Annotated in this window: 76 protein-coding genes, 2 tRNA genes and 1 pseudogene (1 of these 79 only partly in view); 50 read left to right on the forward strand and 29 right to left on the reverse strand. The window is 72.2% G+C overall.

Annotated features, from left to right (window positions below; genetic code table 11):
* Positions 1-175, reverse strand: partial view of a DNA-binding protein gene (locus ABZX65_RS10555; RefSeq protein ID WP_355336678.1) — the 5' portion only. 389 nt of this gene lie to the left of the window's left edge; 175 of the gene's 564 nt are visible here — the first part of the coding sequence; its start codon is at positions 173-175; its stop codon lies off the left edge, out of view.
* Between the two features lie 106 nt (positions 176-281).
* Between ABZX65_RS10555 and ABZX65_RS10560 the strand changes: the two genes are divergently transcribed.
* From ABZX65_RS10560 to ABZX65_RS10580, 5 genes are all read left to right on the forward strand, one after another.
* Positions 282-354: transfer RNA gene (locus ABZX65_RS10560), tRNA-Ala, on the forward strand.
* A 203-nt stretch (positions 355-557) separates the two neighbouring features.
* Complete coding sequence (locus tag ABZX65_RS10565) at positions 558-1,769, forward strand: helix-turn-helix transcriptional regulator (protein ID WP_355336679.1); 1,212 nt, start codon at positions 558-560, stop codon at positions 1,767-1,769.
* A 217-nt stretch (positions 1,770-1,986) separates the two neighbouring features.
* Positions 1,987-2,217, forward strand: coding sequence for a hypothetical protein (locus tag ABZX65_RS10570; RefSeq protein WP_355336680.1), 231 nt, complete (start codon positions 1,987-1,989; stop codon positions 2,215-2,217).
* Between the two features lie 20 nt (positions 2,218-2,237).
* Positions 2,238-2,375 carry a hypothetical protein gene (locus ABZX65_RS10575; protein ID WP_355336681.1) on the forward strand — a complete coding sequence of 46 codons (138 nt, stop codon included), beginning with the start codon at positions 2,238-2,240 and terminating at the stop codon, positions 2,373-2,375.
* A 1,077-nt stretch (positions 2,376-3,452) separates the two neighbouring features.
* A complete protein-coding gene (locus tag ABZX65_RS10580; RefSeq protein WP_355336682.1) occupies positions 3,453-4,100 on the forward strand; it encodes a hypothetical protein in 648 nt (215 codons plus the stop codon).
* Between the two features lie 21 nt (positions 4,101-4,121).
* Here ABZX65_RS10580 and ABZX65_RS10585 read toward each other — a convergent pair whose 3' ends face one another.
* On the reverse strand, positions 4,122-5,036 hold the full coding sequence (locus ABZX65_RS10585) for a serine hydrolase (protein WP_355336683.1): 915 nt from the start codon (positions 5,034-5,036) through the stop codon (positions 4,122-4,124).
* On the reverse strand, positions 5,033-6,031 hold the full coding sequence (locus ABZX65_RS10590; protein ID WP_355336684.1) for a LysR family transcriptional regulator: 999 nt from the start codon (positions 6,029-6,031) through the stop codon (positions 5,033-5,035). The genes ABZX65_RS10585 and ABZX65_RS10590 overlap by 4 nt, the downstream gene beginning before the upstream one ends.
* Before the next feature lie 278 nt (positions 6,032-6,309).
* Between ABZX65_RS10590 and bla the strand changes: the two genes are divergently transcribed.
* A complete protein-coding gene (gene bla / locus ABZX65_RS10595; protein WP_355336685.1) occupies positions 6,310-7,299 on the forward strand; it encodes a class A beta-lactamase in 990 nt (329 codons plus the stop codon).
* A gap of 56 nt (positions 7,300-7,355) precedes the next feature.
* On the opposite strand, the gene ABZX65_RS10600 is transcribed toward bla, so the two are convergent.
* Positions 7,356-8,774 (reverse strand): helix-turn-helix domain-containing protein, encoded by a 1,419-nt coding sequence (locus ABZX65_RS10600; RefSeq protein ID WP_355336686.1) that lies wholly within the window; start codon positions 8,772-8,774, stop codon positions 7,356-7,358.
* A 188-nt stretch (positions 8,775-8,962) separates the two neighbouring features.
* Here ABZX65_RS10600 and ABZX65_RS10605 point away from each other — a divergent pair, with 188 nt between their 5' ends.
* Positions 8,963-9,703 carry a DUF4232 domain-containing protein gene (locus ABZX65_RS10605; RefSeq protein ID WP_355336687.1) on the forward strand — a complete coding sequence of 247 codons (741 nt, stop codon included), beginning with the start codon at positions 8,963-8,965 and terminating at the stop codon, positions 9,701-9,703.
* A 56-nt stretch (positions 9,704-9,759) separates the two neighbouring features.
* A complete protein-coding gene (locus ABZX65_RS10610; RefSeq protein WP_355336688.1) occupies positions 9,760-10,590 on the forward strand; it encodes a methyltransferase domain-containing protein in 831 nt (276 codons plus the stop codon).
* A gap of 152 nt (positions 10,591-10,742) precedes the next feature.
* On the opposite strand, the gene ABZX65_RS10615 is transcribed toward ABZX65_RS10610, so the two are convergent.
* Positions 10,743-11,387, reverse strand: a complete 645-nt coding sequence (locus tag ABZX65_RS10615) for an NAD(P)H-dependent oxidoreductase (protein ID WP_355336689.1) — start codon at positions 11,385-11,387, stop codon at positions 10,743-10,745.
* Between the two features lie 84 nt (positions 11,388-11,471).
* Between ABZX65_RS10615 and ABZX65_RS10620 the strand changes: the two genes are divergently transcribed.
* The 3 genes from ABZX65_RS10620 (at position 11,472) to ABZX65_RS10630 (ending at position 17,336) form a co-directional block, all read left to right on the forward strand.
* Complete coding sequence (locus tag ABZX65_RS10620; protein ID WP_355336690.1) at positions 11,472-12,011, forward strand: MarR family winged helix-turn-helix transcriptional regulator; 540 nt, start codon at positions 11,472-11,474, stop codon at positions 12,009-12,011.
* Between the two features lie 61 nt (positions 12,012-12,072).
* The gene (locus ABZX65_RS10625; protein ID WP_355336775.1) at positions 12,073-15,534 is read left to right on the forward strand and encodes a BTAD domain-containing putative transcriptional regulator; all 3,462 of its coding nucleotides are present in this window, start codon (positions 12,073-12,075) and stop codon (positions 15,532-15,534) included.
* Between the two features lie 203 nt (positions 15,535-15,737).
* The gene (locus tag ABZX65_RS10630) at positions 15,738-17,336 is read left to right on the forward strand and encodes an MFS transporter (protein ID WP_355336691.1); all 1,599 of its coding nucleotides are present in this window, start codon (positions 15,738-15,740) and stop codon (positions 17,334-17,336) included.
* A 200-nt stretch (positions 17,337-17,536) separates the two neighbouring features.
* Here ABZX65_RS10630 and ABZX65_RS10635 read toward each other — a convergent pair whose 3' ends face one another.
* Positions 17,537-18,349 (reverse strand): DUF5324 family protein, encoded by an 813-nt coding sequence (locus ABZX65_RS10635; RefSeq protein ID WP_355336692.1) that lies wholly within the window; start codon positions 18,347-18,349, stop codon positions 17,537-17,539.
* Between the two features lie 256 nt (positions 18,350-18,605).
* Here ABZX65_RS10635 and ABZX65_RS10640 point away from each other — a divergent pair, with 256 nt between their 5' ends.
* Positions 18,606-19,133, forward strand: coding sequence for a peptidylprolyl isomerase (locus tag ABZX65_RS10640; protein WP_355336693.1), 528 nt, complete (start codon positions 18,606-18,608; stop codon positions 19,131-19,133).
* 171 nt (positions 19,134-19,304) lie between these two features.
* A complete protein-coding gene (locus tag ABZX65_RS10645) occupies positions 19,305-20,159 on the forward strand; it encodes a rhomboid family intramembrane serine protease (RefSeq protein ID WP_355336694.1) in 855 nt (284 codons plus the stop codon).
* A gap of 295 nt (positions 20,160-20,454) precedes the next feature.
* On the opposite strand, the gene crgA is transcribed toward ABZX65_RS10645, so the two are convergent.
* Positions 20,455-20,712: a cell division protein CrgA gene (gene crgA, locus ABZX65_RS10650; protein ID WP_188281586.1), complete on the reverse strand. Its 258-nt coding sequence runs from the start codon at positions 20,710-20,712 to the stop codon at positions 20,455-20,457.
* 215 nt (positions 20,713-20,927) lie between these two features.
* Between crgA and ABZX65_RS10655 the strand changes: the two genes are divergently transcribed.
* From ABZX65_RS10655 to ABZX65_RS10675, 5 genes are all read left to right on the forward strand, one after another.
* The gene (locus ABZX65_RS10655; protein WP_355336695.1) at positions 20,928-21,632 is read left to right on the forward strand and encodes a DUF881 domain-containing protein; all 705 of its coding nucleotides are present in this window, start codon (positions 20,928-20,930) and stop codon (positions 21,630-21,632) included.
* Positions 21,633-21,752: 120 nt separating this feature from the next.
* The gene (locus tag ABZX65_RS10660) at positions 21,753-21,953 is read left to right on the forward strand and encodes a hypothetical protein (protein ID WP_355336696.1); all 201 of its coding nucleotides are present in this window, start codon (positions 21,753-21,755) and stop codon (positions 21,951-21,953) included.
* Entirely contained in the window at positions 21,950-22,627 is a 678-nt protein-coding gene (locus tag ABZX65_RS10665) for an aminodeoxychorismate/anthranilate synthase component II (RefSeq protein ID WP_355336697.1), read from the forward strand. Before ABZX65_RS10660 ends, ABZX65_RS10665 begins: the two co-directional genes overlap by 4 nt.
* Positions 22,624-24,018, forward strand: coding sequence for a class E sortase (locus tag ABZX65_RS10670; protein ID WP_355336698.1), 1,395 nt, complete (start codon positions 22,624-22,626; stop codon positions 24,016-24,018). The genes ABZX65_RS10665 and ABZX65_RS10670 overlap by 4 nt, the downstream gene beginning before the upstream one ends.
* A gap of 36 nt (positions 24,019-24,054) precedes the next feature.
* A complete protein-coding gene (locus ABZX65_RS10675) occupies positions 24,055-24,756 on the forward strand; it encodes a class E sortase (protein WP_355336699.1) in 702 nt (233 codons plus the stop codon).
* A gap of 82 nt (positions 24,757-24,838) precedes the next feature.
* Here ABZX65_RS10675 and pknB read toward each other — a convergent pair whose 3' ends face one another.
* From pknB to ABZX65_RS10705, 6 genes are all read right to left on the reverse strand, one after another.
* Positions 24,839-26,830: a Stk1 family PASTA domain-containing Ser/Thr kinase gene (pknB, locus tag ABZX65_RS10680; protein ID WP_355336700.1), complete on the reverse strand. Its 1,992-nt coding sequence runs from the start codon at positions 26,828-26,830 to the stop codon at positions 24,839-24,841.
* Positions 26,831-27,093: 263 nt separating this feature from the next.
* A complete protein-coding gene (locus tag ABZX65_RS10685; protein WP_355336701.1) occupies positions 27,094-28,560 on the reverse strand; it encodes a penicillin-binding protein 2 in 1,467 nt (488 codons plus the stop codon).
* Positions 28,557-29,942, reverse strand: coding sequence for an FtsW/RodA/SpoVE family cell cycle protein (locus ABZX65_RS10690; protein ID WP_355336702.1), 1,386 nt, complete (start codon positions 29,940-29,942; stop codon positions 28,557-28,559). Before ABZX65_RS10690 ends, ABZX65_RS10685 begins: the two co-directional genes overlap by 4 nt.
* 79 nt (positions 29,943-30,021) lie before the next feature.
* Complete coding sequence (locus ABZX65_RS10695; protein ID WP_355336776.1) at positions 30,022-31,560, reverse strand: Stp1/IreP family PP2C-type Ser/Thr phosphatase; 1,539 nt, start codon at positions 31,558-31,560, stop codon at positions 30,022-30,024.
* Positions 31,561-31,617: 57 nt separating this feature from the next.
* Positions 31,618-32,145: an FHA domain-containing protein gene (locus tag ABZX65_RS10700; RefSeq protein WP_355336703.1), complete on the reverse strand. Its 528-nt coding sequence runs from the start codon at positions 32,143-32,145 to the stop codon at positions 31,618-31,620.
* Positions 32,146-32,155: 10 nt separating this feature from the next.
* Positions 32,156-33,079: a DUF3662 and FHA domain-containing protein gene (locus ABZX65_RS10705; protein WP_355336704.1), complete on the reverse strand. Its 924-nt coding sequence runs from the start codon at positions 33,077-33,079 to the stop codon at positions 32,156-32,158.
* Positions 33,080-33,495: 416 nt separating this feature from the next.
* Between ABZX65_RS10705 and ABZX65_RS10710 the strand changes: the two genes are divergently transcribed.
* Together ABZX65_RS10710 and ABZX65_RS10715 are read left to right on the forward strand one after the other, a co-directional pair.
* Positions 33,496-33,579, forward strand: a tRNA-Leu gene (locus ABZX65_RS10710).
* Positions 33,580-33,876: 297 nt separating this feature from the next.
* Complete coding sequence (locus ABZX65_RS10715; RefSeq protein ID WP_355336705.1) at positions 33,877-34,452, forward strand: TerD family protein; 576 nt, start codon at positions 33,877-33,879, stop codon at positions 34,450-34,452.
* Between the two features lie 177 nt (positions 34,453-34,629).
* Here the strand turns inward: ABZX65_RS10715 and ABZX65_RS10720 are convergent, their stop codons facing one another.
* Together ABZX65_RS10720 and ABZX65_RS10725 are read right to left on the reverse strand one after the other, a co-directional pair.
* Entirely contained in the window at positions 34,630-35,070 is a 441-nt protein-coding gene (locus ABZX65_RS10720) for a MarR family winged helix-turn-helix transcriptional regulator (protein WP_355336706.1), read from the reverse strand.
* Positions 35,071-35,121: 51 nt separating this feature from the next.
* On the reverse strand, positions 35,122-38,496 hold the full coding sequence (locus tag ABZX65_RS10725; protein ID WP_355336707.1) for a SpoIIE family protein phosphatase: 3,375 nt from the start codon (positions 38,494-38,496) through the stop codon (positions 35,122-35,124).
* A gap of 149 nt (positions 38,497-38,645) precedes the next feature.
* On the opposite strand from ABZX65_RS10725, the gene ABZX65_RS10730 reads away from it, so the two are divergent.
* The 3 genes from ABZX65_RS10730 (at position 38,646) to ABZX65_RS10740 (ending at position 41,774) form a co-directional block, all read left to right on the forward strand.
* Complete coding sequence (locus ABZX65_RS10730; protein ID WP_355336708.1) at positions 38,646-40,148, forward strand: DUF2252 domain-containing protein; 1,503 nt, start codon at positions 38,646-38,648, stop codon at positions 40,146-40,148.
* Between the two features lie 250 nt (positions 40,149-40,398).
* Complete coding sequence (locus ABZX65_RS10735; protein WP_355336709.1) at positions 40,399-41,223, forward strand: hypothetical protein; 825 nt, start codon at positions 40,399-40,401, stop codon at positions 41,221-41,223.
* A 218-nt stretch (positions 41,224-41,441) separates the two neighbouring features.
* The gene (locus ABZX65_RS10740; protein WP_355336710.1) at positions 41,442-41,774 is read left to right on the forward strand and encodes a rhodanese-like domain-containing protein; all 333 of its coding nucleotides are present in this window, start codon (positions 41,442-41,444) and stop codon (positions 41,772-41,774) included.
* A gap of 15 nt (positions 41,775-41,789) precedes the next feature.
* Here the strand turns inward: ABZX65_RS10740 and ABZX65_RS10745 are convergent, their stop codons facing one another.
* From ABZX65_RS10745 to paaA, 6 genes are all read right to left on the reverse strand, one after another.
* Positions 41,790-42,944, reverse strand: coding sequence for an acyl-CoA dehydrogenase family protein (locus tag ABZX65_RS10745; protein WP_355336711.1), 1,155 nt, complete (start codon positions 42,942-42,944; stop codon positions 41,790-41,792).
* A gap of 49 nt (positions 42,945-42,993) precedes the next feature.
* Positions 42,994-44,076, reverse strand: coding sequence for a 2Fe-2S iron-sulfur cluster-binding protein (locus ABZX65_RS10750; RefSeq protein WP_355336712.1), 1,083 nt, complete (start codon positions 44,074-44,076; stop codon positions 42,994-42,996).
* Positions 44,077-44,610: a 1,2-phenylacetyl-CoA epoxidase subunit PaaD gene (gene paaD, locus ABZX65_RS10755; protein WP_355336713.1), complete on the reverse strand. Its 534-nt coding sequence runs from the start codon at positions 44,608-44,610 to the stop codon at positions 44,077-44,079.
* Positions 44,604-45,287 (reverse strand): 1,2-phenylacetyl-CoA epoxidase subunit PaaC, encoded by a 684-nt coding sequence (paaC, locus tag ABZX65_RS10760; protein WP_355336777.1) that lies wholly within the window; start codon positions 45,285-45,287, stop codon positions 44,604-44,606. The genes paaD and paaC overlap by 7 nt, the downstream gene beginning before the upstream one ends.
* A gap of 137 nt (positions 45,288-45,424) precedes the next feature.
* The gene (paaB, locus tag ABZX65_RS10765; RefSeq protein WP_188279883.1) at positions 45,425-45,721 is read right to left on the reverse strand and encodes a 1,2-phenylacetyl-CoA epoxidase subunit PaaB; all 297 of its coding nucleotides are present in this window, start codon (positions 45,719-45,721) and stop codon (positions 45,425-45,427) included.
* Positions 45,718-46,701, reverse strand: a complete 984-nt coding sequence (gene paaA, locus ABZX65_RS10770; protein ID WP_355336714.1) for a 1,2-phenylacetyl-CoA epoxidase subunit PaaA — start codon at positions 46,699-46,701, stop codon at positions 45,718-45,720. The genes paaB and paaA overlap by 4 nt, the downstream gene beginning before the upstream one ends.
* 299 nt (positions 46,702-47,000) lie before the next feature.
* Between paaA and ABZX65_RS10775 the strand changes: the two genes are divergently transcribed.
* From ABZX65_RS10775 to ABZX65_RS10785, 3 genes are read left to right on the forward strand one after another with little or no spacing between them, the layout of a single operon-like run.
* On the forward strand, positions 47,001-47,666 hold the full coding sequence (locus ABZX65_RS10775) for a DUF5819 family protein (protein WP_355336715.1): 666 nt from the start codon (positions 47,001-47,003) through the stop codon (positions 47,664-47,666).
* Positions 47,663-48,967, forward strand: a complete 1,305-nt coding sequence (locus ABZX65_RS10780; RefSeq protein ID WP_355336716.1) for an HTTM domain-containing protein — start codon at positions 47,663-47,665, stop codon at positions 48,965-48,967. Before ABZX65_RS10775 ends, ABZX65_RS10780 begins: the two co-directional genes overlap by 4 nt.
* A 38-nt stretch (positions 48,968-49,005) precedes the next feature.
* Entirely contained in the window at positions 49,006-49,872 is an 867-nt protein-coding gene (locus ABZX65_RS10785; protein WP_355336717.1) for a TrmH family RNA methyltransferase, read from the forward strand.
* A 9-nt stretch (positions 49,873-49,881) separates the two neighbouring features.
* Here the strand turns inward: ABZX65_RS10785 and paaN are convergent, their stop codons facing one another.
* Complete coding sequence (paaN, locus tag ABZX65_RS10790) at positions 49,882-51,558, reverse strand: phenylacetic acid degradation protein PaaN (RefSeq protein ID WP_355336718.1); 1,677 nt, start codon at positions 51,556-51,558, stop codon at positions 49,882-49,884.
* A gap of 155 nt (positions 51,559-51,713) precedes the next feature.
* Between paaN and ABZX65_RS10795 the strand changes: the two genes are divergently transcribed.
* The 3 genes from ABZX65_RS10795 to ABZX65_RS10805 all read left to right on the forward strand — a co-directional run bounded on the left by ABZX65_RS10795 (position 51,714) and on the right by ABZX65_RS10805 (position 54,658).
* The gene (locus ABZX65_RS10795; RefSeq protein ID WP_355336719.1) at positions 51,714-53,201 is read left to right on the forward strand and encodes a 3-hydroxyacyl-CoA dehydrogenase; all 1,488 of its coding nucleotides are present in this window, start codon (positions 51,714-51,716) and stop codon (positions 53,199-53,201) included.
* Between the two features lie 7 nt (positions 53,202-53,208).
* On the forward strand, positions 53,209-53,796 hold the full coding sequence (locus ABZX65_RS10800; protein ID WP_355336720.1) for a TetR/AcrR family transcriptional regulator: 588 nt from the start codon (positions 53,209-53,211) through the stop codon (positions 53,794-53,796).
* 79 nt (positions 53,797-53,875) lie between these two features.
* Positions 53,876-54,658, forward strand: a complete 783-nt coding sequence (locus ABZX65_RS10805; protein WP_355336721.1) for a hypothetical protein — start codon at positions 53,876-53,878, stop codon at positions 54,656-54,658.
* A 38-nt stretch (positions 54,659-54,696) separates the two neighbouring features.
* Here the strand turns inward: ABZX65_RS10805 and ABZX65_RS10810 are convergent, their stop codons facing one another.
* Complete coding sequence (locus tag ABZX65_RS10810; protein ID WP_188279875.1) at positions 54,697-55,179, reverse strand: Lrp/AsnC family transcriptional regulator; 483 nt, start codon at positions 55,177-55,179, stop codon at positions 54,697-54,699.
* Positions 55,180-55,359: 180 nt separating this feature from the next.
* Between ABZX65_RS10810 and pdhA (ABZX65_RS10815) the strand changes: the two genes are divergently transcribed.
* The 12 genes and pseudogenes from pdhA (ABZX65_RS10815) (at position 55,360) to ABZX65_RS10870 (ending at position 70,494) form a co-directional block, all read left to right on the forward strand.
* The gene (gene pdhA, locus ABZX65_RS10815) at positions 55,360-56,460 is read left to right on the forward strand and encodes a pyruvate dehydrogenase (acetyl-transferring) E1 component subunit alpha (protein WP_355336722.1); all 1,101 of its coding nucleotides are present in this window, start codon (positions 55,360-55,362) and stop codon (positions 56,458-56,460) included.
* Complete coding sequence (locus tag ABZX65_RS10820; RefSeq protein WP_355336723.1) at positions 56,457-57,485, forward strand: alpha-ketoacid dehydrogenase subunit beta; 1,029 nt, start codon at positions 56,457-56,459, stop codon at positions 57,483-57,485. The genes pdhA (ABZX65_RS10815) and ABZX65_RS10820 overlap by 4 nt, the downstream gene beginning before the upstream one ends.
* Entirely contained in the window at positions 57,485-58,816 is a 1,332-nt protein-coding gene (locus ABZX65_RS10825; RefSeq protein WP_355336724.1) for a dihydrolipoamide acetyltransferase family protein, read from the forward strand. The genes ABZX65_RS10820 and ABZX65_RS10825 overlap by 1 nt, the downstream gene beginning before the upstream one ends.
* 150 nt (positions 58,817-58,966) lie before the next feature.
* Positions 58,967-59,961, forward strand: a pseudogene (locus tag ABZX65_RS10830) (DUF6457 domain-containing protein).
* Complete coding sequence (locus ABZX65_RS10835) at positions 59,958-61,499, forward strand: molybdopterin molybdotransferase MoeA (protein ID WP_355336725.1); 1,542 nt, start codon at positions 59,958-59,960, stop codon at positions 61,497-61,499. Before ABZX65_RS10830 ends, ABZX65_RS10835 begins: the two are co-directional and overlap by 4 nt.
* A gap of 170 nt (positions 61,500-61,669) precedes the next feature.
* A complete protein-coding gene (locus ABZX65_RS10840; protein ID WP_188279870.1) occupies positions 61,670-62,809 on the forward strand; it encodes a potassium channel family protein in 1,140 nt (379 codons plus the stop codon).
* 333 nt (positions 62,810-63,142) lie between these two features.
* The gene (locus tag ABZX65_RS10845) at positions 63,143-64,102 is read left to right on the forward strand and encodes an NAD(P)H-quinone oxidoreductase (protein WP_355336726.1); all 960 of its coding nucleotides are present in this window, start codon (positions 63,143-63,145) and stop codon (positions 64,100-64,102) included.
* Positions 64,103-64,262: 160 nt separating this feature from the next.
* On the forward strand, positions 64,263-64,997 hold the full coding sequence (locus tag ABZX65_RS10850) for a hypothetical protein (RefSeq protein WP_355336727.1): 735 nt from the start codon (positions 64,263-64,265) through the stop codon (positions 64,995-64,997).
* A gap of 101 nt (positions 64,998-65,098) precedes the next feature.
* Positions 65,099-65,812: a PadR family transcriptional regulator gene (locus ABZX65_RS10855; RefSeq protein WP_355336728.1), complete on the forward strand. Its 714-nt coding sequence runs from the start codon at positions 65,099-65,101 to the stop codon at positions 65,810-65,812.
* A gap of 251 nt (positions 65,813-66,063) precedes the next feature.
* Positions 66,064-66,822, forward strand: a complete 759-nt coding sequence (locus tag ABZX65_RS10860; protein ID WP_355336729.1) for an ABC transporter ATP-binding protein — start codon at positions 66,064-66,066, stop codon at positions 66,820-66,822.
* 182 nt (positions 66,823-67,004) lie between these two features.
* Positions 67,005-69,800 (forward strand): ABC transporter permease, encoded by a 2,796-nt coding sequence (locus ABZX65_RS10865; protein ID WP_355336778.1) that lies wholly within the window; start codon positions 67,005-67,007, stop codon positions 69,798-69,800.
* A gap of 100 nt (positions 69,801-69,900) precedes the next feature.
* Complete coding sequence (locus ABZX65_RS10870) at positions 69,901-70,494, forward strand: bacterial proteasome activator family protein (RefSeq protein ID WP_355336730.1); 594 nt, start codon at positions 69,901-69,903, stop codon at positions 70,492-70,494.
* Between the two features lie 81 nt (positions 70,495-70,575).
* Here ABZX65_RS10870 and ABZX65_RS10875 read toward each other — a convergent pair whose 3' ends face one another.
* Entirely contained in the window at positions 70,576-72,327 is a 1,752-nt protein-coding gene (locus ABZX65_RS10875) for a protein kinase (RefSeq protein WP_355336731.1), read from the reverse strand.
* Between the two features lie 336 nt (positions 72,328-72,663).
* Between ABZX65_RS10875 and ABZX65_RS10880 the strand changes: the two genes are divergently transcribed.
* The gene (locus ABZX65_RS10880) at positions 72,664-74,178 is read left to right on the forward strand and encodes a protein kinase (protein ID WP_355336732.1); all 1,515 of its coding nucleotides are present in this window, start codon (positions 72,664-72,666) and stop codon (positions 74,176-74,178) included.
* Positions 74,179-74,405: 227 nt separating this feature from the next.
* Here the strand turns inward: ABZX65_RS10880 and ABZX65_RS10885 are convergent, their stop codons facing one another.
* Positions 74,406-75,440: a phosphotransferase gene (locus ABZX65_RS10885; RefSeq protein WP_355336733.1), complete on the reverse strand. Its 1,035-nt coding sequence runs from the start codon at positions 75,438-75,440 to the stop codon at positions 74,406-74,408.
* A 65-nt stretch (positions 75,441-75,505) separates the two neighbouring features.
* Positions 75,506-76,165, reverse strand: a complete 660-nt coding sequence (locus ABZX65_RS10890) for a response regulator transcription factor (protein WP_355336779.1) — start codon at positions 76,163-76,165, stop codon at positions 75,506-75,508.
* A gap of 381 nt (positions 76,166-76,546) precedes the next feature.
* Here ABZX65_RS10890 and pdhA (ABZX65_RS10895) point away from each other — a divergent pair, with 381 nt between their 5' ends.
* The 4 genes from pdhA (ABZX65_RS10895) to ABZX65_RS10910 all read left to right on the forward strand — a co-directional run bounded on the left by pdhA (ABZX65_RS10895) (position 76,547) and on the right by ABZX65_RS10910 (position 80,496).
* The gene (gene pdhA / locus ABZX65_RS10895; RefSeq protein ID WP_355336734.1) at positions 76,547-77,755 is read left to right on the forward strand and encodes a pyruvate dehydrogenase (acetyl-transferring) E1 component subunit alpha; all 1,209 of its coding nucleotides are present in this window, start codon (positions 76,547-76,549) and stop codon (positions 77,753-77,755) included.
* A 1-nt stretch (position 77,756) separates the two neighbouring features.
* Positions 77,757-78,731 carry an alpha-ketoacid dehydrogenase subunit beta gene (locus tag ABZX65_RS10900; protein ID WP_355336735.1) on the forward strand — a complete coding sequence of 325 codons (975 nt, stop codon included), beginning with the start codon at positions 77,757-77,759 and terminating at the stop codon, positions 78,729-78,731.
* A gap of 10 nt (positions 78,732-78,741) precedes the next feature.
* Entirely contained in the window at positions 78,742-80,202 is a 1,461-nt protein-coding gene (locus tag ABZX65_RS10905; RefSeq protein ID WP_355336736.1) for a dihydrolipoamide acetyltransferase family protein, read from the forward strand.
* A gap of 99 nt (positions 80,203-80,301) precedes the next feature.
* On the forward strand, positions 80,302-80,496 hold the full coding sequence (locus ABZX65_RS10910) for a hypothetical protein (RefSeq protein WP_355336737.1): 195 nt from the start codon (positions 80,302-80,304) through the stop codon (positions 80,494-80,496).
* Here the strand turns inward: ABZX65_RS10910 and ABZX65_RS10915 are convergent.
* On the reverse strand, positions 80,477-81,181 hold the full coding sequence (locus ABZX65_RS10915; protein WP_355336738.1) for a 2-phosphosulfolactate phosphatase: 705 nt from the start codon (positions 81,179-81,181) through the stop codon (positions 80,477-80,479). The two genes, ABZX65_RS10910 and ABZX65_RS10915, sit on opposite strands and share 20 nt — an antisense overlap.
* Before the next feature lie 17 nt (positions 81,182-81,198).
* Positions 81,199-81,621: an ATP-binding protein gene (locus ABZX65_RS10920; RefSeq protein WP_355336739.1), complete on the reverse strand. Its 423-nt coding sequence runs from the start codon at positions 81,619-81,621 to the stop codon at positions 81,199-81,201.
* Between the two features lie 261 nt (positions 81,622-81,882).
* Here ABZX65_RS10920 and ABZX65_RS10925 point away from each other — a divergent pair, with 261 nt between their 5' ends.
* Entirely contained in the window at positions 81,883-82,764 is an 882-nt protein-coding gene (locus ABZX65_RS10925) for a helix-turn-helix transcriptional regulator (protein WP_355336740.1), read from the forward strand.
* Positions 82,761-82,952, forward strand: coding sequence for a DUF397 domain-containing protein (locus ABZX65_RS10930; RefSeq protein ID WP_355336780.1), 192 nt, complete (start codon positions 82,761-82,763; stop codon positions 82,950-82,952). Before ABZX65_RS10925 ends, ABZX65_RS10930 begins: the two co-directional genes overlap by 4 nt.
* A 381-nt stretch (positions 82,953-83,333) precedes the next feature.
* Here the strand turns inward: ABZX65_RS10930 and ABZX65_RS10935 are convergent, their stop codons facing one another.
* Positions 83,334-84,134, reverse strand: a complete 801-nt coding sequence (locus ABZX65_RS10935; RefSeq protein WP_355336741.1) for a CPBP family intramembrane glutamic endopeptidase — start codon at positions 84,132-84,134, stop codon at positions 83,334-83,336.
* An 850-nt stretch (positions 84,135-84,984) separates the two neighbouring features.
* Here ABZX65_RS10935 and ABZX65_RS10940 point away from each other — a divergent pair.
* Both ABZX65_RS10940 and ABZX65_RS10945 read left to right on the forward strand, forming a co-directional pair.
* On the forward strand, positions 84,985-85,725 hold the full coding sequence (locus ABZX65_RS10940) for an MHYT domain-containing protein (protein ID WP_355336742.1): 741 nt from the start codon (positions 84,985-84,987) through the stop codon (positions 85,723-85,725).
* Between the two features lie 159 nt (positions 85,726-85,884).
* The gene (locus tag ABZX65_RS10945) at positions 85,885-86,982 is read left to right on the forward strand and encodes a hypothetical protein (RefSeq protein WP_355336743.1); all 1,098 of its coding nucleotides are present in this window, start codon (positions 85,885-85,887) and stop codon (positions 86,980-86,982) included.
* Positions 86,983-87,094: the final 112 nt, after the last annotated feature.

The raw sequence follows: 87,094 nt of genomic DNA on the forward strand, positions 1-87,094 counted from the left end.
GCTGCGACAGCATCGGCGCCGACAGCCCCAGCACCGCCGCCAGCCGCGCCTGGTTCAGCCCCAGGTCCGCCAGCAGCCGCCTGAACAGATCCCCCAACGGCTCCCCGTACCACCCCCGCTGCAACTCCCTCGCCTCCTGCGCGCGACGTGCCGAGTCCTGCGCCGACGCATCCATACGCGCTCCCAATTTGCTCCCGCGAATCCAGCAAACCCATCCTACGGACCCACCCCCATACCCGTTCGGCCCCCGCCCCCGGAACCGGTACGCTGTCTCCCGTAGCGGGGCCTTAGCTCAGTTGGTAGAGCGCTGCCTTTGCAAGGCAGATGTCAGGAGTTCGAATCTCCTAGGCTCCACAGCGTTTGTGCAGTTCAGCGGCCCTCCCGCCCGGTCCGGGCGAGGGGGCCGCTGGCGTGCGGTGCACATTTAGTCCACATGCGGTCGCGGCCCGCCCCGGGGCCGCCGACCTCCCGTGCCTTACGTTCGGCCTTCTCCGCTATGGCCCTTGCCATGTTCAGGACGCACAGGTCGAGGACGAGCCAGGGCGTACCGTGATGGCGTGGCGAAGGAAGATCTGGGGCGTACGCTGCGGCGGTTGCGTCGCTTGGCCGATCTCACGCAGGAGGAGTTGGCGGAGCGTTCGAACGTCTCGGTGGACGTGATCCGCCAGCTCGAACAGGGACGCAAGCATTCCGCGCGGCTTCCGACTCTCCACGCGCTGGCGAATGGTCTGGGCGTGGAGCTGACCACCCTCCTCGGCGATCCGCCGGCCGTCGCCTCGGGCGAGACCGACGGACCACGCTTCGTCGCCGTGCGCCGTGCGATCGTGCCTGTTCTCTGGGGGCCGCCGCCGGATCCCACCGGTCCGGACTTCTCCGTGAGCGGCCTGTGGGATCGGATCGCTGACGCGTGGACGCGATATCACGCAGCGGAATTCGACGCCGTGATGGAGGCGCTTCCGGCCCTGATCTCGCAGGCCCGTTCCGCCTCGGTCTCCGGCGGGGACGGCGACCGTGCGGCTGGGTTCGCGGCGCTTGGCAAGGCACTGCAACTCGGCGGACACGTCGCCGTCCGGATGGGCAAGACGGACTTGGCGTTGACGAGTCTGGAACGTGCCATAGGGGCTGCCGAGCAGTCCTGCGATCCGCTGCTCGTGCCGATGATCGTCAACTCGATGGCGTGGACCTACCAACGGCAGGGTCGCCTGGAGGACGCACTGGGCATCGCGCTCGGTGCCGCCGACGCCATGAAGAAGGCCGAGCACACCGCCACGGCCGACGGGCTCAAGGTGTGGGGCGCACTGACCATGAGCGCCGCCACGTCCGCCGCGAGAAGCGGCGACTACGACCGGGCGGCGGCGATGATGGAAACGGCCGAGGCGGAGGCCGCGCGGGTCTCCAAGCTGCCCGATGGCAGCGACAATCGCATGATCAGCGTCTTCAGCCCGTCGTCGGTTCGCATCGAACGCGTCCGCCTGGCAGTCCAGTACGGGCACGCCGCCGACGCTCTGACCCTGGCCAAGGGCATGCGCCTGTCCAAGGACACGCCTCCCTCATGGCGGACGTGGCTGCTCCTCGACGTCGCCCGCGCGCACTCGGACATGGGGGACGCGCCCGGGGCCGTCAAGACGCTGGAATCGTTGCGCCGCGTCGCGCCGACCTGGATGCAGCACCACACCCTGGCCGTCGCCATCGTGCGCGACCTGTGGGCGCTCCCCAACCACCCGCCGGGGCTGCGGCCGTTGGCCGAGTTCTTGGGCGTCGCGGATTAGCGTCGCGGAAGTAGGACGCTGCGTCACTGTTGGCGCACTCGGCGCTTCGTAAGTCTGGCTCTTAGGACCCCGGCGGCCGTGCTCGCGGCCCCGGGGCATGGCCGACGCTGCGAAGGAGCGCTGACGTGCAGAACCCTGGCCGCCACCTGTTCGGTTACCGGAGGGGCGTGTGATGTCTTCTGTCGTGCCGTCAGCTCCGGCCGGATGCCGTCCCCTTGTGGAGAGAGCGTGGCCGCCCGCCCTCCTGTCGGTACGGATCGAGGTGCACGACGCCGGCTCGGGCAAGCCTGAGCGCGTCCGGGCGTCGGCGAGCGCGGAGTCCGGGCGCGGCCTCGACCTGGTTGACGCCCTGACCGGCGGGGAGTGGGGAGTGAGCGACCGGGACGGTGTCGGCAAGATGGTGTGGGCCGTGTGCCTGGGCACCCGCGTTACGGGGGCGGACGAATGACGTTTCCTGACACGACGTCGGTGCCACGTCGATGGGAGATCGTCGCCACCGACGGTCGGGCGGCCGAGACGCTCCACGACTTCGCCGACCTGCTCACCGACCGGGTCGCGCCCGGTCTGGCCGCCGCTCATCAGCGTCGAAGTCATCTTCAGGTCTGATGAGTACGAGGCCCCCTTGGCAGGCGCAGGAGCGAAAGCTTCCTGATCGACCAGCGCACCCACTCCCAACGCGGCATCGAATGCCTCCAGGAAGTCCGTTGCGGCTTTTCGCACCTCACCGCACCGAGCCTTGGGTCAAGGAAGTGACGAAGCGCATCGCCGGCCTGGCCGCATGACCCTCGTCTCTTCCCCGACGACCGGTCCTCGCTGAGGGGGCGGGTCACTCGCGCATTGCGAGCGAGTCGCAGCCCTGGTGTCCGATGCCCGGCCGGCCCCGGCCGACTCCTCGCACGCGAACCGCCTGAAGTTGCCCGGCCCCCGGAAACGTGGTGCGTCTCCGGGGGCCGGGCTAGTTTCAACGCTGCGAGATCAGGTGCGCCAGCACCAGAAAGATGCAGCACGCCCCGACGTGTGTGACGCCCGCTTTGACGGTTCGTACGGCGCGGCGGGCGGTGCCCCTCGGCACGGTGAGGCGGGTCCGGCCGACAGTCAGATCGACGTATGCGCGGCGCTTGTCCTGCTTCTCCCGACGGCGGGAAGTCTTTATGGAGGGCATGCTTTTTCTCCTATCCGTTCGTTGTCGGACAGGACTGTGGGGCACGCGGGGGTAAGCCGCGCAACCCCACTCTGACATGCAGTTTTGTCGAACGCAGGTGCGCCTGGCGCCGACGGGGTGAGCTGCGCAAGTCCCCGTTCACGTCTGCGCGGCCGCTCTCCGCAGCAGAGCACCCCCCGCCCCTCAGGCGGCAACGGTTCCTCGTGCTTGGCGTAGTGCAGGAGCTGCCGACTCCGTGCGGAATGACGAAGTTCGCTGATGTCCACGATCTTGGCGGCGGCGTTGGCGGAGAGTGGAAGCTGGCATGGCTGCCACTCATGCGCATCCAGCACACGTGCACACCGAAGATCGCGGACCCGCCCCGGGCCCGGTCCCTCACCGCCCGCGCCCCATCCTCCGTCGTTCACCGTCTCATGCGTGCGGGGTGACGACTCGGGTGGATGAGGGCAAAGCCTGCGCGGTCGCGGGGAGTTGACGGTAGCGTGCGGGCCGATATGGTCCCTTTTCCTGATGATTGCGACGTGCCCGACCGTGAGGCGGTCCTCGCCCAGGCGATTCCCTTCGACCGCGACCGCTGGATATCCCGTTTGCCGGATCCGGCATGGTGGCCGGTCGCGCTCGACGCGTGTCCGCGGGACGGACGCTGGCAGCGGGTGGACCGCAGGACCGTCTTCCGCGTCGCCGAAAGCGCCGACAGCGCGGAGGGGCGTCGGCATCTGCTGGTCGCCTCTTTGGTGTGGGGATCGGGCACCAAGGCGTTGACGGTGGACAGACGGGCGAGGATCTTCGCGGATCCCGCGGCCGCCGCGGACATCGACGCCCGGCTGACCGCGGCGCTCGGCACACTCCGCACGCACGGCCCTGTCGAGGCGTACCGGGCCTTGAAGAGCGGCCAGCGGATTCGCTTTCTGGGACCGGCCTTCTTCACCAAGGTTCTTTACTTCGCGGGACACGACGGGGGAGCCGATCCGCGACCGCTCATCCTGGACAGCGTGGTCTCCCGCGCCCTCCGGAAAGCCGGGCTTGTGGACGGCGGGTGGCCGAACAACGGGTGGACCCCGCCCCAGTACGAGCGGTACCTGGAGGGGGTGCGCGCGTACGCCGAGCGACGTGGGGTGCTCCCGGACCAGGTCGAGGCAGCGCTGTTCGCGTGCGGCAAGCGGGTGTGAACGGGCCAGGGCCGGGGGCGGTCAGGTGGTGCGGGTGGCGCGTAGTGCTTCCACCGCCAGTCGCGCCGCCGTGCCGATGACGGCGTCGGCGCGCGGGAGTTTGGTGTCGGAGCGGGCGGCCTGGGTGAAGACGACGGCGGTGTAGGCGGTGCCGTCGGGGAATTCGACGACGCCCGCCTCGTGGCGCAGTGAGCCGAAGGTGCCGGTTTTGCCGTAGACGGTGATGTCGTCGTAGGGGAAGCCCGAGGCGAGGCGGTGGGTCCAGGGCTGTCGGCGCATGACGTCGCGCATGAAGGCGCAACGGGCGGCGGAGGCGGCCTCATCGGTCCAGATCGCGCGGAGCAGGACGGCGATGTCGGCGGGGGTGCCGGACGCCGTGAAGGCCGGGTCGTACACGCCAGGGGGTGCGACCGAGTCGTTGTCGGCGACGCGGGCGAGGGCCGCGTCCAGGGAGGCGGCGCCCGTCTCGGCGACCAGGCGGCTGAACGTGCCGGCGGCGCCGCCGTGGACGCGGGTGTCGGGCATGCCCAGCTCGCGGCACATGGCGTCGACCACGTCGGGGCCGACCGCGCGGAGGACGGCGTCGGCCGCGGCGTTGTCGGAGATGGTCATCATCAGGACCACCAGGTCGCGCAGGGACATGGTGACGGGGTCGCGGAGTACGGAGACGCCGGTCGCGCCGGGGACGCGCTCGTCGGGCTCCAGCGTCACCGGGCGGCGCGGGTCGAGCAGCCCGGCGTCCGCGAGTCGGCAGAAGGCGGCCATCAGCGGCACCTTGTAGACGGAGGCGATGGGCAGCCGCTCGCCGGGGTCGATCGTCACCTGGTCGGACGGGCGGCGCAGATCCGCCACGTGCAGCCAGCCGCGGACGCCCGCGTCGTCGAACAGGGCGCGGATGGCCCGCTCGACCCCGCTCTTGTGCCGGGTGCCGCTCACGGCGCCACCCGCCGGGCCGGGACGCCGTGCGGAGAGTGCCCAGAGGTGTGAGGGGCCGCGACGCCACGGGCCAGGCTCTCCTCGAACCGCCGCGCCGTCCGCGCGGTCTCCCCCGCCCCCGGCCGCCGCGGATTCCAGGCCACCCGCAGCCGCAGCGGAAGCGGCGGATCGGCCGCCGCACGCCGCTCCACCCCCGAGGCCGTCAGCGTGTCGTCCGCCGTGACCAGCACCGCCTGGCCCGCCGCCACCAGCGCGAGCCCGGCGCGCTCGTCGGAGACCACCACCGTCTCCACCCGGCGGCCACGGCTGGCCAGGGTGTCCACGAACAGGTCGTGGGCCGCGGGCGCCTCGGCCCGCGGTCGTACGGCGACGGGCAGCCGCGGCGGCGCGCCACCGCCACCGGCACCGCCATCGTGACCGCCACCGCCACCGCCACCGCCACCCCCACCGTCGCCGTGAGAAACGTGCGGACCGGCCGGGGTGAGGAGCCAGGTCGGCAGCAGGATCACCCGGCCCGCGGTGAGACCGTGCAGCACGGACGGGTGCCGGATCACGGCGATGTCCAGCCGCCCGGCGGCGAGGTCGTTGAGCAGTACGGCCGTCGGCGCCGTCGTCACGCCGATGCGCGTCCGTTCACCGGTCCGTACCGGCGCGCCCGCGACCTCGGCCGCCGCGCCGGCCGCGAGGGGCGCGGGCACCTCGGGGGCCAGCCCGAGGCGCAGACGGCGGCCGTCGGCCTGCTCACGTGCACCGGTCTCGCGCAGCTCCGCGAGCGCGGCCAGCGCCCGGCGGGCGTGCGGCAGCAGCAGGGCGCCCTCCTCGGTGAGGGACACCCCGCGCTCGCGGTCGAAGAGGCGGACGCCGAGCAGCGACTCCAGCCGTCGCAGGCCCTGCGACAGCGGCGGCTGCGTGATGCCGACCCGCTGCGCGGCGCTCCCGAAGTGTCCCTCTTCCGCCAGCGCGACGAAGATTTCCAGATGCCGTTCCGTCAGCAATCCGTGCCCCCTGGCGTGGGCCGATACGGCCTGTGAATCGATCCGACATCAAGAGCATATTCGACATACGGCCCGGTCGCGGGCTTGACTCCGGGACGAGGGGCCGACCGTACGGTGTGCCCCCGCACCGACGCCGTGGGCCGTCCGCGGCCACCAGGACCGGCTCACCTCCTGAGCCGACCGGCGGCCCCCGGTGCGAACCCACCCACCTCAGAACTGCGAACCCACCCACCTCAGAACTGCGAACCCACCCCCCTCAGAACGGAGTCCCGCACCCCATGGACACCCGCGCCCCTGTCTCCCGCCGTTCCGCGCTCGCCACCCTCACCGGGATCGCGGCCGTGCCGATCACCGGCTGCGGCGGCTCCGGAACGTCCGCCCCGACCCGGTCGGGCGCGCGGCCGACGACGACGTCCCCGCCCGCGACCCGGCCCACCGGGCCCACGCGACCCGCCCCGGGCGCGACGAACGCCGCCGACCCCGCCACGCGGCGCGCCTTCGCCGACCTGGAGAAGAAGTTCGACGCCACCCTCGGCGTCCACGCGCTCGACACCGGCAGCGGCCGTACCGTCGCGCACCGCTCCGACGAACGCTTCGCGTACGCCTCCACCTGCAAGGCCCTGCTCGCGGGAGCCGTTCTGGAGAAGAACTCGCTGCGGCGGCTCGACCGCGTCGTGCGCTACGGCCGGGGTGACATCGTCAGCAACTCACCGATCACCGAGAAGCACGTGGCCACCGGAATGAGCGTGCGCGACCTGTGCGACGCGGCCATCCGGTACAGCGACAACGCCGCCGCGAATCTTCTCTTCCGCGAACTCGGCGGCCCCCGGCGGCTCCAGGACGCCCTGCGCGCGCTCGGCGACCACGTCACCCACTGCGACCGGTACGAACCCGCGCTCAGCGACGCCGTCCCCGGTGACCTCCGCGACACCAGCACGCCCCGCACCCTGGCCACCGACCTGCGCGCGTACGTCCTCGGGACGGCCCTCCCCGCCGACAAGCGCGCCGTGCTGACCGACTGGCTCGTGCGCAACACGACCGGGGACCACACCATCAGGGCCGGTGCGCCGCGCGGGTGGCGGATCGGCGACAAGACCGGCACCGGCGGGTACGGCACCCGCAATGACATCGCCATCGCCTGGCCGCCCGGCGGGGGCGCGCCGATCGTCCTCGCCGTCCTGTCCCGCCGCGCGGCCGAGGACGCGACCCGCGACGACGCGCTCATCGCCCGGGCGGCCGAAGTCGCCTTCGGAGCACTGACGCGGTAACGGCGTCACCCGCGTTGCCCGTGTCCGTACGTCACCGCGTCGTCCCCCGCCTCGCCTCAGCCGCCCTCCCGCTTGATCCAGTCGGTGTAGCCGGGCGGGTAGTCGTAGCCGGGACGGTTCACGTCGGCGCTGGTACGGAAGGGGACGCCCTTGTTGTCGATGTGGAGGGTGCCGTGGCGGGTGCCGCTCGACCAGTCCAGGAGCAGGTCCCAGCGGACGTCGTACGCCTTGGTGGTGGCGGTGACGCGGAAGACCTCGGGGTCCGACTCACTGACGCTGTACGGGAAGTCGCGCTGGCCGTTCTCCGGGGTGAGGTGCGGGCTGCCCTTGTCGAGGTCGACGCCGAAGTCCGCCGTCCCGACATTGCCGCCGCAGCCGACGGCCATCGCGTAGTCGTTCCAGGCGAGCGGCGCGGCCTTGGAGACGATCCGTACGTGCAGGGCCTCCAGGACGACGGTCTCGGAGCCGGTGCCCTGGACGGTGAGGGACAGGCGCTGTTCGTCGGAGGAGACCGCGCCGTACGCGGCGGCCCAGCGCGGTGAGTCCTGCTCGCTGGCGGGCGGCCCCATGTGCGAGGGCTCGGCGTCGACGAGGAAGTGCTGGCTGCACGGGTTCTCCTCGGCGCGGACGTAGGGGTGGACGTCGACGCTGACCGGCGGGGCCTTGCCGTCGCCTTCGCCGTCGCCGGTCCTGGTGGCGGGCGCGGCCCCGCCGGTCCTGGTGGCCGAGGGCGTGGTGGACGGGGTGCGGCTCGGCGCGGTCGAGGACGGGGTGGCGGGCGGCGTCGCGTTGGCCGCCGTACCGGTGGTCGTGGCGGCGGTTGTGCCGGTGGCGCCGACGGCCCGCTGCTTTCCGTCGGCGGAACCCCCGCCGTTCCCGCCGTCCCAGGGCCGGTCCACGGCGAGGACCACGGCTCCCAGGACGGCGGCCACGGTGACGGCCGCGATCAGGGCGTGACGGCGGCGGCGTGACGGCGGTGCGGGCGCGGGCGTGCGCGGCAGGTCGGTGACGACGAGGTCACCGTTTCCGTCGGTCTCGGCCTTGGCCTTGGCCGGGGTCCCGGCTTCTGCCCCGGCCCCGGTCTCGGCCCCGGCGCCCGCCTCCGCCGCTTGCGACAACGGCGCCGCCTGCTCCGTACCCGGTGCCTCCGCCGCCGCCCCCGCTTCCGCCGCTGCCGCCCCCGCCCGCGCCGCCGCGGCCTGTTCCGCGCGCCGGTCGCGCGCCGCGTCCGCGAGGATCCAGCGGCGGTGCAGCTCCATCAGTTCCTCGGGCGTCGCCCGGCAGACCCGCGCCAGGCGCTCGACCGGCGCGTACTCGTTCGGCACCGCGGTGCCGTTGCAGTAGCGGTGCAGCGTCGACGTGCTCATGTGCAGCCGCTTCGCCAGCGCCCCGTAGCTCAGGCCCGAACGGTCCTTGAGCTGCCGCAGCAGGGTCGCGAACTCGTTCGTTTCACCGGCCCCTGTTGCCACCGACATCAGTTCCTCCATCCCCCCGCGTCCCAGTCACGAATTCCAGGGGATGTGCGTTCCCCCTGCTCAGAGCCGGTTTTTCCATCCCAGCGTCCCCAACTGCCCGCCGACGGTGGTGGCTGGGACGGATTGCCCCGCAAGCTCCAGTCATCCAAGCAGCACCACCACCCGAACGACTAAGGGGCACCCGCCACATGTCCAGCATCCGGAACTCCCGTACCCGTACCCGTACCCGCTTCGTCACCGCCGCCGCGACCGTGGCGCTCGCCGCGTTCGCCCTGACCGCCTGCGACGACGGGTCGGGCAGCAGGGACGAGGGCGCCTCGCCGGCCTCTTCGTCCTCCTCCGACGGCTCGCCCTCGGTCACCCCGACCCTCACTCCCGGTTCCGGCTCCACCACTGCGGACGCCGGGGGCACGCCGGTCGGTTCGAAGCCCGCCGCGGACGGCTCGACCAAGAAGCCCGTGGCCAAGGCACCCGCGCCGAAGAAGCCCGGGGCCAAGGACACGGCGGTCACCTGCCAGGGCTCCAACACCAAGACGGTCGCGTCCCCGCTGAACCGTCCCGTGAACCACATGCTGCTCACGGTCACCAACACCGGCGGCAACCCCTGCCTCCTCTACACGTACCCGTCCGTGCAGTTCACCGACGCGCAGGCCGAGCCGCCGGTCATCGAGGAGTCCCAGCCGCAGGCGGTCGTCACCCTGAACCCGGGTGAGTCCGGCTACGCCGTCATCGTCCTGGCCGCCGCCGACGGCAGCGCTGAGCACGGCCGCACCGTGAAGACCCTGAACGTCTACTTCCACGGCCGCTCCGGCAACGAGAGCGTCGGCACCGGCGCCCACCCGTCGCTGCCCGCCGGGGGCACCTACATCGACGACTCGCTCAAGGTCAGCTACTGGCAGCAGTCGATGAACGACGCGATCTCCTGGTAGCCGCCCCTTCGGGGGAAGGAGCCCGCCGACGCGGGGGCGGTTGGTTGACTGGCGCCATGACGTCATCGACCTCATCGAGCTCACCGAGTTCACCGACCTCAGCCGTCTTCGAGACCGTCGCTCCCGGCTCCGTCGTCTACCTCGACCGTCTCGCCGCGACGGACCTGGGCCGCTTCTACAAGGGCCGCATGCTCGACGCACTCGATGTCAGGACCGGCCAGACGGTCCTGGACATCGGCTGCGGCCCCGGCACCGACCTCGGCGCCCTCGCCGACGCGGTCAGCGGTACGGGCACGGGCTCCGCCCCCGGCGCGGTCATCGGGGTGGACCACGACCAGGTCGCCGTCGACACCGCCAGGGAACGTACCGCCGACCGGGACACCGTCACCGTCCACCTCGGTGACGTCCACGAACTGCCCCTGGCCGACGGCAGCGTGGACCGCGCCCGCACCGACCGGGTGCTGCAACACGTCGCCGATCCCGTACGGGCGCTGCGCGAGGCCCACCGTGTGCTGCGGCCCGGCGGGCGGCTGGTGCTGGGCGAGCCGGACTGGGACACGCTGACCGTCGACCACCCCGACGACGAGCTGTCGCGCGCCTACACGCGGTACGTGACCGACGAGGTGATCCGTAACGCCCGGATCGGCAGGCAGCTCCCCCGGCTGGCGGCGGAGGCCGGTTTCACGGTGCCGACGGTCGTCCCGGTGACGCCCGCCTTCCGGGACGTCGGCGCCGCCGACAAGGTCCTCGGCCTGGAGCGGACCACGCAACGGGCCCTCGCCGCCGGGTACTTCACCGTCGAAGGGGCCCGTCGCTGGCTGGACCACCTGGCCTCACGACCCTTCCTCGCGGCCGTGACCATCTACATCGTGGTGGCGCAGGCGTAGCCGTGGCCCGGGCAGGTGGAGCCGGGGCAGGCCGGGCCGCGCCGGGGACGCCGCCTCTTCCCTGACGGCGGCGCCCCGCCGCCGCCGTGTTCGGCGCCTACGGCGCCGGGGCGTGATCCGCGAACCCTGAGGGGGCAGAGAACCCCGAGGGATCAGGCGGCCCGCACCGGCTGCCACAGCGCGTCGACGGCCTCCTCCGCCGCCGCGAGGCTCTTCTCGGCGAGCGGGATCAGCTCGGACATGGCCGGGGTGACCGGCGCGAGGGTCAGCTCGGCGGTGATGAAGCGCGGGACCAGGCCGGTCATGACCACGCCGTGCGGGAGCCACTGCTCCGCGTGGTCCCAGCCCTCGCGGGGGGTGCCGGGGGCGTAGCCGCCGCCGCGCGAGGCGAGGACGACGAAGTCGCGGCCGGTCAGCAGCGGGTCCCTCGTCTCGGCGTCGACGGAGAGACCGGGCACGATCAGGTGGTCGACCCACGCCTTGACGCTGCTGGGCGCGCCGAAGTTGTAGACGGGCAGACCGAGCAGAACGGTGTCCGCCTCCTTGACCTCACCGATCAGCGTCTCGGACAGCGCGTAGGTGGCGGCCTGCTCGGGGGTGCGGTCCTCGGCCGGGATCATCGCCACGCCCACGGTGCCGGTGTGGATGTGCGGAATCGGGTCCTTGCCCAGGTCGCGGTAGGTGACCGTGCCATCGGGGTGGGCGGCCTTCCAGGCGGCGGCGGCCCGCGCGGTCAACCGGCGGCTGACGGATCGGTCGCCCTGGACGCTGGAATCGATGTGCAGGAGGTGAGGCATCTCGTTAACCCTTCATACTTGGTTTGTGTAACGCCAACGATTTATAGCACGTCATGATTCCACGCCGCCCGATAGACTGAGGAAGTGGCCTCACTGCCCGTGCTCAACCAGCCCCCGCGACGTTCAGGCGCGCTGCTCGAACAGCTGACGCGCCGGATGCGACTGCACGCCGAGTCCGTGCTGACCCCGCTCGGCCTGCGCCCACGGCACCTGGTGGCCCTCACCGTCCTGCGTGACCAGCACGGCAGCACCCAGCAGGCGCTCTCCACGACGCTGATGATGGACCGCGCCAATGTCGTCGGCCTGCTCAACGATCTGGAGGCGGACGGCCTGATCGAACGGCTCCGCTCGCCCGAGGACCGCAGGCGCCACCTGGTGCAGCTCACCGACGAGGGCGGCAAGCGGCTGGCCAAGGCCGAATTCGCGCTCGCCCGCGTCGAGGACGAAGTCCTCTGCGCGCTCGACACCGGCCAGCGCGACACCCTCTACGATCTGCTCCAGCTCGCCGCGTCGGGACACGGCGTGGACGGGACGGCGACGGACGCGGCGTTGAACTGCGTGACCGACGCCCCGGCCGCCGTGCCGGAGTGCCTGGGCGAGGCGGGGGACACGGAGACCTGCTGACGGTGCCCGGGGAGCCACGGGCGGCGTCGGCCCGCGCTCCCGGGCGGAGAACGGGGGCGTGATGTTCGGCATCCTGGGCGCGACGCGGGTGGTGGGCGCGGACGGCGCCGAGGTCGCGCTGGGCGGCCCCCGGAGGCGCGCGGTGCTCGCCCTGCTGCTGCTCGACGCGGACCGGGCGGTGCCCGCCGAGCGGCTGATCGACGGCCTCTACGGCGACGAGCCGCCCGCGGGCGCGGGGAACGCCGTGCAGTCCCAGATCTCCCGGCTGCGCCAGGTGCTGCCGGTGCCGCTCGAAGGGCTCCCCGCGGGCTACCGGCTCGCCGTCGCACCGGACGAGGTGGACGCCCACCGCTTCCGGCGGCTGAGCGCCGAGGGCCGCGCCGCCCTGGCCGCGGGCGACCCGGTCCTGGCCGAGCGACTGCTGCGCACCGCCCTCGCGTTGTGGCGCGGCCCCGCACTCGCCGACGTCGGCCCCGCGCCCTTCGCCGCCGCGCAGATCACCCGGCTCGAAGAGCTGCGGACCGGCGCCGTCGAGGACCGAGTCGACGCCGACCTCGCCCTCGGCCGCCACCGCTCCCTGGTCGCCGAACTCGGCGAACTCGTCACCGCGCACCCGCTGCGGGAGCGCCCGCGCGGCCAGTTGATGCGCGCGCTGTACGGCAGCGGACGGCAGAGCGAGGCGCTGGAGGCGTACGAGGAGGCCCGGCGCGAACTGGCCGACTCCCTCGGCGCCGACCCCGGACCCGAACTGGCCGCCGTCCACCTCGCGGTGCTGCGCGGCGACCCGGCGCTGCTTCCACGGGACATCTCACGCGAGGCCCCGCGGGACGCGCCGGGGGTCGCCCGGCGGGATGTTCCACGGGACGCGCCGCAGGATGTTCCACGTGAAACAGACACGGCGGACAGGGTGGGCGCCGACGGACATGTTCCACGTGGAACATCGACGGAAGGCGCGGCAGGCTCAGGGGACGGCGCGCCCGCCCCGGCCCCGCCCCGGCACGAACTCCCCGCCCAGCTCACCAGCTTCGTCGGCCGGTCCGCCGAACTGAAGCGGATCGGTGAGCAGTTGGCGCGCCAGCGGCTCGTCACGCTCACCGGCCCCGGCGGCGCGGGCAAGACGCGCCTGGCGGTGGAGGCCGCGGGGCGGTACGCGCACGACGCCTGTTTCGTGCCGCTGGCCGGACTCAGCGACGGCGCGGAACTCCCGCAGGCCGTCCTCGGCGCGCTCGGCCTGCGGGCCGGCGGGCTGCTGGCGGCCGGATCGGCCGCGTCCGGCGGCCAGGGGCACGACCCCGGCCCGCACGACCCCGTCGCGCGGATCACCGCCGCCCTGGACGGCCGCCCGCTGCTGCTGGTCCTCGACAACTGCGAGCACGTGGTGGAGGACGCGGCCCGGCTGGCCGAGCGGCTGCTCGCCGGGTCACCGCTGCTGCGGCTGCTCGCCACCAGCAGGGAAGCCCTCGGCATCAACGGCGAGACGCTGTGCCCGGTGCCCACGCTCGACGTGCCCCGGCCCGGCACCGACCGCGAGCAGGCGCTGCGCTCCCCCGCCGTGCGGCTGTTCACCGAGCGGGCCGCCGCCGTACGCCCCGACCTCGACCTCGACGCGACCGCGGACCCGGCCACCGTGGACGCCGTCCTGCGGCTGTGCACCGCGCTCGACGGGCTGCCGCTCGCCATCGAACTGGCCGCGGCCCGGCTGCGTTCGCTGTCGGTCACCGACATCGCCGACCGGCTCGGCGCGCTCCCCGACGACGACGCCCCGTACAGCCTGGGCGTACGGCCCGACGCGCTCTTCCGGCTGCTGTCGCGCGGCAGCCGCACCGCCCAGCCGCGCCAGCGCACCCTGCGCGGGGTCGTCGACTGGAGCTGGGACCTGCTGCCCGACGACGAGCGGGCCGTGCTCCGCCGTGTCTCGGTCTTCGCGGGCGGCTGGACGCCCGCCGCCGCGGAGGCGGTGTGCGCGGACGGCGCGCGAATCCTCGCCGAGGACGTGCTGGACCTGCTGGACGCGCTGGTCGACAAGTCCCTGGTGGTCGCCGAGCAGCCGGACGGCGCGGGCCGGATCCGCTACCGCGCGCTGGAGTCGATCCGGGCGTACGGCGCCGAGCGGCTGACGGAGACGGGGGAGCGCGAGGCGACGGTGCGCGCGCACGCCGCGTACTTCCTGGACTTCGCGCTCACCGCCGACCCTCACCTGCGCCGCGCCGAGCAACTGGAGTGGCTGCGGCTGCTCGGCGACGAGCGCGACAACCTCCAGGCCGCGCTGCACCGCAGCCTGGAGGCGGGCGAGGTGCGTTCCGCGATGCGGCTGATCGCGGCCCTGTCCTCGTACTGGCTGCTGCGCGGCGTGCGCTACGAGGGCTTCGGACCCGCCCGCCAGGTCCTCGCCGCCCTCGGCCCGAATCCGCCGGAGGGGATGGAGGAGGAGTACGCGCTGTGCGTGATGGCGGTGGTCGGGATGCTGCCCGACCCCGAGGAGTTCGCCGACCATGTCGCGGCGGCGACCCGGGTGGTCGAGGCGATGCACCGGCTGTCCCGCCGCTACCCCGTGCTCACCTTGCTGTGGGCGCCCTTCGCCGGGGTCCCCGACGAGGGCATCGACGTCCTGGAAGCGGTCTTCGACGAGTTCCTCACCGAGCGGGACCACCCCTGGTACCGCGCGCTGATCCTGCTCGGCAGCGGATTCCAGTCCTGGCTGACGCGCGCCGACCCGGTCGCCGCGCGGATCCACTGCACCGCCTCCTACGAGGAGTTCCGCCGCCTCGGCGACCGCTGGGGCATGATCACCAACCTCAACGTGCTGGCCGACCTCGCCGACCACCGCGGTGAACTCGCGCTCGCCGACTCCCTCCTCGATGACGCGCTGCTGCTCGCCGAGGAGCTGGACTCGGCGCTCGACATGGCGGAGCTGCTCTGCATCCGCGCCGCGTACAGCACCAAGGCGGGCGACTACGCGACCGCCGCCGCGTACAGCGAGCGGGCCGTGGAGCTGTCCCGCCGGGCGGGCACCCCCGAGTGCCTGGCACTCGCCCACCTGGCGCTGGCCGAGTCCGTCCGGCTGCGCGGCGACGGCGACGGCGCCCGCGCGCTGTACGAGCAGGCGCTGGCCGAGTGCCCGGTCGGCTGGTTCTCCAGCAACGGCACCCGTTCCGCCGTCCTCGTCGCCCTGGGCCGGGTCGCCGTCGCCGACCGCGACCCGGAGCTGGCCCGCGGCCACTTCCGCGAGGCGGTCACCCTCGACAGCGTCGCCATGCGGCTCCCGCTCAACGGCGCCGTCGCCGCCGAGGCCACCGCGGGCCTCGCCCTGCTCAACGGCGACGCGCCACGGGCCGCCGCCCTCCTCGGCGCCGCCGAGGCCCTGCGCGGCCGGCCGCCCACCGGGCCGGACGCCGCCGCGACCGTCGCCGCCGTACGCGCCGCGCTGGGCGACGAGGCGTACGAGCGCGAGCGCGCGCGGGCCGCCGCCCTCGACCGCGACGCGGCACTCGCCGTCCTGACGGCGTACCTCACGGCGGACTGAGCGGACGGCGAACCGCCCGCCGCGTGGGCGAGACCGGCCCCGAGACCCGCGCCCCTGACGCTCTCCGACCGCCTGCCGCGTGCGGCTCCCGTCCTGGGACCCGCGCCCCGGCCCAGCCCCGACCGCCCGCTGACCGGATCGCGCCCCGGCCCTGTCAGCCGACGGTGCGCCGGCCGTCAGCGGGCCGCCGCACGCTGCTTGCCATGACGACGACACCGAACGACGACGTGAGGGGCGGCGGGAGCGCCGCCGAACAGGCGCACCGGCGGCGCTGGGCCGTCCTGGCCATCTGCTGCGTGGCCGCCGCGCTGCTGGGCATCGACAACAGCGTCCTCAACTACGCGATCCCGTCCCTGTCCCGCGAGCTGGGCCCGTCCTCCACTCAGCTCCTGTGGATCGTGGACATCTACGGCTTCGTCCTCGGCGGCCTGCTGATCGTGGCGGGCAACGTCGGCGACCGGATCGGCCGCAAGAAGCTCCTGCTGCTGGGCGTCGCGGGCTTCGGCGCCGCCTCCGCGCTCACCGCCTACGCCGACGGCCCCGGCATGCTGATCGCGTCCCGCGCGCTGCTCGGCCTGGCCGGGGCCACGATCATGCCGTCGACCCTGTCGCTGGTCCGCAGCGTCTTCGACGACCCCAAGGAGCGGACCACCGCGATCGGCATCAGCAGCGGCATCGGCGCGGCCAGCTTCGCGCTCGGCCCGGTCGTCGGCGGCGTGCTGCTCGACCACTTCTGGTGGGGCTCGGTCTTCCTGATCAACGTCCCCGTGATGGCCGCCGTCCTCGTCGCGGGCGCCGTCCTGCTCCCCGAGTCCCGCAATCCGCACCCGGGACGGCTGGACTGGCCGAGCGTGCCCCTGTCGATCGCCGGGCTCTTCGGCGTGATCTACGCGATCAAGGCCGCCGCACGCGACGGCGTCGACGACCACGCCGTCTGGATCTCGGCGGCCGTCGGCCTCGCCGCCCTCGTCCTCTTCCTGCGCCGCCAGACCACCCTCGCCGAACCGCTGCTCGACCTGAGGTTCTTCCGCAACCCCGCCTTCGCGGGGGCTGTCGGCTCCAACGTCGTGACGCTGTTCACCGCCACCACCCTGTCCCTCGGCTTCTCCCTGTACTTCCAGGTGGTACGCGGCTGGTCGCCGCTGACCGCGGGGCTCGCGCTGCTGCCGGGACCGCTGTCCGCCGCCTTCGCCGCGCCGCTGTCCGCGCTGCTGATCCCGAGGATCGGCCGGGCCCGTACCGTCTCGTTCGGCCTGCTGCTCATGGCGCTGAGCACCGCCGCGTTCGGGCTGATCGGCGCCGACACCAGCTACTGGCTGCTGCTTCCGGCGCTCGTCGTCAACGGCGCAGGACTGATCTTCGTCTTCTCGGTCACCGCCGACACTCTGCTGGCCAGCGTGCCCAGGACCAAGACCGGTACGGCCGCCGCCATTTCCGAGACCGCCATGGAGCTCGGCGGCGCCCTCGGTATCGCCATCCTCGGGTCGGTCCTCAGCGCCTTCTACCGCAACGGCCTCACCCTGCCCGCCGGGCTCTCCCCCGACCGGGCCGCCACCGCGCGCGAATCCGTCACCTCCGGCGTCGAGACCGGCGCCGCCCTGCCCGGCGCCACCGGGCGGCAGGTCGTCGCCGCCGCCAAGTCGGCCTTCACCGACGGGTTGCACGGCACCCTCTACATCGCCGCCGCGCTGATGCTGGCCGGTGCCGTGGCCGCCCTGTTCGCCCTCCGCGGGGTCCCCGCCGTGCTCGACGTCCCCGAAGCCCCCGCGGAACAGGCCCCCCAACCGGCCCCTGCCGTCTGACGACGGCGCACTTGTGCGCACGGCGGATACGAGCCCCGAAGGGGCGCGGGGAATTGCGCGCTCAGCCCCCGCCGGGCGTTCAGCCCGAAAACAACGGCAACCGCCCCGCTGGGGACGGTTCTCACCCGCGCCACGGCGCGATCAGCCGTGACGTGCCACACACGTCACGGCTGATCGCGCGATTCGTCCCTCGTCGGCGGTTAGGGGTAGGTGCCGCCCCGGCCCTCGTCGTCGGGGCGGTCGGCGTCGGCCTGCTTGGCCTCGACCTCGGGGTCGAGGCCATCGGCCTCGAGGGAGCCGTCGACCTGGTCGATCGTGCCGTTCGGCGAGGACCCGTTGGGGTGGCCGACCGGCTCGACGACGGTGAGGGTGCCGCTGCTGTTCACGGGACCGCGGTCGGCGACGTCGGTCGCCTCGGGCGGCTCCACCAGCCAGTCCGGGTTGGTCTGCTTCGACCACCACTTCCAGGCGGCGAAGGCCGCACCGCCGACGAGACCGGCGACGACGAGCCCGCGGAAGACCCGGCCGGTGCGCTCGCGGCGCACCCGCCTGCGGACCAGCCCGTCGATCTCGGCCGCGGTCACCTGACCGCGCAGGGCGTGCAGCGCGGCGGCACCGCGCAGCACCGCCTCGTCCTTGGCCGGACCGGCGACCGAGCGGGTCGCGGTCACGGCGGACTCCACCTTGGGCGCGGTGTAGTCGGCCGCCGCCCGCACTTTCGGCGCGGTGTAGTCGGCGGCGGCCCGCGCGCCGCGGCGGGTCCGCTTGGCGGCGGTGCCGAGCGCGTCGGCGGCCTTCGGCGGCACGGCCGACTTCGCCTGTTCGCGGGCCTGGTCGACCCGGTCGGCGAGATGGGCGTCGTACTGCTGCCTGGCCAGTGCGCCGGCCTGCTGCGCGTAGTACGCGGCGTTGTCCTTAGCCGTGCTCGCGTACGGCGCCGCCACCTCCGCGGCATGCCGCACGCTGTCCTTGGTCACGTCGGCTGCGTGGCGCACGCTGTCGATGCGGGTCACGGGATCCTCCTCCTCGGTGGCGTACGGTTTTCGCCTTTCCACCCAGTTTGAAATCATGCCTGTCGATGGCGGGTCCGGCATGTGTGGACGCGCATACGGGTCAGGTACCCGTTCCGAGCGGTCCGTCCCGGTGTCCGGGAGGGCCTTCGGGACGCGCCGCCGGCTCCCTTGCCACGGACCCTCGGGGAACCCCGCGCGCGCCACCGCGTCCGTGAAAGGATTTGTCCCTGTCAGCGAAGACTATGGAAGGTAGACCGTGGCCGAGCAGCTCTACGCCACCCTGAGGACCAACCACGGCGACATCGTGATCCGGCTGCTGCCGAACCACGCGCCCAAGACGGTGGACAACTTCGTCGGGCTCGCCGAGGGCACCCGCGAGTGGACCGACCCCCGTACCGGCCGGCCTTCCACGGCCAAGCTCTACGACGGCACCGTCTTCCACCGCGTCATTTCCGGCTTCATGATGCAGGGCGGCGATCCGCTGGGGAACGGCACCGGTGGTCCCGGCTACGAGTTCGCCGACGAATTCCACCCCGACCTGGCCTTCGACAAGCCCTATCTGCTGGCGATGGCCAACTCGGGCCCGGCCACCAACGGCTCGCAGTTCTTCATCACGGTCGCGCCGACCACCTGGCTGACCCGTAAGCACACCATCTTCGGCGAGGTCGCGGACGAGGCCAGCAAGAAGGTCGTCGGGTCGATCATCGGCGCGCCGACCAACCCGCGCACCGACCGGCCGCTGGACGACGTCATCATCGAGACGGTCGTGATCGAGAAGCGCTGACGCGGCCCGCCGCCCCGCGGCCCGTATCCCGTACCCTTCGGAAGCACCTTCGGGGAACGTCTCAGGGGAACGTCTTCGGGAACATCGCGCCCCGCCCGCACGTAGGAGTGGGCGGGGCGTCTCAGCGCCTCCGCGCCGCATCGCGAGGCGCTTCATTCAGGGAGAAGGCTCATGGACCAGGCGGTCTGCTGCTACCGGCACCCGGACCGGGAGACCGGTATTCGCTGCACCCGGTGCGACCGGCCGATCTGCCCCGAGTGCATGGTCAACGCGTCGGTCGGCTTCCAGTGCCCGGACTGCGTCAACGAGTCCAGCCGGCACACGGCGGCGCCGCGTACGGTCGCCGGCGGCACGGTCGCGGCCGACCCGTTCCTGATCACCAAGATCCTCATCGGCCTGAACATCGCGGTGTTCCTGCTGGTCCAGGCGGTCGGCGACCGGCTGGTCTACGACCTCGGGCTGTACGCGGTCTGCGGCAACGACCCGTTCGGACAGCACGGCTGCATCGGCGTCGCCCAGGGCCCCGACCAGTGGTACCGCCTCATCACCTCGGCGTTCCTGCACCAGGCGGTCCTGCACATCGGCTTCAACATGCTGTCGCTGTGGTGGATCGGCGCCCCGCTGGAGCGGATGCTCGGCCGGGCCCGCTATCTCGCGCTCTACCTGGTCTCCGCGCTCGGCGGCAGCGCGCTGGTGCTGCTGCTCGCCCCGTCGTCGCTCACCCTGGGCGCCTCGGGCGCGGTCTACGGCCTGTTCGGCGCGACGGCCGTGTTCATGCGGCGGATGCGCTACGACATGCGGCCGGTGCTGATCCTGCTGGCGCTCAACATCGTGTTCACCTTCACCTGGGCCGACGTGAGCTGGCAGGGCCACATCGGCGGACTGGTGGCGGGCACCGCGATCGCCATAGGGATGGCCTACGCGCCGCGCGAGCGCCGCGATCTGGTGCAGTGGGGGACCACGGCGGCGGTCCTGGTGGTCTCGATCGCGCTCAGCGTGATCGCTGTGGCGCAGGTCACGTCCTGAGGGACGGATTCGCGGCCGTGGACCCGTGTCCATTGGCGTTGATCACACGTTATCCACAGCGTGTAGGCGGGTCTTCGCAAGTTGTGCACAAGTCGCCGGAAGACCGTGTTTCAAGCCCGCACAAGCCCAAGATCAGCGAAAGACCGGTGGCCGACGTCCTGGCCACCGGTCGTACCGGCGTCAACCTCGTAGAGGTTATCCACAGATCTTCCGACCTTTTCCCCACTGTGGATAACCGTGTGGACAAACGTCCGGCAGCACGCCGACGCGGCCCCCGGCACCCCGCTGGGGACGGCTACTTCCACTGGGTGGACACGACGAACCCACCCGCGATGAAGCCGAAACCGACCACGATGTTCCAGTTGCCGAACGCTTCGACGGGCAGACTGCCCTGCGTCACGTAGAACAGCACGATCCACGCCAGACCGACGATGAAGAACGCCAGCATGAGCGGCGCGACCCAGTTGCGGTTGGTGTTGAACTTTATGGCGGTGGCCGTCTTCGCCGGTGGCGGCGTGAAATCGGCCTTCTTGCGGATCCGTGACTTCGGCACGAGGGACGCTCCTGTCGATGCGCTGCGTAACCGCGCGGGTGTGCGGGGTAAGCCGGGCGGGTTCTGGGCCTGGTAAGGGTCACTACCGCTTCCGGGCGTCCGTTAGCGTAGTGCTTCCTCGGGTTATAAGGAGACAGGGTACGGTGACGGATTCAGACGGGGTATCCCCCACCCCCTCCTCCCGTCCTGCCCACCGCACCGTAGCGCTGCGGACCATGAGTGCGGGAGTCTTCGCGCTCGCCGGACTGATCTTCTGGACCAGCTTCAACACCGCCAAGGGCGTCGACATCCGCAGCGACGACCCGCTGCCGAAGCTGTCCGACACCGTACGTACCAAGAACACCCGTAATCAGCAGCTGGAGGACCAGCTCTCCGGGGTGCGCAAGGACGTGGACCGGCTGACCCGGCAGGGCGACGGCGTCAGCCCCGCCGAGCGGGCCAGGCTCGACGCCCTCGACAAGGCGGCGGGCACCGGCAAGCTGACCGGCCCCGCGATCGACGTGACGCTCAACGACGCCCCGCCGAACGCGACCGCGCTGGTCCCCGGCGTCCCCGACCCGCAGCCCAACGACCTGGTCATCCACCAGCAGGACCTCCAGGCCGTGGTCAACGCGCTGTGGCAGGGCGGCGCCCAGGGCATCCGCGTCATGGACCAGCGGCTGATCTCCACCAGCGCGGTGCGCTGCGTCGGCAACACCCTGATCCTCCAGGGCCGCGTCTACTCCCCGCCGTACCGCATCACCGCCGTCGGCGACCAGGCCAAACTGCGCAAGGCGCTCAACGACAGCCCGGCCATCCAGAACTACCTCCAGTACGTGAACGCGTACGGCCTCGGCTGGAAGGTCGGCGCGCAGAAGCGGACGACGCTGCCCGGTTACTCGGGCTCGACCGACCTGCACTACGCGGAGCCGGCGTCGTGAGCGGCGGGCGTCCCCGGCCGAAGCATTGGCGAACGCATGCCGAAGCCTTTGTCCAGCCGGGCCCCCTATCACGCCGATCTCCCTTTACTCTGTTCCGGGGAAGAGGAAGGAAGGCAGCGCATGTACGGCTGGATCTGGCGGCATCTGCCGGGTAACGCGTGGGTGAGGGCTCTGATCTCGCTCGTGCTCGCCCTGGCCGTCGTCTACCTCCTCTTCCAGTACATCTTTCCGTGGGCGGAGCCGCTGCTGCCGTTCAACGAGGTCACCGTCGACAACGGGATGGCCGTCGTACGCGAGACGGGGACGGCCGCTGTCCGATGAGCGCACGCATTCTCGTGGTGGACAACTACGACTCCTTCGTCTTCAACCTGGTCCAGTACCTCTACCAACTCGGCGCCGAGTGCGAGGTGCGGCGCAACGACGAGGTCAAGCCCGCTCACGCGCAGGACGGTTTCGACGGCGTACTGCTCTCGCCCGGCCCCGGCACGCCGGAAGAGGCGGGCGTCTGCGTCGACATGGTGCGGCACTGCGCGGACACCGGGGTGCCGGTCTTCGGCGTGTGCCTCGGCCTCCAGTCGATGGCCGTCGCGTACGGCGGGGTCGTGGACCGCGCGCCGGAGCTGCTGCACGGCAAGACGTCGCCGGTGACGCACGACGGGACCGGCGTCTTCGCCGGGCTGCCGTCGCCCTTCACCGCGACCCGCTACCACTCACTCGCCGTCGAACGCGACACCGTGCCCGAGGAGTTCCGGGTCACCGCGTGGACCGAGTCCGGCGTGATCATGGGGCTGCGGCACCGGGACGCGGCCGTCGAGGGCGTGCAGTTCCACCCGGAGTCGGTGCTCACCGAGTGGGGCCATCTGATGCTGGCCAACTGGCTCGCCGAGTGCGGTGATCCGGGGGCCGTCGGCCGCTCCGAGGGGCTGGCGCCCGTGGTCGGTACGGCGGGGGGCGCCGGAGGTTCGGGAAGTCCTGCGGGGAGGGCCGGGGCGTGACCACGCTCCGCCCGGAGCGCCCCTCGGACGGCCCGATGTCCTATGAGGACACCGGGCAGTTCAAAGCCGTTGTCGAGCAGCTCGACGACCCCCTGAACGACCCTCTCCCCGGAAGACCCCCCGCGGTTTCCGAGCCGACCTACGACGAACCGGCGTACGAGAAGCCGGTGTTCGACGAGCCGGTCTTCCCGGAACCGGCGTACGAGAAGCCGGTCTTCCCCGAACCGGCCTACGAAGAGCCGGTGTTCGACGAGCCGGCCGCGCCCTGGTTCGTACCCGAGGAGCCGCCGCAGGCGGCCCCGCCTCCTCCGCCGCCCCCGGTCCGGCCCGTCACCGCGGACGAGGAGCTGGACCTCGGCACGGCGACGGTCGTGCAGCCCGTCGTGCGGCCGGTCGAGCAGCCGGCCGTCGAACCGCCCGCGGACGACGTACTCGAATCCGTCTTCCCCACCACGGAGTCGGCCCCGGAACCGGCCCCCGAGCCCGCGGGTCCCGGGCCCGGTCCGGCGTCGGGTCCCGTGCTCGGCCCCGACGGCGAGGGCGGGCGGGCCGCGCGGCGGAAGGCGGCGCAGGCACAGCAGCGCGGCGGCGCCGGACACGGCGGCCACCGCGCCAGGGGCCGTACGCCCGGTGGCGCGGCCGGTGCGGCCCCCGCCGGAGCCGTCCCGCTCAGCCGGGTCGAGGCCCGCAGGGCCGCGAAGGCCGCCAAGGAGAGCCCGGCGGTCGTCGTCAGCCGTATCGTCGGTGAGCTGTTCATCACCACCGGCGTGCTGATGCTGCTGTTCGTCACGTACCAGCTGTGGTGGACCAACGTCCGCGCGCACCAGCAGGCCAGCGGCGCCGCGAACAACCTCCAGCACCAGTGGGACGCCACGAAGGACGACCCGAACCGGGTCCCCGGCACCTTCTCGCCCGGCCAGGGCTTCGCGATCATGTACATCCCCAAGCTGGACGTCAAGGCGCCCATCGCGCAGGGCGTCTCGAAGCACAATGTGCTGGACAAGGGCATGATCGGCCACTATGACGGCGTGTTGAACACCGCGATGCCGTGGGACAAGTCCGGCAACTTCGCGGTCGCCGCCCACCGCAACACCCACGGTGAACCGTTCCGCTACATCAACCACCTGGTGCCCGGCGACAAGGTCGTGGTCGAGACGGCGGACACCTACTACACGTACGAGATCACCAGTTCGCTGGCGTCCACCCCGCCGTCCAACATCAGCGTGATCAAGCCGGTGCCGACCGGCTCCGGCTTCACCGGGCCCGGCCGCTATCTGACGCTGACCACCTGCACCCCCGAATTCACCAGCACCAACCGGTTGATCGTCTGGGGAAAGCTGACCGAGGAACGGCCGCGCAGCAAGGGCAAGCCCGACGCGCTGGTGGAGTGATCCATGCTCCAAGCGGAACTTGAGGAACGGAACGGCGTGACCACGACCAAACGCGGCGGCCGGGGGCCCATCGCGGCCACCATCAGCGTCATCGGCGAACTCCTCATCACCGCGGGCCTGGTGCTCGCGCTGTTCGTCGCCTACTCGCTGTGGTGGACGAACGTCCTCGCCGACCGCCATGAGCACAAGGCGGCGGACAAGGTCCGGCAGGACTGGGCCCAGACGCCCGACGCGGGACCGGGGAGCCTCGACACCAAGGACGGCATCGGCTTCCTGCACGTCCCCGCCATGGGCAAGGACTACGAGGTGCTGGTCAAGAAGGGCACCTCGACCAAGGTCCTCAACGAGGGCGTCGCCGGTTACTACACCGACCCCGTCCCCGCCGCGCTGCCGACCGCCAAGACCGGCAACTTCACCCTCGCCGCCCACCGCGACGGCCACGGCGCCAAGTTCCACAACATCGACAAGATCCACGACGGCGACCCGGTCGTCTTCGAGTCGAAGGACACCTGGTACGTCTACAAGGTCTACAAGATCCTCGACCAGACCTCGAAGTACAACGTCGCCGTCACCGACCAGGTCCCCAAGGAGTCCGGCAAGACCACGCCGGGCCGCTACATCACCCTCACGACCTGCACCCCCGTCTACACCTCCCGCTACCGCTACATCGTCTGGGGCGAACTCGTCCGCACCGAGAAGGTCGACGCGGCCCGCACCCCGCCGGCCGAGCTGCGGTAGGCGCGTACGGCGACCCACGTGAAAGGGGGGCGGCCCGCACACCAGGTGTGCGGGCCGCCCCCCTTCACGTACTGCCGGGGGGTCAGCCGCCCCCGCCGTTGCCGTTGCCGCCGACGGCGATCAGCTTGACCGGCTGGCCCTCGGAGAGCTGCGCGCCCGCTCCGGGGTCGACCGAGATGACCATGGCGTTGTCGCCGACCGGGTTGCCGCCGGGACCGACCGCGGAGACCTGGAGGTTCAGGCCGAGCCCGTCGAGTTCGGCCTTTGCCTGACCCACGGTCTTGCCACCCAGATCCCCGGGCATCTGCTTCTGCGGGTCCTGCGTCTGCGGCGGGCCGGACGAGACCGTCAGGACGATCGAGGTGTCCAGGGCGATCGGGCCCGCGCCCGGGTCCGGGGTCTGGGCGGTGACGCTGCCCTTGGCGGTCGTGTCCGAGGGGACGTCCTGCGGCGCGCGGGTGATGTTGGTGAAGCCCTGCGCCTTGAGCTGGGCGACCGCGTTGTCGTACGGGACGCCCTTGACGTCGGTGGGCGCCTTCTTCTCGGGGGCCACCGCGACGGTCAGCGTGATCTTTGTGCCCTTGGGCTGCTTCGTACCGGCCTTCGGGGTCTGGTCGAGGACGGTGTCCGGGTCTTCCGTGGTGGTCGTCTTGTTCTTGCGGTCGACCTCGAAGCCCTTGGCGGTGAGCTGGCTCGCCGCCGAGTCGTACTTGTCGTTCTTGACGTCCGGGACCTCGATCGGCGCCTGGCCCTTGGACAGGACGACCGTGACCGTCTTGTCGTCCGGGATCGCGGCGTCGGCTGCCGGGGTCTGCTTGCAGACGAGGTTCTTGTCGATGCTGTCGCAGAACTCGGCCGGACCCTGGACGATCTTCAGATCGACGTTGGTGGCCTTGGCCTGCGCGTCGGTGAGGGACGCGCCGACCAGATTCGGCACGGTGCCGTTGTCCGCGGCGCCGCTGCCGCTGAACAGCGCCTTGCCCAGGAAGATCGCGCCGACCAGGACCAGGATGCCCGCGACGACCAGCAGCACCGTGGAGGTGTTGTTGCCGCCCTTCTTCTGCCGGCGGCGGTCCGGGCGGTCGTCGTAGCCGTAACCGCCGTCCTCCTCGCGCAGCGGCGGAAGCATGGACGTGTGCTGGTCGTTCTGCGACGGCATCGCCGTGGTGGCCTGGCTGTCCGGGTAGCCGTACCCGTAGCCGACCGAGCCCATCGCCGCCGTGGCGGCCACCGGCTGCCCGTCGAGGGCCGCCTCGATGTCGGCGCGCATCTCGTCGGCCGACTGGTAGCGGTAGTTCGGGTCCTTGGTCAGCGCCTTGAGGACGATCGCGTCCATCGCGGGCGTGACCTCGGGGTCGTACACCGACGGCGGCTGCGGCTCCTCGCGCACGTGCTGGTAGGCCACCGCGACCGGGGAGTCGCCGACGAAGGGCGGCCGTACGGTCAGCAGCTCGTAGAGCAGGCAGCCGGTCGAGTACAGGTCGGAGCGGGCGTCGACCTGCTCGCCCTTGGCCTGCTCGGGGGAAAGGTACTGCGCGGTGCCGATCACGGCCGCGGTCTGCGTCATGGTCATACCGGAGTCGCCCATGGCGCGGGCGATGCCGAAGTCCATGACCTTGACCTGGCCGGTCCTGGTGAGCATGACGTTGGCGGGCTTGATGTCGCGGTGCACGATGCCGGCCCGGTGGCTGTACTCCAGGGCCTGGAGGATGCCGACCGTCATCTCCATGGCGCGCTCGGGCAGCAGCTTGCGTCCGGAGTGCAGCAGCTCACGCAGGGTGGAGCCGTCCACGTACTCCATGACGATGTACGGGATCGAGACCCCGTCGACGTAGTCTTCGCCGGTGTCGTACACGGCGACGATCGACGGGTGGTTGAGCGAGGCGGCCGACTGGGCCTCTCGGCGGAACCGGGCCTGGAACGACGGGTCGCGGGCGAGGTCCACCCGCAGCGTCTTCACGGCGACAGTGCGGCCGAGCCGGGTGTCATGGGCGAGGTACACCTCGGCCATGCCACCACGGCCGAGCACTGAGCCCAGCTCGTACCGGCCGCCGAGGCGACGCGGCTCTTCCATAGCTCTGCCCTCTCCTCAAACCCGTTCTTGACCCAAAACCGGTAATGCCGTGCCCTGCGGATGCTCGGGCATACGCTACCGGGCGTTTCTGGTCCCTTCGCGCCCTGCCCGCCCGCCGATACCCGACCGGTACCTGTCCGGTACGTGCGCCGGTCCCGGGGGCGGTCTCCGGACCGTTTCCGGCGCCGGGACCGGGCCTGACACCGGGTTCGACGCCGGGCCCGGGACCGTGCCGGGGACCGGGCCTGCCGGGCGGCCGGCCCTCACTTGTTGAGGACGGCCTCCATGACCTTCTTGGCGATCGGCGCGGCCAGACCGCCACCGCTGACGTCGTCGTGGTTGGCCGCACCGTCCTCGACGACGACCGCGACGGCGACCGGCGACCCCTGGTCGGTCATCGCGTACGAGACGAACCAGGCGTACGGCGTGCCCTCGTTGTTGATGCCGTTCTGCGCGGTGCCGGTCTTGCCGCCGACCTTGACGCCGGAGATCTTGGCGTTGGTGCCGGTGCCGGAGTTGACCACCGTCTCCATCATCGTCTGGAGCTTCTGCGCGTTCTCCGGCGACAGCGGCTGCGACATCTCGCTCGGGTTGGTCTGCGAGATGGTGCTCAGATTCGGCGCCACCAGCTTGTCGACCATGTACGGCTTCATCAGCTTGCCGTTGTTGGCGATGGCCGAGGCGACCATCGCCATCTGGAGCGGAGTGGCCGCGGTGTCGAACTGGCCGATGGAGGAGAGCGCGACCTGGTCCTTGGTCATCTTGGTGTCGAAGTTGCTGGCGTTCGCGCGGACCGGGACGAACTGCTCCTTGTTGAAGCCGAACTTCTCCGCCTCGTCGACCATCGCCTGGAGGCCCACCTTGTCCGCGCCCAGGTGGCCGAAGACGGTGTTGCACGAAACCCGCAGGGCGTCGATCAGCGACGCTTCCTTGCAGGGGATGTTGCCCTCGTTCTTCAGCGGGGTCGTGGTGCCGGGAAGGATGTAGGGCAGCGGGGTGTCGGTCTTCGCGTTGATGTCGGTCACCGCGCCGTTCTCCAGCGCCGCGGCGGCCGTCACCAGCTTGAACGTCGAACCCGGCGGGTACGTCTGGCGCAGCGCGCGGTTCTGCGTCGGGTCGTCGGGGTCGTTCTTCTTGTCGAGCGCGACCCAGTTCTTCTCGTCGGTCTTGGAGTTGCCCGCGATGGTCGACGGGTCGTACGAGGGGGTGCTCGCCATGGCCAGGATCGCGCCGGTGCCGGGGTCGAGCGCGACGACCGCGCCCTTCTTGTTCCCCAGGCCCTGGAACGCGGCCTTCTGCGCCTTGGCGTTCAGCGTCGTGACGACGTTGCCGCCCTGCTTCTCCTTGCCGGTCAGCAGGTCGATGGTGCGGTTGAAGAACAGCCGGTCGTCGTTGCCGGTGAGGAACTTGTCCTCGACGCCTTCGAGGAAGGTGGTGCCGAACGCCTGCGAGGCGTGGCCGGTGACCGGCGCCCACATCGGGCCGTCGACGTAGGTCCGCTTGAACTTGAAGTCGCTGCCCGTGGTCTCGGTGTGACCGGTGATCGCCTTGCCGCCGTCGACGATGATGTCGCCGCGCGGCTGGGCGTACTGGTTGATGGCGACCCGGCGGTTGTGCACGTCGTTGGAGAGCTGGTCGGCCTGGACGAACTGCACGTAGTTCACGCGCAGCAGAAGGGCGAGGACGAGCAGACCGCAGAAGACCGCGACCCGTCGGAGAGGCTTGTTCACTGGGTGCGCACCACCTGGGTCGGTTCGGCATCGGGGGAGGGGGCCGGGCTCGGGGCCGGACGGCGGGCGGTGTCGCTGATCCGCAGCAGGATCGCGACCAGCGCCCAGTTGGCGATCACCGAGGAGCCGCCCTGCGCCAGGAACGGCATGGTCATACCGGTCAGCGGGATGAGCCCGGTGACGCCGCCCGCGACCACGAAGACCTGGAGCGCGAAGGCGCCCGACAGGCCGATCGCCAGCAGCTTGCCGAACGGGTCGCGGGCCGCGAGGGCCGTCCGCACACCGCGCTCGATCAGCAGGGCGTACAGCAGCAGGACGGCCATCAGGCCCGCCAGGCCCAGCTCCTCGCCGACGGTGGCGAGGATGTAGTCGCTCTTCGGCGCGATGCCGCCGATCAGCCGGGAGTAGCCCTGGCCGAGTCCCGAGCCGAAGATGCCGCCGGAGCCGAACGCGTACATCGTCTGCGCGGTCTCGGTGACACCGCCGTTGGACGCCAGTTGCAGGGGGTGCAGCCAGTTGTGGACGCGCTCCTTGACGTGCGGCTCGATCGAGGAGACGACGACCGCGCCGCCCGCGCTGAGCAGCAGGCCGAAGACGATCCAGCTGGTCCGCTCGGTGGCGACGTACAGCATGATCACGAACAGGCCGAAGAAGAGCAGCGAGGTGCCGAGGTCGGTCTCGAAGACCAGGATCAGCAGGCTGATGCCCCAGATCACCAGGATCGGGCCGAGGTCGCGGCCACGCGGCAGGTACAGGCCCATGAAGCGGCGGCTGGCCAGCGCCAGCGCGTCCCGCTTGACCATCAGGTATCCGGCGAAGAAGACGGTGATGACGATCTTCGCGAACTCACCGGGCTGGAGCGAGCCGATGCCCGGCAGCGTGATCCAGATCTTCGCGCCGTTCACCCCGGGGAAGAAGATCGGCGCGACCAGCAGGGCCAGCGCCACCATCATCGAGATGTACGTGTACCGCTGGAGGATGCGGTGGTCCTTGAGGAAGACCAGCACGCCGACGAAGAGCGCCACTCCGAGCGTGGACCACATGAGCTGGTTGGGCGCCATGGCCTTGCCCAGCGACGGCTCCTGGTCGAGCCGCCAGATGAGCACCAGGCCGAGGCCGTTGAGCAGCGTGGCGATCGGCAGCATCAGCGGGTCGGCGTACGGCGCGAATTTACGGACCAGCAGGTGCGCGATCCCCGCGAGCAGGCCGAGGCCGAGGCCGTAGCTGAGCAGCCCCGCCGGGACCGAGTCGTTCTTGGCGAGCCCGACGTTGGCGTAGGCGAAGACCGGGATGAGCACCGCGAAGACCAGCAGCGCCAGTTCGGTGTTGCGACGGTTGGGCGCGCCGATCGACGTGATGGTGGTGGTGTTGCTGGCGCTCATGACGAGCCGACTCCTCCTGCTGGTCCCGCCGCCGGCGCGCTCGCCGGTCCCCGCGGGGCTTCCGGTGCGCGACCAGCCGCTACTGCTGGCTCGTACCGCACTGCTGGGCCAGCTTCTTCTCGTCGGGCGTCAGCGGCGGCGTGGGGTCCGCCGTCGGGGTGGCGCTGCTCTTCTTCGCACCCGGCGTGCCGGTGGTGCCCGCTGCGGGCATCTTGTCCTCGGCGGCCTTCGCCGCCGCCTTGGCCTGGTCGGCGAGGGTCTTGGCCGTCGCGACCTTCTTGCAGACACCGGCCTGCGTCGCCAGTTCGTCGGCCTTGTCGTCGGCCTGGCCGAGGCTGCTGAGCGCGATGGTGTCCTGGACCTGCTTCTGCTGGTAGGCCGGTAGGTACTTGAGTTCGATGTCGGGGCGGTCCTTGTGGACCTTCGACAGCTTGATCCAGGCCAGCTTCTGGTCGATGCCCTGGTACACGGCGACGTGGTCGCCCTTGGCGCCGACGTAGTACTGCGTCTGCGTCCACGCGTAACCGCCGTACAGACCGCCGGCGATGACGGCGAGCACGATGACGGTGATCGCCGTGCGCTTGGGCCACTTACGGGTCTTGGCGGGCTTGGTCTGGCCGTCGTCGTCGTACGACCCGAAGGTGCCCAGCGGCGCGGCGCCGGCCGCGCCGGGTTCGCCGCTGCCGGGCGGGCCGAAGGAGCCCGCGGGGCCCTGCTGCTGCGGCGGGGGCGTACGGCCGAGTTCGGAGGCGCGCCCCGCCGGGGTCTGGAGGTGCCGCGGGTCGCTCAGCGGGAGCTGGGTCTCGGCGACCGCGCCGACGACCACCGGGGTGTCGTTGAGCTGCGCCGCCAGCGTGTCGCCGTCGTCGGTGTCCAGCACGTCCGCGACGATGCAGGTGATGTTGTCGGGTCCGCCGCCGCGCAGCGCGAGCTGGATCAGCTCCTGCACGGTCTCGTGCGGCGCCTGGTACCCGGCGAGGGTGTCCTCCAGCGTCTGGTGGCTGACGACGCCGGACAGGCCGTCGGAGCAGATCAGATACCGGTCGCCGACCCGCACCTCGCGGATCGACAGGTCGGGCTCGACGTGTTCGCCACTGCCCAGCGCGCGCATCAGCAGGGAGCGCTGCGGGTGGGTGGTGGCCTCCTCCTCGGTGATCCGGCCCTCGTCGACCAGCCGCTGCACCCAGGTGTGGTCCTGGGTGATCTGGGTGAGGACGCCGTCCCGGAGGAGATACGCGCGGGAGTCGCCGACGTGCACCAGGCCGAGCCGCTGGCCCGTCCACAGCAGCGCGGTCAGCGTGGTGCCCATGCCTTCGAGCTGCGGGTCCTCCTGGACCATGTGCAGCAGTTGGTCATTGGCCCGCTGCACGGCGGTGCCGAGCGAGGTGAGGATGTCGGAGCCGGGGATGTCGTCGTCGAGCGTGACGATGGTGGAGATCACCTCGGACGAGGCGACCTCGCCGGCGGCCTGTCCGCCCATGCCGTCGGCAATCGCGAGCAGACGCGGACCGGCGTAGCCGGAGTCCTCGTTCCCCTCGCGGATCATGCCCTTGTGCGAACCGGCGGCGAAACGCAGGCTCAAAGACATGCGCACCTCCCCCGTCGGCTCCGGGTACATCCGCACGCTGCCCACCCTCTCGCTCGCGCGTCGTGGCTCCGCTCGCCCATAGTGCGACTACTTCCGCAGCTCGATGACGGTCTTGCCGATGCGGATCGGCGCACCCAGCGGGACAGGGGTCGGCGTGGTCAGCCGGTTCCGGTCCAGATAGGTGCCGTTCGTGGATCCGAGGTCCTCGACGATCCACTGGCCGTCGCGGTCCGGGTAGATCCTGGCATGCCGACTGGACGCGTAGTCGTCGTCGAGCACAATCGTCGAGTCATGTGCCCGGCCGAGGGTGATCGTCTGGCCCTGCAACGCGACCGTCGTCCCCGCGAGCGAGCCCTCGGCGACCACCAGTTTGGTGGGGGCGCCGCGGCGCTGGCGGTTGTTCTGCGGCTGCTGCCGCGGCTGGGCCTGCGCGGCGGCGGCCTGCTGCTGGCGCTGCTGCGGAGGGCGCGACTGGCCGTCCCCGCGGCGCGCCGCTCGCTGGGTCACCCGGGTACCGAAGAGGTCGCTGCGGATGACCTGCACCGCGACGATCACGAACAGCCACAGAACGGCGAGGAAACCCAACCGCATGACCGTCAGGGTCAGCTCTGACATTGCCCCCGCTTCACCCTTCGGCTTGCCTGTACACGATGGTGGTGCTCCCCACGACAATGCGGGAGCCGTCGCGGAGCGTAGCGCGCGTGGTGTGCTGTCCGTCCACCACAATGCCGTTTGTCGACCCGAGGTCCTGGACCACGGACGGCGTTCCGACCCGGATCTCGCAGTGTTTGCGCGATACGCCCGGGTCGTCCACCCGCACGTCGGCCTCCGTGGAACGGCCGAGAACGAGCGTCGAGCGGGAGATCTGGTGGCGGTTGCCGTTGATCTCGATCCAGCGGCGGGTGGCCGCGCCGGGGGCCCCCGCGGGAGCGCCGGTGCCGGGCAGCCGCGTGACGGGCGCCACACCGTGACGGGCGCCACCGCCGCCGGGGGGCGGGGCCGCGGGCATCGGCGGCGGACCCGAGGGCCGCTGCGGTCCGCCGGGCTGCGCGTACGTCGGACGCTGCGGCGCCTGCGGCTGGTGCTGCGGGCTCTGCTGGTACGAGGGGGCGGCCGGGGCCTGGTGGGCGGCCTGGTGGGCGGCTTGGGGCGCGCCGCCCTGGTGCTGCGACTCGCTGGAGGCCAGCGTGCGGCTGCGCACCCGGTAGAGCCCGGTGTCCAGGTCGTCGGCCCGCTCCAGGTGCACCTTGATGGTGCCCATGAACGTGTAGCGCTGCTGCTTGGCGTAGTCGCGGACCATCCCGGCCAGCTCGTCGCCGAGCTGCACCGCGTACGGGCTCAGCCGCTCGAAGTCGCCGGAGCTGAGCTCCACGATGAAGTCGTTGGGCACGACGGTGCGGTCGCGGTTCCAGATCGTGGCGTTGTTGTCGCACTCGCGCTGGAGCGCGCCCGCGATCTCGACGGGCTGCACCTCGCTCTTGAACACTTTGGCGAAGGTGCCGTTCACCAGGCCCTCCAGGCGCTGCTCAAAGCGCTTCAGTACTCCCACGGGGCACCTCCCTCCTCGCGACCTTCCGGCCCAACGATTTCCGATACTGCTTACTGATCGTATCCACGCGCGGGAAAAACCTGTGGTTCCCCGAATCCCCTGGACCGGGCAGTGTCAACCCTCACACCGCCCGCGCCTCCTCCGCCGTCCCCCACTGGGATGGTAGATGCGCGTTCTGTCCATGGTGCCCGGTTCGCCGTCGTTCACCGCCGCCCTGTCCCCTCCCAGTGTCCCGCACCGCCCCCGGGTCCCTCTCCCACCTGCCCCCGCCCGGCTCCCGGCACTCCCCGGGCCGCCCGAACGCATGTGATTCCACCCCGGACCTCGTGCTAATCTTCTGCATGTCGGGAGGCCCTCCCACACCACTCGGACCCACCGGTCCGGACCGTGTGTGAGAATCAAACGGCAACACCCATGCGCGGGTGGCGGAATAGGCAGACGCGCTGGATTCAGGTTCCAGTGCCCGAAAGGGCGTGGGGGTTCAACTCCCCCCTCGCGCACAAAGAGGTACCGACGAGACGGGCCTCCGGAAGTGACGAAAGTCGCGGCCGGGGGTCCGTTTCTCATTCCCCGGCGGGCCGGCTCCGGCCGGCAGGTCGCCTTCCCCCCGCGGATCGGTCACGGTGGACGGCCCCGCGCGGCGCATCCCGGTGACGTACTGAAGGCCCGGGGGATCGAACGGCGGCGAACGGTGGCATCGGGGCGGGAACCGGTGCAGGGTGGTGTGCGTTGGAGTCATTGGGCAAAGGAATCGTCAAGTGGCGCGGCCCGCGCCGGATTGAGCAGGGAGATACACCATGGGTGTCAGCCTCTCCAAGGGCGGCAATGTCTCACTGACCAAGGAGGCCCCCGGACTCACGGCGGTCACTGTCGGCCTGGGCTGGGACGTGCGCACGACCACCGGTTCGGACTTCGACCTGGACGCGAGCGCGCTGCTGCTCGACGCCACGGGCAAGGTCCTGTCGGACAAGCACTTCATCTTCTTCAACAATCTCAAGAGCCCGGACGGCTCCGTCGAGCACACCGGTGACAACCTCACCGGTGAGGGCGAGGGCGACGACGAGGCGGTCAAGGTCAATCTGGCCACCGTGCCCGCCGAGGTCGACAAGATCGTCTTCCCGGTCTCGATCTACGAGGGCGAGAGCCGTCAGCAGAGCTTCGGCCAGGTGCGCAACGCGTTCATCCGCGTCGTCAACCAGGCCGGCGGCGCCGAGATCGCCCGCTACGACCTCACCGAGGACGCCTCCACGGAGACCGCCATGGTCTTCGGCGAGCTGTACCGCAACGGCGCCGAGTGGAAGTTCCGGGCCGTCGGCCAGGGCTACGCCTCCGGCCTGCGCGGTATCGCCCAGGACTTCGGCGTCAACCTCTGACGTGACGCCGTCGTTTTCGACGCGGCGCTTGACGTAGAGTCGGGCTCGTAACGGCCCCGCCCGCGACCGTGCAGGTCGCGGGCGGGGCCGTTTTCGCTTGGAGGGCCCGAGCTTTACGAGGCTGCGCGTGACGGGCCCCTGTGCGACGGGTCCTTGTAGGACGGGGCCGCCCGCGGGTTACGGCAGCGGGTGCGCCGCCGCGTCCGCGTTGTAGCGGACCAGATACGCGGCGAAGCGCGCCAGATCCTCCGGATCCCAGGCGGCCAGCCGCTCCTGGAAGATCTCCTTGCGGCTGACCCGCGCCGCGGCCAGCGTCTCGATCCCGTGCTGCGCGAGGTGCAGCACCTGCACGCGGTGGTCGGTGGCGTCCACCCGGCGCTCGATGTACCCGAGCCGTTCCAGCGCGGCCACCTGGCGGCTGACCGTGGACTTGTCGAGCAGATAGTGCGCGGCGAGGTCCGTCGCCCGGCAGCCCTGCTGCTCCTCCAGGTGCGCGAGGATGGTGAACGACACCAGCGACAGTTCGGGGTGCATGCGCGCGGCCGTGGCACGCGCCCGGCGCGCGAAGGCGGTCAACTCCCGCTGGATGCTCTCCACGGACGCCTCCCGTGCGGACATCGCGGCCACTCCATCCCGTCTCCACCTGCGCCGTTGTGGGACGCAACGGTATCAAGCGGGCAACGGAAGTTCGAACCAGACGACCTTCCCGACCGCCTTCCTGCTGGTGCCCCAGCGCCGCGACAGATTCGACACCAGCGCCAGCCCGCGCCCCTGCTCGTCGTCGGCGTCCGCGCGCTGCAACTGGGGCAGATTGTGGTTGTCGTCGCTGACCTCGACCAGCAGCTTCCCGACCCGCATCAGCCGTAGCTCGACCTCGTACGAGGCGGCCCGGATCGCGTTGGTGACCAGCTCGCTGACCAGCAACTCCGTGGTGTCGCTGAGGCGTTCGAGGCCCCACGCGGCGAGCTGACGGCGGGTCAGGTCGCGGGCGGTGGCGACCTCGGCGTGGTCGAGCCGCAGCGTCCACTCGGCCACGTCCCGCGGTGCGATGCCCTCGAACCGGGCGACGAGCAGCGCCACGTCGTCCCTGCGGTCCTCCGAGTGCAGGCGCGCGAGGATCTGTGCGCAGACGTCCTCGGGGGTCTGCTCCGGCTCGATGACGGTGGCGCACAGCGCGGCGAGCCCCGCGTCTATGCCCTGGCCGCGCACCTCGACGAGGCCGTCCGTGCACAGCACCAGCCAACTGCCGTCGGGCACCGGGATCTCCACCGTCTCGAACGGCACCCCGCCGACGCCGATCGGCGCGCCGCCGGGGATCTCCAGCAGCTCGGCCCGCCCGTCGTAACCGACCAGGACCGGCGGGATGTGACCGGCGTTGGCGAGCGTGAGGCTGCGGTGGATCGGGTCGTAGACGGCGTAGACGCAGGTGGCGAGGTGTTCGGTGCCGAGCCGGTGCGCGAGGTTGTCCAGGTGCCGCAGCAACTGGGCGGGCGGCAGGTCCAGGGCGGCCATGGTGATGACCGCCGTACGGAACTGGCCCATCACGGCCGCTGCCTGGAGGCCGTGGCCCATCACGTCGCCGACGATCAACGCCACACGCCCGCCGGGCAGTTGGATGGCGTCGAACCAGTCGCCGCCGACCTGGGCCTGCCGGTCGCCCGGCATGTAGTGGTGTGCGATCCGGACACCGGGAATCCGCGGCGGCCGGGTGGGCATCATCGAGCGTTGCAGTGTGGCGGCGGCGCGCGATTCCTGACGGTGCAGGCGGGCGTTGTCGATGTGGACGGCGCCGCGCGCGACGACCTCGGTGGCCGTGGCGGCGTCCCGCGCGTCGAACGGGCGGCGGCCGGGGCCGCGCAGGAAGCAGACCCGGCCCAGTACGGTGCCGCGCGCGGTGAGCGGCGCCACGATCATCGAGTGTCCGGGCAGCAGCGGGCCGAGCGCGGGCACGCCGAGGTCGAGCGCTATGTCGGGTGCGACCGAGGAGTCCACGACGGGGACGAGGACGTGGTCGCCGAGCCGCGGCACGATCCCGTCGACGGCGAGCGAGAGCAACTCGCCCTCCGGCAGGGCCGTTTCCCACGGTCCGGGCGGTCCGTCGTGGGCGATGGCGACGCGCCGGACGAGCACGGTGGCGGCCGGGCGGTCGTCCTTGGGCGGCTCGGAGTCGGAGAAGAGCTGGTCCACGATCAGGACGGCCGCGAAGTCCGCGAAGCGCGGCACGGTCACCGCGCACAGCTCGCGGGCGGTGGTCTGGAGGTCGAGCGTGGAGCCGACCACCGCGCCGGTCTCGCGCAGCAGCGCCAACTGCTCGTCCAGCGCGGTGCCCGGCAGGTGGGAGGCGTAGGGGCGGCCGAGTACGTGGCCGCCGAGCGGGTGGGCACCGGACGCGGGGCCGCCGGGTTCGGGTCCGAACGGGGCCTGTCCGTAGGGCGGTTGGCCGAAGGGGGCCTGGCCCGGTGGCGTGCCGAGCGGCTGGACGGACGGCGGGCCGCTGAGGACCGGGGCGAGGCCGGGCGCGAAGCCGGGGGCGAGACCAGGGGTGAACTCGGTCGGGGACAGCGGCTGTTGGCCGGTCAGGGCGTCCGCCGAGCCGTTGGGGCCGAGGTCGGAGGTCAGGGAGGTGAGGGAGGCGAAGGGCACGGCGGTCAGTGCCGAGGCGCTGGAACGGTCGCCTGCGGGGGCGGCCTCCGCGCCGCCGTTCGCCCCGTGGACGTACTCGGGGTCGTGGCCGGGGCCGTACGCGGCGGCGTGTCCGGGGGTCTGGTCGGGGGGCTGGTCGTGGCCGGGGCCGGGTCCGGGTCCGGGGCCGGGTGCGGGTCCGGGGCCGCGTTCCGCTCCGGGGCGCGGGCCGGGCAGCAACTCCCTGCGCAGGGACGGGTCCTGCTGGTCGGCGCGGGCGGCGGCGGCCATGCGGGCGTAGTCGTGCGGGGTGACCGGGAGCCGTGTGCCGCCGTCCACTTCGAGCGCCGGGGGACCGAGCGGCGCGATCTGCCGGACGAGCCGGTCGAGCCGTCCCGCGCTGACGCCGGGCAGTACGGTGCCCAGCCGGGCCGCGAGGGCCAGCGCCTGCGCCGGGTCGGCGACGCTGCCCAGGACGGCGGCCACCGAGATGTCCTGACGCTGCGGGCCTTCCGCGGTGTAGGGGAGTAAGCGACCGCCGAGCGCGATCCGCAGGCCGCCCGTGCGCAGCGGTTTGGCGTGCGCCGCGATGGCCAGCAGGCTGCGTCCGCCCGGTTCGGCGACGCGGTACGTCCACCACAGGACGTCCTTCAGCGCGCCGTCCCGGTCGGTGGCCGCGAGCGCGCCCGCCCACGCGGGCTGCGTGAGGTCGTCCAGCAGGTCGAGGGTGTCCTGGTGCGGCGAGGACGAGGTGCGCGCGACGCCCGCGGCGGACCGGGCGGGTGTCAGCAGCCCCGAGGCCCGGTGGCCGAAGACGTGATCCCAGCGGTGCCCGAACAGCTCCTCCGCGCCGCGGTTCCAGTACGAGATCCGGCCGTCGGGGTCGACGCAGAGGACGGCGAGGCGCAGCAGGGCGGCCACGCCGGTGAGGCCGTCGCCGAGCGGGCTCCGGCCGTTGGCGCTTCGGCCGTTGGTGCTTCGGCCGCCGGGGACTTGGGTGGTGGGGCCTGGGGCGTTGGGGCCTTGGGCATGGGGACCCTGGCCGTCGGACTCTCGCGTGTGGGGACCCGCGCTGTCGTGACCTGCGCTGTCGTGACCTGCGCTGTGGGGCGCGTCGAGGCTCGTACGGACGCTGTCCGTACCGGCGTGCTCCGTACCGGCCCTGTCCGTATCGACGTCCTCCGTACGGCTGCTGGTGTCGCTGCCACCGGTCGGCGGGTGGTCGGAGGCATGGGGGTCGCGCCGTGGGTGCCGCTCGGTGCCCTGGCGCGGCCGGTCTGCCTGTGCCGACTCGTCGGCCCGGGGTTCCGGATGCTCCGGTTGGTCGTGGAGGTCCTGCTGTTCGCGCTGTTCGTAGCGGGCGGAGCGGTCCGTCCGGTGTTCTGCGTCGCTGGCTGCGGGCTGCCGGGTGATCTCGTCCAACGTCGTGCACCTGCGGTTCGGCGCTGAGTAGGGTCCTGACGTCAAGGCAAGCACGAAACCCTGTGCGGGGTCGACCTATTGGCCGGATTACCCCCGGCGGTGGGGATTTGGCGTCCGTCCGTTGACGTGGGCGGTGGGGAGGGTGACCGGTGGATTCGAGAGTGCCGCATGTGGCGGGATTCGCGCGATGGCCGCACGGGGCGTCGCCGAAGCGGGCGGGGAAGGCGCTGCGGGAGAAGGTGCCGCGCGCCGCGCACGGCCGGCCGCCCTCCGGCATGTGGCGCGACACGGCGGACGTCGTCCCCGCGGTGGCCGGCGCGCTCGCGGCGACCGTGCCCCGGACCTCGACCGCGCCCCGGACCTCGGCTGCCCCCTGGACTTCGACCGCGCCCTGGACCTCGGCCGCGCTCCGGGCCGTCCACGACTCCAACGCGGGCCGGATACCCGAGCTGATACCGCTGCGCGTCGGCCGTATGGCCGCGAGCCCCTTCGCCTTCCTGCGCGGGTCCGCCGGGCTGATGGCCGCCGACCTCGCCGACAGCCCGGTGACCGGTGTCGGCGCGCAGATCTGCGGTGACGCGCACGCCGCGAACTTCGGCCTCTACGGCGACGCCCGCGGCCGTCTCGTCATGGACATCAACGACTTCGACGAGACCGTCGTCGGCCCCTGGGAGTGGGACGTCAAACGGCTCGCGGCCTCGCTGGTGCTGGCCGGGCGGGAGGCGGGCGCGGCCGAGGACGTGTGCCGGGCGGCGGCGTACGGCGCGGTGGGCGCGTACCGGCGGACGATGCGGCTGCTGGCGACGCTGCCCGTGCTCGACGCGTGGAACGCCATCGCCGACGAGGAACTGGTCACCCACGCCGACGCCCGCGACCTGCTCGGCACGATCGAGCGGGTCTCGGCGAAGGCCATGGCCAACACCAGCGCCAGATTCGCGGCGAAGGCCACGGCGGCCGTGGACGGCGGCGGGCGGCGCTTCACCGACGCGCCGCCCGTGCTGCGCCGGGTCGCGGACCGCGAGGCGACGGCGGTCGCGGGCGCCCTGGACGGCTATCTGCGGACGGTCGGCGAGGACCGGCTGCCGCTGCTCGCCCGTTACTCCGTCCACGACGTGGCCTTCCGCGTCGTCGGCACCGGAAGCGTCGGCACCCGCTCGTACGTGGTGCTGCTCCTCGACCACCTGGGAGAGCCGCTGGTGCTCCAGATCAAGGAGGCCAGGGCGTCGGCGCTGCTGCCGTACGTGGTCAAGGCCGGATTTCCGGCCGATCCGGTGGGGCACGAGGGCCGCAGAGTGGTGCTGGGCCAGAAACGTATGCAGGTGGTGAGCGACTTCCTGCTGGGGTGGACGGACGTGGACGCGGTGCCGTACCAGGTGCGGCAGTTCAGGAACCGCAAGGGCAGCGTCGATCCCGCCGGGCTGGAGCCGGGCCTGCTCGACGACTACGGGCGGATGACCGGCGCCCTGCTGGCCAGGGCGCACGCCCACGGCGCCGACCCCCGGCTGATCGCGGGCTACTGCGGCAAGGGCGAGGCGCTGGACGAGGCCGTCGCGGACTTCGCCGTCGGCTACGCGGACCGTACGGAGGCGGACCACGCGGAGCTGCTGGCGGCGGTCCGGTCGGGGCGGCTGCCGGCGGAGCTGGGGGTGTAGGGGGTTCCCCGGCCGGGGTGTCCGGGGTGTCCGGGTTCCCAGGGGCGTCCGGGTTGCCGGGGGCGTCCGGGTTGCCCGGGGCGTCCGGGTTGTCAGGGCGGTGTCAGGGCCGGGCGGTGCGAGCCCGTACGGGGGCGGGCGCGCGGGTCGGCGCAGGTGGGCGGGGCACCGTGGCGTGATCCGGGCGGGCGGGCGCTGCCGCGCCCCGCGGCCCCGCGAAGATCGGCCGTGCAGGGCCTAGGCTGTCCGAGTGACGAACAGCTCAGGAACCGAGTCCTCCGCCTCTTCCGCCACCTTCGCCGGACCCTCCGAGCCCGGCTCGCAGGATCGGCTGGCGAAGGCGGTACGCGCGGCTGAGCAGGCGTTGATCGAATTCGAGATCGCGGTCGAGACCTTCCGGGTCGAGGTGGAGAACTTCTCCCGGCTGCACCACCAGCGGCTCGGCCCGATGTACGCGCGGCTGGACGAGCTGGACGCGCTGGTCGCGGAGGCCGTCGCCGCCCACAGCGGTGAGCGGGAGGACATCGAGCGCGCCTGGGAGGCCAGGGCGCTGGTGATGCCGATGCCGGGCGTCGAGGAGCTGTTCGGCGGGCTGCTCGGCACGGACGGGGTACGGCCGGTCGACGACCCGAACCCGCCGCGCCGCGTCCGCCCCGGCAAGGAGGCGCAGCGCCTCTACCGCGAGCTGGCCCGCAAGGCGCACCCCGACCTCGCCCAGGACGAGAAGGAGAAGGAGCGCCGCAGCGCCTTCATCGCCCGCGTCAACGAGGCGTACGCCTACGCCGACGAGGACACGCTGCGCGCCCTGTCCGCGGAGTGGGACGCGGGTCCCGTCGCGGACGAGGAGCTGCCGAGCGAGGCCGAGGTCCTCTACGCCCGGCTGGAGTGGCTGGCCGAACGCAAGGAGAAGCTGGCCGCCATCGCCGTCGAGCTGGACGAGAGCGCCATCGGCCAGATGATGAAGCTCTCCCCGGACGACCCCGACGCCCTCCTCAACGAGATCGCCGAACAGCTCCTGACCCAGGTCGCCCAACGCGAGGCCCGCCTGGCGGAACTGGTCCGCGACCCCGAATAGCGCCTCGCGGCCCGCTCGCACGACCCGCGCTTCCGCCCGGACGCCCCCTGCGGGCCCGGTCCCGGTGCGGGGGCCGGGGGACCCCGGGGAATCGGGCGGGGCGGGGGGTGGTTGGGGGCTGAGGTAGGTTTTTTCGGGTCAGCCAGTGATCTGGTGAGCCAAGGTGAGCGGGCCGCGGTTTTGCGGGCCGCGATTTCGTGCCCAGGAGGCCGCGTCCGATGTTCCGCTCTGAGCTGCCCGCGGTGGATGCCGCCGCCGTACCGGCCGACGCGATCCTGCTGGACGTGCGGGAGAACGAGGAATGGGCGGCCGGTCACGCCGAGGGCGCCGTGCACATCCCGATGGGCGAGGTCGTCTCGCGGATCGGTGAGGTGCCGGAGGGCGGCCGGGTGCACGTGGTGTGCCGCGTCGGCGGTCGCTCCGCCCAGGTCGCGCAGTACCTGATCGCCCAGGGCGTGGACGCGGTGAACGTCAGCGGCGGCATGCTCGACTGGGAGGCCGCCGGCCGCCCGGTGGTGGACGGCAGCGGCAGCGACGGCTTCGTCCTGTAAGCAGCCCCGCAGGGGTCACGTGGTCAGCGGATGGGCGGCGATCAGGTCGCCCAACGCCTCCTCGTGGGCCGCGGCCGGCCCCAGCGCCAGCTCCCACTGCTTGGCCCACGCGTGGTACCGGTGCAGCGGATAGTCGGTGTCCGCGCCGAATCCGCCGTGCAGGTGCTGCGCGGTCTGTACGACCCTGCGGACGCCCTCGGCCGCCCAGATCTTCGCCACCGCCACATCACCCGCGACCGGCAGGGGTCCGGGCGCCGAGGTGCTGAGCCGCCAGGCCGCCTGCCACAAGGTGGCCTCCATCGCCCGCAGGTCGATGTAACGGTCGGCGGACTGCACCGCGACCGCCTGGAACGTGGCGATCGGATACCCGAACTGCTGCCGCTTCGAGGCGTACGCACTGGTCATCCCCAGCACCGCCTCCCCCAGCCCGAGCGCCAGCGCGCAGGTGCCGACGGTCAGCGCCTGCCGCAGCCACTCCCAGGCGCCGTCCGCGTCCAGCACATCCGTCGCGGGCACCCCCACACCGTCCAGCGTGACCTCGGCGAACCGCTCGCCGTTGGTGGAGACCTGCTCCGCCAGCGCCACCCCGTCCGCGTCCAGGGGAACGACGGCCACCACCGCCGCGCCGTCCGCCGTGTGCGCGGGCACCAGCACCAGGTCGCAGCTCCGCGCCCACGGCACCCCGGTCTGCACCCCGTCGAGCACGAAGCCGCCGCCGTCGGTGCCGCCGACGTCCACCCGCTGTGCCCGGACGGCGAGTTCGGCCCCGTCGTGCCCGCTGCGGCCGTTGGCGGCGACGGTGAGGACGGTCTCGCCGCGACCGGCCGCCGCCAGCAGCCGTTCGCGCAGGGGCGCGGAGCCGTAGCGCTGGACGGCGAGCGCCCCGGCGCAGCTCTCCAGCAGCGGGACCCGCGCCAGCACCCGCCCCGCCTCGCGCAGTACGAGGCAGAGCGCGATGGGGTCGAGCCCCGCCCCGCCGTACGCCTCGTCCAGCGTCAGGCTCAGCAGGTCGCCGTCGGCGAGCTTGCGCCACAGCGCGCGGTCGAAGTCCTCGGCGACCGCGCCGGGGGTCAGCGCGGGGCTGGGCACCCCGTCCACCGCCACCCCGGAGAAGACGGACTTCGCCGCCTCGACCGCCGCCAATTGCTCCTCGGTGAAGCCGAAGTCCACGATCCGCTCCTCCCGCCACCAATTCTGACGATGCGTCAGATTAGGGCGGTCAAGCGTCGAAGTCCACCTCGACGACGGAAGTCACCGGGTGCGACTGACAGGCCAGCACATATCCGGCCTCCGTCTCCTCGGGCTCCAGCGCGTAGTTCCGGTCCATCCGCACCTCGCCGCTGACCAGCCGCGTCCGGCAGGTCCCGCAGACCCCGCCCTTGCAGGCGTACGGGGCGTCCGACCGGTTGCGCAGCACCGTCTCCAGCACCGACTCCCCTGCCAGGGACGGCCATTGACCGCCACGGCCGTCGAGCGTCGCCCGTACGGTGCCGCCGCCGGGTATCGGCTCGGCCGCGGTGACGGCCGCCGGTACCTCGTCCACATGGAAGATCTCCTGATGGACGCGGGACCGGGGGACACCCAGCGTGCGCAGCGCCCGCTCGGCCGCGCCGACCAGTCCCAGCGGGCCGCACAGATACCAGCCGTCCACCGCCGCCACCGGCATCAGCGCCGGGAGCAGCGCCGTCAGCCGCTCCGCGTCCAGCCGCCCCGACGGCAGCCCCGCCTGCTGCTCCTCGCGGGACAGCGCGGACACCAGGTGGAAGCGGTCGGGCCAGCGGTCCTTGAGGTCCGCGACCTCCTCCAGGAACATCGTGGACGCCGCCGTACGGTCGCTGCGCACCAGGCAGAAACTCGCCCCCGGCTCACGCGCCAGCGCGGTGCCGATCTGCGACAGCACCGGTGTGATGCCGCTGCCGCCGACCACCGCGGCGAACCGCCCCGGCCTCGGCTCCAGCACGAACCGCCCCGCGGGCGTCATCACCTCCAGCACATCGCCCGCCGCCAGCTCCTTGAGCGCGTAGGTGGAGAACTCCCCCTGCTCGACCAGCCGCACCCCCACCCGCAGCGTCCGCGGCCCGGGCTCCACGCCGTCGTTCCCGACACCCTCCTCGGGCAGCACCGGGTCGCACAGCGAATACGTGCGGCGGATCTCCACCCCGTCGGCGAACCGGCGGATCGCTATGTGCTGCCCCGGCGCGTACCCGTACTCCGCGCGCAGCTCCTCGGGGACCTCGAAGGCGATGGTCACCGAGTCGTCCGTGAGCGGGCTGACCTCCGTCACCCGGAGCGGATGGAACATTCACAGCTCCTTGAAGTGGTCGAAGGGCTCGCGGCAGGACTCGCAGCGGCGCAGCGCCTTGCAGGCGGTGGACGAGAACGGGCTGAGCAGCCGGGTGTCGGTGGAGCCGCAGTGCGGGCAGCGCACGGTCAGCTCCACGGCGACGGGCCCGCCGCCCGCCGGTCGCGCGCCGGCCAGCGGGCGCGGCGGCGCCACACCGTGCTCGGCGAGCTTGCGGCGGCCCTCCGCGCTGATCGCGTCGGTCGACCAGGCGGGGGAGAGCACGGTGCGCACCTCGACGTCCGACATGCCGTGCTCGGTCAGCACCTCGGTGATGTCGGTGGCCATCGTGTCCAGCGCCGGGCAGCCCGTCCACGTCGGCGTCAGCTCGACCTCGACCCGGCCGGGCCCGGTCACCCGCAGGTCGCGCAGCACCCCCAGCTCGGCCAGCGAGATCACCGGCAGCTCGGGATCCGGCACGGCTCCGGCCAGCCGCAGCAGCTCCTTCTCCAGCGCGCTCGTCGCCCCGGCGGCGGGCGCGCTCCCGGTCACCATGACGCACCCGGGTGAGCGCGGTGCAGGTGCTGCATCTCGGCGAGCATCCGGCCGAACGCCTCGGTGTGCACACCCTGCCGTCCGGCCCCCGCCGACCACGGCGTCCGGTCGACGCCCTGGGGTATCTCCAGCGTGGCCCGGTGCAGGACGTCGGTGACGCGCTCCAGCCACGGCTCACGCAGCGCCGGAAGGTCGGTGCCGAGCCCGTCGAGCGGTTCGAACAGCTCCCCGGTGTAGCGCCACAGGCCGTCCACCGCGCGCTGCGTGCGCCGGTGACTCTCCTCGGTGCCGTCGCCCAGCCGCAGCGTCCAGTGCTCGGCGTGGTCGCGGTGGTAGGCGACCTCCTTCACCGCTTTCGCGGCCAGCGGCGCCAGCTCGCCGTCCCCGGCCGCCAGGGCGGTGAACAGCAGTTCCTGGTGGACGGAGAAGAAGAGCTGCCGCACGATCGTCTCGGCGAAGTCCCCGTTGGGCCGCTCCACGAGCTGCACATTGCGGAATTCGTGCTCCTCGCGGCCGAACGCCAGCTCGTCCTCGTCGCCGACCAGCGAGAGCAGGGTGCGGGCCTGCCCCAGCAGGTCGAGCGCGATATTGGTGAGGGCGACGTCCTCCTCAAGGACCGGCGCGTTCCCCGCCCACTCCCCCAGCCGCTGGGCGAGCACGAGCGCGTCGTCGCCCAGCGCGAGCGCGGCGGGGGCGGAGGCCCGTGCGGGGCGCGCCGCGGTGGCCGATGCCGTGGTCGTAGAAGAGGCCGTAGCCGTAGCCGTAGCCGTAGCCGTGGCCGAGGCCGGGCCCGGTGCGGGGTTCGGTGCCGTGTTCACAGGTGCTTCACCCCTTCCGGGATCTCGTAGAACGTCGGGTGCCGGTACGGCTTGTCGGAGGCCGACTCGAAGAACGGGTCCTTCTCGTCGGGGGAGGAGGCGGTGACCGCGGACGACGGCACCACCCAGATCGAGACGCCCTCGGCCCGCCGGGTGTAGAGATCCCGCGCGTTGCGCAGCGCCATCTCCGCGTCGGGCGCGTGCAGGCTGCCCGCGTGGCTGTGGCTCAGGCCGCGGCGGCTGCGGACGAAGACCTCCCACAGCGGCCAGTCGCCGCCCGTCTGCTCGGTCATGCCCGTGCCTCCCCGTGCTTGGCCGCGTATGCGGTGGCCGCCTCCCGGACCCAGGCGCCGTTGTCGTGTGCGGCGCGGCGCCGGTCGATCCGCTCCTCATTGCACGGCCCGTTGCCGCGCAGCACCTCCTGGAACTCCGTCCAGTCGATCGCCCCGTAGTCGTAGCCGCCCCGCGACTCGTTCCACCGCAGGTCGGGGTCGGGGAGGGTGAGCCCCAGCACCTCGGCCTGCGGAACGCAGATGTCCACGAAGCGCTGCCGCAGCTCGTCGTTGGAGTGCCGCTTGATCTTCCAGGCCATGGACTGGGCGGAGTGCGCGGACTCGTCGTCGGGCGGGCCGAACATCATCAGCGAGGGCCACCACCAGCGGTCCACCGCGTCCTGCGCCATCGCGTGCTGCGCCGGGGTGCCGCGGCTGAGCGTCACCAGCAGCTCGTAGCCCTGCCGCTGGTGGAAGGACTCCTCCTTGCAGATCCGCACCATCGCGCGGGCGTAGGGACCGTAGGAGCAGCGGCACAGCGGCACCTGGTTGGTGATCGCGGCGCCGTCCACCAGCCAGCCGATGGCGCCGACGTCCGCCCAGCTCAGGGTGGGGTAGTTGAAGATCGAGGAGTAGCGCTGGCGGCCCGCGTGCAGCTTGTCGAGCAGCTCCTCGCGGCTGACCCCGAGGGTTTCCGCGGCGCTGTACAGATAGAGCCCGTGCCCGGCCTCGTCCTGCACCTTGGCCATCAGGATCGCCTTGCGGCGCAGCGAGGGCGCGCGGCTGATCCAGTTGGCCTCCGGCTGCATCCCGATGATTTCGGAGTGCGCGTGCTGGGCCATTTGGCGGACGAGGGTGGCGCGGTAGGCGTCCGGCATCCAGTCGCGCGGCTCGATCCTGGCGTCCTCGGCCACCGCGGCGTCGAACGCGGCCAGGAAGGCGTCCTGCCCTGCCGCCACCGCCTCCCCTGCGGTCGCCGCCGGCTCTGCCGTCGTCGTCATGCGGACCCCTCCTTCGTCATCACTGTCATCGGCGCCATCAGGCGTGCCACTCGGGCTTCGGCGCGGGCTCGACCACCCGTCCCGTCACCGTCACCGGCTCCATCGGACGACCGGCCGGCCGACTCCTCAACCGACCGACCGATCGTTCGGTTCATTCCATGGTCGGTGGCGGGCCGAAGGGTGTCAAGGCCACCTCCCGCGCCTGTGGATAACTCGGTATGGTCCCCGCCGGGACCTGCGGTGGGTAGCGTGCTGCCCGGCAGGCGTGCGTGCCCGGCACGGGTGAGAGCGGAGAGACGATGGAGTCATTCGAGGGGCCGCCGCCCCGGACCGCGGCGCTGTCCACGCCCGCGCGCATAGCCGTCGCCCTGGCGATCGGCGCGGTCGTCGTGGGCGCGCTGTACCACCTCGGCATGGTGTTCCTGCACGTCGCGCCCTCGAACACGCTCAGCAGGGAGCACGGCGCGGCGGTCGACGACTACGTCTATCCGGAGTTCGAGCAGAACTGGAAGCTGTTCGCGCCCGACCCGCTGCAACAGAACATCCATGTGCAGGCCCGCGCCGAGGTCCGCAAGCCCGACGGCAGCCTCTCCACCACGGGCTGGGTCGACCTCACCGCGATGGACGTCGCCGCGATGCGGCACAACCCCGCCCCCAGCCACACCCAGCAGAACGAGCTGCGCCGCGCCTGGAGCTTCTACACCGACACCCACGACGACAAGGAGCAGCCCACCGGCGGCGACCGCAGCGACATGAGCCGTACGTATCTCCAGCGGATTTTGCAGGAGCGTTTCGGCCCGCGGCTCAACGGCGGTGACGTCGTCCGCGTACAGGCACGATCCGCCACCACCGCGGTCCCGCCGCCGTCGGGCAACGGGCAGCAGACCGGCACCCAGCCCTACTACCGGGAACTGCCCTGGTGGCCGGTCACCACCGCGCCCGCCGGTCAGGAGAACGCATCGTGAGCGCGCGCGACTCCTTCGTCCCCTCGCCGTTCGCCGGACTCGGCAAAGGACTCGACCGCGCCGTCGCGCGGGGGATCAACGCCATCACCGGCCGGGCCATCGGCCCGTACCAGAGCGCGATCATCCGGATCGGCTTCTCGCTGACCTGGCTGCTGTTCCTGCTGCGCGAATTCCCGCACCGCGCCGAGCTGTACGGCCCCGACGCGCCCTGGAGCTGGGACCTCGCGAAGCGGCTGGTCGCCGGGAACCACGCCTTCACCGTGCTGCTGTGGAACGACGGCCGCGCCTGGTTCGAGTGCGTCTACGCCTTCGCGATCGTCGCCAGCGCGATGCTGCTCCTGGGCTGGCGGACCCGTACCGCGTCGGTGTTCTTCATGATCGGCGTGCTGTCGCTCCAGAACCGCAGCGTCTTCGAGGGCGACGGCGGCGACAACGTCATCCACCTGATGGCGATCTACCTCGTCTTCACCCGCTGCGGCCAGGTCTGGTCGCTCGACCGGCGCCGCGCGGCCCGCGGGGAGGCGGCCGAGGCGGCTGCCGGACCGTCGGCCGTTTCCGCGTCCGACGCGGAGCCGGGCGCCGATCCGGTCGGCGTCGCCCTGTGGGCGGTGTTCGGCTTCGCGCTCGTGGCGGCGACGCTGTTCGGCAAGCTCAGCACCGGATGGGCGGTGCTGTTCTGGCTCTTCTGGCTGGTCCAGGCGCTGTGGTGGGCGGTGCGGCGGGTCGCGCCCGGCGAGCCGCGCACCGTGCTCGACATCATCGCCAATGTCATCCACAACGGCGCGATGCTCGTGATCGTCGCCGAGGTCTGCCTGATCTACTCCACCGCGGGCTGGTACAAGATCCAGGGCAGCCGCTGGCAGGACGGCACCGCGCTCTACTACCCGCTCCATCTGGACGACTTCACCCCCTGGCCCGCCCTGTCGCACGCCCTGGCGGGCAATGAGCTGATGGTCATGCTCATCACCTACGGCACGGTCATCGTCCAGGTCGCCTTCCCCTTCACCCTGTTCAACCGCCGGGTGAAGAACGTGCTGCTGGTCGCGATGATGCTGGAGCACGCCTCGATCGCCGTCGTGCTCGGCCTGCCCTTCTTCTCTCTCGCGATGATCGCCGCCGACGCGGTGTTCCTGCCGACGGCCTTCCTGGTCTGGGCCGGTGACCGGCTCGTACGGCGGCTGCGGCCGGGTGCCGCGCGCCCGCGGCCGGTGGTCCACGGGCAGCGCACCGCCCCCGACGACGCGTCCGCCGAGCCGGGGGAACCGGCCGTGGGACCACCGCCGCCCAGCGCCGTGACGTGACGTGATGGGGCAGGCGGGCCGCACCGTACGCTGAGGCCATGACCGAGGACGAGGCCGCCCACCGACCCGGCGCCGCAGCCGAACCCGACCCGGCGACCGGAGCCGTTCAGGCCCCCGGGGCCGACGCGGCCACCACAAGCGCCACGGCCGCCGTCCTCGCCTGGCAGGCCGCCGCGCCGGACGCGGTGCTGCTCGACGGCTTCCACGCCCTCAAGCACGCGCTGCGCTTCGGCGCCCGCGTGCGCACTGCGGTCAGCAGCGACAAGGCGGCCGTGCTGCGCCTCGCGGCGGAGCTGGCCCCCGACCTGGCCGAGGAGCTGGCGGCGCGCGTCATTGAGATCCCCGCCGCGGCGCTGCGCGGGCTGGTGACGCGGGTGCACCCCACCTCGGTGGCCGCGCTCGCCGACCGGCGCGACCGGGCGGCCAATCTGGCGCTGCTGGCCGAACGGCCCCGGCAGGCACCGGTCGTCGTCCTGGACAGCCCGCGCAATCTCGGCAACGTCGGGGCGGTGATCCGGCTGGCGGCCGGATTCGGCGTCACCGGCGTGGTCAGCACCGGAGATCTCGACCCCTGGCACCCCAACGCCCTGCGTGCGGGCGCCGGACTGCACTACGCGACCGCGGTGGAACGTACGGCCGCCGACGCGCTGCCGCCGGGACCGCTGTACGTCCTCGACCCGGAGGGCAAGGACATCCGCTCCGTCGAACTCCCCGACGACGCGCTCATCGTCTTCGGCTCGGAGCGGCACGGCGTCTCCGACGAACTGCGCGGACGCGCCGCCGAGTTGGTCGCCCTGCCGATGCGTCCGCAGGTCTCCAGCTACAACCTGGCCACCAGCGTCGGCATGGCGCTCTTCCACTGGGCGGCCACGTCCCGCTCGCCGCGGGTACCCGGCCGCCCCTGAACCCCGCGATCAGGCGGGTCGCCGCACCTCCACCATCCGGAAGCGGCTCGCGACGAACGCGCCGTCGCACAGCGCCGCGTTGGCCGCCGGATTGCCGCCGGAGCCGTGGAAGTCGGAGAAGGCGGCCGTCTGGTTGACGTACACACCGCCGGTCAGATTGAGCGAGAGCTGCGCGCACTCCTCCCAGCAGACCTCCTCCAGGCCGCGCTCCACCTCGGCGGAGGTGGTGTAGCCGCCGACCGTCATCGCGCCCTTGTCGCGGACGGTACGGCGCAGCAGCTCCAGCGCGTCGGCGGTCGAGTCCACGGCCACGGCGAAGGCGACCGGGCCGAAGCACTCCGACAGATACGCCGCCTCGGCGTCCGGCTTGGCGCCGTCGAGCTTGACCAGCACCGGGGTGCGGACGACCGCGTCGGGGAAGTCCGGGTGGGTCACCGAGCGGGAGGCGAGGGCGACTTCGCCCAGCCCGGGGGCCGCTTCGAGCCGTGTCTTGACGTCCGGATTCACCAGGGCGCCGAGCAGCGCGTTGGCCCGCGCGTCGTCGCCGAGCAGCCCGTCGACCGCGCCCGCGATGTCGGCGACCACCTCGTCGTAGCTCCGCCGTCCCGCGTCGGTGTCGATGCCGTCGCGCGGGATCAGCAGATTCTGCGGGGTGGTGCACATCTGGCCGCTGTAGAGGGACAGCGAGAAGGCGAGGTTGGAGAGCATGCCGCGGTAGTCGTCGGTGGAGTCGATCACCACGGTGTTGACGCCGGCCTTCTCGGTGAAGACCTGCGCCTGGCGGGCGTTGGCCTCCAGCCAGTCGCCGAAGGCGGTGGAGCCGGTGTAGTCGATGACCCGGACCTCGGGGCGCAGCGCCAGGGTCTTGGCCAGGCCCTCGCCGGGCCGCTCGACGGCCAGGCAGACCAGGTCGGGCGAGAAGCCCGCCTCGGCCAGCACCTCGCGCGCCACCCGTACGGTCAGGGCCAGCGGCAGCACCGCGCGGGGGTGGGGCTTGACCAGCACCGCGTTGCCGGTGGCCAGGGAGGCGAAGAGCCCCGGATAGCCGTTCCACGTCGGGAAGGTGTTGCAGCCGATCACCAGGCCGATGCCGCGCGGCACCGCGGTGAAGGACTTCCGCAGATTGAGCGGGTCGCGCTTGCCCTGCGGCTTGATCCACTCCGCGGTCTCCGGGGTGCGGACCTGCTCCACGTACGCGTACGCCACCGCTTCGAGGCCGCGGTCCTGCGCGTGCGGGCCGCCGGCCTGGAAGGACATCGTGAACGCCTGCCCGGAGGTGTGCATCACGGCGTGCGCGAACTCGTGCGTCCGCGCGTTGATCCGCGCCAGGATCTCCAGGCACACCATGGCGCGCGCCTCGGGTCCCGCGTCCCGCCAGGGGGGCATCGCGGCGCGCATCGCGGGCAGCAGCACGTCCGGATCGGGGTGCGGGTACTCCACGCCGAGGTCCGGGCCGTACGGGGAGCGCTCGGTGCCCGTCCAGCCGTCCGTGCCGGGCTGGTCCAGCTCGAAGCGGTGGCCGAGCAGCGCGTCGAAGGCGGCCTTGCCCTCGTCGGCGTCGGCGTACGCCTTGGGGTGCTCGGGGTAGGGCGACCAGTACGCCCGGGTCCTGACGGCATCGAGCGCCTTGTCAAGCGTGTCACGATGGCGTTCGATCAAGGTCACGGCGGAGACAGTGGCGGACATGGCGGACCAACTCCTCGTCGAGCTGGGCTGAGTAGCAGAGACAACGCTAGATTAACCGAATGTTCGGTCGGGACAAGAGGGACGTCCCGGCCTGTGGATAACTCGGAAAGACCCGGCAGGATCTCCGCAGTACCTCGGGAAGGAGCTGTGCCACCGTGACCGCACTTGACCGCGACGGTGTCGTCGCCGTCGTCGGCGCAGGCACCATGGGCCAGGGAATCGCGCAGGTCGCGCTGCTCGCGGGGCACCGCGTGCTGCTGTACGACGCCGCGCCGGGACTGGCCGCGAAGGCCGCGGCGGGCGTCGGGGCGCGGCTGGCCCGGCTGGCCGAGAAGGGCCGCCTCGACACGGCCGAACACCGGGCCGCGCTGGACCGGCTCGTCCCCGCCGACGGCATCGCGGACCTGGCACCGGCCGCGCTCGTCGTCGAGGCCGTCGTGGAGGATCTGGCCGTCAAGCGGCGGCTCTTCGCCGAACTGGAGGAGACCGTCGGCGACGGCTGCCTGCTGGCGACCAACACCTCCTCCCTGTCGGTGACCGCCGTGGCGGGCGCCCTGCGGCTGCCCGGCCGCCTCGTCGGCCTGCACTTCTTCAATCCGGCCCCGCTGCTCCCGCTGGTCGAGGTCGTCGCGGGCGCCGCCTCGGACCCCGCAGCCGTCGACACCGCCTACGACACGGCCGCCGCCTGGGGAAAGACCCCGGTGCGCTGCGCCGACACCCCCGGCTTCATCGTCAACCGGATTGCCCGCCCCTTCTACGCCGAGGCCCTGCGCGTCCACGAGGAGCGGGCCGCGGACCCCGCCACCATCGACGCGGTGCTGCGCGAATGCGGCGGCTTCGCCATGGGCCCCTTCGCGCTCACCGACCTGATCGGCCAGGACGTGAACGAGGCGGTCACCAGATCGGTGTGGGAGTCGTTCTTCCACGACCCCAAATTCACGCCGTCGCTCGCCCAGCGCCGCCTGGTGGAGTCCGGCCGCCTCGGCCGCAAGACGGGCCGCGGCTGGTTCGTGTACGAACCGGCGCCGGAGCATGGTGCCGCGCCAGGACCGCACACCGCGGAGCCCGCGGACGCGCCGCGGCGCGTGCTGCACGGCGATCTGGGTCCCGCGCAGGCCCTCGTCGGCCTGGTGCGCGCGGCCGGGATCGAGGTCACCGAGGACGACGGCGTCCAGGGCTTCGAGCTGAGTGACGGAACGTATCTCTACCCGGCGGACGGCACCCTGGAGCCGGGTATCCAGTTCGACCTGGCGGCCGATTACACGACGGCCACCAGGATGGCGCTCGCGCGGACCCCGGAGGTGCCGGACGCGGCGCTCGCGGAGGCCGTCGGGCTCTTCCAGGCGCTCGGCAAGCAGGTCAGCGTCATCCGGCTGGTCCCCGGACTGATCGTGGCGCGGACGGTCGCGATGCTGGTGGACCTCGCGGCCGACGCCGTCGCGAAGGAAGTGGCGTCCGCCGCCGACGTCGACACCGCCATGCGCCTCGGTGTGAACTACCCGCTGGGCCCGCTGCAATGGGGCGAGCGGCTCTCCCTGTCCTGGGTGCGCGAAACGCTGGAGTCGCTGCACTCGTACTACCCCAACGGCCGTTACGCGCCTTCGGTCGAAGTGCTGTGGCGCGCGAGGGCGGAGGAAGAATGATCTCCTCATGACCATGCCCAAGCGCGACACCTATACGCCGGATTCGCTGCTCGCCGTCGCCGTCGAGGTCTTCAACGAGCGCGGTTACGACGGCACGTCCATGGAGCATCTCTCGCGCGCCGCGGGCATCTCGAAGTCGTCGATCTACCACCATGTGCGCGGCAAGGAAGAACTGCTGAACAGGGCGGTTGGCCGCGCCCTTGAGGGGCTTTTCGGCATCCTGGAGGAGCCCGGAGCGGTCGACGGCCGCGCGGTGCGGCGCCTGGAGTACGTCACCCGGCGTACGACAGAGGTGCTGATGGCGGAACTTCCCTACGTCACCCTTCTGCTGCGGGTGCGCGGGAACACCGACACCGAGCGCTGGGCGATGGAGCGGCGCAGGGAGTTCGACCAGCGGGTGGCGGATCTGTTGAAGGCGGCGGTCGCGGACGGCGATCTGCGCGGCGACGTGGACGTCAGGCTGGCGACCAGGCTGCTTTTCGGGATGATCAACTCGATCGTGGAGTGGTACCGGCCGGAGGCCAAGGGCGCGCTCGACCGGCAGCAGGTGGCGGACGCGGTGGTGCGGCTGGCGTTCGACGGGCTGCGTACGTAGCGACGGCGAGCCGGGCGACCGTGCGGCCGGATGGTCCAGACCATTGACCCGCCGGGGGTGGCCCCGGCACGATCCAGCCATGTTCTCCGCTGAGCGATCTGTCGCGCGATTCGGGCCGTCGGTGCGGGCGGCGGCCGCCTCCGCGCTGGCCGTCTCCCTCCTGCTGCTGGCCGGATGCGGAGGCGGCGGGGGCGCCAAGGACAAGGACAGGGCCGCGCCCGCCCCCACGCCCACCGCCACGGTGAACGGCTTCGGCTGCCTGTCACCCGAACAGGCCAAGGCGGGCTCGGTGAGTTTCCCGGGCGGGGACGGCCAGGACGTCGAGGGCTATCTGACCGGCACCGGCGGCACCGGGCTGGTGCTGGCCCACCAGGCGGACGGGGACGTCTGCCAGTGGGTGCCGCACGCGCAGGACCTGGCCGCGGACGGCTACCGCGTGCTGGCCGTGAACTCCGCGGGCAGCGAGGTGCGTGAACTCACCGCGGCGGCGGCCTACCTGCGGTCCAAGGGCGTGACGAAGCTGCTGCTGGTCGGCGCGTCCAAGGGCGGTACGGCGGTGCTGTCCGCCGCGGGCGTCATCACGCCGCCGGTGGACGCGGTCGTCTCGCTGTCCGCGCCCTCGACGTACTCCGGCATGGACGCCTCGATGGTCGTACCGAATCTGACGATGCCCGTCTTCTACATGGCCGCCGAATTGGACAGCCCCTTCCAGGACTCCACGAAGGAGCTGAGCAAGCTGACGAAGAAGGCGAAGGAGAACGACCTGACGATCGTCGGCGGCTTCAACCACGGCGTGAGCATGCTGTCCGACGAGGCGAACTACGCCAAGGTCAAGGCGTTCCTCAAGAAGTACGGCGGCTGACCGGAGGCGCTGGTCGCGGTCGCGGCCGGCGCCGGTCCTCAGTCGCCGACGACCTGGTCGGTCTCCTCGAAGACCAGCAGGGTGCGGCTGCTGAGGACTTCCTCGATGGCCTGGAGCCGGGTCAGGACCAGTTCCCGCAGGGTCCGGTTGTCGGCGGTGTGGACCAGCAGCAAAACATCGAAATCACCACTTACCAGGGCAATGTGGGCAACACCCGGAAGAGTGATGAGTTGTTCACGGACGGTCCGCCAGGAATTCTGGACGATCTTGAGCGTGATGTACGCGGACGCGCCCTGGCCCGCGCGTTCGTGGTCGACGCGAGCGGTGAAACCTCGGATGACCCCGTCCTCGATGAGCCGGTTGATCCGGGCGTACGCGTTCGCCCGTGAGACGTGCACGCGCTCGGCGACGGAGCGTATCGAGGCCCTTCCGTCCTCCTGGAGCAGCCGCAGGATCGTGCGGTCGATCGGGTCCAGCGGTCGGACCTCCGGGTCCTGTGCGGCCATCTGTTCTCTCGCCATCCCCCCGTGCCTCCTTACCATGGACGTACTGGCTCCATCTCAGGCTGTGCAGAACCGTTTGTCCACAGGCGAAACCACCCTGTAGCCAAAATGCCTCCGGCGACCGAACAATCGGTAGGGAGCGACACCCGCTCACGCCCGATCGCTTTTTCGGTCACCGACCACAAGGAGGTGCTCGCGATGACCGTGCTGGACACCCCTGCCTGGCGCCCCCGCACCGAAGCCGCGCCGCTGCTGCCCGACCCGGAGCCGTACCGGCTGCTCGGCACCCCCGCTGCCGCGGAGCTCGACCCCGCCCTGCTCCGCACGCTGTACGGGCAGCTCGTCCGCGGCCGGCGCTACAACCGGCAGGCCACCGCCCTCACCAAGCAGGGCAGGCTCGCCGTCTACCCGTCGAGCACCGGTCAGGAGGCCTGCGAGGTCGCCGCCGCTCTCGCGCTGCGGCCCCGTGACTGGCTGTTCCCCAGTTACCGCGACACCCTCGCGGTGGTCGCCAGAGGCGTGGACCCGGTCGAGGCGCTGACGCTGCTGCGCGGCGACTGGCACACCGGTTACGACCCGCACGAACACCGGGTGGCGCCGCTCAGCACCCCGCTGGCCACGCAGCTCCCGCACGCGGTCGGGCTGGCCCGCGCCGCCCGGCTGACCGGCGACGACGTCGTGGCGCTCGCCATGGTCGGCGACGGCGGCACCAGCGAGGGCGACTTCCACGAGGCGCTGAACTTCGCGGCCGTCTGGCAGGCCCCGGTGGTCTTCCTCGTGCAGAACAACGGCTTCGCGATCTCCGTGCCGCTCGCCAAGCAGACCGCGGCCCCTTCCTTCGCCCACAAGGCGGTCGGCTACGGGATGCCGGGACGGCTGGTCGACGGCAACGACGCGGCCGCCGTGCACGAGGTGCTGACCGAGGCCGTCGGGCGGGCCAGGGACGGCGGCGGCCCCACGCTCGTGGAGGCCGTCACCTACCGGATGGACGCGCACACCAACGCCGACGACGCCACCCGCTACCGCGACGACGACGAGGTCGCCGCCTGGCGCGCGCACGACCCGATCGCCCTGCTGGAACGGGAGCTGACCGGCCGCGGACTGCTCGACGACGACGTCAGGCGGAGCGCGGCCGACGAGGCCGAGACCATGGCGGCGGACCTGCGGGAGCGGATGAACGCCGATCCGCGGCTCGACCCGATGGAGCTGTTCGCCCACGTCTACGCCGAGCCCACGCAGCAACTGCGGCAGCAGGAGGCCCAGTTGCGGGCCGAGCTGGAAGCGGAGCGGCAGTCATGACCACCGTCGCACCGACCGCGGGCCGCGCCGCCGCGCCCACCCGCAGACCCGCCACCATGGCGCAGGCCCTCAACCAGGCGCTGCGTGACGCGCTCACGGCCGACGACTCCGTCCACGTCCTCGGCGAGGACATCGGCACCCTGGGCGGCGTCTTCCGGATCACCGACGGGCTCGCCGCCGAATTCGGCGACAGCCGCTGCACCGACACCCCGCTCGCCGAGGCGGGCATCCTCGGCGCGGCGGTCGGCATGGCGATGTACGGGCTCCGCCCGGTGGTCGAGATGCAGTTCGACGCCTTCGCCTACCCGTCGTTCGAGCAACTCGTCAGCCATGTGGCGAAGATGCGCAACCGCACGCGTGGCGCGCTGCCGCTGCCGATCACCATCCGCATCCCGTACGGCGGCGGAATCGGCGGCGTCGAGCACCACAGCGACTCCTCCGAGGCGTACTACGCGCACACCCCCGGCCTCCACGTGGTCACCCCGGCCACCGTCGAGGACGCCTACGGGCTGCTGCGGGCGGCCATCGCCTCCGACGACCCGGTGGTCTTCCTGGAGCCGAAGCGGCTCTACTGGTCCAAGTCCGACTGGTCGCCGGCCGCGCCGGCCGAGGTTCCGCCGATCGGCCGCGCCGTGGTGCGGCGCACCGGGCGCACCGCGACGCTGGTCACCTACGGCCCCTCGCTCCCGGTCTGCCTGGAGGCCGCGGAGGCCGCCAAGGAGGAGGGCTGGGACCTGGGCGTGGTCGATCTGCGCAGCCTCGTGCCCTTCGACGAGGAGACGGTCGCGGCGGCCGTACGCGGCACCGGGCGGGCGGTCGTCGTGCACGAGTCGTCCAGTTTCGGCGGCATGGGCGCCGAGATAGCGGCCCGGATCACCGAGCGCTGCTTCCACCACCTGGAGGCACCGGTCCTGCGCGTCGCCGGATTCGACATCCCCTACCCGCCGCCGATGCTGGAACGGCACCATCTGCCCGGCGTCGACCGGATTCTCGACGCCGTCGGCCGCTTGCAGTGGGAGGGCTGATGGCCGTCGTCAAGGAATTCACGCTCCCCGACCTGGGCGAAGGGCTCACAGAGGCGGAGATCGTGCGCTGGCTGGTGGAGGTCGGCGAGGTCGTCGCCATCGACCAGCCGGTGGTCGAGGTCGAGACCGCGAAGGCCGTCGTCGAGGTCCCCTGCCCCTACGGCGGTGTCGTGACCGCCCGCTTCGGCGCCGAGGGCGACACCCTCGACGTGGGCCGCCCCCTGGTCACGGTCGCGGTGGGTTCGCACTCCGACGCGGCCGGGAACCCGGTGGGGTCGGACGCCCCGAGCGACTCGGACGCCTCGGGCGGCGGGGCCGATGAGGGCTCGGGCAATGTGCTGGTCGGTTACGGCACCGGTACGGCGGTGGCGCGGCGCCGCGGACGGGTGCGGGCGGTGGACGGTTCGGTGCAGGCGGCGGTTTCGGTCACCGAGGTGCCTGTCGCCGGGGCGCCTGTCGCCGACGGCCCGGTGGCCGTCATATCGCCGCTGGTCCGGCGGCTGGCCAGGGAACACGGGCTGGACCTGCGGGCCCTGGCCGGTACGGGGCCTGACGGGCTGATCCTGCGGGCGGACGTCGAGCGCGCGGTGGCGGCTCCGGCGGCACCTGCCGTGGCTCCGGCCCCGGCTCCCGCGCCGGCGGGGGAGGAGCGGGTGCCGCTGCGCGGGGTACGCGGCACGGTCGCGGACAAGCTGGCCCGCAGTCGGCGGGAGATACCGGACGCCACGTGCTGGGTGGACGCCGACGCCACCGAACTGCTGGCCGCGCGGGCGGCGATGAACGCCTCGGGCGGCGAGCGGATCTCGGTGCTGGCCCTCTTCGCCAGGATCGTGACGGCCGGGCTGGCCCGTTACCCGGAGCTGAACGCCACGGTCGACACCGAGCGGCGCGAGATCGTACGGCTGCCGGCCGTCCACCTCGGCTTCGCGGCGCAGACCGAACGCGGCCTGGTCGTGCCTGTCGTGCGCGACGCCCACACCAGGTCCACGGCCGGGCTCTCCGCGGAGATCGGCCGCCTGACCGAGGCCGCTCGGACGGGGGCGCTGACGCCGCGGGACCTGACCGGCGGCACCGTCACGCTCAACAACTACGGGGTCTTCGGGGTGGACGGTTCCACCCCGATCCTCAACCATCCCGAGGCCGCCATGCTCGGTGTCGGCCGTATCGCCCCCAAGCCGTGGGTTCACCAGGGTGAGTTGGCCGTGCGTCACGTCGTGCAGCTCTCCTTCACCTTCGATCACCGGGTCTGCGACGGTGGGACCGCAGGGGGGTTCCTTCGCTTTGTCGCTGACTGCGTCGAGAGTCCGGCCGTTCTCCTCGCCGCCGTCTGACCCCCGGGCGCTGGGAGGTCCCCCCCGCGCCCCTTAAAAGATCGGTGCAGCGTCCAGCGCGGGGGCGTTCCTTAAAAGATCGGTGCAGCGTCCAGCGCGGGGGCGCGCCCAAAAAGATCGGGGTGCGCCGGGGCCGGGGATACTCGGGGGGTGGCGACTGGGTTTGATGCGGTGGTGTTGGCCGGGGGTGGGGCGAGGCGGCTCGGGGGGGTGGACAAGGCGGCGGTGGAGGTCGGGGGGCGGATGCTGCTCGACCGGGTGCTGGCGGCGTGCGCGGGGGCGGAGCGGACGGTGGTCGTGGGGCCGCGCCGGGGGACCGTACGGCCGGTGAGCTGGGCGCGGGAGGAGCCGCCGGGGGGCGGGCCGCTGCCCGCGCTCGACGCCGGGCTGACCGCGTTGGCCCACTTGGCCCCATCGGGGCCGCCGCTTCCCGCGCCGGAAATCGTCGTCGTGCTGGCGGCCGATCTGCCGTTCTTGACGGTCGGCGCCGTGACCGGCCTGGTGGAGGCGCTGGGCGCGCTCGGCACCGGGACGGAAGGGGTGCTGCTCACCGACGCGGGAGGGCGGGATCAGCCGTTGGCGGGGGCGTATTGGGGGGAGGCGCTGTGCCGGGAGGTGGCGCTGCTCAAGGGGGAGCACGGCGGGCTGGCGGGGCTGCCGTTGCGGTTGCTGACACGGGAGCTGGTGGTGCGCAGGCGGGCCGATCCGACGGGGGACGCGTCGTTCGACTGCGATACGTGGGAGGACGTGGCGGTGGCGCGGGCACGGCTGGACGGGGTGTCCGAGGGGTGAGCCTGTCCCACAGCGAGCCAGGTTTCAGGGACCATGGCCCTGTGTTGGACGAATGGATCGCAGCAGCCAAGACCGAACTGGGTATCGAGCTGGACGTGGACACCGGCGTCCTGCTCGATCTGGCCCGCGACGCGGCGCACGGCGTCGCTCGTCCGGCCGCGCCGCTGACCACCTTCCTGGTGGGTTACGCGGCGGCGCGCGCGGGCGGCGGCCCCGAGGCCGTACGGGAGGCGGCCGACAAGGCCGCCGCCCTGGCCGTGCGCTGGGCGCAGGAGGCCGACGCGCAAGAGGCCGACGCGCGGAAACCAGGCACCCCCGGCACCCCCGGCACCGACCCGGAACCGGCGGAATGAGCGGCACCCGTCCCGGCGCGGGCGCCTCCGACCCGCGCGCCTCCGACCCGCGCGCCTCCGACGCGGCCGACCGCGCGCTCGACGACGCCCTCGCCCTGGCCAACGAGTCGCGCCGTACCGCCACCGGCGCGGCCGGTTACGGAGGCCAGGACCGTAACGACCCGCTGTCCGTCGCCCTCCGCCACGGCCGGGACGACACCGCCCCCACCCCGGAGGGCCCCGCGCCCCGGCCCCCCGTCCAGGGCCCGGCCCCCGCGCAGGCACCCGCCCAACCCCAGCGCCAACCCCAACCCCAGCCCCAAACCCCGCTCCCCTCCCCCGCCGACGCCGTGCCGTGGCCCGAGGCGCGGCGGATCGCGCGCCGCGTCGGCCGCCGACTCGGCTCCGAAACACGGGAGTTGGGAGAGGACCTGCTGGGCATGACGCTGGCCAGGGCGCTGACGGCGCTGACGGACCTGCCGTCGTTCGACTCCTCCGCGATGGACGGCTGGGCGGTGGCGGGCCCGGGCCCGTGGCGGCTGCGCGGCGCCTCGGTGCTCGCCGGACAGCAGCGCCCGGCGGAGCCGCTGCTCATCGGCCACGCCGCCCCCATCGCGACCGGCGCCGCCGTGCCGACCGGCACCACCGCGGTGCTGCGCAGCGAACACGGATGGACGCAGCGCCGCACGGACGGCGAGTGGTTGCAGGTGCGGTCGCCGCACCCCGCGCCCGCGCCGGGCCAGGAGGTCAGAATGCGCGGCCAGGAGTGCAGGGGCGGCGAGGAGTTGCTGCCCGCGGGCACCGTCGTGACGCCCGCCGTACTCGGTCTGGCCGCCGCCGCGGGCTACGACGAGCTGACCGTCACCGTACGGCCGCGCGTCGAAGTCCTGGTCCTCGGCGACGAGTTGCTGGACCACGGCCTGCCCAGGTCGGGGCGGGTACGGGACGCGCTCGGCCCGATGCTCCCGTCGTCGCTGCGCGCGCTCGGCGCCGAAGTGGTGGCGGTACGGCGGCTGGTGGACGACGCCGACCTCCTGCGCAGGGCGGTCCGCGAGAGCACCGCCGACCTCGTGGTCACCACCGGCGGCACCGCGGGCGGACCGGTCGACCACCTGCACCCGGTCCTCGCCGCGCTCGGTGCGAAACTGCTGGTCGACGGCGTCGCCGTCCGCCCGGGACACCCCATGGTGCTGGCCGAACTCCCCTCGGGCACCCACCTCATCGGGCTGCCCGGCAACCCGCTGGCCGCCGTGTCCGGCGTCCTGACCCTCGCCGCCCCCCTGCTGCGGACCCTCGCGGGCCGCCCCGTACCGGCCCCGTACGCGGCCCCGCTCACCGCCGACGTGCCGGGTCACCCGGTCGACACCCGGCTCGTCCCGGTCGTCTTCGACGACGACTCCGCCGCCCGCCCGCTCACCTACTCCGGCCCCGCCATGCTCCGCGGCCTCGCCGCCGCCGACGGCATGGCCGTGATCCCGCCCGGCGGCGCCCGCGCGGGCGACGACACGGCCGTACTCGACACCGGGGCGCTCGCGCTGGCGTGGGGGAGCGGCACGTGAGGGCACCCCGGTGCGTACGCGGTGGTGCTCGATACGTGAAGGTACGGGGTACGTGACCGCCGTCAGCCCATGTCACGTGGTACGTGATCCCGTACGCGAAGCGATACGTCGTCGGACCGGTGGACGACACCGGTATATGAAGGTGAGCGGCACATGATGGGGAGCGGGATATGAAACTGCCCCGGTACGACGCGGCGGCCGGTCGCGCCGATCCTCCCCCCGGCGGCGCGGACGGCGCCGACGGCACGGGCGACGGCAGCGCCTCGGCGGCGATCTCCGCCGGTACGGCGGGGTACCGCCGGGTGGCCTTCCCGCGTCCCGCCGCGGGCCCGCTGCTCCAGGTCTCGCGCCGCCTGCTGATGGCGCTGCTGGTCCTGCTCGCCACCGTCCTGATCGTCTACTTCGACCGCGGCGGCTACCACGACAACGCCAACGGCTCGGTGTCGTTCCTGGATTCGCTCTACTACGCGACGGTGACGCTGTCGACGACCGGCTACGGCGACATCGTCCCGTACAGTACGGGCGCCCGGCTCGCGAACACCTTCCTGGTGACGCCGTTGCGCGTGATCTTCCTGATCATCCTGGTCGGGACGACCCTGGAAGTGCTGACCGAGCGGACCCGCGAGCAGTTCCGCCTCAAGCGCTGGAGGAGAACCTTGCGCGATCATGTGGTCATCGTCGGATACGGGACCAAGGGCCGGTCGGCGGCCCAGACGTTGATCGGCCGCGGCATCCCGCAGAGCCGGATCGTGATCGTCGACCCGAGCCCCAAGGTCGTGCAGGCCGCGACCGACGAGGGGTACGTCGCCGTCGTCGGCGACGCCACCCGCAACGACGTGCTGCTGCGGGCCGAGGCCCAGGTCGCCAAGGAGATCGTCATCGCCGCGCAGCGCGACGACACCGCCGTGCTCGTCACGTTGACCGCGCGTCAGCTCAACAAGCGCGCCCATATCGTCGCGTCCGTCCGCGAGGAGGAGAACGCGCCGCTGCTGCGGCAGTCCGGGGCCAACGCCGTCATCACCAGCTCGAGTGCCGCCGGGCGGCTTCTCGGGCTGTCCATGCTCAGCCCCAGCGTCGGGGTCGTCATGGACGACCTCATCACTTACGGGAGCGGGCTCGATCTCATCGAACGGCCGGTGACCAAGGCCGAGGCGGGGCAGGCGCCGCGTGACCTCCACGACCTCGTCGTGTCGGTCAAGCGGGGGCATCGGCTTCTCGACCACGACGATCCGGAGGCTGCGCCTCTGCTTCTCACCGACCGCGTGATCGCCATCCACCGTGCCGGGCCCGCCGGCCCGCCCCTCGCCTAGGCCCCCCACCCGCACGTGCGCAGAACCCCCCTTTCAGGGGCGCGGCCCCTCGCGTCTCCTTCGCCTCGGCCGGTGCGCCAGGCGCGCAGGGCGTGTTTTTTTAGGGGCGCGGGGAACTGCGCGACCAGCCCCCGCCGGGCTGTCAGCCCGGGAACGACGGCGTCTGCCCCGCTGGGGCCGGTTTTTTGTCCGCGCCACGGTGGGGGCTGGTCGCGCAGTTCCTCCCCCAGCTACCGCTGGGAGGTGCCCCCAGCGCCCCTTAAAGATCGGCGGGCCGTCCGGCGCAAAGGAACCGGCGGGCTGGGGGGCTGAGGGCAGCGGTAGCCTCGGGGGATGTATGCGATGACGATTCCGGAGCCGGGCGGGCCCGAGGTGCTGACGTGGGCGGAGGTGGGGGATCCGGTCGCGGGGGAGGGCGAGGTCGTCGTCGAGGTGGCGGCGACGGCGGTGAACCGGGCGGATCTGTTGCAGCGGCAGGGGTTCTACGAGCCGCCGCCGGGGGCGTCGCCGTATCCGGGTCTCGAGTGTTCGGGGCGGATCGTCGAGGTGGGCTCCGGGGTCGCGGGGTGGCGGGTCGGGGACGAGGTGTGCGCGCTGCTCGCGGGCGGCGGATACGCGCAGAAGGTGGCGGTGCCGGCGGGCCAACTGCTGCCGGTGCCCAAGGGGATCGACCTGGTGACGGCGGCGGCGCTGCCCGAGGTGACGGCCACGGTGTGGTCGAACGTGTTCCTCACCGCGCACCTGCGCCCCGGTGAGACGCTGCTGGTGCACGGCGGGTCCAGCGGGATCGGCACGATGGCGGTCCAGCTCGGCAAGGCGGTGGGGGCGACGGTCGCCGTCACGGCGGGGAGCGCCGAGAAGCTGGCGGCCTGCCGGGAGTTGGGCGCGGACATCCTGATCAACTACCGCGAGCAGGAGTTCGAGAAGGCCGTCACGGCCGACGTGATCCTCGACATCATGGGCGCGAAGTACCTCGGGCGGAACGTGGACGCGCTCGCGGTCAACGGCCGCCTGGTCGTCATCGGCCTCCAGGGCGGCCTCGTGGGCGAGCTGAATCTGGCCACGCTGCTGAGCAAGCGCGCCGCCGTCGCCGCGACCTCGCTCCGGCCCCGGCCGCTGGACGAGAAGGCCACGATCGTGGCGGCGGTACGCGAGCACGTGTGGCCGCTGATCGAGGCCGGAACCGTACGGCCGGTCGTGGACCGTACGCTCCCGCTGCGGGACGCGGCCGAGGCGCACCGCGTGGTGGACGGCAGCACCCACATCGGAAAAGTGCTCCTGACCACGGCATGAACACGCCCTCTCGCGGATAACGGTCCGATACGGAGCCGGCCGTCCGGGATGCCGGAAATGTTGCCGCGTGTGACGCTGAATCCACACAGGGTTCGGTGGAGAGGCGGGACGTGTGCGGCGGGCACCCGACAGGCGATGCGCGATACGGAGGGCGGCGCCCGTGCTGCTCGCGGGGGCGCTGCTCGTTCCGGCGACGGCGACGGCGACGGTGATGGCGACGGGCTCCGCGTGGGCGGTCGCGCCCGGGCCCGACGAGCCCACGGCCCCGGCGGTCCGTCCGCTCCCGGCACCGGGCGCGGACATCGTCACCGAGGTGCTCACCGGGCTGGTCCCCGGCCTCGTCGGCCGGCACGAGACGGTCGGCGCCCCCGGACACGGGGGACGCCAGGACGCCGCGCCGACCACCGGGCCCAGCGGGCCGCCGGTGACGGAGGAGCCCACCACCGAGCCGACCGCTCCGGCCACCCCCACGCCCACTCCCACCGCTCCGGCCGCCAAGCCGGCCCCCGACCCCACGGTCGGCGTCCGGCCCCCGGCCTCCCCCGCCGTTCCCGCCACCCCGGCGGGCCCGCTGCGGCCACCGGTCCCGACACCGACACCGACGTCCGTACCGGGCGACGGGGCCGCCAGGCCGCCGCTCACCCCGCCCGTACGGTCCACCTACGGCGCCGCGCGATCCGCGCCCTTCCTGGTCCCCGACGGCGGGCCCGCCCAGGCCCCGCCGCGCCCTTCGGCACCCGCAGCACCCGACGCCGCCCGCACCCAGGCCCGCGCGCAGACTCCCGCCGTCTACGAGCCCGGCCGCCGCGTCCTGCGCATCCTCCCCTTCGGCGCCGGCCTCGCCCTGGTCGGCCTGGGTCTCGGCTTCCTGGGCCTGCGCCTGCGCCGCGACTGACCCCGAGGCGGTCGCACGCGCCCCTCATGTCCCGTTGTGCCCGGTCGGACGGGTCGCCGCGGCCTTGAAAGGCGGGTCCATACTCGGTATACATACTCAGTATGTCGATCCGCCACGGCCTGCTGGCCCTCCTGGAGCGGGGGCCGCGATACGGCTTCCAGCTCAGAACAGAGTTCGAGTCCCGCACCGGTTCCACCTGGCCGCTGAACGTGGGGCAGGTGTACACGACGCTGGCGCGGCTGGAGCGCGACGGGCTGGTGGTGCCGGCGGGCGAGGACGACGCCGGACACGCGCTGTACGCCATCACGGAGGGCGGGCGGGGTGAGCTGCGGGAGTGGTTCGCCCGGCCCGTGGACCGGGCGAATCCGCCGCGGAACGAGCTGGCGATCAAGCTGGCCATGGCGGTCGGATCGCCGGAGGTGGACGTGCGGGCCGTCATCCAGGCGCAGCGCGCGCACACCATCCGGGCGATGCAGGACTACACCCGGCTGAAGGGCCAGGCGCTGGAGGCGGCGCCCGCGCAGAGCGGGGCGCCGGACCGCGACGACGTGGCCTGGCAGCTCGTTCTCGACCAGCTCATCTTCCAGGCGGAGGCCGAGGCGCGGTGGCTCGACCACTGCGAGACCCGGCTCGTACGGCTGACGGCGCTGGCGCCGACGGCCGAGGCCGCCGCACCGGCCCCGACTCCCGATCCCGCCGGTTCCGCCGACCCCGCCGACGGCGGCGGCCTGGACGACGGGAAGGACGACGGGAAGGACGCCGCGCCGGACGGGGTGCTGCGCGGCGCGCTGAGGCGGACACGGGCCCGCCGCTGAGCCGCGCGCCGACCGGCACCCGGCCCCGTACGCCTGACCGCGTACGTCCGGCCCGTACGTCCGGCACCTAAGCCCGACCCCGTACGCCCCACCCCTGCGCCCGGCCGCGTCGCGCGGCCACCTCCCGGCCAGGACCGGCCCGCCCGACCAGCGGCCGGACCACCGCCACCCGAGCACCCCGAAACCCGAGCACACAGCACCCGAGCACTTCGCCGCACGAGCACTCCACGACCCTGGGGGACGCACCGCCCATGTCCGTAAAGCCGCACACCGAAGCCGCGCCGCCGGAAGCGCCCGTCCTCCGCCTGGAAGCCCTCACCCGCGTGCACGGCACCGGAGCGACCGAGGTGCACGCGCTGCGCGGGATAGACCTGGACGTGCGTCCGGGGGAACTGGTCGCCGTGATGGGCCCCTCGGGCTCGGGCAAGTCCACGCTGCTGACCATCGCGGGCGGCCTCGACCTGCCGACGTCCGGCCGGGTGATCGTGGAAGGCACGGACCTGACCACGGCCAGCCGCAAGGAGATCGCGGCCCTGCGCCGCCGCAGCATCGGCTACGTCTTCCAGGACTACAACCTGATACCGGCGCTGACGGCCGCCGAGAACGTGGCACTCCCCCGCGAGCTGGACGGCACCGGCGCCCGCAAGGCGCGCCGCGAGGCGGTCGCCGCGCTGGAGGAGATGGGCCTGGGCGAGCTGGCCGACCGCTTCCCCGACGAGATGTCCGGCGGCCAGCAGCAGCGGGTGGCCATCGCCCGCGCGCTGGTCGGCGACCGCCGTCTCGTCCTGGCGGACGAGCCCACCGGCGCGCTGGACTCGGAGACCGGCGACACCGTACTGGCGCTGCTGCGCTCGCGCTGTGACGCGGGCGCCGCGGGCATCCTGGTGACGCACGAGCCGCGGTTCGCCGCGTGGGCGGACCGGGTGGTCTTCCTGCGGGATGGCTCCGTCGTGGACATGACGCTGCGCTCCTCCGCCGAGTCGCTGCTGACCGGCGGTGCGGCCCAGTGAGCGGCGCCGCCTCCCAGGACCGCGCCGCCTCCCAGGACCGCGGCCCCTCGCAGGACCCCGCCGCCTCGCAGGACCGCGGCCCGAGCGCCCGCGCGGGGAACCTCAACTCGTGGCGCGCCGCCATCCGCATCGCCCGCCGTGACGCCTGGCGCTCCAAGGGCCGCAGCGCGATGGTGCTGGCGATGATCGCGCTGCCGATCATCGGCGTGAGCGCCGCCGACATCACCATCCGCAGCTCCCAGTTGAGCCCGGAGCAGAAGCTGAGCCGAGACATCGGCGCCGCCGACGCGCGCCTTGCGGACGCCGACGCCAACGGGCGGCCGATCTACCAGGACCCGCCCGCGGACATCTGGACCTCGGTGAAGGACGCCACCGCGGACCCGGACGCCACGCCGTCGGCGGCGGACCTGGCGGAACAGCAGGAGACCCCGAAGCCGACCGACCCGCTGACCGCGCTGCCCCGGGGCGCGCGCTGGATCTCCGACTCCCAGACCTACGCCCGCTTCAAGACGAAGTACGGTCTGCTCGCCGCCCCCGTGCGGGAGTTGGAGGCGGGCGACCCGCTGGCGCGCGGCATCACCCACCTGGACCGCGGGCGCTACCCGGCGGCCGACCACGAGGTCATCGCCACCACCGCGTTCCTCAAGTCCGCCGGTCTGAAGGTCGGTTCGAAGCTCGTCGTCCGCGACGTGGACCGTACGTACAAGATCGTCGGCGCGTACGACCTGCCGGACACGCTCGGCACCGAGCAGGTCATCGCGCGGCCGGGCGCTTTCATCGCGCCCTACACCGCGGCGCGCAAGGCGCTGAACGGCGAGGACGACTCGGCCTACACCACCTACCTGGTGGGGTTGCCGAGCGGCGACTACTCCTGGCAGATGGTGCAGCAAGCCAACACCCGGGGCATCTACGTCAAGTCCCGCGCGGTGGTGCTGCACCCGCCCGCCGACTCCGAAGTGCCGCTCTACACGAAGTCGCGCAACGGCAGCGCCCCCTACCGCACCGGCGACACGGGGAAGGCCACGGCCGTCGCCGTGGCGGCGACCATCGTCGGCCTGTCGATGCTGGAGATCTGCCTGCTGGCCGGTCCCGCCTTCGCCGTCGGCGCGCGGCGCTCGCGCCGCCAGCTGGGCCTGGTCGGCGCCAACGGCGGCGACCGCCGCCACATCCGGGCGATCGTGCTCTCCGGCGGCCTGGTGATCGGCGTCGCCGCGGCCGTCGTCGGCACCCTGCTGGGCCTGCTGCTCACCGTCCTGCTGCGCTCCCCGCTGGAGGACTTCGTCGGCCGCCGCTTCGGCGGTCTGACGCTGCGCCCGCTCGAACTGCTCGGCATCGCGGGCCTGGCCGTACTCACCGGTCTGCTGGCCGCCGTCGTGCCCGCGGTCACCGCGTCCCGGCAGAGCGTGCTGGCGTCGCTGACCGGGCGGCGCGGTGTGCGGCACGCCAACCGCGTGCTGCCGGTCCTCGGCATCGGCGCGATCTGCCTCGGCGGCGGCATCGCGGTCTTCGGCTCGCTGCGCACCGACAGCACCCTCGCGGTCGGCGGCGGCTCCGGCATCGCGGAGCTGGGCATCGTCGCGCTCACCCCCACTCTGGTCGGCATGTTCGGCAGGACCGGCAAGTGGCTGCCGCTGTCCCCGCGGCTCGCGCTGCGCGACGCGGTGCGCAACCGGGGCCGTACGGCGCCCGCGGTCGCGGCCGTGCTGGCCGCCGTCGCCGGTACGGTCGCGGTCGCCACGTACTCCGCGAGCGCCGACCGGCAGGACAGGGACGCGTACGAGGCCCAACTGCCGCGCGGCGTCGTGGCGGTGGCGGCCTACAGCGACCGCGGGCGTGACCTGACTGCGGTGCGCGCGGCGGTCGAGAAGCGCTACCCGGTCTCCGGCCGCGCCGACGTGTCCGCGATGGTCGTCGGCGGCAAGAACTGCCAGGCGGGCGGCGGTGGCGGCGACGGCTGCGGCGACGTCCAGCCGGTGAAGCCGGCCGCCAATGTGTGCCCGACCGACCGGCCGGAGGGCGCGACGGCGCTCACCCTGGCCGAGCGCCGTGCCCTGGCCCACGACTGGCGCTGCGCGTACGTGGAGGGCCTGACCGCCATGCCCACCAGCAGCGCCGTCCTGATCGGCGGCCCGGCCGTCCTGCACGCCCTCGGCATCCGGGACGGGGACGCGGAACAGGCGCTGGCGCGCGGCGAGACCGTGCTGTTCGACAAGGGGTACCTCGACCGCGGCACGCTCAAGCTGAAGATCACCCTGGACACGAACAAGGCGGTGCCCGACGGACAGGAGCCGGTCGGCCCGGTCAAGTCGGTGCCGGTGCACCTGGCGGCCGAGGGCCGTGACCGGACGTACGGGCTGCTGGCCGTGATGCCGCAGCAGGCCGCCGACGGCGTCGGGATCGACACGATGCCGCTGGGCTCCTTCTACACCAACGCCCGGATGCCCAACGGTCCCGAGCGGCAGGCGCTGGACAGCGACCTCGCCAAGATCGGCACCGACACGGAGGTCTATCTGGAGCGCGGCTACACCAGGGACAACAGCCTGGTGCTGCTCGCCCTGACGCTCTTCGCGGGCCTGGTCACCATCGGCGCCGCGGGCATCGCCACCGGCCTCGCGCAGGCCGACGCCGAGCCCGATCTGAAGACGCTCGCCGCAATCGGCGCGCCGCCGCGGGTGCGGCGCACGCTCTCCGGCCTCCAGTGCGGGGTGATCGCCACGATGGGCGTGGTGCTCGGCTCGGCGGCGGGCGTGCTGCCCGCGGTGGGGCTGCGGCACACCGAGCGGCGCGAGCAGTGGAAGTACTACCACCAGGCGCTGGACGGGGGCTGGGGCGGCACGAGCAGGCTGCCGCACGTGCCGATCGTCGTCCCGTGGAGCACGCTGGCCCTGCTGATCGTCGCCGTGCCGCTCGGCGCCGCTCTGCTCGCGGCCCTGGTCACCCGCTCGCGCACCCAGCTCGCCCGCCGCGCGGAGCCGTAAACCGGGGCGCGCGCGGAGGAAGGCGGCGGCGTCGGCCGGACCCCGTACGGGAGACGGGACCTGGCCGACGCCGCCGCGCGTCCTAAGGGACAATGGCGGTATGGAGATGCCGATGAACGCGATGAACGAACGCTCGCCGGAAAGCTCGCAGAATCCGCAGAATCCGCAGCACTCACCGAATCAGCAGGTCCTGATCGTCGGTTCCGACGGAATGGCCCTGGGAGGCGCGCCGACCGGTGACGGCGGCGAGCACGGCGAGATCCCGGTGACGGAGATGGTCGAGCAGCCCGCGAAGGTCATGCGCATCGGCAGCATGATCAAGCAGTTGCTGGAGGAAGTGCGCCAGGCGCCGCTCGACGAGGCCAGCCGCGTACGCCTGAAGGAGATCCACGCCAGCTCGGTGAAGGAGCTGGAGGCCGGGCTCGCGCCCGAGCTGGTGGAGGAGCTGGACCGGCTCTCGCTGCCCTTCACCAACGACAGCGTGCCCAGCGAGGCGGAGCTGCGGATCGCCCAGGCCCAGCTCGTCGGCTGGCTCGAAGGGCTCTTCCACGGCATCCAGACCGCGCTGTTCGCCCAGCAGATGGCGGCCCGCGCCCAGCTCGAACAGATGCGGCGCGCCCTGCCGCCCGGCGCCGGCGGCCACGAGGAGGACGACGGCGGCAACCAGGGCGCCCGCTCGGGCCCGTATCTCTAGTCCGGATCTCTCGTCCGGATCTCTCGTCCGGCCTTATATCCGCATCCGAGCCGGTGAGGTGTCGCACCGGCGGGGGCCCGGTCAGTTCGAGCTCTTGCCGGTGGACACCCAGATGGTGACCTTGCCGCCCTTCTTCGGGTTGTAGTCCTCCAGATACTTCGGGGTCTGGCTGGTCACCGCGCCCTTGCCCCACTGCTGCTCGTCGGTCTGCTTGATCGTGTACTGCCAGCCCGCCGCCTTGATGCAGGCGACGACCGAGTCCACGTAGATCGACGTGAAGTCCGGCATCGTCATGACGTCCGGGTCGTTCGAGATCAGGTCGTTGTGCGCCTTGGTGCACTTGTCGGGGTCGATCGTGCGGCTCTGGTCGCCGTTCACGACGTCGCCCGCGCCGGTGCCCGTGGTCGGGTCGTCGGACGCCTGGGTCGAGGACGAGGTCGTCGGGCCGCCCGACTGGTCGTCCGCGCTGGGGCTGCCCTTGCCGCCGCCGCTGTTGGCCAGGACGATCGCGACGATCACCGCGATGGCCACGACCACGACGGCCGCGCCCGCGATCAGCGGTGTGTTGGACTTCCCGCCGCCACCGGTGCCGCCGCCGACACCGCCGTGACCGCCGGGGCCGCCTATGCCGCCGCCCGGGTGACCGCCCGCGCGCTGCTGCGGCATCTGCTGGTGCTGCTGGTGCTGCATCTGGGGCGCCATGGTGTACGCCGGGGTCGGCGGCGGCGTCTGGGACTGCTGCGGGTAGCCGTACGCCGAGGGCAGCGACGGGGCCGGCGCGGGCTGCCCGTAACCGCCCTGCTGCGGATTGCCCGGCGCGTACGGCGTCCGCATCTGCGGCGGCGGGGTCTGGAGCGGGCCCTGCGCGTACGGGAAGACCGACGCCGCCACGTCCTGGCCGCGGTTGCCGGTGGGCGGCGCGGAGCCGGACATCAGCGGCATCGTGTCGCGCCGCGTGGCCGCCAGGACCCGGTCCGCCTCGTCGTGCATCGCGTCCGCGGTCGGGAAGCGCTCCGCGGGGTTCTTGCGCAGCGCGCGCGCCACCAGCGCGTCCACGGCCGGGCCCAGCGCGCGGTTGAACGTCGACGGCGCGGGCGGGATCTCCTGTACGTGCTGGTACGCCATCGCCAGCGGCGAGTCCGCGTCGAAGGGCAGCCGCGCGGTCAGCAGCTCGAAGAGCATGCAGCCGACCGAGTACAGGTCGGAGCGCTCGTCCACACCGCGCCCCAGCGCCTGCTCCGGCGACAGGTACTGCGGGGTGCCGACCACCATGCCGGTCTGCGTCATCGAGGTGACACCGGACTGCATGGCGCGCGCGATGCCGAAGTCCATGACCTTGACCACACCGCGCTTGGTGATCATCACATTGCCGGGCTTGATGTCCCGGTGGACCAGGCCCATCTCGTGGCTGACCGCGAGCGCCGCCAGCACGTCCCCGGTGATCTTCAGCGCCTTGTCGGCGGGCATCGCGCCGTGCTGCGCCACATCGGCGGCCAGCACGTCGCCGAGCGGGCTGCCCTCGACGTACTCCATGACGATGTACGGCACGAGCTGGCCGTCGATGGTGTCCTCGCCGGAGTCGAAGACGGAGACGATGTTGGTGTGGTTCAGCTTCGCGACGGACTGCGCCTCGCGGCGGAAGCGCTCGCGGAAGGACTGCTCGTTGCCCAGGTTGGTGTGGAGGGTCTTGACGGCCACCGGCCGGTCGAGCACGGTGTCGTGCGCCAGGTGCACAGACGCCATGCCGCCCTCGCCCAGCAGGTCGCGCAGCACGTACCGCCCGCCGCCGACCGAGCGCCCCGTGTACTCGCCCTGCGTGGCGTCCCCGCTCATCTGTACCGCTACCCCCTGGAAAGTCCACCGGGGAGAGGGTCGCGCCGGTACCTGTGCGGTTGCCTGTGGCGATATTCGTCCCCGAGCTTGCCCGCCAAGTCTGGCCCATCGCACGGACACGTCAAGTTCGTTGACCATCTCGTCATCTGACGCACATCGGGCACGCACATGCTGTGTATCCCCGCGGGACCGCCGTATTGAGGTGCTGTGACGCGGACGTGTGCCCGGCGGGGCACGCGAAAGCGGTACGGTGGCCGCTCCGGGGCATCCGTACGATACGGGCGTCCGCGCGCGCCCGCCCGGACGATGACCGCGTACGAACGACGGCGAGGACTGATGGTCGACCCCAAAGAGACGGCCCCGGGCCCCGGAGCGTCGGAGACATCCGGCCAGTGGGGCGTGGGCACCGTCGTCGGCGAGGGCCGCTACCGGCTGACCGGGCGGCTCGGCCGCGGCGGCATGGCCGAGGTCTTCGCGGCGGAGGACGTACGCCTGGGCCGGATCGTGGCGGTGAAGCTGCTGCGCACCGACCTCGCCGAGGACCCGGTCTCCAAGGCCCGCTTCACCCGCGAGGCCCAGGCCGTCGCGGGTCTGAACCACCACGCGGTGGTCGCGGTCTACGACTCCGGCGAGGACCGTACGCCCACCGGCACCGTCCCCTACATCGTGATGGAGCTGGTCGAGGGCCACACCATCAGGGACCTGCTCTCCAGCGCCGAGCCGCCGCCCGTCGACCAGGCGCTGCTCATCGTCTCCGGCGTCCTCGAAGCGCTGGCCTACAGCCACCAGCACGGCATCGTGCACCGCGACATCAAGCCCGCCAACGTGATCATCACCACGAACGGCGCGGTCAAGGTCATGGACTTCGGCATCGCGCGGGCGCTGCACGGCGCCCAGAGCACGATGACGCAGACCGGCATGGTCATGGGCACCCCGCAGTACCTCTCGCCCGAGCAGGCGCTCGGCAAGGCCGTCGACCACCGCAGCGACCTGTACGCGACCGGCTGTCTCCTCTACGAGCTGCTGGCGCTGCGTCCGCCCTTCACCGGCGAGACGCCGCTTTCGGTGGTCTACCAGCACGTTCAGGACGAGCCGCAGGTCCCGTCGCAGATCAGCGACCGGGTGCCGCCCGAGCTGGACGGGCTCGTGCTGCGCGCGCTCGCCAAGCAGCCGGACGACCGCTTCCAGAGCGCAGAGGAGATGCGCGGCGTCGTCCAGTACGCGCACCAGGCGCTCGTCCAGCAGGGCGGCTGGACCGGCGGCATGTGGAACACCGGCGTCATCACCCCCCTCGCGGGCCCCCGGACCGGCGGCATGTCGCCGACCGTCGTGGCACAGGGGCGGCCCGGCAACAGCACCACCGCCGAATTCGGCGCCCCGCTGCTCGCCGGCATCTCCGGCACCGGTGACGACGACGGCGGTCAGGGCTACGGCGAGCGGCCGCCGGGCGGCGGCGGCAACCGCTGGCTCAAGCCGGTGCTCTTCGCCATCGCCGCGGTGCTGGCCATCGCGCTGGGCGTCTACTTCGCCACGCGCGGTACCGGCGGGGACGGCGGCGCGCCCGCCAACTCACCGTCGCCGTCGGTGACCCAGGACACGGGCACCCCGTCCGACCCGCCGTCCACGGAGCCGACGGAAACCGGGTCCGACCAGACCGACCCGACCACGACTCCGGCGACGACCCCGCCGACGACTCCGTCCACGACCCCGCCGACGACTCCGACCACCAAGCCCCCCACGACCCCGCCGACGACTCCGCCGACCACGCCCCCCACCACCCCCCCGACCACGCCCCCCACCACCCCGCCGACGACCCCGCCCACGTCGGACGCGGCCACCCCGGAGAACTGACCCTCACGGTCAGTGCCCCTCCGGGCGCACGGCGGGTCGGAGCCCCGTAGGGGCGCGGGGAACTGCGCGCTCAGCCACGGCGGTGGCGAGCTTTAAATACCGGCCCCAGCGGGGCAGATGCTGTTGTTTTCGGGCTGACAGCCCGGTGGGGGCTGGTCGCGCAGTTCCCCGCGCCCCTAAAAACTCGGGGCACCGCTCTGCGTAAGGGCGCCCTACTCGGGGGGCCGTTAGGACGTGAAGGCGTCGATGACGGCGCCGTATTCGGCCGTCCACCAGACGGCCAGGGCGGAGGCGGGCGGGAAAAGCGGATCACTGCGGGGGTCACGCCGCTGATAACGCCACTGGAGCATCCAGAAGTCGTTGAGGCGTTCCCACCAGACGCGGTGGACGGCGGCGGCCAGCTCGGCGACGGGAACCCCCGCCGCGGAGCGGTAGGCACGGGCGTAGGAGCGGATCTTCCGCAGGTCGAGACGCCCGTCCAGCGGGTGGACGAAGAAGATGGCGGCGGCGCGTACCGCCTCCTCGGCACGCGGCTGCACACCGAGCCGGTCCCAGTCGACGATGGCGGCGGGCTCCTCACCGCGGTAGAGCAGGTTGAGCGGGTGGAAGTCGCCGTGCACCCAGCCGCTGACCGTCCCGTCGGCGTCCGGCGGCCGGCGGTGGGCGTGGCGGCGCAGCAGGGCGCGGCGCTCCAGCAACCGGTGCTCGGCGAGTTCGTCGAAGGCGTCGCGCGGCCGGTGCCGGCGTACCAGCGCGAGCAGTTCGTCGATCTGCGCGTACGTACGGGCCGGGTCGGCGCTCGGGTGGTGGCGTTGGTCCTCCGGCGGGGGCGGCTGCACGCGGGCGAGCCCGGCGTGCACCATGCCGAGCAGCGTGCCGAGCCGCCGCGACTGCGTGGCGGTCAGCTCGGTGCCCTCGCGGTGCCTGCCCTCGATCCAGGGGAAGAGCGCGTATCCGTGGCCGCCGAGCCGCGCGACCGTACGCCCGCGGCAGTCCGGCAGGGGCGCGGCGACGGGCAGTCCGAGGCCGACCAGACCCCGCGTCGCGCGGTGCTGCCGGGCGATCACGCCGGGGTCCGCGGTGTCCCGGGCGACGTACTGCTTGAGGAAGAACCGGCCGCGGGTGGTGGTCACCTCGTAGCCCTTGTTGAGCAGCCCCCGGGGAACGGGTACGCAGGTCAGCGGGGTACCCGCGTCCTCGTAGCGGCGCAGCAGAGCGGTCAGCGAAGCCCGCGCCGGCGGCACCTTCGCCGTGCCCGTCACGTGCAGAAGCGTAGATCACCGCGACACCCCGCCCGCGCGGACTGGCGCCGACCCCCTGGGACGTGCTAAGGCATATGCCTCCGGTCACCCTCGGCCTGCATGCGGGCCACGTACGCGGCGGCCTGGGTGCGCCGCTCCATGCCGAGCTTGGCGAGCATCGAGGACACGTAGTTCTTCACCGTCTTCTCCGCCAGGTGCAGGCGCTCGCCGATCTGGCGGTTGGTGAGGCCCTCGCCGATCAGGTCGAGGATGCGGCGCTCCTGGGCGGTCAAGTCGGCCGTACGGTCGTCGCCCTCGGAGCGCGCGCCGCCGTGCCGGAGCCGGTCCAGGACCTTGGCGGTCGCGACCGGGTCCAGCAGCGACTTTCCCGCGGCCACGTCGCGGATGGCGTCGATCAGGTCGTTGCCGCGGATCACCTTGAGCACGTATCCGGCGGCGCCCGCCATGATCGCGTCGAAGAGCGCCTCGTCGTCCGCGAAGGACGTCAGCATCAGGCACTTGATCGACGGGTCGTGCGAGCGGACCTCGCGGCACACCTCGACGCCGCTGCCGTCGGGCAGCCGTACGTCGAGCACCGCGACGTCCGGGCGGGTGGCCGGAATGCGCGCCACCGCCTCCGCGGCGTTCCCGGCCTCGCCGACGATCTCGATTCCCGGCTCGGCCGAGAGGAGTTCGTGCACCCCGCGCCTGACCACCTCGTGGTCGTCGAGCAGGAACACGCGGATTGTGGGGCTATTTCCTTCTACAGGCACCTGCCCAGCGTCGCACCGCCGGGAGCTCCCCGCCTCTTACGGACGACAGCCCGCGCCTCTTACGGACGACAGCGCCGCCTCTTACGCACTTTCCGTATCCGGGATACGGTGCGGTTGTCCCGGTGGCCTGCGGTAACGCGTATTTACTAGGAACTCCAAGCAAAACCGCAGGTCGGACGGCTTCGCGCGATGGCGTGGGTTATAGGTAACGTCTCTGTTGCAGGCCACTTGGCCGGGGCACTGTCACGCCTGGCTCGGCCATGCCGCACACACCCCGTGCGCCGCGTCGTACCAGGTGAGCCGCACACTGGCTGCCCGGCGGATCCCGGGGGCCGGACAGACGGAGGAGCGAACGTGAGCGTGAAGAGCACTGCCGCTGGGGCCACCCCCGCCAGGAGCGGGGGGCGAAGCACCGCCACTCCCGCCAAGGGCAGGGGACGGACCACCCGCGCAGCAGGCGCCAAGCGCCGTGGCACCGAGCCCGAACTCGTACAGTTGCTGACGCCCGAGGGCGAGCGCGTCGAGCACGGCGAATACTCCATCGACCTGACGCCGGAAGAGTTGCGTGGCCTGTACCGCGACATGGTGCTGACCCGCCGTTTCGACGCCGAGGCGATCACCCTGCAACGCCAGGGCGAGCTGGGCCTGTGGGCCTCGCTGCTCGGCCAGGAGGCCGCGCAGATCGGTTCGGGGCGGGCCACCCGCCCGGACGACTACGTCTTCCCGACCTACCGCGAGCACGGTGTGGCCTGGACCCGTGACGTGGACCCGCTCAACCTGCTCGGCATGTTCCGTGGTGTGAACCACGGCGGCTGGGACCCCAACGAGAACAACTTCCACCTCTACACGATCGTCATCGGCTCGCAGACGCTGCACGCCACCGGCTACGCCATGGGCGTGGCCAAGGACGGCGCGGATTCGGCCGTCATCGCGTACTTCGGCGACGGCGCCTCCAGCCAGGGCGACGTGGCGGAGGCGTTCACCTTCGCCGCCGTCTACAACGCGCCGGTCGTCTTCTTCTGCCAGAACAACCAGTGGGCGATCTCCGAGCCGACCGAGAAGCAGTCCCGCGTGCCGATCTACCAGCGCGCCGCCGGATACGGCTTCCCCGGCGTCCGCGTCGACGGCAACGACGTCCTCGCGGTGCTCGCCGTCACCCGTGCGGCCCTGGAGCACGCGCGCAGCGGCCAGGGCCCGATGCTGGTCGAGGCGTTCACGTACCGGATGGGCGCCCACACCACGACCGACGACCCGACCCGCTACCGCGCCGACGAGGAGCGCGAGCAGTGGGAGTCGAAGGACCCGATCCTGCGGCTGAAGACGTATCTGGACAAGCAGGGCCTGGCCGACGAGGCGTACTACGCGTCGATCGAGCAGGAGAGCGACGTACTGGCCAAGCGGGTGCGCGACGGCGTACGCACGATGGAGAACCCGGACACCATGGCGATCTTCGAGAACGTCTACGCCGACGGGCACGCGCTCGTCGACGAGGAGCGCGCGCAGTTCGCCGCGTACCTGGCCTCGTTCGAGTCCGAGGGCGCCGCTTCCGGAGAGGGACGCTGACATGACCCAGATGTCCATCGCCAAGGCCCTCAACGAGTCGCTGCGCACGGCGCTCGACAACGACCCGAAGGTCCTCGTCATGGGTGAGGACGTCGGCAAGCTCGGCGGCGTCTTCCGGATCACCGACGGTCTCCAGAAGGACTTCGGGGAGGGGCGCGTCATCGACACCCCGCTCGCCGAGTCCGGCATCGTCGGCACCGCGATCGGCCTCGCGCTGCGCGGCTACCGCCCGGTGGTCGAGATCCAGTTCGACGGCTTCGTCTTCCCGGCCTACGACCAGATCGTCACGCAGCTCGCGAAGATGCACGCCCGCGCGCTCGGCAAGATCAAGCTGCCGGTCGTCATCCGTATCCCGTACGCGGGCGGCATCGGCGCGGTCGAGCACCACAGCGAGTCGCCCGAGGTGCTGTTCGCGCACGTCCCCGGCCTGAAGGTGATCACGCCTTCGAACGCCTCCGACGCGTACTGGATGCTCCAGCAGGCCATCGAGTGCGACGACCCGGTGATCTTCTTCGAGCCGAAGCGGCGCTACTGGGACAAGGGCGAGGTCGACACCTCGGCCGTGCCCGGCTCCCCGCACAAGGCGGTCGTGGCCCAGGAGGGCACCGACCTCACGCTCGCCGCGTACGGTCCGATGGTGAAGGTCTGCCTGGAGGCTGCCGCGGCCGCCTCGAACGAGGGCCGTAGCCTGGAGGTCGTGGACCTGCGCTCGCTCTCGCCCCTCGACTTCGACACTCTCCAGACGTCCGTGGAGAAGACCCGCCGCCTGGTCGTCGTGCACGAGGCCCCGGTCTTCTACGGCACGGGCGCGGAGATCGCGGCCCGGATCACCGAGCGCTGCTTCTACCACCTCGAGGCCCCGGTACTGCGGGTGGGCGGTTTCCACGCCCCGTACCCGCCGGCCCGCCTGGAGGAGGAGTACCTGCCCGGCCTGGACCGCGTACTCGACGCCGTCGACCGCGCGCTGGCGTTCTGAGGAGAGGGTTGTGACGACCATGACCGCACCTGCACAGCGCTTCCGCGAATTCCGGATGCCGGATGTCGGCGAGGGCCTGACCGAGGCGGAGATCCTCAAGTGGTACGTGGCCGTCGGTGACACCGTCACCGACGGGCAGGTCATCTGCGAGGTGGAGACGGCGAAGGCCGCCGTCGAGCTGCCCATTCCGTACGACGGGGTGGTGAGCGAGATCCGCTTCGGCGAGGGCACGACGGTGGATGTCGGTACGCCGATCATCGTGGTGGACGCCGGGGGGGACGGGGCCGCCGGTTCCGCCGATTCGGGCGGTTCCGCAGGGTCCGCCGGGGTCGCGGCTTCGGAGCCGCCCGCCGTGCAGACTCCCGCCCCCGAGGCCCCGCCCGCCGAGCCCAAGCGGCAGGCGGTGCTCGTCGGATACGGCGTCGCGCCGTCGGCCACGACGCGCCGTCCGCGCAAGCAGGCGGCCCCTGACGTACCAGCCCCTGCCGTACCGACCGCTGACGTACCGACCGCTGCCGTACCGGCCCCCTCCGTACCGGCTCAGGCCGCCGAGCTGAACGGTCACGACCGTGCGGCGGCGGTGGACCGGCCGCTGGCCAAGCCGCCGGTGCGGAAGCTGGCCAAGGAGCTGGGCATCGACCTGGCGACCGTGGTACCGACCGGGCCGAACGGCGTGGTGACCCGCGAGGACATCCGCGCGGCGGCGGCCCCGCCTGCCGCGCTGCCGCCGGTGACGGCCGCGCCCGAGCCGCTCGCGGCGACCGCCGGCGCCCGGGAGACGCGTATCCCGATCAAGGGCGTCCGCAAGGCCACCGCCCAGGCGATGGTCACCAGCGCCTTCACCGCGCCGCACGTCACGGAATTCGTGACGTTCGACATCACGCGGACGATGAAGCTGGTCCAGGAGCTGAAGGAGGACCGCGCCTTCACGGGCGTACGGGTCGGCCCGCTGCTGCTGGTCGCGAAGGCCCTGCTGGTCGCCCTCAAGCGGCACCCCGAGGCGAACGCCGCGTGGGACGAGGCCGCGCAGGAGATCGTCCACAAGTCGTACGTCAACCTGGGGATCGCCGCCGCCACCCCGCGCGGTCTGATCGTCCCCAACATCAAGGACGCGCACGACAAGACGCTCCCCGAACTGGCCGCCGCACTCGGCGAACTGGTCGCCACCGCCCGTGACGGCAAGACCTCGCCGGCCGCGATGCAGGGCGGCACGGTGACCATCACCAACGTCGGTGTCTTCGGCGTGGACACCGGCACGCCCATCCTCAACCCGGGCGAGTCGGCGATTCTCGCCTTCGGCGCGATCAAGCTCCAGCCCTGGGTCCACAAGGGCAAGGTGAAGCCGCGTCAGGTCACCACGCTCGCCCTCTCCTTCGACCACCGCCTGGTCGACGGCGAACTCGGCTCCCGCGTGCTGGCCGACGTGGCCGCCATCCTCGAACAGCCCAAGCGGCTGCTCACCTGGGGCTGACGCCGTCACCCGCACGGAGGGCCCGGACGTACAAACGTCCGGGCCCTCCGTCGTGCGTGCGTCCCACCCATTCGTCCCCTTTTATGCTGCCATCACCCCATGGCCGTCTCCGTCTCCGTCGTCCTGCTGCTCCTCGTCCTCGCCGCCATGATGATGCGCAACAAGTCCCTCAAGCCCAGCCACGCCGTCATCTGCGTCCTCCTCGGCTTCTGCCTCTCCTCCACCAGCCTCGCCCCCACCATCCAGTCCACGATGAACTCCACCGCCTCCCTGGTCAGCACGATCCGTCCCTGACGAGCGCCGCTGACGCCCGCAGGACCATGAGCGGCCCCTCCACGGCCGCCACCATGGCGAAGGGGAACCGGTCGAGTTCGAGGCAGAGCGCGATGTCGTCGGGGTGCACTCCTTCGCGCACCCCCTCCGCCAGCTCGGCGGCGGCGCGCGACGTGGCGGCGCGGCGCAGGAACTCGGCGGCGTCCGTTCCGGCCCCGGCGGCCCGCCCGGCGATGTACTGAGCGCACGCCAGGTCCTCGTCGGCCTGCCCGTCCTCGCCGGTGACCACGAAGGTGACGCCGTCGCCCGCGTGCGCCCGCAGGTGGTCGGCCGTCGCCTCCGCCACCACGAACGCGGCGCACAGCACCAGCGGCGCGTCCTTCACCGCGAGCGCGCCGACCGTCCCCGCCGTGGTCTTCTGTACGACGGTCCGTCCCTCCAGGGCGAGCGACCGCATCAGGCCCGGTGAGTTGACGGTGTCGAACCCCGGCGCGGGCGCACCGTCCTTGACCGTCACCCAGTCCGGATGCCGGGCCTTGAGCGCCAGCGCCTCGTCCAACGACCCGGCCAGCACCACCTTCTCCGCCCCGCGCCCGAGCGCCCAAGCCGCCACGGTGAACGCCCGCATGACGTCCACGACCACCGCCACGGCCGGTGCCCGGCCCCGCTCGCCGAGTTCAGCGATCCCGAGAAATGAAGTCTCCATACCGCCCATGCTCCCCCTCACTCTCGCCGTCGCCCCAGGGGCGTCAGATCCAACTCGGCCCAGACCGTTTTGCCCACGTCCAGGGGGACGACGGCCCAGCGGGCGGCGACGGCCGCGACGATCAGTAAGCCCCGGCCGGACTCGTCGTCGTCGCTCACGGCCTCGGGCACCTGGGGCCGCCGCTCCCCGCGCGCGTCGGTGACGCCCACCCGCAGTACGTCGTCGGCCAGCCGCACCTCGACCCGGAACAGCCGCCCGGCCACCCGCCCGTACCGGACCGCGTTGGTCGCCAGCTCGCTCACCAACAGCCCGGCGTCCCCGGCCACTTCGGGGTGCCCCCACTTCTCCACCAGCTCGGCGGTCCGCAGCCGCGCCCTGCTCACACTCCGCGCCGTCGGTGCGTACAGGCATGTGTCATACGTCGTCTCCGCGTCGCCCATCCCGGCGACCTCCCAGCCTCGCGCGTCAGCCCGCGCACGGTCCCTGGCGGTGGCGTCGCCCCCACGCCCTCCGCCCCACCCGGGCATGACGCAGCGGTGCACTTCCGCCATGCGGCGCCGCTGTGCGAGCGGGTCGTCACCGACGGTAGAGGGTTCCCTTTCTTGGGTGCAACCTTCTTGGGGAAACATGTCTCCGTAACTGGCTTGCCGCTGCGGAAGATCGGTTGCAGACTGAGTCCGCTTCCAGGGAGGTGGCGACCCGTGGCAACCAGCCGGGCAGATGTGGGCAATCGCGTATCGACCGTGCTCGCCCGCAAGTTGGGCGGCGAACTGCTCCGCCTGCGCGAGGACGCCGGACTGACCCAGCCGCGCGCGGCGGAAGTGCTCAGCGCGTCGGTGGCCAAGGTGACGAAGATGGAACGGGGCTGGGTCCCGTTCCGCGACCCCGACGTCATCGCCCTGTGCAAGCTCTACGGCGTTCAGGACGAGTCCGCCGTGGAGGGACTGCTGCAAATCGCCCGGCTGGACCGGGAACGGCGCAAGGCAAAGGGCTGGTGGAAGCCTGACGCGGGCAATCTCAGCGAGTACATCGCGATGGAGGATGTCGCCGTACGTATCCGGACGTGGCAACTGTCGGTGGTCCCAGGCCTGTTCCAGACCGCCGACTACGTACGCGCGCTCGCTGTCAGCGGCGGCGTATGGGAGAACCCGGACGACATCGAGCGGTTGGTCGCCGTCAGGATGAAGCGCCAGGCCCGTCTGCAAGGGGAGAACCCGCTACGCGTGCACGCCGTCATCTGGGAGGCGGCTCTGCGACAACTCGTGGGCGGTGCCGAGGTTATGCGCGAGCAGTTGTCGCACCTCCATGACCTGGCCAAGCTCCCGAACGTGCACATCCAGGTGCTCCCGTTCCGAGCGGGCGCGCATCCCAGCATCGGCGGTCCGTTCAATATCCTTTCGTTCCTCGACAGCGCGGCGATGGAGGTGGTGCACATGGATACGCTTGCTTCCACGCAGTGGGTGGAGGACGCGGCCCATAGCACCGTCTACCAGTCGTTCTTCGAGAGCACGGCCCGGCTAAGTCTGTCGCCGTACGCGTCCTCGAAGCTGATCGATGACATGGGCAAGGGGTTGCACGACTGATGCAGTTCGAATTCGTGAAGTCGAGCTACAGCACTTCGGGTGGTGAGTGCGTTGAGGTCGCCGTCAACGTGCCCGGCACCGTACGTGTCCGCGACTCGAAGAACCCCGAGGGCCCGGCCCTCGCCTTCACCCCCGTCGAGTGGACGCACTTCCAACGGGCGCTCGCCGCAGGCGACTTCGTCAACTGACCGGCAGCCGCCGGTTACGGCGCCCGCACCACGGAACCGCCTCGGCGTGCGCGCCCCACGGTGTCAGCGGTCGGCGTACAAACCGGCACCCGTACGGCACCGGCCCCGTCAAGGCCGCCTGTCACCGCGACCCACCCCGGGCCCGGGCCCGCCCGACAGCCCCGGCCGGCCCCCCTCCCCACCGCAGCCAGCGGCAGTGCGCCCGCAGGGCGCGAGACGAACCCGCCACGGCCCCACCGGGCCGTTCGCCCCCAGAGGACGCGGCGCCCGGCTGCGGCGACTGGCGCGCGAACTGGAACAGGCCATGCCGGGCGACCGCCCCTGAGGGCGTACGCGCGCGTCGTAGCCAGGCAACCTGACGGGCGGGGAACGTACCGCTGGTCAGGCCGGGACGGCCGGGGAGGCGGGCTGGATCGCGCGGCGCCTGACGAGCAGCACGATGATCAGGGCGACCTGGAGCAGGATGATCAGGAGGGTGCCCAGCGACACCTGGGGCTTGTCGCCCACGAGGTTGGAGATCAGGCTGGTGTCCCACAGGCCGTGGACGAGCATCGGCAGCACGAGGACGCCGCCGGCGCGCAGGCACAGGTAGAAGAAGTAGCCCGAGGTGGAGACGACGGCGGCCTGCCCGAGCGCTTGTGGTCCCTGGCTGATGGCGTTGCTGATGTGGACGAGGCCGAAGACGACGGAGGAGCAGAGCGCGACCTTGCCCTCGGTGAATCCCGCCCGGCGGAAGACATGGACGCCGATGCCCCGGAACATGAGTTCCTCGCCGACGCCGACGAACAGCCCGAGCAGCAGCAGGCAGGCCACGAGAGACAGGCTCTGGTCCGCCAGGTGCGGGTAGTTCAGCCCGATCACCGCGGCGGCGATCATCGAGATCGGTACCCAGCGCACCCAGCGCCGCACCGGCGCGCGGTAGCGCAGGACCTCGCCCCACCAGCCCAGCCAGGAGACGACCGCGGCGCCGAACGCGATCGACGCCCCGATCGGGATCAGCGCGTTGCGCACCAGGGACGCGGTCGTGGGGAACTGGCTGTCGGAGTCACCGGTGTCCACGCCGATCAGCAGGCCCAGGCCCTGGATGATGCCCACGTACACGACCACCACGACGAGGAACCAGGGCCACGACAGCCTGCGTCCCGCCCCGGCCTCCGGTATCGCTTCCGCCGTGTCGCGCATCGTGCAGCCCTTTCAGTGGCGGCGAGGTTCGCCGCCCGACGGGCACCGTCACACATCGCCGCGGTTCCCCAGCAGACTCTCATACCGGAATGAACACCCCTCGTGTCCCTTCCCCGAACCGGCGGCACCACCCCGAGGACCGGCCGACCGTCCGCGGTGGCCGTCCCGGCGGGCCGCGAAAGCCGACAAGCGATCGGGGATTCGGCTACTCCGCGCTCCTGACACTTCACCGCGCCGCTGACACTTCACCGCGTCGCTGACACTTCACCGTGCCGGTGATGCCGAACGGGCATATGACGTCGAGGATATGGCAAAACGAATATGCCGGGAATCGTCTCGGGGCGGGAGGCGCATCATGCATGTGACCGCGCATGGGGGTAAATCGGCTATTCGGGAGGGGCGATGGGGCCCGGACCGGTGGGAACCGGACAGGCTCGGGTGCCGTGAAGTGGTGTGCAAGGAAGGTGAGTTGGGCGGGGCGGCCGGTCGGCAGGGCGGGGGACGGGCTGGTCAGGGCGGGAGACGACGGGACGGCGGCGGGTTGTGGCGAGAGAAAGTTGATCTTGGCCGGAAGGGGCGAAAACTTGCCTCGGTGAGGCGGCCTCGGGGTGCCTCGAATTGCGCATGAGTGATATCGAGCCCCACGCGTCCCCGCTGTGTACCAATTTTGAAGATCAATATCGCCGAATGGCCGTATAGGTGATACAAGGTCGTACACCTGTGCGCGCGTGCCTCTCCGGCCTGCGCTGTCGTCACTTCACTCAGCAGGCAGGAAAATCCTGAGAGGGCCGCTCAAATGCAACACCACGAACCGCTCTGGTCCAACTCCCTTTATCCGACGTTCGCTTACGTGATCGCCTTTGTCGGCTCCGTGCTCGGCCTGGCCTGCTCGTCCCGGCTGCACCTCGTGGGATTCGGGCGGGGAAAGAGCTGGCTCGGATCGGGAGCCGTCGCGCTGGGCACCGGAATCTGGGGCATGCACTTCGTCGCGATGCTCGGCTACGACGTCCAGGGCGTGACGCTGCGCTACAACGTGACGCTGACCGTGCTGAGTTGGGTGCTCGCGGTGGGCGTCGTCGGCGTCGGGATCTACGTGGCGGGCCGGGACTCGTCCTGGCCGTCGCTGCTGGCGGGCGGCCTGCTCGCCGGGGTCGGCGTGGCGGGTATGCACTACCTCGGCATGGCGGCGATCATCATGCCGGGCACGATGAGCTACGACGGCTCCACCGTCGCCCTGTCGATCGTCATCGCCATCGTGGCCGCCACGGCGGCGCTGTGGGCGACGCTCCGCGCGCGCGGCCCGCTCTTCATCACCGGGGCCGCGCTCGTCATGGCCTTCGCGATCAGCGGCATGCACTACACGGGCATGGCGGCGGTCAGTTCCACGATCACCGACCACACCGACCCGACCACGGGCGTCTCGGCCTCCGCCTTCGTCCTGCCTCTGATCGCGGGCCTGAGCCTGATCGTCTTCGTGGTCGCCTTCGCGGTCCTGATGAACCCGACCGAGGAGCTGGCCGCCGACAATCCGGCCCCCGTCCGCCAGGCCCCGCCCCAGCCCGCGACGACCCACGGCGACTGGCCGTCCTGAGCCCGGACGTCCGGACGTCCGGACGCGTACGAACCGCCCTCCCCGGTCGTCCCGGCAGCCCCACCAGCGGGCCGACGCGGCCCGCTCGGTAGCGTGGACCGGGTTCCGGCGGCCCGAGGCCGTTACGGGGAAGTGTTGTTCACGGGGAAGCAGGGACTCATGGTTAACCGAAAGCACCGCGTCGCGCTGGCGGCGGGCCTCGCGGCGACGTGTCTCGTCCTGACCGCCGGGTGCGGCGGCTCGTCGTCGGACGAGACGTCGGACACGTCCACGGAGAAGAGCGGGGACGCGGGCAAGGGCAAGGGCAAGGGCAAGGGCGGGAAGAACGCGGCGCCGCTGCTGACCGTGGCCGAGGCGAACAAGATCGTGGACACGTATCAGGCGCTCAACAACGAGGCGAACGCGAAGCTCAGCCCGGCGCTGATCGCCAAGGCCGAGGCAGGGGCCATGCTCGCCTTCGACAAGGGCTACTTCACGCAGGCGTCCGGCCTCGACCAGAAGAACGTCAAGGCGAATCTGGCGGGCTTCGTGTACGTCAACCGCGCGTTCTACATCCCTCCGGCCGCGGCCAACACGGACTGGTTCATGGTGAGGGCGCAGGGCGCGGAGCTGAAGGACGGCAAGCCGGGCGCGCCGTGGACGACCGGCACCCGCTTCATCGTCTTCAAGCACACGGCCGACGGCTGGCGCGCGGTCAACTCCCAGGACTTCTCGGGCGACGAGCAGAAGAAGATCCCGGAGATCGCGCTGGACGCGGACGGGCTGGCGCGGGTCGCCGAGCCGACGGCGAAGATCGGCGGCACCGCGCCCGCGGACCTGGCCGACCTGGTGGCGGACCTCTACGTGACCGGCGGCGCCGACACCCCGCTGGCGCGGACCACGGCGCGCGAGAACGCGATCTCCGCGTACAACAACCGTCTCAACGGCCTCGACGGCCACGCGTACAACGACTACAAGAAGGCCGCCCCGCGCGTCGGCACCACGTACGCGCTGCGCACGAAGGACGGCGGGGCCCTCGTGCTCAACGACAGCGCCGTCGACGAGACGTCACTGGCCAAGGACCTGACCTCGTACATCACCCTCGGCAAGCGGCTCAAGCCGTTCGTCAAGAAGGGCGCGAGCGACCACATGTACCAGGTCGTGAACCACGAGATGCAGATGGAAGTGGGCGTGATCGCCCCGAGCGGCACCCCCGCCGTCTACGGCCTCGAACAGCAGACGACGAGCGTGGACGCGACCCCGATGAGCACCGTCTGACGGACGGTGCGTCCGCGCCGACAGTACGGCGGGCGGCGGCCGTTGAGCCGCCCCCCCCCCCCCCCCCCCCCCCACGCCGCCGGCCCGCCGCCCCCCCCCCCCCCCCGCCCCG

The sequence above is a fragment of the Streptomyces sp. NPDC003300 genome, from assembly GCF_040610915.1.
Classification (GTDB): domain Bacteria; phylum Actinomycetota; class Actinomycetes; order Streptomycetales; family Streptomycetaceae; genus Actinacidiphila.

Coding starts and splice junctions, on each gene's coding strand:
- bla (WP_355336685.1), top strand. CDS start 6,310: ATGGACACCCGCGCCCCTGTCTCCCGCCGTTCCGCGCTCGCCACCCTC.
- ABZX65_RS10600 (WP_355336686.1), bottom strand. CDS start 8,774: ATGTCGGTGGCAACAGGGGCCGGTGAAACGAACGAGTTCGCGACCCTG.
- ABZX65_RS10605 (WP_355336687.1), top strand. CDS start 8,963: ATGTCCAGCATCCGGAACTCCCGTACCCGTACCCGTACCCGCTTCGTC.
- ABZX65_RS10610 (WP_355336688.1), top strand. CDS start 9,760: ATGACGTCATCGACCTCATCGAGCTCACCGAGTTCACCGACCTCAGCC.
- ABZX65_RS10615 (WP_355336689.1), bottom strand. CDS start 11,387: ATGCCTCACCTCCTGCACATCGATTCCAGCGTCCAGGGCGACCGATCC.
- ABZX65_RS10625 (WP_355336775.1), top strand. CDS start 12,073: ATGTTCGGCATCCTGGGCGCGACGCGGGTGGTGGGCGCGGACGGCGCC.
- ABZX65_RS10630 (WP_355336691.1), top strand. CDS start 15,738: ATGACGACGACACCGAACGACGACGTGAGGGGCGGCGGGAGCGCCGCC.
- ABZX65_RS10645 (WP_355336694.1), top strand. CDS start 19,305: ATGGACCAGGCGGTCTGCTGCTACCGGCACCCGGACCGGGAGACCGGT.
- ABZX65_RS10655 (WP_355336695.1), top strand. CDS start 20,928: ATGAGTGCGGGAGTCTTCGCGCTCGCCGGACTGATCTTCTGGACCAGC.
- ABZX65_RS10660 (WP_355336696.1), top strand. CDS start 21,753: ATGTACGGCTGGATCTGGCGGCATCTGCCGGGTAACGCGTGGGTGAGG.
- ABZX65_RS10665 (WP_355336697.1), top strand. CDS start 21,950: ATGAGCGCACGCATTCTCGTGGTGGACAACTACGACTCCTTCGTCTTC.
- pknB (WP_355336700.1), bottom strand. CDS start 26,830: ATGGAAGAGCCGCGTCGCCTCGGCGGCCGGTACGAGCTGGGCTCAGTG.
- ABZX65_RS10690 (WP_355336702.1), bottom strand. CDS start 29,942: ATGAGCGCCAGCAACACCACCACCATCACGTCGATCGGCGCGCCCAAC.
- ABZX65_RS10695 (WP_355336776.1), bottom strand. CDS start 31,560: ATGTACCCGGAGCCGACGGGGGAGGTGCGCATGTCTTTGAGCCTGCGT.
- ABZX65_RS10700 (WP_355336703.1), bottom strand. CDS start 32,145: ATGTCAGAGCTGACCCTGACGGTCATGCGGTTGGGTTTCCTCGCCGTT.
- ABZX65_RS10715 (WP_355336705.1), top strand. CDS start 33,877: ATGGGTGTCAGCCTCTCCAAGGGCGGCAATGTCTCACTGACCAAGGAG.
- ABZX65_RS10720 (WP_355336706.1), bottom strand. CDS start 35,070: ATGTCCGCACGGGAGGCGTCCGTGGAGAGCATCCAGCGGGAGTTGACC.
- ABZX65_RS10740 (WP_355336710.1), top strand. CDS start 41,442: ATGTTCCGCTCTGAGCTGCCCGCGGTGGATGCCGCCGCCGTACCGGCC.
- ABZX65_RS10750 (WP_355336712.1), bottom strand. CDS start 44,076: ATGTTCCATCCGCTCCGGGTGACGGAGGTCAGCCCGCTCACGGACGAC.
- paaD (WP_355336713.1), bottom strand. CDS start 44,610: ATGGTGACCGGGAGCGCGCCCGCCGCCGGGGCGACGAGCGCGCTGGAG.
- paaB (WP_188279883.1), bottom strand. CDS start 45,721: ATGACCGAGCAGACGGGCGGCGACTGGCCGCTGTGGGAGGTCTTCGTC.
- paaA (WP_355336714.1), bottom strand. CDS start 46,701: ATGACGACGACGGCAGAGCCGGCGGCGACCGCAGGGGAGGCGGTGGCG.
- ABZX65_RS10775 (WP_355336715.1), top strand. CDS start 47,001: ATGGAGTCATTCGAGGGGCCGCCGCCCCGGACCGCGGCGCTGTCCACG.
- ABZX65_RS10785 (WP_355336717.1), top strand. CDS start 49,006: ATGACCGAGGACGAGGCCGCCCACCGACCCGGCGCCGCAGCCGAACCC.
- paaN (WP_355336718.1), bottom strand. CDS start 51,558: ATGTCCGCCACTGTCTCCGCCGTGACCTTGATCGAACGCCATCGTGAC.
- ABZX65_RS10800 (WP_355336720.1), top strand. CDS start 53,209: ATGACCATGCCCAAGCGCGACACCTATACGCCGGATTCGCTGCTCGCC.
- ABZX65_RS10805 (WP_355336721.1), top strand. CDS start 53,876: ATGTTCTCCGCTGAGCGATCTGTCGCGCGATTCGGGCCGTCGGTGCGG.
- ABZX65_RS10810 (WP_188279875.1), bottom strand. CDS start 55,179: ATGGCGAGAGAACAGATGGCCGCACAGGACCCGGAGGTCCGACCGCTG.
- pdhA (WP_355336722.1), top strand. CDS start 55,360: ATGACCGTGCTGGACACCCCTGCCTGGCGCCCCCGCACCGAAGCCGCG.
- ABZX65_RS10820 (WP_355336723.1), top strand. CDS start 56,457: ATGACCACCGTCGCACCGACCGCGGGCCGCGCCGCCGCGCCCACCCGC.
- ABZX65_RS10825 (WP_355336724.1), top strand. CDS start 57,485: ATGGCCGTCGTCAAGGAATTCACGCTCCCCGACCTGGGCGAAGGGCTC.
- ABZX65_RS10835 (WP_355336725.1), top strand. CDS start 59,958: ATGAGCGGCACCCGTCCCGGCGCGGGCGCCTCCGACCCGCGCGCCTCC.
- ABZX65_RS10840 (WP_188279870.1), top strand. CDS start 61,670: ATGAAACTGCCCCGGTACGACGCGGCGGCCGGTCGCGCCGATCCTCCC.
- ABZX65_RS10845 (WP_355336726.1), top strand. CDS start 63,143: ATGTATGCGATGACGATTCCGGAGCCGGGCGGGCCCGAGGTGCTGACG.
- ABZX65_RS10855 (WP_355336728.1), top strand. CDS start 65,099: ATGTCGATCCGCCACGGCCTGCTGGCCCTCCTGGAGCGGGGGCCGCGA.
- ABZX65_RS10860 (WP_355336729.1), top strand. CDS start 66,064: ATGTCCGTAAAGCCGCACACCGAAGCCGCGCCGCCGGAAGCGCCCGTC.
- ABZX65_RS10865 (WP_355336778.1), top strand. CDS start 67,005: ATGATCGCGCTGCCGATCATCGGCGTGAGCGCCGCCGACATCACCATC.
- ABZX65_RS10870 (WP_355336730.1), top strand. CDS start 69,901: ATGGAGATGCCGATGAACGCGATGAACGAACGCTCGCCGGAAAGCTCG.
- ABZX65_RS10875 (WP_355336731.1), bottom strand. CDS start 72,327: ATGAGCGGGGACGCCACGCAGGGCGAGTACACGGGGCGCTCGGTCGGC.
- ABZX65_RS10880 (WP_355336732.1), top strand. CDS start 72,664: ATGGTCGACCCCAAAGAGACGGCCCCGGGCCCCGGAGCGTCGGAGACA.
- ABZX65_RS10900 (WP_355336735.1), top strand. CDS start 77,757: ATGACCCAGATGTCCATCGCCAAGGCCCTCAACGAGTCGCTGCGCACG.
- ABZX65_RS10910 (WP_355336737.1), top strand. CDS start 80,302: ATGGCCGTCTCCGTCTCCGTCGTCCTGCTGCTCCTCGTCCTCGCCGCC.
- ABZX65_RS10915 (WP_355336738.1), bottom strand. CDS start 81,181: ATGGAGACTTCATTTCTCGGGATCGCTGAACTCGGCGAGCGGGGCCGG.
- ABZX65_RS10920 (WP_355336739.1), bottom strand. CDS start 81,621: ATGGGCGACGCGGAGACGACGTATGACACATGCCTGTACGCACCGACG.
- ABZX65_RS10935 (WP_355336741.1), bottom strand. CDS start 84,134: ATGCGCGACACGGCGGAAGCGATACCGGAGGCCGGGGCGGGACGCAGG.
- ABZX65_RS10945 (WP_355336743.1), top strand. CDS start 85,885: ATGGTTAACCGAAAGCACCGCGTCGCGCTGGCGGCGGGCCTCGCGGCG.